This window comes from Mesorhizobium sp. WSM3868 (genome assembly GCF_002294785.1).
Classification (GTDB): domain Bacteria; phylum Pseudomonadota; class Alphaproteobacteria; order Rhizobiales; family Rhizobiaceae; genus Mesorhizobium.
In genome coordinates, this window is record NZ_NSGB01000021.1 from 1 (window position 1) to 84,719 (window position 84,719).

The window sequence follows — 84,719 nt, forward strand, 5'->3', positions numbered from 1 at the left end:
GGACTTATGCGCGGGATCGTTAGAGGCTTCAGTCGCAAATCTGTTAGTTGCGAGTCCGCTCATATGGATGCAGGATCGCTGCTCCCCACCTTCAAGCGGTGGGGTGGCCCGACCCGTGATAATCCTGTGTCACCCAGATTAAGCGGGCCGGGCCGCAGAGGTTCCTGGGGGTGCACGATGCGTTCTCAGCCAAACAGTATTCTCGGACCCGACGACATGGCGATGCTTGAAAGAGTGCTCCAGAAGCTATTACCCGCAAGTGCCGACGCCGCCGAAAGGGAATGGGATGGGTAGCCTGTTGATCGCGGCCTTCCAGAACGGGCGACAGACGAGGCGGCGCTGGTTGCCACGATGGATAGGAAAGGCAAACCGTAAGCCGCGTCGGTAGGAGAGAAGAGCTAGCCCTTCTCTGCCTGGTCCGGTGCCCCGCCTTCGTGATGAACGATGGCGTCCAGTATGGCCTGATAGATGCTGCCGGTGTCTTCCTCGAGTTCAGTGCTGCTCATGCCAAGCGACTTCGCGTCGGCAAACAGTTCCTGGATGAACTCGGCGTCGACAGGACGTCCGCCCTGATCATGCCTGCCTGGTTGTTAGCGAGCCATTGATGCAGAAAGTTCGTGCCGCGCGTGCTCAATGGCGGCCCTTGAGGAATTTGCAGCGAATTCCAATCCGTGCCGATCAGCCGGATCAGCTCCCGCGCCTCCTCCTCGGATAGGCTCGTCTCTTTTGCCAACCGCACTGCCAAAAGGTGGATGTTCGGAGCGAGCCGGCGCCACCGACAGGGCGCCTGGAAGGGCCGGCTTGTTACTTGGAAAACTGTTTCAGGTAAGCGATGACGTTGGCTACGTCCTGATCGTTCTTGAGGCCGGGAAACGCCATCTTCGTCCCTTTGATCATCCCCCTGGGGTCATGAAGATACTTCGTCAGTGTGGGCTCATCCCATTTGATGCCGGATTTTCCGGCCTCGACCATGGCCGGGGAATAAGTGAAACCGGGATGCGTGCCCGCAGTGCGCCCGATGACGCCGTGCAGAGACGGGCCGACCTTGTTCTGGTCATGGTCTGCAATGTGGCAGACCTTGCACTTGGTGAAGACCTTCTCGCCTGCGGCCGCATCCTGCGCCCGCGATGGGCTTGCAAGGAAGATCGTGGCCGACGAAGCGATGAAAAGTGCGATTGCGCGCATGGCATTCCTCCCTGATCGATCGTCATCTGCGCCGGACGATCCGCACCACGCCAGCTGCGCTGGGGCGGCCTGCACGGTAGAGCGGAGTATCCGTGGTCCCACCAATGGAATTGCGGCATCTACATACCACAGCATCAAGCCGATGGGTAGAAACGCCAGTTGTGCGGCGCGTCCCGAGGAACGGACTCAGGCGACGCGCTTTGGTCCTTGATTTGACGCTCACGAAAACAACAAATTGCTATCGTCCACCGTGACGCTATCGTTAACGCCGTCCGGGGTTTTGGCTACCCTGTCCCGGACCACCTAGGCCCGGCGGCTTGTCACCACTTCCCCCCGAAGCAAGATGGCTAGCGGGCCGTCTGGGCGCTACTGAAGTTTCTTCGGAGAGGTGTCGGGCGAGTAGGTCAGCGTGATGCGCTTGCCACCGCAGGCCGCGCATTTCATCTTCGGCCGAAGATCCCACTCCATGGCGGGAGCAACAGGACCGAAGTGGTCGCGGAGCGCCGGTAGGTCGAGCTTCTGATGACGATGGCAGTCGAGGCAACCGGCCGTGACAGACATCCGCGCGTCGACAAGTTCCTGGAGTGTCCAGCCGTTATCCATCGGGGCGGGGGATCGTTCAGCCCCTCGCCACTAACGGCTTATGTCGGAAGGTGACTTGCTCGCTTGATGGAGTCTTGGCAGACGCTTGCGAGCCAACCGCCAACCCAGAGACGAGCTGCAGGTCATTTTTCAGCATTTGATATGCATGAGGCGGTTCCGGCCTAGCGCCCCTTGATATTCCGTGCCTCACAAAGAAGCGCGTCGACCTCGTAACCGATCCGGTCAATCAAGGCATTCGCTTCCGCTTCGCTGATGCCCGTTTCTCTAACGAGAAAGTGCACCCGAAATTTACGCTCTGCGCTATCACAATCTAGGCGCTCTTTTTTGCTATTTTTTTCCATAGGTGTTCGCCGCTGTCGAAATCGGTGCCCGCCGGCGGCATGGGGATGCCAGTTGGAGGGTAGGCGGGGCGACTCCAAGGCGCGCTCCTACCCAGGTGCGATAAACAAACGGTGTTGCCCGGCTTGCTGTGGTGGCGGAGTAGGTTCTCTTGCTTTTGGCAAGCCGGGCTGCGCCGGCCGTTGGGGTGATTGGGCTCCAACCGACGCGGCCACAGAGTGTCCGATTTGGCCACAGGCCTGCAACTACGACTGAGGTCCGATCCTCAATGGCATTGGCCCGGCTCAGAAGCTGACGTACACCCAGCAGGCGGAATTAGCCAGGCCCGCAGAAGAGCCCGCCACACCTCTCCGAGAGCGGGCTCTTTGCGTCGGGATCAACTCAAAGGGCCCAACCGGCAATCACTGCATTCCCGTGGCTGCGACTATGATCAGCCCCATCGCAGCCAAAATGATGACAGCGATCATAACGATCTCAAAGCTGCTTCCGCCATTGCTTATTTTTTTGCCGGTCATGGCCTCATGCTTTCCAGTCATAACCTGGCGCACCGCCTATAGGCGACAAGCCATCCGAGTTTCAAATTGAGACAACCCAGAAGTAGGACTGGCTGGCGCTTTGGGTAATCCTCACTACAACATTTGATGGAGCCGCCGGAAATGCGTCACTATCCTCGTGATAGCAGCTGGATAGATGCCCGTCATTCCCGCCTGCAATGACGGGCATCTTTTTGAATCTCGGGGCCGCTCGATATGTACGCCTTTTGAGGAACTACTTTCTTTGCATTCGGCAACTAGATTTATTTCTAGGAAGGAGTGCTAAGATGCCAAAAGAGCACACAAGCCCGACGCAAAATAACCCCGGTAAGCTTGTTTCCGAGGGCGAGGCGCGCCGGGATTTTTTGAAGAAGGCTGGACGCTTTGCTGCGGTGACGCCTCCGGCTATTACATTGCTGCTCGGCACGAGCTTGAGTTCCAGGGCGATTGCGAAGTCGGGAGGATCACGCCCGGGCAACGGCTGGGGCGACAAGAACCACATTCACCTCGGCTCATCCGGCTCGGGTCCCAAGCCAAAGATTTTCAAATCCGGCAACGGAAAGATTTTTAAAACCGGAGGATCGCGCGGCGATAGCTACGGCGGCGGAGCCCACGGGGGCTCGAGGGGTGGCGATCCCAACTAATGCTGGGGAGAAGTAGCCTCTCTCCCTGGGGCGTGGCGGCATGCCTCGCCATAGCGGCGCGATTCGCCTACGCGCTTACGATTTCTGAAGCTGCGCCGCCATCGGCGCAGTCGCCGGTTGCACGTTGCGAGTTCTTCCTGTTGATGTTGAAGTCGCGCGAAGGCCGAACGGCCTACAAGGCGGTCAGCGTGACCGAACAGGCCGATCCTCCGGAGGTGACAATCGCGTTTGAGATGCGCAACAAGGCGGCGCGTGCTCCTGTTCGCACGAACGGATCCTGTGAATTCGATCGAGATTGGCGCCATATCACCTCCTTTACCTTGGACGGCCGGCGCAGCCAGATCTTCTAGGCCTGCCCAGACTGCCGTGGCTGCCGAGTTCCGCTGGGCCTTTCCTGCCGCGTGGGACCAAGGTCCAATCCTTCAATTCAAAAGTCGCATCGACGAAACATATTGCGCGCTATGTCATTGGAGTCGGAACTGGCGAGTAATGTCCCTTCATCGTCAGTTAGGTTTTGTGACGATCACCCGCCGCGACCTGCGAAGCGGCGGGTGTTTCATTGCCGGGAGGAAGCGCGTGCAACTGGGCGAGATGATTGCCAACCTCTGCGCCGCCATCCTCCTGATGTGCCTTGTCGCCACTGTGTTCTTTCTGGCAGGAAAGCCTCTCTGGCCTGATCAAGAGGCAAAGATGGTGATCCTTCTGCCGCCGGACGCCATGACGACCGCGTCAGTCGCGAGGCCAACCCACCCGCGATTACCTGATCACATCGATGCCGGCTTAGTAGAGCCAAGGCCTGATTAGCGCCCCCTAGGAATAGCGCGCGGCCGCCGGTCCGATGAGACCTGATTCACTATTCGTTCATGATATTAGCGTACGCTGATAAGCAGGCATGGCAAGTACCGCGATCAGCCCGGTGATGGCGCGGATGGCACATGGCTATGGCCCCAGCGTTGATCCACCCTCAGCGCTGGGGCCTCGGCCCGTACCTTGTTCCGAGCTCAATTCTGATCTGCATGAGCTGAGTGCCATTCGGATCTCGGACCGTGCACACCGGGTCGCGGTATTGAGTTAGCGGTTGCCCCGCCACCATTTTCCGAACAATCTCGAGCGCCCTTTCCTTGGCCGACTCAGAGCCGGGAAGTAGGACACCGCGTGCATCGGGATAGACATCACCGGTGTCGGACACATCAAAGAAGAAATGAGGCATGGTGGGCTTACCTCGCATGTGCGGGAAAGGTCACTTAATCATTTCGTAAAACCTGGCCTGACAAGGCACTCGGAAGAAAGGGGGCGACCCGGCCTGCATGCAGGGGAGTCGGGGGACGACTTGAGCGGGACAGGCCGGGCCGCTTACCCCGTTACGAGCCGGGGCAGATGCACATTATGCGCCGCTTTCGCAGCGACTGACATTAATATTTTCTAAGGCTTAGCTAATAAGACCGCCGCAGATTATTTTGCCGGAGGCCAGCTACGCTCTCCGTCGCTTAGAAAACGCTCTCAGTAGGTCAGCTTCGTCGGTGGTGCCGTCATCAAAAGCTTGGAAGACTTCCCTAGCAAGATATTCCCGCTGTTCGCGATCCTTCTTGGCTAGGCGTCGCTCGTCGCAGAATCGTTTAAACACCCGCTGGAGCATGTCCAGATCAGCGGGCCCGTAAACGCCACTGCACGACAATGACATGACCGCCGCCCTCGGCGAGGCACCTGGCCATTGTCTCACAGAACGGTCCCTTTGTGGAACGGATTCAGGCCTCAGTGATTAAACAAAGGAGCGGTCGGTTCCTTGGAATGTAGCCGTCTCAGTGGCAACCTAAAAAAGCCCGTCGCTTACGCTCAATTAGCTGCGACGGGCTTTCCGTTGGAACCAGTTTCGGCCGTCGGCGTTGCAGGCCACTGGGGTTTTTCCAACTGGTTTTTCAATGTCGGAGCTTAAACAAGATCCTCGCGGGCGCGTGCAGGCACAGACCGAATTTAGCGTGCAGTTCCTTAGGCAGCAAACCGGCATTACCGAAGCCCAGGCGCGCGACCTTATCAAGATGCTCGGCAATGATCCGAATTCGCTGCTTCGCGAAGCCCGGATCTTAGCGAAGGAATAGGAAAAAGAGTCCGCAGAAGAGCCCGCCGCATCTCCTCCGCGAGCGGGCTCTTTGCGTCGGGACCGGCCCGACAGGCGCGCTCGGACCGTCTCCCGGGAGCTGCGCCCAGCCTGCCGTGGCTGCCGAGTTCCGCTGGGCTCTCCTGCCGCGTGAGACCAAGGTCCCATCGTTCAATTCAAAAGTCGCACGAAGTATCGCCCGCGTTTCCGTGAGACGCCGAAACGCTCTGCGAGAAGCTTATTCTTCCTCGTCGAGGCGGTGCAGGATCTCGCGATAGCGGCTGCACACGGCGGGATCCGCATAGTAGTCCACTTCCGTCTCAACGATCTCGTCAAGGCCTAGTCCGGGAAAGTGTGCCTTGACTCTTGCCAGGACGTCTCGCGCCTGCCTGACCTCGCCGAGTTCGGAATGGCACACGATAAGACGAATGAGCGACCACGGCGGTACACTCGCCATTTTCGCGTAGCAGGCCGTCGCCTCGCGATAGCGTCCAGCCGTCGTCAGGATGATGCCACGAAAATCGTCATACCATCCCACGGCGTATGGGTCGCGGCGCTGGGCTTCGTCTATTTCAACCAGCGCCTCATCCGGCCTGTCGGTGTAGTTCAGGTGGATCGCCCGGATACTGAGAATGAACGGATCGTTCGGATTGAGCGCCACCGCCCGGTCGAGACTGATTTCGGACTGCCTGAATTGGCGCAGGTAAAGAAGCGCAAAGCCGCTGGCGAGGTGCGCATAGGCTTCGTCCGGGTCGAGCTGCAATGCGGTTCCTGCGATCTGAAGTCCGGAATGCAGGTGACCGGGATTGGTGGAGATCCAATAGAACTTGATGGACTCCACGAAGCCGAGCATAGCGTGGGCGGCAGCAAACTGCGGATCGAGCTTGACCGCCTGGCGCAGAAAGGGCTCCGCTTCGAGCGCGGTTTCATAGACGGCCGCGAGCTGCAGCGCCCGCAAGTAGAACTCGTAGGCCGACATGTTGCTCGTCGGCCTGGCCCTGGCGCGCGATGCAATCGCGGTTCTGGCCTGTCGGGCCAGGCGGGCCGCAATCATATGGGTGACTTCATCCTGGATGGCGAAGATGTCGTCGAGTTCCCGGTCGTAGTGCTCGCCCCAGATATGAGCCATGGCGGACGCGTCGGTCAGTTGCACGGTGATCCGCACGCGGTTCTTCATCTTCCGCACGCTGCCTTCGACGACGTACTGGACGCCAAGGTTCTTTGCCACCTCGGCCAGATCATTCGCCTTGCCGCGGAACTGGAAGGAGGAGTTTCGCGCAATGACCAGGAACTCCTTGAACTTGCCCAGCTCAGCGATGATGTCCTCGGTGATTCCGTCGCTAAAATAGTCCTGCTCCGGGTCGCCGCTCATATTGTCGAAGGGGAGTATGGCGATGGAGGGCTTCGACGGTGCCGCAGTGTCTGCCGCAGCCACGAAAGGCCTGGGGCCAGTATATTTATAGCCGCGACCATGCACGGTTGCGATCATCTCGGCAGGCAAAAGCTTTCGAAGCGCCGAAATGTGGACCTGCAGCGTGTTCTCCTCAACAACCAGGCCGGGCCAGACCGTATCGAAAAGCTCGGTCTTGCCGATCACCTCGTCGGGTCTGTCCAGCAACATGGCGAGGATATCGAAGGAACGAGCCGAAAGCTCCACGGGCCCATTCGGTCCCAGCAGCCGCCGTTCGGCGCGTTTCAAACGATAGTCCCCAAACTCTAGGTCCATCGGCCAAGCCCCCTCCCTCGCGGACACGATAATCCAAGATGACCCTGAAGGCGAACTTCAGGGCTGTTCAGGACTCTTCAGGTCCCAGCCAAGGACCTGACCGGAAAGCGGTGTCATTCTCACCGTCAGAGGAGGACACCATGACCGATACCTCCACCACCGGCCGCATGATAAATCGACCCCTTGCCCTGCCGCGGCTGAGCTTTCCAAAGCTTGCAATCGGCGCATCGCTCAAGGCCATTTCGGTTCTGGTGGGCAATTCGGTCAAAATGAGCTACGTGGACCCCTACACCGGTATTGGCCGCCAACCGCAGATCGTCCCGAACGACGATCTCCAAGGCCGCGATCCCAGTTGGTGATCCGCAAGGTCTTGCCGGGCGGTCCGCCGCAACCTTCCGGGCGGCGCGGGACACTTGCCGCCGCCGCATTTGATCCTTGGCTTCAGATCCCATTCCATTGCAGGAGCGTGAGGCCCGAACCGATCGCGGAGCTGCGTCAGATCGAGCCGCTGATGCCGATGGCAATCCAGGCAGCCGCCGCTGACAGACATGCCCGCGTCGATCAGTTCCTGAAGCGTCCACCCGTTGCCCATACCCAGTTATGTAGGCTGGTAGTGTCTCAGTTTGAAATTTGAGGCGGCGAAAGCCGTTTCAGCCTTCCCCAAACTCCTATATGCTCAGCGCTGCTATGGATCACAGGAAAACGACCCTTGAGCGCGCATTCGAACTCGCCAAGTCTGGCGTTTACGCCAATTTTGGTGAGGTGCGTACAAAGATCAAAAACGAAGGCTACGACATTCGTCAGATGGTGGGTGGCTTGAGCCTTCGCAAGCAGATCAATCAAGTAATTCAAAGTGCGAGAGCGAATGCCAACTGTGGCGTTGGAATCTCAGAGGCAAGAGCCCGCTCGCCTGAGGGGGTCGAACGGGCTCCCGTGGGGGAGCGCCCCAGCGCGACGGGTGAACCTCGTGCCGGAGACACACGCCGCGACACTTAACCGGGACACTGGTAGGAATGTTCCCTGCTGCCCCGATGCGACCGAAGTCGCAGGAGCCGACGCTTTGGTCCCTACGCTGAAACAAAAGGCCAATTGCCTAGTTTGATCGATGCCGGCGAGCGTGTGTGTGTTCCCTATCGTCGGCGGCATGAGAGCTGTGGATAGATGCCCGCAATCCCGTTGCCTGGGGTGGCGGGCATCTGTTTGGACCTTCAAGGGCGCTCCCGAGTTCCGGACATCGTTGCGACATGTACGCCTTTGGGGAACTACTTTCTTTGCATGCCGCATCTAGGTGATTTCTAGGAAGGAGCACTGACATGCTAAATGAGAGCACAAGACCCACGGAAAAGAACCCCGAAAAGCTTGTTTCAGAGGGCGAGGCGCGCCGGGATTTTTTGAAAAAGGCAGGGCGCTTTGCCGCGGTGACCCCTCCAGCCATTACGATGCTGCTCGGCACAAGCTTGAACTCCAAGGCGATTGCGAAATCGGGAGGAACACGCCCGGGCAACGGATGGGGCGACAAGAACCATGTTCATTCCGGTCCTCCCGGCTCTAAATAACAGAGCGTCGCCCCGCGGCGGCAGAACGAACCGCGTGTCGAGTGACGTGCGCATGTGGCGCGAGGCTGGGAAACTTGCCGCATCGGGCGACTTTGAAGGGTGGCAGGCCATCGAACGGGAGCTTCGTAGCAAAGGTTTCCCGCGCGCCAAGCTACTGCTTGATAACGATCGGGTCCGCGACAAACTAGATGAACTCTGTAAGGGCGCACAGAAGAAACGTGCCGATGCCAACCGGGCCTAAAGGCCAAAAGCGCCCAGCCGGACGTGATCGGCAACGAGCCTACTCTCTCTATATTATGCAACCTTCTGCTCGCTGCATCATTTGATAGAACCGAAACGAGGCGGTAGGAGAGAGATGGGTGCCTGCCGTTTTGCCAGAAGTGATGGGAATCTGTCTGGATCTCGGAGCGTCTCGAGGGCTGGTGGTGCTGGCGAGGATGAGTCTGTTTCCCTTGAGCGTGGCGGCATGTCTGGCGATAGCAGCGCCATGCGTCTACGCCGTCACAATTTCCCAACCTGGGCCGCCACCGGTGCAGTCGCCGGCCGCTCGTTGCGAGTTCTTCCTGTTGACGCTGAAATCACGCGAACCCGGAATGGCCTATAAAGCCCTCAGCGCGATCGAAGAGGCCAATCCTCCGAAGGTGACAATCCGGTTTGAGGGGCGCAACAAGGCGCGTGCTCCTGTCCGCTCCAACGGATCCTGCGAATTCGATCGAGATTGGAGCCATATTACCTCCTTTACCTTGGACGGCCGGCGGAGCCAGATCTTCTAGATCTGCCAGGCGAGTGCCGCCAAAAAGTCACCCTCAACGCTGGGGATTTTCATCCTCGCCGCTCACCACTGGCTCGCCCGATTCAACCTTGATCCTCATGATCGGGTGCCCGCGTATATCGCGGATCGTGCAAAGCAAATCACGGCTATCGTCCTTCGGGTGGTGCGTTCCGACGATAAGTCTCGTTACGATCTCGAAGCCGCGGAGCTTGGCCGCCTCTTCGTCTGCGAGGGTAACGCCGCGCGCATCGTGGTAGACCTCTCCGCCATCGGAGACATCAAAGAAAAACTTGGGCATAACGGCCTATAGCCTCGCATTTGCGAGAAAGGTCCACTCACATTTCATACCGGTGGTAAAACGGGGCTTGCCGTAGAATGGCCCGAAAGCCCGCCGCACCTCCTCCGCGAGCGGGCTCTTTGCGTCGGGACCGACTCGACAGGGCGCGCTCAGAGCGTCTCCCGGGATGCGCCCAGGAACCGAACTTCAGCCGCCGAGGTGTTCCACGACAAACAAAAAGCCCGCCGACCGGAGCCGATGGGGCCGGGATTAGTTCATCCTGTTGGCAGGCGATGCTTACGGATCACCCGCCTTTGTTGATACCTTCAGAGCCAACAATTGCACCCAGGATCGCGTCGTAAGCACTTCCGATCTCGTCCTCGATCTCGTGCTCGGAAATGCCCGCTTCCCTGGCATCGGTGAACAGCTTAGCCGTCAACTCCGCGATCGAAATAATATCGGCACCAACGTTCCCGCGCATTACGTTGTCGGTCATCCACTTGCCGTAGAATTCTGCTCCACGTTCGCTCATCTTACCGCTGTTCTTTCAAGAAATGAGCCTCGCGAAGCAGCGGTTCCCAATCGATACCGAACCCCCGGATTAGATCCTGCGCTTGCTCCGTGGTAACGCCTGCTTCCTGGGCCAGGCGACCCGCCAGCAAGTCTCTGGCGGCCTCATCGCCCTCGGCCAAGCCGCCCTCGCGGTGCTGCATCGCCTCGAAGATAACTTCGAACACGCTGTCGACCTCTTCGTGGAACTCTTTGGGCCTGATGCCTTCACCCTTCGCAGCCGCCATCAGCTCATCGACAAGGTCGCTGATGGCAAGGGGATCATCAGTGATGACGTTTGGCAGATGTTCTGCCATCCACATGTCCAGGAACTCCACGGCTCGGGCGCTCATACTAAGTCAAGCTGGCCGGCTGCCTTAGGTTCCTTCCTCGAAATCCTGCAGCGTCGCATGGCGAAGCGTGTGCTCGCCGCGAAGGAACTTGACTCGGCCGGTGATGCCCGGTTTCACCCACTCCACTTCATCAGCGAAGGCGCTCGGCACACGCTGGGAAGGCTTTGCGGCCCTGGCCTCTTGGACACGCTTCCACAGCCGTTCCCTGAGGGCACTGGGCAGCGTTATAAACGCCGTGCCGGCATATCGGCCACCGCGCGCCATGATCGCCGCAGCGGGCTTCCCAGGCTCTCGCTTGATACCCAGCAGTTCGAAGTCGCCGATATCCCAACATTTGGTCTTCACCCAAGACTCAACCCTGCCGCTTCGGTATGGGCTCCCGCGTCGTTTCGACACCATGCCTTCCAAGCCCATCCTCTCGACGGCTTCGAAGAACGAGGCGCCACCGCCCTCAACATGGTCGCTGTATTGGATCATGTCCTTGGCTGGCTTGACCAGATTCCAGAGCTTCGCCTTGCGCTCGATCAGCGGCAACGAGCGCAGATCCTCGCCATCGATGTACAAGATGTCGAAGGCTACGAATGCTAGCTGCTCCGCGTTCCATGTCATGCGGGAGTGCATCCGCTGGAAGTTCGGCCGACCATCCGGCTCCGGCGCGATCATCTCGCCATCGATGATGAAGGACTCGGCGGGAAGCTTTTCAGCCGCGGCAACGATCGGCCAATACCGCTTCGACCAATCGTGCCCATTCCGAGAGAAGGCCCGCGCGCCGGCCCAGTCGAGAATCACTTGGGTGCGGTAGCCGTCGTATTTGATTTCGTGCACCCATTCGTCGCTGACCGGCGGCGTCTCGACCTGGATGGGCTCCAGCGGCTTGATGAACTTCAGCCGCTCTCTGGCGTTACGCATGCACACATACCCCAACGGCGATAAAAGCCGCGCAGCAGCCTTCCGGTTCCGGGTATTTTAGCGAAATTGTATGTAGTATCCGTTATTCGCGGTCTACCCCGCCAAGCTTCCTTCGCGGTGCTCCATCGCGAAGATCACTTCGAAGACGCTGTCGACTTCCTCGGTGATCTCGGCGGCCGGGATGCCTTCTCTCTCAGCCGCCTTCATCAGCTCGTCGGCCAGGTCGCTCACCGCGACCGGATCATCAGTCATCGCGTTCGGCAGGTGCTCTGCCATCCATCGGTCGACGAAGTTGATACCGCGTGTGCTCATTGAGCATGAATCGCGCAGACTCCACTATGTTCCCGACCCGGCCGCACGCACCGGCTAAAGAGGCGGTCACCCGATCTCCAATGTTGAGAACCGGGCTTGTTGATGTATGTTAATGGCAAAGATCTAGCGATCATGTTCCCCGTCTGTAGAGGGCCGGTGCCATGCTCGAAAACAATCCTCGCCCGTTTCAATCTTCCCACGACAAGCGCGTCCTCGATTCATCGAGAGACGCTATAACGCGTTCGAGGGAACTGCTGCTCAGGACAAAGCTTGCCACCAAACGCGCGGCGGGCATCCAAGCCCGCATCGAAGAGTTGAAGAAAATTCCTGGAGCACGGCAGGAAGTCAGGTCCAGGGTTCCCGACTAAGCGGCTTGATCCGAAGCCTTTGCGAGCAGCCGCGAAAGATGCAGTTCGTGAAGCTCTTGCATGCTTTCCAGAAGCGCAAAGAAATCGACGGCGTCGGCGGTCGGCAGTTCGTCACGCTCCAGTTGGGCTATGCGCTCGCGCTGCTGCGCGAGGTGATGTCTACCCAGCCGGACATGCCTTCGGACCATGCGGATATCGTCGGAAAGCGTCATTCGGGACAACGGCGGCGCGTTCGAGACGTTCCGCGACCCGCCGCTAAAGAGCGGGAACAAGGCGGCAACGGTGTGTGTCTCCTACTCAGGAGGACCAACATGGCAGACGACAAGAGCAAGCGTGACTTCCGCGACCGTGATCGGGTTTCGGCCGATGGATACTGGGAGGTGGAGTATTTCGCCCAGAAGGTCGGGCTCACCCCGCAGCAGGTGCGCGAGCTGATCAGGAAGCACGGCAATGACCGAGCAACGCTCGAGCGCGAGGCCAAAGCCGTAGGGCGGCGGTGACGCCATTGGGTCAATTCATCTCGCGCTTCATTCTCTGGGATGTGGCTTTGGATTTCCGCAGGCTTTTCCTCATCTAAGGGTTCGGGGTTCGCTACTGATGTGCCGCGAAAGTCCGAATTGTCGATCTCCGACCGCTCGGTCCTCGCCCCATTAGCCAAGCCCAGTCCGTCCCCAGGACGGCTTGTTTCCGGCAGCGGGACTCTCCAAGGACGGCATCCATCACGAGATTTCGATTAGCGAGCGAGACGCGCCTTCAGCGCGGCGTCACGCTCATTACCTGGTCAGTTGAAATCCTCCCGATCTTGCGGAGGCGGAGCGGGGCGGTGTAATCGCCTCCCCGACTTTTTTGAGGATTCGTGATGGCAATTCTTTTTCCTAATTCCGATGTGCTGCTCAGCGCCGCTGAGGTTCAAAAGCGCGTGAGGGACCGCAGAGAGTGGCAGGCCCAGATTGCCGTCTTGCAGAAGCAGGTGGTTGAAACGGAGGAGTGGCTCAACCATGTCGCCAAGGTGATTGGTCCTGAAAGAGCCAATCAACTGATAGGTGATGTTTTGCTGCCCACGCAGGTGAGCACATCAAATGAGGCGATCCTACCGTCTGAGCAGCATCCGCGGCGCTCCCCCATAGGAGACGAGATTAAGAGGTTTTTGAAGACCCAGACGAATGGCGCGACGCGTCGTCAGATTATCGGCCATCTCTTGCAAATCCAACAATTTCAAAAGGTGGTCGAGCGCAATAACACGAGCGTCGACAATGTGTTGTCTCGCTTGGTGAAGCGTGACGAGCTTCGAAAGATTGGGACCATCTATAATTCGCCTGAGGCATCACCAGATGAAAATAGCGGCTTCAAAGAGGCGACAGCTGTGCCATCGGAGTCGAGTGCGTCAAGTCCTAGCTCGCCAGCGGGCCATGATGGCGCTTCCACACCCACGGAGGTCAGCAACGCCCAGCATGCCTCTGGCGGCGGTCCGCTGACCTCGACCGCCTATGTCGGGCTTGACCCAGCTGCAGTCCCACCGGACGGTCCTCCAAACAACTCGCTCAATCCGGCCACCCCATCCGAAGCCCCGCCTAAAACTCAAACTCCGCGAATTGACTTCGGAGGCCCACGGGAACTTCCTCCTCCAACTAAGTCGCTGTTTCTGCCACCGGAATCTTGACCCAGCCGCAGCTTCACCGGAAGCTCAATCCAGCCACAGTATCTCGCCCCCGCGAAGACTGAGCACTGAGGAGCCAAGCGGGATGCTGGGAGCAGCTCACATTTCACCGAGGGTCTATCGACGTCAATCCAGAAAGTTCACCAGGTGGTATCCCCCCTCGGCGCAAGCTAGTCTAGAGCGCTTCCTTGGCGGCAAACGCTTCGACCCATGCCTGCACCGTTCATTCACCCGCTTCGAAGTCGGAGGGTTCTAGAGAGTGAGTTGGTCATGCGTGAGTGGGTGCGTGAGTGAGTGGGTGCGTGAGTGAGCGATTGGAAGTGATCGATTGAGAGAGCGAGTGCATGAGTTAGTGAGACACGAATGGCCGAAGACAGGGCTTGGGAGCCCATTCATTATCAAGCGGATTATCATGAGTAATCACTGGGCGATTATCATGATAACTAGGATGCGCACCGCATCATCCTCCGCTCCGCCGCACTGCGCTTAGGATGCTTCCGGCTCACCTGACTGGTATGGATTCCTGAGTCTCAGCAAGGGAGTTCGTTCCATTGGTGCCTTCTTTCTGGACATGGATCGACGAGAAAGCATCAGCCGCAGTACGCCAGCTCGTCCTGCCGTGCAGCCTGCAGCGAACTCCTATCCCTCCCCGTGACGATGATGATGGACAAGGACGGCAACCCGACCGAGCTGGAGATCGACGCCGTCACCCTCCTGGCCGGCGACCGCAATGTCGGCTGGTATGAGATCGACGTCAGGGAAGAATCCTGGGAGCGGCCCACATTTCACTGAGGCCACCATACTTTTTCTGACCCACCCCTCTTGCCAGACCCCCCTCCTGTAAGTTAGAGGGCTCCTGCCCTCTACGGCACGCCACAAGCCTACCTCTGCATTTCTCCCCCGTATTTTCTTTAGAAAGAAAATAATAAGAGAGAGATACGGACGGGCGCAGCTATGACTGAGTTCAGAGAACTCAGTGGTTCGAGCTGAGGGAACCCCACCAAACATAATCAACATAATATTATTTAGTTAATGTTATCTGGTAAATATTATCGCGGTATTTATAAAAGCCCTATATAAAAATCCCCGCTATATTTTTTCTGGTTCTTATTTAGATAATATTATATTTATTTTCTCTGGCTCATTATCTCCATAACGCTTCGCCGGGATCCCCCTCACCGCATTTCCCTGCGGTGCTCGCTGCGCTGCGCTCCTCGGGATGCTCCCGGGAGACCCGGCTACGCTTGGAGCTCTTCCCCACTGGCTCGGGGGAATGAGGCTTGTTCGACATCGAGGGCTCGGCTCGAAAGCACTCGCAGCAAGGCCGCTTGGACGAGAGTGATCATCGTCCTGCTCGCGAGAGTCCAACTGGCCTGTGCCTCGGCTCGAGCCCTCAGCTCGCTGCGTGCTCTCGTTGAAGTGATCGATGTCGAACTTGTCGCGAATAGCCATGGAGCTCCGCTCTGTTGGCCACGCGAGGGCCCCACAGGGATATGCTTGACGCTCTCAGTCTGCTGGCTCGCAAGCGGCTTCGGTGCGGAGGCTTCTTTCCATGGCTCCAGAAGAGGGAGGCTTCCCCCGCATTTAATCGCAGTACGAGATTTCTGATAGGTAGGTCCGACACCATATCACACCAGGGGTCCACACCCCTGGTTCGAACTACCCCCCGGGTGTCTCTGGTCACACAAACACACCCTCCCCCGGTCTTCTTTCTGGTTCCCTGCTTTGCTTCCGTTCCTTTTCCCTGGTTCCGGCGCTTCGCGCCCTTCGGGCGTCTTGGGATCAAGACGACCATGAGCCAAAGGAGGCGATGATCATAACTGCACGCATGTTCGCTGGTCGCCTCGAGGCAACCTCGACGAGACCACGAACCCTCACGACAAATAGACACAGGCGGCTATCTTGCCGCCGGTTTTCGAAACACTCGGGAGGCTAGATAGTCTCTCGCCCAACCCGAGAATTGCATCGATAGTGCAGCGTGTGAGGTCTGCGCACGCGGACATCGACGACTCACCGCCTTGAGCAACGTTTGTGAACGTTGTCGCCTATAGGTTAGAACTCAGCTTCCTGGTTCGATCGGCGCATCCGGGAAAGCTGTGCTGCCAGTTGCATAGCCTCCGACACCCGTCGGCTCGGGCCTTGCTTCTCAAATTGTTTGCAGCTCGTCCTATATCCGGAGATCCGCCTGCCTGAAGGCGAAAGCTTATTCGATACGAATTCGATCTGCTGGGCCTCGAGCACGAGCCAAACCAGCATCCGTTCTGAAGGCCGGGCCAGGTACAGGACGCATGTCGGCTCTGCCTTTTTTTAAACCTTGTGATGTCCCGATAGGTGCAAGCGATTAGCTCACCGGCCGCGCTTGGCTGTCGAGTATGTGGAGAATCTGCTCACAGGTCTCATGGACACTGTAGCCATCGGTGTAGAACGTTGCCGTCGCCAGCAGCGCATTTGATGGGTGCTCCAGGAATGGCCGGTTTAATGCGACAAAATCCGCCCTTTCGTCGTCCGGTACCTCAGCTCTAGCGCAAAGGATGTCCAGCGATCGCTCCATATCTGGCGAGGGCAGCAGGTAAACGACATGTGAAGCGCGCTTGACCGCGGTCTGGACGCGCGCCAGAAGCACGTCGTCCTCATAGACCGAGTGACCTGCGCCGAAGTCGATGATCGTATCCGGATAGTCGAGAAGCACCTGCTCCACCGCATACGCCTCGAACGGTTTCCAGTAGTCGAAACGTGCACGCCAGCCCATTGCCTTGACACGCCGCCGCTCTTCCCGCTGGTCATAACCGATCTGGTAATAGTATCCCCAGCGTACGAGATCGAGCGGGATATTGCGCAGTGACAAGCGGTCGGAGAGGCGCTCCGCAATCGTGGACTTGCCGGAGCACATCGGCCCTATCAGCACTAAACGTGTCATTCTAAACCAGCGTCCACCCGAGGATCGGCTTGTTGCGGTAAAATTGTCACCGGTTGCTTGCATTCGCAAGCCCACACCGTCGGCAACTCGTCGCCGCCGGGGCTGCCTTGCGACGACTTGGGTGGCGACGGTGCTTTCCATGCCAGGGATGTCGATTTCTTCTTCACAAGGCGTACACTCGCCCTGATGTCGGACCAGCCTGGGTGGTTCTTCGCGATCAGATCCAAGCTTACTTCCTGGCTCAGGACGAGGTAATCATCCGGCTTGGCGAGCCGTGCCGGCAACTGCATCGAGCAACTCGTGGCCGGCTTGCTCGACGGTCAACGCCTCCAGCCCTTGCGCCGAACTCGTGAGCATTTTTACGATCCAGTTTAAGTCACCTGCCCGCTCCATCTGGCTCTGCATAGCTTCGAATTGCGCTCAGAAATCCCGCGGCTGATGTGCCGGATTCTGCCGGCTCGCTAGAAGCCAAAGCACGCGTCAACACCTTGCGGTCGGATCCAACCCGCAAAGGCTGCTTGTCAGGCGCCTCACTGGCACCGTAGGAGCCATCCAGGGCTCAGGCACGAGATCCATGCGGACGGACGTACGCTCCTCTGAGAGCCCGTCTGCGGCGGCTTTGACATCACGCTTTCAGTCCTCGACCAGGTGTGTGGCGGAGAAGTTGGTTTCGCACCTGATCCGATGACCCAGACGCGCATCAAGCGGAGAACCATAGACCTCATAATCAGCACAAGCCGAAAAGCGAACCAGGAGCAAGGAGGAGATACTTCGCCCAAATCCCTCTGACCTGTCGGACCACATTTTATTGTGGGCCGGAAGAAACCGCCTTGTCAGATCATTGACACGCCGCTAAAAAATCCTCGATCCCTTCACCGCCCCCGCCTTTCCGCTTTCAAAACCAAAAATGTGCTCCTAACGTTACCAATTATTAGATTATTCAATAATCCGCCGGTCATTATCTAAATAATCCGCCGATATTTACTTGTAATAATTACATCGATAATCGGCGATTATAACTTTATTAACCCTCCTATCGTTATTCTAGATAATCATTCTATGCGTATCTTGATAATCATTTGATTATAACCTTCATAACTCTTCGAGTATTTACCTTCGGAATCTTCGATCGTAACCTTTATAATCCTCCGACCGTTATATAATACGCGAGATAATGCCGACGCGTTCGAAGTCGTTGGGAAGACGAGGGCGAGCCAGCTTCGCGCAGCGTCCCTAGCGAGCGCAGCGAGCCGGTAACGCGGGAGTGAGGCTGGCGAGCATTATGGAGATAATATTCAGAGGGATTTTGTAGATAATTCCTTCGTTGACTCCACCGGTTGCTCGGCTGGAATTTGACGTTCTGGGTTTCTCGACTCTATACCTCGCACCCGGCCCGAGAATGGCAATTCAGCTCCTGGTTCCATCCATCGATCATTGACCGCGGTTCCCGGTTTCCTTGGTTCGCTTGGTTCGTGCCATGCAGGTTGAGAAGAACTTCGACCCAACCTGGCTCGGCTCCTGCCGACACTGTCGGTTGGATATCTTTAAATTCCCATCCGACCTGTAAGCCAACCGGAATATTCATCGACCTAAACCCAGCCTAACGCCTATCGGATCTGACCTGCCCTCTCTCGAAAGTTGGGCCAAGTCGACTTTTTCATAGACCCTCCGTCCGCAGAATTGTCAGTGGCCTGTTGCAAACCTGGTCGCGGGCTTTCTTCCGACGCGCTCGAGAACGATACGAAGCACCCTGCCGGAAGGCTCCGGCGTGATGAGCAGCTGAAATTCCATTGCTTTCTTTGGCTTGGGATCGCCCAGGTCAGAGCAAAATCAGCAACTATCATCATCGGAGTCTACGCCGTGAGAATCCTCGAAAGTTCGCAATTCATTGAACCTCGTTCCCGCACCAGCCGTCCGCGGATCACATCCTGGTGCCTGCTTTTCGGTCGGCAACCGGCCGAACACTTGGTGGTCGACAAAGAAGGCGCCGAAAGTTCCCGAAACGCATCACTGTGGCCACCCTTTGACCCAATGAGTCGCCCAGAAAGTGGGCGGTCGGCTCTCCGACCGGACAACGGTCAAGCCAGCACTCGACGAGTTCTATGCCGCATCAGGATCTCGACCCGAGACTTCAGCAGCTCTCGAAAGCGGGCCTACAGTCTGCGGCGCAACCTGACGCCACGTCACCCAGCGGCAGGATATCAGCGGAAACGGACCAAGCTTCGTAGCAGCACTGCATTGCCCCTTCTGCATCTGTAGAAGTGACCGCATCGGGTTCCTAGCCACGCCGAAGGCGAAGATCCGGAAGGAGGTACAACCTCCCTGCTCCCCTTTTTTTGCTACACGACGGACTGTGGTCAGCAGCCGTCAGGCATCGTCGATTTGGAGGCTGGAAAGTTGAACTCTTTCCAACTTTCTAAATGATGTTGCGTCCCTTTCCGACGAAGTCGGCAAAAGGGAGCCTAAAAGGTAAGGAGCTGCGTGCACGTGGCGGCACGGGTACTTGGTCCCGATGATCGAAGGCCTGACCGACCCTTACGGGCATGCCATTGTCGGTCGGCTAAGTATCCGTGCAACCATGCCTCTTCTGCTTGGTCTAGGCGGTCTCATTACACCTAACCGAGATTGGTTCGCGTGAGGTGGACACCCGAACTTGTCATTGTGGCTAGTTTAAACGCCGAGCGGTCATAAAGGTTGATAAGCCGCCAAAACCGATCATTCACTGTCAATTTTCCAATGACCGAAATGGGGGCCGACCTTCACTCGTACTCGTGGGAAGGACGGCAAAGGGTCAAATCTGCCCGTTTAGCCACACGCCACCTGGGTCACGGATACGCCGCGCGCCGAATAAGGCTAAGCAGTTCGCTCCTTCGTTAAGGCGGCTCTTTACGGCGATGTGCCGGCGACACGAACGTGGCGTTTGCGCCAACAACCGAACAGAGTCAGAGAAGCTTGGAGGACGTCATCTGACTACGGAAAACTCTTCCTTTTCCCAGCCGGGAGCGCCGTAGACCGCCTCGTATTCGTCTTGGCGGCCCGGTGTTCTAAATGAATTGCGAAATATCGCCCCGCAGCCTGTCAGGTCCCTTGGAAAGGCCTTGCACAAAAAATCGCCTTGCACCCACGCAGTCCCGACGCGCGTCGTCTCGCCAACGATTTCGCGGACGGCCCCCTCGCTCGAGGTCGTGAGCTGCATGGGCCGAAAGTCAGGATATACCGTCTTTCCGCGGATCTCGTGTCCGAGTATGGAAGATCTTATTTCCGCACCGGTAAGCCGGTTCTTCGGATCCATGCCCCAGGAAAGCGGAAGATCGTGCATGCCTGCTCGGGTCAAGCCAACCAAAATGCGTTCAATATCGGCGGTGTTCTTGAACACCATGTAGTCTTGGGTAGCTAGCAGGTTTGGTTCGTCTCCAATTAACTTAGCAACAATCACCTTAAGCTGTTCCACAGCCGAGGCAGCCTTCTCGATGCGCCCCAGGTGCGCATATGCGGAAGCAAGGATCTGCAGAGCAAAGAGTTTGGTCAAGGTTCGGCCGATGCAAAGTCCATCGACTCGATCTCGCGAGCCGCATCCTCGAATTTTTCCTGGCCGAACGCGGCTAACCCGGCCTGATAGTGCCGGTAGTCCATGGACGAGTTCGGGTCGACGCGCGCGGCCGCATTGAGATAGGTCAGCGCGTCCTTCGGCCTGCCGTTGAAATTCAACGCATTGGCGAGCGAGAGATAGTTCTGAGAATCACTGGGATCGAGCGCTACCGACTTCAAGAGAACGGAGACCGCTTCGTCCGAGTTGCGCTCGCGGACCATCAGCTCCGCGACGAGTTGATAATAACCTGGCGAAGGATGCTTGGCCGCCGCCTCGAGCGCTTCGTACATCTTATTACGCGCCTCGTCATGCGAAAGACCCATCATCACGGCGCGGGTGAGGCCCGCCTCCCAATACAACAGGGCGAGCTTCGCATACGCAGCGCCAAAATTCGGGTCGAGTTGCACGGCGTGCTTCAGATTTTGCACCGCCGCGGCAAATGCATCTGCCGTCTTGTCGCGATTGGAAATGTCCAATGACCGCAGGTAAGCATCATAGGCGGCCGGATTGCTTGTCCCGCCAGTTCGGCCCGCCTGTGGTCCGTTGACGAGACGAAGCTCGAGCGCGCCTGCGATCCTGCCGACTACTTTGTCCTGCAGCGCGAACACGTCAGCCCACTGGCCATCGAAGCGCTCCGCCCAGAAGTGCCCACCGGTCGAGCAATCAATGAGCTGCGCGTTAATGCGCAAGTCGTCGCCGACGCGGCGAATCGATCCCTCAAGGAGGTACCGAACCCCCAACGCTGCAGCGATCTCCGCGGGGATCGTCTCCTTGCCTTTGTAAGCGGAAGCTGCGTTGCGCGAGATGACGAATAGGCCGGGTACACGCGCCAACTCAGTTGTCAGGTCCTCAGTGAACCCATTTGCAAGGTACTCCTGCTCCTTGTCATCGTTCAGGTTGTCGAATGGAAGCACAACAATGGAAGGTCGGGCGTCGACAGCTGCATCGGGCGCCGACTCGTCCGGCTGGGTAATTGGCTTCGAGATCCACCACCAACCGGACGCAAGACAGAGGGCGAATATCAAAGCTCCCGCAACCGCCGGGATGTGCCATGAGCGCGGTCGGCGGGGGGCGATGCCTTTGCCCGCCGCCCTCGAATCGGGCAGAACGGGCGGGAGAGCCAGCGTGACTTGGCCAATCACCGACTTCGTTTGATCTGCAGGTTTCGTCGCTGGCGCAGGCTTGGCTAGCGCCGGCTTGCCCACTTCCAGCGAATAGGCTCTGACCGGCTCCGCGATGTTCTTCAGTTGGGTGGGGCCGAGATCGGTGACGGCGACTTCCAGCCGCCCCTTCACCTGGCGGTAGGCGTCCTCAGACAGACAGATCGAGCCCGGCGCAGCGACGCCCTGCAAGCGCGCGGCGATGTTGACACCGTCGCCCATCAGGTCGCCGTCGCTCTCCTCGACGACATCGCCCACATGAATGCCGATCCGGAAAACGATGCGGCGATCCTCTGCCACGCCGGCGTTACGCTCGACCATGGCATTCTGGACTTCGATGGCGCAGCGCACTGCGTCGACGATGCTGCGGAACTCCACGATCGCGCCGTCGCCGGTGCGTTTGACGACGCGACCGTGATGGACTGCAATTGTCGGATCGATCAGGTCGCTTCGCAGGCTTCGCAGCCGTGCCAGGATGCGATCTTCGTCTGCGCCGGCGAGCCGGCTATAGCCGACCACATCCGAACAAAGGATCGCGGCCAGTTTTCGCGTCTCGCTCACAACGCGAGCCCCCAGCAAAATGGCAGATTAGCACAAATTCGCGACCAGAGTAGCCGTGTTCAGTAAGCGTAGGGCAAACCCGGGCATTGCGAACCGGATTCCCATTGTTCCCCTCCGGCCCAATCAAGACCTTGGACATGTCGAGCCCAAGTGTCTGTAATAGGCGCAAAGCTGCCGTCGAAGCGAACCCGCGTGACGCTGCAATCCATATCCTGCGGATCAGCCATGCTGAGCCTTGGGCAGCCCGGGTTCGAACGGCTTGGCATAGGCATCCCGCTAAAGACCTGTGGCCCAGCCTAACTAGCTCAGCCTTCACCACAGCCCTCGTCCTACCTGCCTGACCTGGAGGGCATCCATCCATCATCTCCCCGCAAAGAGCGGGAGATGCGTCCCAACCATGTGGCAACGAGAAAGAACTTTGTGCCGCTGAACACCCAATCCCAAACTGTGAGAGCCTCCATGCTGTTCAAGCTCGAATACGTCGTGACCCGTCCCAACAAGGACGGCACCCTTCGTTATTATTTCAAACGCCGCGGCCAACGCGTGATGCGAGCCGATGTCCGAACATTTCCTGGAACAGTGGCGCGCTTTGATGAAGCGGGGGACGTCCGACGATGGAAACTCAAAAGAGTCTTAAAGGGTACCAACCTCGCCTCGACATCTTGGTCAGGCTGGCATCGACGAACTACGCCGAGCCAGTCGAGACGAACTGAGCCCTGAGGCCAACGATCCGTGCGGCACCCACAGCAATTACTCCAGGTATTATCTCTATTTTCGAACCGATTACCTAGATAATATCCGAGATAATCCAACTAATACGTCCACAATAAAATGTGGGACGCGAACGCAATTAAACCTTGCTCGCCGAAACTGTCATGAATACAGCTGCAGACGCCAAGAGATACTCCGACTGACACGCAGGATCAGACTCAAGCACGAGCAAGGAGCACCTTGGTTCAGAAACTCAAGGGCGATGTCCGCATAAGCCAGCAGTATGCGCCAAGCCCAACAGAGACAACACAAAAAGGCATTACAGAGGAATCCATGAGCTACATCCAAAACACAATAACCCCTGCCTACGACGAGGCCTACGATGGCGGCACCATCACCTATGGCATCGCCAAGACGGAGACCGGCTTCAGCGTCTTGAAGAGCGGTTGCATGACCGGGGAGTTCCGCGACATCGCCGAGGCTCGCAAGCACGTCCATGACCAGGTCATCCAGCGCCTGAATGCTGCCCAGAAGCGTCTGGCGGAGTTGGAGGAGATTCTCACACTGCTCGGCGACGACCCGTCCGGCCTCGAACACTTTCGCGTGTGGCCACCTAATGTTTGAAGGAGCCTTTCGGCGACGCGGTGACGCCGGAACCGAAAATGCGAAGGAGCCGGCCCGCTGTGCCCGGTCTCGATAGGCGGAAAACGACTAAGCTCTCGGGCACAGGCCGGCATCTTCAGCGTCCCTACATCATACGGTAGCCCGCTCAATGGTCGCTACGACGTAGGCCAAACCACCAAGTTAGCATATCTCATTCGAGGGTTGCCTAAAAGCTATGAGCCACCGAGCCGCACGCATCACCTACGACGAGGTCACCCGCATAGTGAAAGCTGTCCGCGATGTCGGCCTCCCCATTGGCAAGGTAGTTTTCAATGGAGAATTACTTTCCGTTGAGATCGCTGACGATAATGGGGACAAGCCTGCTAGAAATCTTGCGAATGCCAGCACAGTTGCGCCGTTGCTGAGGAAGCCAAAAGCGGCAGCCTCCATGCCGATCAAGCTCGAATACCTGGTAACCCGCCCCAACAAAGACGGCACCCTTCGCTACTATTTCAAGCGCCGTGGCCAGCCTGTGACGCGGATCCATGGCGAGCCGATGTCCGAACACTTCATGATCCAGTACCGCGCTCGCCTAGAGTGGGTGGCACCAGACGGTGCAAATTCAGAAGAGCCTTAACGGTCCGGCCCCAGCATTGTGGTCCGCCACGGACGGAGGAGCCGCACCGAGCCAGTCGAGATGGACCGAGCGCTGAGGCCGAAACACCGCTTGCACGCCTGGCAACTGCTCGGCGTATTATCCCGATTATTTCCCGCCAATTATCTTTGATAATCCTCTATCTATTGCAATTAATAACTCACAATATAATGTGGATTGCCAGAGCACTAATTTCTTGCTCGCGAAATATTTCCTGTTTACGATTCCTGTTCGAAGCCGTCGCCAAGCTGCACACTAGCAACGGCGACCAAAAACTAGGCGGCTACCGAGCTGCAACTTACCAATCGGCCTGGCGCGAGGTCGTCAAAACCTCCGCAGCCGGATCGACTATTTGGATGAAACTAGATGACACGCTCCCTCGCCATCTCGCAGCGGCAAGCCCAGACTTTGATCCGGGCAGCCGAAGCAGAGAAAGCCATCGTTGAGGTCCAGGTCGGAAATACGACCTACCGCCTCATTCCCAAGTGCCACGCCCCTAAGTCGGCCGTGACTCCTGCCGAACCAATAGATTTCCGTCTTTGAGCGAGCACATGCCCCGCAAGCTGCCTCCCTTCGTGACACGCGAACGAAGCCGCCATGGAACGCTCGTGTTTTATTTCAGGAAGGGCAAAGGCCCCCGGACTCGTCTGCCCCTACTTGGCTCGCCCGAGTTCGAGATCGAATATCAAGCCGCCTTGGCTGGCTCACCGCCGCCCAGGAAGGCCGTGGCAGGTGTCGGGAGCCTTAAGTGGCTGATCCATCGCTACCGCGACGGCAGCGCTTACAGGGGCCTCTCGGAGGCCACCAAGAAGCAGCGCGACAACATCTTCAAGGGCATCATCGATAAAGCCGGTGATGTGCCCTACAAGGCCGTCACCCGAAAGAAGATCGTCGACGGCCGGGAAGACCGCGCGTCGACGCCTGCACAGGCAAGAAACTTCCTGGACGCCATGCGTGGACTGTTCCGCTGGGCACTTGAGGCCGAGCTCGTCTCGGTCGATCCGACCGCTGGCGTAAAGAATCCTCTGCGACCCAAGGGCGAAGGTTTCGCTGCCTGGACCGAGGACGACGTGATCGCCTACGAGGAGAAGTGGCCGGCCGGAACCAAGGAGCGAGTATGGCTCCACGTCCTGCTCTACACCGGTCTCCGCCGCGGTGATGCCGTCACGATCGGCAAGCAGCACGTCCGTAATGGCGTCGCCACCTTGCGGACCGAGAAGACCGGGACCGAGGTCCATATCCGGATCCTACCGGAACTGGCCGCCACTCTGGCCCAAGGCCCAACCGGAGACCTTGCCTTCATCGTCGGGGAGAACGGCAAACCGCTCACCAAAGAAAGCTTCGGCAACATGTTCCGTGTCGCCTGCAATGAAGCAGGGGTGAAAAAATCAGCTCATGGCGTGCGTAAAATTGGCGCCACCCGAGCGGCCGAGGCCGGCGCAACCATGCGAGAGCTCGAAGCTTTGTTCGGTTGGACCGGTGGAACTATGGCCTCGCTCTATACGAAAACGGCCGATCGGAAACGCCTGGCTATGGCGGCTTCGGAAAAGATCGAGAACGCCCAACGCCCGCACCTACCCAGTCCGGTACGGGAAAACGGGGAAAATTCGCAATGATTTCAATGACCAAGAAATCGAATGGTGCGGTCGAGAAGACTCGAACTTCCACGGGTTGCCCCACAGCGACCTCAACGCTGCGCGTCTACCAATTCCGCCACGACCGCACGTGGTAGGAGCCGGAACCGTCCGGCCCGGGGCCTGTAGCAAATCGTTTCCGGCGAAACAAGGGTGCCGTGCGGAATATTCGCTAATGCATGTCGCCCAAAAGTGCGTGGCGGTTTTTGGGAGAACGACATGCTCAGACAAAGCTCCTGGCGCAATGCTCCACAGCCTCGCCACGGGCCGGGCGAAACTGGACGTTTCAGCCAATTGCCGCCATATGAGGGGAGCATCGAGAAAGTTCCATGACAGAACGCAGCCAGATCGCCACGTCGTTCCTGCCCCTTCCCGGTTCGGCGCCGGTCGAGTGGGTCATCGAGCCCGGCCTGACGTCTTATCCCGACGCGCTCGCCTTCATGGAATCGCGCGCCGAGGCCATCCGCAATGGCGCTGCCGGCGAGATGGTCTGGCTGGTTGAGCATCCGCCGCTCTACACCGCCGGCACCAGCGCCCGTATCGAGGACCTCATCGACCCTGACCGCTTTCCGGTCTTTGCCGCGGGACGCGGCGGCGAATACACCTATCACGGCCCCGGCCAGCGCGTCGCCTATGTCATGCTCGACTTGAAGCGCCGGCGCGAGGATGTCCGCGCCTTCGTCGCCGCGCTCGAAGAGTGGATCATCGGCACGCTTGCCGCCTTCAACGTGCGCGGCGAGCGCCGCGAGGATCGCGTCGGCGTCTGGGTGGTGCGGCCGGATCGCCCTGCCCTGCCTGACGGCAGCCCCACCGAGGACAAGATCGCCGCCATCGGCATCAGGCTCAGGCGCTGGGTAAGCTTTCACGGCATTGCCATCAATGTCGAGCCGGAGCTTTCCCACTTCGGCGGCATCGTGCCCTGCGGCGTTTCGGACCATGGCGTGACCAGCCTCGTCGATCTCGGCCTTCCGGTCACCATGGCCGATCTCGATCTCGCGCTGAAATCCGCCTTCGAGGACGTGTTCGGGCCTGCCGCGGCCCCGGTCGCCGACCTGGCCCGAAGGGCAGGGTAATCCGGCGCGGCTACATCAGCCGCGCTGAGGCCCAGAGCACGCCATAGCCGTGGATGGCGAAGACCGCGAGCAGCGCGCCGGCCATGGCCAGGCGGTCGAAGGCGCGGATCGGCTTCAGCTCGTGGCGCGGTTTCACGCCGCTGCCGACCGTGAGCAGGCTGAGGACCGAGAACACCGTGCCGGCGACGAGCAGGAAGCTTGGCGAGAAGCCGGCGCGCCAGCCGAGCGCCAGCAAGGCGAACAGCAGCAGGAAGGAGGCAAGCGCCAGCGCGATCGGGCCCGGGCAGATCTGGCGCAGCACTTGGCCGCCGTCGAACTTCCACACCGGCACCAGATTGGCGATGTTGAACAGCGACGCGCAGCCCGCAAGCGTCGCCAGCAGCACTGCCGCGAGACGATGCCCTTCGCTGCCGGCAAGGCCGCTGGCGGCGATCAGCAAAGGCACCAGGAAAGCGGAGAAGCCCGCACCCATCAGCGCCACGAAGGCGACCTCGAAGCGGCTGTCATAGGGCCTGCCGCCCATGGCGATACCGCCGAGCAACGGAATGAAGATCATGCGCACCCGGCGATGCCCCGTCAGGCGGAATGCCGCCATGTGGCCAAGCTCGTGCAGCGCCACCACCGAAGTTAGGATGACAGCCAGCGCCAGTCCCCCGAGGTTGAGGCCGAAGAACGGCCACAGGATGAAGGCCGAAAGCACGGCAAAGCCTATCTGGCTCACCGGATGCTCGAACCAGCCGCCCCTGCGATACGTTCCGGTTCTCGCCCAGACCTGCAACTTGGCGAGCTCGCGGCGCATGGCGAAGTAGCGGAAGATCAGGAAGGCGACGCCGCGATAGCGGTCGGTTTGCGTGAGCGTAACGCGCGTCGCATCGCCTTCGGGCGCGAGCGCGGTGGTTTCGCGATAGTCGGCCCAGAACGAGGGATCGAGAGCCGTGTCCTCAACGACGCGCATCGAGAAACGGCTGCCTTCCACCACATCGTCGAACCGCGCCTTGCGTTCGATCGGCCGCCCGTCGCGCCCTTCCCATGACAGCTTGATCGACGTCGTCCCCTCGCCGTCCATGGGTTCGGCAGAGAGGATTTCACCGGACCAGCCGGCGTCGCTGCCGAACGGCCACAGCGCCTGCCAGAGGCGATTCCGGTCAGCCTCGATCACGCGGCTGACCGTAACCGTGCGCAGCCCGAGCGGCACCGTCATCAAGAGAAAGATCAGTCCGAGATTTCCGGCCACGAGTGTGACCGTGGCGATGACCGACACTGCTCTTGCTCCCTGTCTTTGCGAGCCAAGCTAGCGGGGGTGCGGCCAAGAAAAGCTTAACAACGGGCGGGCTCCTGCCCGTCCCAAACCGAGAGCGGACCCTTCGTTCGCCCAGGGAGGCGGCCGCCAGCCGCCTGCTCACATGGCGCCAATCCAGATCGCCATGGAAATGAGAAAGGTGCTCATGCAGACCAGCGAGACGACATCCTGAACCAGATCGGCCATAACTCTCTCCTGTTGTTAATATGTTCGCAATTTGTTCTAATTTTGTTCGAATGTCAACGATCAGCCGAGAGGCATGCTGGCGAATTCAGGCGATCCGTTTGCGCACGGTTAAGGAAAGGTTGACGAGACGATAGGCCCTTTTTGAGCGCGCGGAGGGCAAGTCGAGATCAGGCCGAGCCGAGGATAGTAAGTTCCGAGAACCGGAGACGGCGGTACTGTACTCGCAGAAACTGCGGTCGACAGGCCGGGCCCCAGCCTAATATCGGCTTGCCTTAAAGCGGCACCACTTTGCCCTCTGCCAGCGTCACCCGCCGGTCCATGCGCCCGGCGAGATCGTGATTGTGAGTGGCGATCAGCGCCGCCAGCCCCGACTGCCTGACCAGCGCCTCCAGCGCATCGAACACGTAAGAGGCGGTGGCCGGGTCGAGATTGCCGGTAGGTTCGTCGGCCAGCAGCACCAGCGGCGCGTTGGCGACCGCGCGCGCGATCGCCACGCGCTGCTGCTCGCCGCCGGATAGCTCGGCCGGCCGGTGCTGCGCCCGCTTGCCGATCTGCATGTAGTCGAGAAGCTGCGCCGCCCGCTCGGATGCCTCCTTGCGGCCGAGCCCCTTGATCAGCTGCGGCATCATGATGTTTTCGAGCGCGGAGAACTCCGGCAGCAGATGATGAAACTGGTAGACGAAGCCGACATCGTTGCGGCGGATAGCCGTGCGCTCGTCATCCGACAGCCGGCCGCAGGCGCGGCCGCTGAGGATCACGTCGCCGGCGTCCGGCCGCTCGAGCAGCCCCGCCGTATGCAGCAGCGTCGACTTGCCGGTGCCCGACGGCGCCACCAGCGCCACCATCTCGCCACGCCTGAGCGAGAAGTCGGCGCCGTTCAGAATGGTCAGCTTGCGCGGCCCCTGGACATAGTGCCGCTCGACGCCCTTCAGCTCGATAATGGCTTCGGCCATCACTCGTACCTCAAGGCTTCGACCGGATCGAGCCGGGCTGCCCGCCAGGCCGGAAACACCGTGGCCAGGAAAGACAGGGTGAGCGCCATGATGACGACATAGGTGGTCTCGCGCGGGTCCATTTTCGCAGGCAACTGGCTGAGGAAATAGAGCTCGGGATTGAACAGGATCCTGCCGGTCATCCAGGAGAAGAACTGGCGGATCGATTCGATGTTGAGGCAGATGACGACGCCGAGCAGCACGCCGGCGATGGTGCCGGTGACCCCGATCGCAGCCCCGGTCATCAGGAAAATGCGCAGGATCGCGCCGCGCGACGCGCCCATGGTGCGCAGGATCGCGATGTCGTGGCCCTTGTCCTTCACCAGCATGATGAGGCCGGAGATGATGTTGAGCGCCGCCACCAGCACGATCAGCGTGAGAATCATGAACATGACGTTGCGCTCGACCTGCAGCGCCGAGAAAAAGGTCTCGTTGCGCTGGCGCCAGTCGACGAGGTCGACCGGCCGCTGCGCCGCCTGCTCGACCAACGGCTTCAGCGCATCCACATTGTCCGGATTGTCGACATAGATCTCGATGGTCTGCGCCCGTCCGTCCATGTTGAAATAGAGCTGGGCTTCCGAAAACGGCATGTAGACGATCGAGCTGTCATATTCCGACATGCCGACCTCGAAGATCGCCGCCACCTTGTAGCCCTTCATGCGCGGCGTGGTGCCAAGCGGGGTAACGTCGCCTTCGGGTGAGATCAGCGTGATGGTGTCGCCGAGCACCAGCCCGAGATTCTCGGCCATGCGCTTGCCGATCGCCACGCCATCGCCGGTGTCGAAACCGTCGAGCGTGCCCTGCTTGATGTTGCTGGACACAATCGAGATCTTGTTGAGATCCTCGGCGCGAATGCCGCGCACCAGCGCGCCGGTGCCGCCGCCGACATTGCCTTGCGCCAGCACCTGCCCGTCAATCAGCGGGATAGCGTATTTGACGCCGGCAACGCCGTTGATGCGGCTCGCCACCTGCGCATAGTCCTCCAGCGGCGAATCGAGCGGCTGCACGATCAGATGGCCGTTGACGCCGAGGATGCGGGTGAGCAGCTCGGCGCGAAAACCGTTCATCACCGCCATGACGACGATCAGCGTGGCGACGCCCAGCATGATGCCGAGGAACGAGATCGAGGCGATGACCGAGATCACCGTCTCCTTGCGCCGCGAACGCAGGTAGCGCCACGCCACCATGCGCTCGAAGCCTGAAAAGGCGCCTGCCGGCGATCGAGCTGCAGCCGCCTCGCCCATCAGGCGATACCCAGGCGTTTCTGGGCCTCCGCAATCGGCAGCGTCTCGCGCTCGCCGCTCCGGCGGTGCTTGATCTCGACCTCGCCGCTAGCCACCCCGCGCGGTCCGACGATCACCTGCCAGGGCAGGCCGATCAGGTCGGCGGTTGCGAACTTGCCGCCCGGCCGCTGGTCGGTGTCGTCATAAAGCACGTCCTTGCCGGCCGAGGTCAGCGCTGCGTAGAGCTCGTCGCAGACGCGGTCGCATTCGGCATCGCCGACCTTCATGTTGATCAGACCGATATCGAACGGCGCGACCGCTTCCGGCCAAATGATGCCGTTATCATCATGGCTCGCCTCGATGATTGCCGCGACCAGCCGCGACGGGCCGATGCCGTACGAGCCGCCCGAAGCATAATGGTCCTTGCCATCGGGACCGGTGACCTTCGCGTTCATCGGCTTGGAATACTTCTCGCCGAAATGGAAGATATGGCCGACCTCGATGCCGCGCGCCGAGAGCCTCTCGCCTTCGGGCACCTTCTCCCATGCCGCTTCGTCATGCATCTCGTCGGTGGCGGCGTAAGGAGTCGTCCATTTCGTCACGATGCCGCCGATCTCGGCATCGTTGGAGAAGTTCGTATCCGCGCCGGGCACGTCGAGCGACAGATAGGCGCGGTCGCAGAACACCTGGCTCTCGCCGGTCTCGGCCAGGATGATGAACTCGTGGCTGAGGTCGCCGCCGATCGGGCCGGTATCGGCGCGCATCGGAATGGCCTGCAGGCCCATGCGCGTGAACGTCCTCAAGTATGAGACGAACATGCGGTTATAGGCGGCTCTGGCGCCTTCAAAATCGAGATCGAAGGAGTAAGCGTCCTTCATCAGGAACTCGCGCGAGCGCATCACGCCGAAGCGGGGGCGCACCTCGTCGCGGAACTTCCACTGGATGTGATAGAGGTTGAGCGGCAGGTCCTTGTAGGACTTGACGTAGGCGCGGAAGATCTCGGTGACCATTTCCTCATTGGTCGGACCATAGAGCATGTCGCGGTCCTGCCGGTCCTTGATGCGCAGCATCTCCTTGCCGTAGTCATTGTAACGGCCGCTCTCGCGCCACAGATCCGCCGACTGGATCGTGGGCATCAGGATTTCCAGCGCGCCGGCTCGGTTCTGCTCCTCGCGGATGATCTGGCAGACCTTGTCCAGCACGCGCTTGCCGAGCGGCAGCCAGGAGAAGCTGCCCTGCCCCTGCTGGCGGATCATGCCGGCGCGCAGCATCAGCCGATGCGAGACAATTTCGGCCTCACGGGGGTTTTCTTTCAGAATGGGCAGGAAGTAGCGCGACAAACGCATGGACTGGTCCGTGAATGAAAAAATGGCGGCGCGGGGAATCGGCGCAACCGAGGCTGCTTGCCCGGGCTTCATAGCCATTTCATGACCGAATGGAAACCCGAGCGCTCCAAAGTGTTGCGGCGTTCTGCGGATGATCAAAAGGGCCCGTTTTGGCCACCAAAGTGCCGCATCTGGCCTTTTGATCGATTCACAAGCAAGCCCTGCCCCACTATTGTGCAGTGCAGCACGATATTGCCTATTTGGGGGCAAAATTCTTCGTGACATTTTCACCTGCCTTGGTCTAGTGTGCGCCGATAACCGAGAGGGCGGAGAAAAATCTGCTCTCCTACGCGGTCAAAGTCTTGGGAGGATGCGATCTAGGCGCGGTTACTCGCTGCCGCCGGACACCGGAAACAGATCGGACGCGTTTAAATTGCAAGGCCTCGTGCCTTGCATTTTTTTTGTGCAATCATCTGCTTAGCACCACGACCTGCCAAACAGCATTATGCTGCGCCAGCCCTTGAAATCGGAAGCCGGCTTCCAATTTCAACCAGCACGGGCGCGGGCTGATCAATACTTGCGGAAACAGTGCAGGGCGCTAGCGGCCGGCAGTATGAGTAAAGTCCGGCACGATGTGCGGAATGTCATCGAAGCCGAAGCCGAGCCCCCTTGTCAGGCCGTAGAAAATGCCGATCACGATCGCGGTGACGATTGTCGTGCGGATCGCCGCGCGCAGCATGTGCGGTCCCTTCGGCGCGCTCGAGACCGTGCCGAGCGTCACGTCCTTGTCCTCATCCTGGGTGCGCAGGCTGAACGGCAGCACCGCAAACAGCACCAGCCACCAGGTGACGAAGAACAGTGCGACAAAGGAAACCCAGTTCATGCCTGCTCCAATTCCACCAGCGTGCCGAAAAAATCCTTGGGATGCAGGAACAGCACAGGCTTGCCATGCGCGCCGATCTTCGGATTGCCGTCGCCGAGCACACGCGCGCCGCTTGCTTTGAGCTGGTCGCGCGCGGCGAGGATATCGTCGACCTCGTAGCAGACATGATGCATGCCGCCCGACGGGTTCTTCGCGAGGAAGGCTGCGATCGGTGAAGCGTCGCCCAGCGGCTCCAGCAGCTCGATCTTGGTGTTGCCGACATCGACGAACACAACCGTGACGCCATGTTCCGGCAGCGCCTGCGGCTCGCTCAGCTGAGCGCCCAGCGTATCGCGATACGCAGCTGTCGCCGCAGCCAGGTTCGGCACGGCAAGCGCGACATGATTTAGGCGTCCGAGCATAAGCGCTCCGAAAGTTAGGGGAGTAGGGGGGTAGGAAAGACTCCGAGCTATTTGCTCTTCCCTACTCCCTTATTCCCGTACTCCCCTACTCCCTTATCTAGTGACAAACACCGTCACCAGCGGCTTCTTGCCCCAGGCTTCGTTGGCGGCGCCGCGGACGGCGCGGCGCACGGCCTCCTGCACAAGGTCGAGGTCTTTTCTGCGCTGGCGGGGGATCGAGTCCACCGCGCCGATTGCCGCATCGAGCATCAGGTCCTCTAGCGTCTCGCCGCTGGCATCGGCCTCGGCGACGCCGATCGCCACCAGATCGGGATCGCCGGCTAGCTCGTATTTCTCGTCGAGCACGACGTTGACCGCAACATGTCCGGCATAGGACAGCTTGCGCCGGTCGCGTATGCCCATCGCCTGATCGGTGCCGATCAAGTATCCATCCTTGTAGAGGCGGCCGAACGGCACCTGGTCGATGATCGTGGCCGGACCGGGCCAGAGCCTCAACATATCGCCGTCGCGCACCTGCGCCACCTGGCCGATGCCCGACATCGACATCAGCGAGCCCTGCGCCACCAGATGCGCCGCCTCGCCGTGCACCGGCACGCCGATCTGCGGCCGCACCCATTCATACATCTTGCGCAACTCGCTGCGGCGCGGATGGCCGGAGACATGCACCAGCGCGTCGCCGTCCTCGATGATCTTCATGCCGAGGTCGATCAGCCGGTTCTTGATTTCCAGGATCGCCTTCTCGTTGCCGGGAATGGTGCGCGACGAAAACACCACCGTGTCGCCGGCCGTCAGCGCCACCGACTTCATCTCGTCGCGCGAAAGCTTCGCAAGTGCGGCCAGCGGCTCGCCCTGGCTGCCGGTGCAGATGACCACCAGATTCTCGCGCGGGATATAGCCGTAATCCTCCTCGGCAATGAATTCCGGCAGGCCGTCCATGTAGCCGAGTTCGGTCGCGACATCGATCACGCGCTTCAGCGAGCGGCCGAGCACAAGGCACTGCCGGCCTGCATCCCGCGCAGCCTTGGCGATCGAAACGATGCGCCCGACATTGGAGGAAAAGGTGGTGACCGCGACGCGGCCCTTGGCGTTTTCGATGACGCCTTTCAGGCCCTCGCCGACCGCCACTTCCGACGGCGACTCCCCTTCCCTCAGCGCATTGGTGGAATCGCAGATCAGCGCCAGCACGCCCTTGTCGCCGTAAGCGCGGAAGCGCGCCTCGTCCGTCTTGGGGCCGATCGTCGGCGCCGGATCGATCTTCCAGTCGCCGGTGTGGATTACCGTGCCGGCGGGCGTGGAGATCGCCAGCGACATCGGTTCGGGAATGGAATGCGCAACCGGGATGGCTTCGATCTCGAACGGCCCGACAGTGAACGTCTCGCCGGCCCTGTAGATCATTGCCGGGATTTTTGGCGCGTTCTGCTCGCCCTGCCGTTTGGCCTCCAGCAGGCCGGCGGTGAACGGCGTCATCCAGACCGGCACTTTGAGCTTCGGCCAGATATCGAGCAGCGCGCCGTAATGGTCCTCATGCGCATGCGTTATGACCACGCCGCGCAAGCCGTCGAGGTTCTCCTCGATGAAGCGTGTGTCGGGCAGGATCAGATCGACGCCCGGATGCGCGCTGTCCGGAAATGTGACTCCGACATCGACTACGATCCATTCGCGCGCGTCCGCGGGCCCGTATCCATAGAGGGCGAAGTTCATGCCGATCTCGCCGACGCCGCCGAGCGGCGCGAAGACGAGTTCGGCGTTCTCAGTATTCGCCATAAATCCTTTCCTTCCTGGCCAGTCAGGCCAAGCCAATCAAATCAAGTCGTCAAAGACGGGCCGACGCGACCGCGCCGAAATGCACGTCGCCGGCCGCGATCGTCAAAACAGTTCCGTCATCGTCGCGGATCACGAAACGGCAGTCCTCGTCAATGGTTTCGAAGACGCCGCGCACCACATTGCCGTCAATTCTGACAGCAACCTCGCCGCCGAGCCCCGCGGCGCGAGCCAACCAGCGTTTCCTAATCGCGCTAAGTCCCCGCCCGTCATCCCACAATCTGAAATTCTCGCTCCAGGCATCCGAGAGCGCCAGGAACAGCATCTCGGCATCGCAATTGGCGCCAAGTGCCTGCAGCGACGTCGCCGGATAAGGCAGATCCTCGGGGTATGCCACGACGTTGACGCCGATGCCGACGGCAACCGCGAAACGGCCGCCTTCGAGCAGGGTCGATTCCAGCAGGATGCCGGCAAGTTTGGCGCCGGTGGCGAGCACGTCGTTCGGCCATTTCAGCTCGAAGCGGTTGCGTCCTTCGCTGGCTCCGTCCAGGCCAACGGCGATCCGCCCTTGCGGGACGACGGCATCGAGCGCGTCGGCCAATGCAAGCCCAGCGACGAAGCCAAGCGTCGCGGCGAGCCGCAACTCGCCATTCGGAACCAGAAGCAGCGTCGCCGCCAGATTGCCTTCAGGCGTCGCCCAGGCGCGGCCGCGCCGACCGCGTCCGCTTTCCTGCCTCTTCGAGACGACCCAGAGTTTTCCCGGATCGCCCGCGCGTGCATGCTCAAGCGCCAGCGCGTTGGTCGAGCCGACGCTGTCATGGGCCTCGAGCCGGAACCCCTCCGACGCCGCGGTTGGAGCCAGCCGAAATGCCATCCCGTCAGAAGAAGGTCTTGGCGGCGGCTTCGGCATAGCTGCCGATCGGCCCGCCGATCAGCACATAGAACAGCACGAAGGCGCCGCTGACGCCGAGCACGAGGCGCAATTCGCTGGCCATCGGCACAAAGCCGCCGACAGGCTCGTCGAACCACATGATCTTGATGATGCGCAAGTAATAGTAGGCACCCACCACCGAAGCCAGCACGCCGATGATCGCCAGGGCATAGAGATGCGCGTTGATGGCGGCGAGGAACACGTACCATTTCCCCCAGAAGCCGGCGAGCGGCGGAATGCCGGCCAGCGAGAACATCAGGATGGTGAGGATGGTGGCCATGATGGGATTGGTCGAGGCGAGGCCCGCCAGATCGCCGATCTGCTCGACATTGCCCTCCTTGCGCCGCATGGCGAGGATGAAGGCGAAGGTGCCGAGCGTCATCACCAGATAGATCAGCATGTAGATCGCCACGCCGCGCACGCCGGCCTGGCTGTTCGCGGCAAGGCCGACCAGCGCGTAGCCCATATGGCCGATCGAGGAATAGGCCATCAGCCGTTTGATGTTGGTCTGGCCGATCGCGGCGAAGGCGCCAAGCGCCATCGAGGCGATCGAGATGAAGACGACGATCTGCTGCCAGTCGGCGGCGATCGGCTTGAAGGCCCCCATGGTGACGCGCACGATCAGCGCCATCGCCGCCATCTTCGGCGCGGCGGCCAGGAAGGCGGTGATCGGCGTCGGCGCGCCCTCATAGACGTCCGGCGTCCACATGTGGAACGGCACCGCCGAGATCTTGAAAGCGAGGCCGGCGAGCACGAAGACCAGGCCGAAGACAAGGCCGAGCTGGCGTTCGCCGCTGCCCAGCGCCGTCGCGATCTCGTGGAAGCCGGTGTTGCCGGTATAACCGTAGACCAGCGAGATGCCGTAGAGCAGCATGCCCGACGACAGCGCGCCGAGAACGAAATATTTGAGGCCGGCCTCGGTCGAGCGGACATTGTCACGGTTGATCGCCGCCAGCACGTAGATCGCCAGCGACTGCAGCTCGAGCCCGAGATAAAGGCCGATCATGCCGTTGGCCGAGATCATCAGCATCATGCCGAGCGTGCACAGCACGATCAGCACCGGATATTCGAACTTGTCGAAATGCTCCTGCCTGGCAAACCGCATCGACATGACGAGCGTGACGGCAGAGCCGATCAGCGCCAGCATTTTCATGAAGCGGCCGAAGGAGTCCTGGACGAAAGCGCTGCCATAGGCAGACCCCTCGCCGTCGGAGAAAGCCAGCCACAGGCCGGCGATCACAAGCACCGCGACCGCGAGCCCGGTCACCGTCATCGTGTTGTTGGAGCGCGAATAGGCGCCCACCATCAGAAGCGCCAGTGCGCCGATGGCGAGGATCAGTTCAGGCGTCGAGAGCGAAAGGCTGGAGAGAAGGTCCGGCGTCATGGTATTTCCCCGGTCAGTTCGCCGCCGCGGTCTGCGCGGAATTGATGGATGCGGTGACGTTGGTGACGAGCGCCTTGACCGACTGCGTGGTGGCATCGAAGACAGGCGCCGGATAGACGCCGAAGAAGATCACCAGCACCACCAGCGGGTAGATGATCGCCTTCTCGCGCGTCGACAGATCGAGCAGGTTCTTCAGGCTCTCCTTGGTCAGCGCCCCGAAGATCACGCGGCGGTAGAGCCAGAGCGCATAGGCTGCCGACAGGATGACGCCGGTAGCGGCGAAGAACGCCACCCAGGTGTTGACCCGAAACACGCCGAGCATGGTCAGGAACTCGCCGACGAAGCCGCTGGTGCCCGGCAGGCCGACATTGGCCATGGTGAAGATCATGAACGCGGTCGCGTATTTCGGCATGTTGTTGACCAGCCCGCCATAGGCGTCGATCTCGCGCGTATGCATGCGGTCGTAGATGACGCCGACGCACAGGAACAGCGCGCCGGAGACGAGGCCGTGGCTGAGCATCTGGAACATCGCGCCCTGCACGCCCTCCTGGTTCATCGCGAAGATGCCCATGGTGACGAAACCCATATGGGCGACCGACGAATAGGCGATGAGCTTCTTCATGTCCTCCTGCATCAGCGCCACCAGCGAGGTGTAGATGATGGCGACGACCGAGAGCGTGAAGATCAGCGGCGCGAACATCTCCGACGCCAGCGGGAACATCGGCAGCGAGAAGCGCAGGAAGCCGTATCCGCCCATCTTCAACAGGATGCCGGCCAGGATGACCGAACCCGCCGTCGGCGCCTCGACATGCGCGTCGGGCAGCCAGGTGTGCACCGGCCACATCGGCATCTTCACCGCGAAGGAGGCAAAGAAGGCGAGCCACAGCCAGGTCTGCATGTTGGCCGGGAAGCTATGCGTCAGCAGCGTGGTGATGTCGGTCGTGCCGGACTGGAAGAACATCGCCATGATGGCGAGCAGCATCAGCACCGAGCCGGCAAGCGTATAAAGGAAGAACTTGAACGAGGCATAGACGCGCCGCTTGCCGCCCCAGACACCGATTATGATGAACATCGGGATCAGGCCGCCCTCGAAGAAAACGTAGAAGAGCACGATGTCGAGCGCGCAGAACACGCCGATCATCAGCGTCTCGAGGATCAGGAAGGCGATCATGTAGGCCTTGACGCGCTTCTCGATCGCATCCCACGAGGCCAGGATGCAGAGCGGCATCAGGAAGGTGGTCAGGATGACGAACAGCATCGAGATGCCGTCGACGCCCATATGGTAGGAGATGCCCGAATCCAGCCAGGCGTGCTTCTCGACGAACTGGAAGCCGGCCTGCGAATTATCGAAGCCCTTCCAGATGAACAGCGACACCACGAAGGTGAACGCCGTCGTGATGAAGGCGATCGAGCGGATGTTGCGGCGCGCGTTTTCGCTGTCGTCGCTGATCGGCAGAATGAGCAGAACACCAACCAGCGGCAGGAAGGTGACCAGCGAGAGGATTGGCCAGTCGGTCATCAGAGCATCATCCAGGTGACGAGAGCGGCCACGCCGATCAGCATGGCGAAGGCATAGTGGTAGAGGTAGCCGGTCTGCAATTTGACGACGCGGTTGGTGACGTCGACGACGCGCGCCGAGATGCCGTCGGGGCCGAGCCCGTCGATGATGGCGCCGTCACCGGTCTTCCATAGGAACCGGCCGAGGCGCTTCGCCGGCCGCACGAAAAGGAAGTCGTAGAGCTCGTCGAAATACCATTTGTTGAGCAGGAAGCCGTAGAGCAGGCGATGGTTGGCGGCGACGCTCCAGGGCAGTTCCGGCGAGCGGATGTAGAACTTCCACGCGACCGCAAAGCCGATGACCATGGCGATGAACGGAGCCAGTTCCACCCACAACGGCAATTCGTGGATCTCGTGCAGGATGTGGTTGTCCGGCAGCGTGAACAGCGAGGCCTTCCAGAACTCGGCATAGCCCTCGCCGATGAAGGCGCCGTGGAAAATGACACCGGCAAACAGCGCGCCGGCAGCCAGCACGTAGAGCGGCACCAGCATCACCGGCGGCGATTCATGCACGTGATGCATGACCTCGTGGCTGGCGCGCGGCTCGCCGTGGAAGGTCATGAAGATCAGTCGCCAGGAATAGAAGCTTGTGAAGGCGGCGGCGATCACGAGCAGCACGAAGGCAAAGCCCGCGACCGCGTTGTGGCTGGCAAAGGACGCTTCGATGATGGCGTCCTTGGAGAAGAAGCCGGCGGTGCCGATCACCGTCGCCGGGATGCCGACGCCGGTCAGCGCCAGGGTGCCGATCACCATCATCCAGTAGGTCTTGGGGATGAGCGTCCTCAACCCGCCCATCAGGCGCATGTCCTGCTCGTCGGAGACGGCGTGGATGACCGAGCCCGAGCCGAGGAAGAGCAGCGCCTTGAAGAAGGCATGCGTGAACAGATGGAAGATCGCCGCGCCATAGGCGCCGACGCCGAGCGCCACGAACATGTAGCCGAGCTGCGAGCAGGTCGAATAGGCGATGACGCGCTTGATGTCGTTCTGGACAAGGCCGACGGTGGCCGCGAAGAAGGCGGTGAAGGCGCCGATGAAGGTGACGACGGTCAGCGCCGAATGCGACAACTCGAACAGCGGCGAGAGCCTCGCCAGCATGAACACGCCGGCCGTCACCATGGTCGCGGCATGGATCAGCGCCGAGACGGGCGTCGGGCCTTCCATGGCATCGGGCAGCCAGGTGTGCAGCGGCACCTGCGCCGACTTGCCCATGGCGCCCATGAAGAGCAGCAGGCAGACCACCGTCAGCGCCGTGTGCTTGTCGAGCGCATGGCCTAAGAAGGTGAGCACCGCGGCTCCCTCCGGCGCGCCTTCGGCCGGAAAGAAGGAAGCTGCGTTGGCGAAGACTGTGCCGAGATTGACCGAGCCGAACAGCACGAAGACGCCGAAGATGCCGAGCGCGAAGCCGAAGTCGCCGACGCGGTTGACGACGAAGGCCTTGATCGCCGCGGCGTTGGCGGAGGGCTTCTTGTACCAGAAGCCGATCAGCAGATAGGAGGCGAGGCCGACGCCTTCCCAGCCGAAGAACATCTGCACCAGATTGTCAGCCGTCACCAGCATCAGCATCGCGAAGGTGAACAGCGACAGATAGGCGAAGAAGCGCGGCCGGTTCGGATCGTGGTGCATGTAGCCGATCGAATAGATATGGACCAGCGCCGACACGGTGTTGACGACGACCAGCATCACCACCGTCAGTGTGTCGATCCTGAGCGCCCAGGCGACGTCGAGCCCGCCCGCCTGGATCCAGCGCAGCACCGGCACGGTGAACACTTCGCCATGGCCGAAGCCGACGGTGAAGAAGGCGATCCACGACAGCACCGCCGCGATCACCAGGAAGCCGGAAGTGATGTATTCGGATGCCTTGGCGCCGAGCGAATTGCCGAACAGGCCGACAATCAGGAAGCCGAGCAGCGGAAGGAAGACGATGGCCTGGTACATGGTTGTTCCCGTCAACCCTTCATCTGGTTCACGTCTTCGACCGCTATCGAGCCGCGGTTGCGGAAGAAGACGACAAGAATGGCAAGTCCGATCGCGGCCTCCGCCGCGGCGACCGTCAGCACGAACAGGGCGAATACCTGCCCTACGAGGTCATGCAGCGCCGCCGAGAAGGCGACGAAGTTGATGTTGACCGCGAGCAGGATCAGCTCGATCGACATCAGGATGACGATGATGTTGCGGCGGTTCAAAAAGATGCCGAACACGCCGAGCGTGAACAGGATCGCCGATACGGTCAGATAATGCGCGATGCCGACGACCATCTCAGATACCCTCGCCCGACTTGACCTTGCGGATTTCCATGCCCGTTGCCGGCGTTCGGCCGACCTGGGCGGCGATCGACTGCCGCTTGACGCCTTCCTTGTGGCGCAGCGTCAGCACGATGGCACCGATCATGGCGACCAGAAGCACGAGGCCGGCGATCTGGAAATAATAGAGATAGTCCGTGTAGAGGATGTCGCCGAGCGCCGCCGTGTTGGAGCGCGCGGCGAGGTCCGGCGTTGCCTTCGCCACCGTCGAGGCAAGCTGCGGCGCGAAGCTGTAGCCGCCGAGCACGACGATCAGTTCCGCCGCCAGGATCAGTCCGACCAGCGCGCCGATCGGCGCATATTGCAGCGCGCCCTGCTTCATCTCCGCGAAGTCGACGTCGAGCATCATGACGACGAAAAGGAACAGCACCATCACAGCGCCGACATAGACGACGAGCAGGATCATCGCCAGGAACTCGGCGCCGGTCAGCATGAACAGGCCAGCGGCATTGAAGAAGGTGAGGATCAGGAACAGCACCGAATGCACGGGGTTGCGCGACGAAATGACCATGAAGGCCGACGCCACGGCGATAAAGGCGAAGAGGTAGAAAAAGACCGCCTCTAGTCCACTCAGCATGGGGTTCCCTCGGGTTCCTGTCCGAACACTGGCTCAGCGCCCCTGCTCGATGTCGCCGCCGCCTCCGGCTGGCAAAGTTGCGTGTTCCTATCGCATGTTCCGATCGGGTTGAAAGACCCGATCGAAAGAAACATGCGACACTCTTTTCATTCCGGAGGATGATCTGGTCCGAAAGTCTGCAACTTCTCGGGGACCATCCTTTGGACGAGGCCCTCGCCCCGTCCATGCGTCAAATGTCAGCGATAGGGCGCGTCCAACGCGATGTTGCGCGCCAGCTCACGCTCCCAGCGATCGCCGTTCGCGAGCAGCTTTTCCTTGTTGTAGTAAAGCTCCTCGCGCGTTTCGGTCGCGAATTCGAAATTCGGCCCCTCGACGATGGCGTCGACCGGGCAGGCTTCCTGGCAGAAGCCGCAATAGATGCACTTCACCATGTCGATATCGTAGCGCACGGTGCGCCGCGTACCGTCGTTGCGGCGCGGGCCGGCTTCGATGGTGATCGCCTGTGCCGGACAGATCGCCTCGCAAAGCTTGCAGGCGATGCAGCGCTCCTCCCCATTGGGGTAGCGGCGCAGCGCGTGCTCGCCGCGGAAGCGCGGGCTGGTCGGTCCCTTCTCGTGCGGATAGTTGATCGTCTCCTTCGGCGCAACGAACTGGCGCATCGACAGGAAGAAGGCGCTGACGAAATCCTTCAGCAACAGGGCCTTTGCGGCTTGGGCAAGAGCGGACATCACGCAAACCCTGTGATCTTGAGGAAGGCCGCGGTGGCGACGACCATGAACAGCGAGATCGGCAGGAAGACCTTCCAGCCTAGCCGCATCAGCTGATCATAGCGGTAGCGCGGCACAAACGCCTTCACCATCGAGAACATGAAGAACACCAGGCAGACCTTGAGCACGAACCAGATCAGGCCCGGCACCCAGGTGAAGGGCGCGAAGTCGAACGGTGGCAGCCAGCCGCCGAGGAACAGGATGGTGGCCAGCGCGCACATCAGGACGACGGCGACGTACTCGCCCAGGAAGAAGAGCAGGAACGGCGTCGACGAATATTCGACCATGTGTCCGGCGACGAGTTCCGATTCCGCTTCCACCAGATCGAAGGGCGGACGGTTCGTCTCGGCCAGCGCCGAGATGAAGAACACGATGAACATCGGGAACAGCGACAGCCAGTGCCAGTCGAGGAAGGTGTTGGGCAGGCCGAGCTTGGTGCCGAGGCCATCCTGCTGCGAGAGCACGATGTCGGAGAGGTTGAGCGAGCCGACGCAAAGCAGCACGGTGACGATGACGAAGCCGATCGACACCTCGTAGGACACCATCTGCGCGGCTGAGCGCAGCGCGCCCAGGAACGGATATTTCGAGTTCGACGCCCAGCCGCCCATGATCACGCCGTAGACCTCGAGCGAGGAGATGGCGAAAACATAAAGGATGCCGACATTGATGTTAGCGATAGCCCAGCCTTGATTGACCGGAATGACCGCCCAGGCCGAGATCGCGAGCACGGCTGAGACCAGTGGCGCCAGCAGGAAGACGCCCTTGTTGGCGCCCGACGGGATCACCGGCTCCTTGAAGACGAATTTCAAAAGGTCGGCGAAGGCCTGCAGCGTGCCCCAGGGACCGACCACGTTCGGGCCGCGGCGCAGCTGCACCGCAGCCCAGATCTTGCGGTCGGCATAAAGCACGTAAGCCACGAAGATCAAAAGAACGACGATCAGCACGACCGACTTCAACAGGATCAGCAGCGCCGGCAGCACGTAGAAGGAAAAGAAGGTGTCCATGCTTATTCCGCCGCCTGCTTGAAGCCGCTCTTGGCCAGCGCCGAGCACTCAGCCATCACGGCCGAGGCCCGCGCGATCGGGTTGGTGAGATAGAAGTCCTTCACCGGCGAGGTGAAGGTGCCCTTGTTCAAGCGCCCGCCGAGCTTCGCCGCCCTGGCAACGCCGTCGGCGCTGCCCGCCGCGACATGATCGACGCGGGCAAGATGCGGGTATTCGCCATAGAGCTTGGCGCGCAGCTGCGCCAGCGAATCGAACGGCAGCTTCTTGCCGAGCACATCCGACAGCGCCCGCAGGATCGCCCAGTCCTCGCGCGCTTCGCCCGGGGCGAAACCGGCGCGGTTGGTCTGCTGCACGCGGCCTTCCGTGTTGACATAGGTGCCGGACTTTTCGGTGTAGGCAGCAGCCGGCAGGATGACATTGGCGCGGTGTGCGCCCGCATCGCCATGCGTGCCGATATAGACGACGAAGGCGCCGCCGGTCTTGGCCATGTCGATCTCGTCGGCGCCAAGCAGGAACAGGAGATCCGTCGCGCCCAGCATGCCGGCGACATTCTTGCCGCCCTCGCCCGGCACGAAGCCGACGTCGAGCCCGCCGACTCTGGCCGCCGCGTTGTGCAGCACCGCGAAGCCGTTCCAGTCGGCCGTGACGGCATTGACGGCCATCGCCAGCCTTGCCGCCTGGCCGAGCACTGCCGCGCCGTCCGAGCGCGCCAGGGCGCCCTGGCCGACGATAATCAGCGGATGCGCTGCATTCTTCAGCACCTCGAAGAACTTGCCTTTGCCGTCGGCCAAGTCCTTCAAGGATTCTGGGCCGGCGCCGATGAGCTCGTAATCATAGCGCGTGTCGCCGATCTCGCCGATGACGCCGATCGGCAGGTTGCCGACGCGCCAGCGCTTGCGGATGCGGGCGTTGAGCACCGAGGCCTCGAAGCGCGGATTGGCGCCGACGATCAGCACCGCGTCGGCCTGCTCGATGCCTTCGATGGTCGGATTGAAGATGTAGCTCGCACGGCCGAGCGACGGATCGAGCGCAGCGCCGTCCTGGCGGCAGTCGATGTTCTTGGAGCCGAGCGCCGCCATCAAAAGCTTGAGCGCATAGATTTCCTCAACCGCGGCGATGTCGCCGGCGATCGCACCGACGCGCTCAGGGGCGGTCTTCGACACCTCGTTCTTGATCGCCGCGAAGGCTTCCGCCCAGCTTGCCGGAGCAAGCTTGCCGTTCTTGCGAACGTAGGGACGATCGAGGCGCTGGGTGCGCAGGCCATCCCAGATGAAGCGCGTCTTGTCCGAGATCCACTCCTCGTTCACGGCCTCGTTGACGCGCGGCAGGATGCGCATCACCTCGCGGCCGCGGCTATCGACGCGGATCGCCGAGCCGACGGCGTCCATGACGTCGATCGACTCCGTCTTGGTCAGCTCCCACGGCCGCGCCTGGAAGGCGAACGGCTTGGAGGTCAGCGCGCCGACCGGGCAAAGGTCGATGACGTTGCCCTGGAGCTCCGAGGTCATCGCCTGTTCGAGATAGGTGGTGATCTCGGCATCCTCGCCGCGGCCGATCAGGCCGAGTTCGGAGATGCCGGCGACCTCGGTGGTGAAGCGGACGCAGCGCGTGCAGTGGATGCAGCGGTTCATCACCGTCTTGACCAGCGGACCGATATACTTGTCTTCGACCGCCCGCTTGTTCTCATGGTAGCGCGAGGAGTCGACGCCGAAGGCCATCGCCTGGTCCTGCAGGTCGCACTCGCCGCCCTGGTCGCAGATCGGGCAATCCAGCGGATGGTTGATCAGCAGGAACTCCATCACGCCTTCGCGGGCCTTCTTGACCATCGGCGTGTTGGTGAAGATTTCCGGCGCTTCGCCATTCGGGCCGGGGCGCAGGTCGCGCACGCCCATGGCGCAGGAGGCCTGCGGCTTGGGCGGGCCACCCTTCACCTCGATCAGGCACATGCGGCAATTGCCGGCGATGGACAACCGCTCATGGAAGCAGAAGCGCGGCACTTCCGCGCCGGCGTCCTCGGCCGCCTGCAGCAGCGTGTAGTGGTCGGGTACCGTGATCTCTTTCCCGTCGACCTTGAGCTTTGCCATTCGCCTCAAACCCTCGCGGATTTCCCGCAACCTTTCGTTCCGGGGCGCGACTGCGCCCGGCATTTCATCTCACTATTTGGCGGCCAGCGCCGACGCTTGGCCAGTCCAGTCGTCGCGGCCGACGCGGCCGGCGAGCGACAGGTAATCCTCGACCCAGGCGATCTCTTCCAAGGTCCAGGTAGCGATCTGGTCGTAGGACCAGATGCCAAGATCATTCAGCACCTTCTCCAGCTTCGGCCCGATGCCCGATATCGCCTTCAGGTCGGACGGCTTTGCCGGCTTGTCGATCGCCTTGGGCTGTCTGAAATCTTCCGGCATCAGACCGGTCGCGGCCGTTCCGGCTACCGTGTCGCCTCTCGCGTCGAGCGCCTTCTCAGCGCTGGCGTTCGCCGCGATGTCGGTCACATCCCTGGCGAAGGTCTGCGCCTCGGCGATCAGCGTCTCGGTCGCTTTGCGCGCCTTGGACGAATTGTTGGCCGCCTCGGTCCGCGCCTCGAGATCGTCGAGGAATGGCTGGAGCATGCGCTGCGAGGCTTCGACGGCGCCGGAGAGCGCGCCCATCCAGACACCCAGGGCATGGTTGGCAAACCCGATGCCTACCGCCGATAGTGCAGCCACGCCCGCGACAGGATGCGCCATCAGATTGACGGCGCTGGCCATCTCCCTCGGCATCATCTTGGTCAGGTCCTGGTTCATCTTCTCGAGTTCGTTCAAATAAGGCATCAGCGGGTAGGCTATCGAATACGGCGCCATAGACATCTCCTGGTCGTTTCTTCGTACGCCCCGCCCCTGCTTTCCGTCCCGGGCAATGCCCGTCTTGCAAATCTATTCCGCCGCCACCATCACCGGCTCGACCCGGTGCGCGTTGCGCGAAAACTCGTCGATGCGGCGCTCCACCTCGCCACGGAAATGCCGCATCAGGCCCTGGATCGGCCAAGCCGCGGCATCGCCCAGCGCGCAGATCGTATGGCCCTCGATCTGTTTGGTGACATCGAGCAGCATGTCGATCTCGCGCTTCTGCGCTTCGCCGCGCACCAGCCGTTCCATCACCCGCCACATCCAGCCGGTGCCTTCGCGGCACGGCGTGCACTGGCCGCAGCTCTCATGCTTGTAGAAGTAGGAAAGCCTGGCGATCGCCTTCACGATATCGGTCGACTTGTCCATGACGATGACAGCCGCCGTGCCGAGGCCGGATTTGAGGTCGCGCAATGCATCGAAATCCATCGGCGCGTCGATGATCTGCTCGGCCGGCACCAGCGGCACCGAAGCGCCGCCCGGGATGACCGCGAGCAGATTGTCCCAGCCGCCGCGAATGCCGCCGCAATGCGTCTCGATCAGTTCGCGGAAGGGGATCGACATCGCCTCTTCGAAGGTGCACGGATTGTTGACGTGCCCGGACACGCAGAAGAGCTTGGTGCCGGCATTGTTCGGCCGGCCGAAGGACGAGAACCAGGCAGCACCCCGGCGCAGGATCGTCGGCGCGACGGCGATGGATTCGACGTTGTTGACCGTGGTCGGGCAGCCATAAAGGCCGACATTGGCCGGGAATGGCGGCTTCAGTCGCGGCTGGCCCTTCTTGCCCTCGAGGCTTTCGAGCAGCGCCGTCTCCTCGCCGCAAATATAGGCGCCGGCGCCGTGGTGCATATAGACGTCGAAGTCGTAGCCGGAGGTGTTGTTCTTGCCGATGAGCTTGGCCGCATAAGCCTCGTCGATGGCGCGCTGCAGCGCCTCGCGCTCGCGGATGAACTCGCCGCGCACATAGATGTAAGCAGCGACCGCGCCCATGGCGAAACCGGCGACCAGCGCGCCCTCGACCAGCGTATGCGGATCGTTGCGCAGAATGTCACGGTCCTTGCAGGTGCCGGGCTCGGATTCGTCGGCATTGATGACGAGATAGCTCGGCCGGCCATCGCTCTGCTTGGGCATGAACGACCATTTCAGGCCGGTCGGGAAGCCGGCGCCGCCACGGCCGCGCAGGCCGCTTGCCTTCATTTCGTTGATGATCCAGTCGCGTCCCTTGGCGATCAGGCCGGGTGTATCGTCCCACATGCCGCGCGCCTGCGCTCCGGCCAGCGACTTGTCGAAGAGGCCGTAGATGTTGGTGAAGATGCGGTCTTTGTCCTGAAGCATTGTTCGTCCCTCAGACCGGCTTCTTGCCGAAGACGCGGATGTACTCGGCGACGCCGCCCTTGGCGAGCGCCTTGGCCTGCTTCGCCCAGTCGTCGCGCTCGATACGGCCGCGGAAATTGAGATAGCCGTCGACCCATTCGCGCTCGGCCTTCCTCCACGCAGAGACCTGCGCGAAAGTATAAATGCCAAGCGAATGCAGGACGCCTTCGATCTTCGGACCGACACCGGAGATCAGCTTCAGATCGTCGACCGTTGCCGGACGCGCGATCCCGGCCGGGCGGTTCTTGTCCTCGAGCGAAGGCTTGGCCGTCTTGGTCGCAGGCTGCTTCGCTTCCGGCGACTTGAAGGCGGACGCCGGCTCGGCCTTGGCCTTCGGCCCGCTGCGCGGCTTCGAAACCGCCTCGACTTCCGGAGAAGCCTGGTTGGCATTGGCTGCGGAGTGGCGCGGCGCCCTGACGCTGGCCGCCTTCTCGGTGGCGGGCGAAACCTTGACCGGCGACGGTGTCCTTAGTGCCGGACTGGTTTCGGGCGCGTCGGTTTTCGGCTTGCCGGATTTCGATGGCCCGACAGGGGCTGAGGGCGGCGCGGCAGGCGCCTGCGAGACGACTGCGGCGGATGCAGCAGCGGGCGCTGCGGCAGCGGCTTGTCTGGCTGCCTTCGCGGCGGCCTTGGCTTCCTTGTCGCGGGTGGATTTCAGGATTGCCTTCTCGCTCTTCAGCGTCGTCAGGCCCGTGGCCGGCTCCGAACCGATGCGGCCGTTCTGCGGACCGGGCTTCACCTCGGCGCCTTTGCCGGCTTCATAGAGATCGATGATCTCGGCAAGGCGCTCCGGCGTCAGGTCTTCGAACGTGTCCTTGAAGATCATGACCATCGGCGCGTTGACGCAGGCGCCGAGGCATTCGACTTCCTCCCACGACAGCGTGCCCTTGTCGTTGGTATTGAACTGGTCGTGATGGATCTTAGACCGGCACACATCCATCAGCGCTTCCGAGCCGCGCAGCATGCAGGGCGTGGTGCCGCAGACCTGGATATGGGCGCGGGTGCCGATCGGATTGAGCTGGTATTGCGTGTAGAAGGTCGCGACCTCGAGGCCGCGGATGCGCGGCATGCCGAGCATATCCGAGATCGTCTCGATCGCCGCCTTCGTCACCCAGCCTTCCTGTTCCTGAGCGATCATGAGCAACGGGATGATGGCCGACTGCTCGCGTCCCTTCGGGTATTTGGCGATCCACTGCTGCGCCGCCGCGGCGTTCGCCTCGTTGAAGGCGAAGGAGGCTGGCTGGACGCTGGCATCTGCGAGACGGCGGACTGACATTTAGCGATCGACCTCACCAAACACGATGTCGAGGGAGCCAAGCACGGCGGTGACGTCGGCCAGCATGTGGCCGCGGCACAGGAAATCCATGGCCTGCAGATGCGCAAAACCCGGCGCGCGCAGCTTGCAGCGATAGGGCTTGTTGGTGCCGTCGGAGACGAGATAGACGCCGAACTCGCCCTTCGGCGCCTCGACAGCCGCATAGACCTCGCCGGCCGGCACGCGGTAGCCCTCGGTGTAGAGTTTGAAGTGATGGATGAGCGCTTCCATCGAGCGCTTCATCGCCGCGCGCTTCGGCGGCACCACCTTGCCGTCGAGGTTCGATACCGGGCCACCGCTTTCCTTGCCGAGCAGCAGATCGACGCACTGGCGCATGATCTTCGCCGACTGGCGCATCTCTTCCATGCGCACGAGATAACGGTCGTAACAGTCGCCGTTCTTGCCGATCGGGATGTCGAAATCCATCTCGGAATAGCATTCATAGGGCTGCGCCTTGCGCAGGTCCCAGGCGGCACCCGAGCCGCGCACCATCACGCCCGAAAAACCCCAGGCCCAGGCGTCGGCGAGCGACACCGTGCCGATGTCGACATTGCGCTGCTTGAAGATGCGGTTGCCGGTGAGCAAGGCGTCAAGGTCGTCGACCGACTTCAGGAACGGATCGATCCACTTGCCGATATCCTCGATCAGCTTCTGCGGCAGGTCCTGATGCACGCCGCCTGGCCGGAAGTAGGCCGCATGCATGCGCGAGCCGGAGGCGCGCTCATAAAACACCATCAGCTTCTCGCGCTCGACGAAGCCCCACAGCGGCGGCGTCAGCGCGCCGACGTCCATCGCCTGCGTCGTCACATTGAGGATGTGCGACATGATGCGGCCCATTTCGGAATAGAGCACGCGGATCAGCTGGCCGCGCTTCGGCACCTCGATGCCGAGCAGGCGCTCGGCCGCGAGCGCGAAGGCATGCTCCTGGTTCATCGGCGCGCAATAGTCGAGCCGGTCGAGATAGGGCACCGCCTGCAGATAGGTCTTGGCCTCGATCAGCTTCTCGGTACCGCGATGCAGCAGGCCGATATGCGGATCGACGCGATCGACCACCTCGCCGTCCAGCTCCAGCACGAGACGCAAAACCCCGTGCGCAGCAGGGTGTTGAGGCCCAAAGTTAATGTTAAAATTGCGGACGGAGGTTTCAGCCATTGTGGCGCCTCAATTTGGCTTCGCCTTTTCATCGCCCGGAAGGACGTAATCCGTTCCCTCCCACGGGCTCAAAAAGTCAAAGTTTCTAAATTCCTGCTTCAATTCCACCGGCTCATAGATGACTCGCTTGGCCTCGTCGTCGTAGCGAACCTCGACGAAGCCGGTCAGCGGGAAGTCCTTGCGCAGCGGATGCCCTTCAAAGCCGTAGTCGGTGAGGATGCGGCGCAGGTCCGGATGGCCGGAGAAGAGCACGCCGTAGAGATCATAGGTCTCGCGCTCGAACCAGTCGGCGCCGGGATAGACGCCGGTCAGCGACGGCACCAGCGTCTCCTCGTCGGCCTGGACCTTGAGGCGGATGCGGACGTTCTGCTTCGGCGACAACAGGTGGTAGACGACGTCGAAGCGCTTGGCACGCGACGGATAGTCGGCGCCGCAAATGTCGATGATCGAGACGAACTGGCAGCGCGGGTCGTCGCGCAGGAAGGTCGCGACCTCGGTCAAGTTGCCCGGCTCGACGCAAACCGTCAGTTCGCCATAAGCAAGCACCGTTTCGCCGATGCGGCCGGAGAGCTTCTCGCCGAGATAGGTGGAGAGTTCGTGCAACGCCAAGGCCATTGGTTCACCGTTCGATCGTGCCGGTGCGGCGGATCTTCTTCTGCAACAGGAGAATGCCGTAGAGCAGCGCTTCGGCGCTCGGCGGGCAGCCGGGGACATAGATGTCGACCGGCACGATGCGGTCGCAGCCGCGCACCACCGAATAGGAATAGTGATAATAGCCGCCGCCATTGGCGCACGAACCCATCGAGATGACGTAGCGCGGCTCCGGCATCTGGTCGTAGACCTTGCGCAGCGCCGGCGCCATCTTGTTGGTCAGTGTGCCCGCGACGATCATGATATCGGACTGGCGCGGAGACGCGCGCGGCGCGACGCCGAACCTCTCTGAGTCATAGCGCGGCATCGAGGTGTGGATCATCTCGACCGCGCAGCAGGCGAGACCGAAGGTCATGAACATCAGCGAGCCGCTGCGCGCCCAAGTGATCAGCGCCTCGGTCGAGGTGACAAGGAAGCCCTTGTCGGCCAGCTCATTATTGATCTCGAGGAAGAAGGGATCGTCCTCCCCCACCGGCCTGCCGGTGTTGGGATCGATGATGCCCTTGGGCTTCGGCGCGACGAGGGTGCCTGAACTGTCGTTCAATCCCATTCTAGCGCTCCTTTTTTCCATTCATAGGCAAAGCCGATGGTCAGCACCGCCAGGAACACCATCATCGACCAGAAGCCGAGCATGCCGAGCTTGGAGAAGGACACCGCCCACGGGAACAGGAAGGCGACCTCGAGATCGAAGATGATGAACAGGATAGACACCAGATAGAAGCGGATGTCGAACTTCATGCGGGCGTCGTCGAACGAGTTGAACCCGCATTCATAGGCGGAAAGCTTTTCCGGATCGGGATTGCGGTAGGCAACCAGGAACGGCGCAACGATCAGCGCCAGGCCGACGACCATCGCCACTGCGATGAAGAGCACGATGGGCAGATACGAACTTAGGAGTGCGCTCATGCGGCGACTTTCCTTCGGCGGCCAGTTCACTCTGATTACAGCAACGGACTCTAAGGCGGAAGCGTGACAGTTTAACCCGCTGAACCGTTTTAGGTGGCCTATGCTGCGACGCGGCGAGGGTTAGCGCAGCGGTTTCGGCGACGCAAGTCAAACCTTGTTCAAAATCCGGCGCTGGACGCCATATCGGAAGAAACTGGTCCGATCCGCTCCTGTTTGATTTCCTTCATGTTTTACTCCACTTTTCTATCCTGACATATCTCCCGCCATTTGCCTGCTAGCATGGCCGGAATCACCGACTGGAAACCCCGGCAAAGGATCGGTAGCTGGATGAAGGAAAAGATCTCGCTCGCCGCAGCAAGGCGCATTGCGCTCGGTGCGCAGGGTTTTACCGATGCGCGGCCTGCCGGCACGCCCGATCGTCGCCATCTCGCCCGCGTGCTTTCCCGAACTGGCCTGCTGCAGATCGATTCCGTCAGCGCCGTGGTGCGCGCCCACTATATGCCGCTCTATTCGCGCCTCGGCCCCTACCCGCTTGCGCTGCTCGACAACGCGGCCGTCACCCGCAAGCGAACCGTCTTCGAATACTGGGCCCATGAGGCTTCCTTCCTGCCCGTCGAGACCTATCCGTTGATGCGCTGGCGCATGCAGCGCGCCGAGCAAGGCGAGGAAATGTATCTCGGCCTCGCCAAATGGGGCCGCGAGCGCAAGGCGATGATCGAGGAGATCTACGGCCAAGTCGCGCAACGCGGGCCGATCGCCGCCTCCGACATCGAAGGCCACAAGGGCAATGGCGGCTGGTGGGGCTGGAGCGAGGCCAAGCACGCTTTCGAATGGCTGTTCTGGGCCGGGCGCATCACCACCGCCTACCGGCGCGGATTCGAGCGCTATTACGACCTGCCCGAGCGGGTTCTGCCGCAGGCCGTGCTCGACCTGCCGGTGCCCTCGGTCGAGGACGCGCATCGCGAATTGCTGCGCATTTCCGCGCGCGCCCACGGCATCGCCACCTATGGCGACCTGCGCGACTATTTCCGCCTGGCGCCGGGCGATACGAAGGCCAGGATCGAGGAACTGGTCGAGGTGGGCGAACTGGTGCCGATGAAGGTCGAAGGCTGGGACAAGCCCGCCTATCTCCACAAGGACGCCCGCTTTCCGCGCCGCATCGAGGCCCGCGCCCTGCTCGCGCCCTTCGATCCGGTGGTTTTCGAACGCACCCGGACGGAAAAACTCTTCGGCTTCCGCTACCGCATCGAGATCTACACGCCGGCCGAGAAGCGCCAGTACGGCTACTACGTGCTGCCTTTCCTGCTCGGCGACCGCATCGTTGCCCGGGTCGATCTGAGAGCTGACCGCCCGGCCGGCGTGCTGCGCGTCCATGCGGCTTTTGCCGAAGCCGGCGCTCCCGCCGAAACGGCCGCACAGCTCTTCGATGAGTTGAAACAGATGCAGGCATGGCTCGGCTTGGAAACCATCGAGGTGACGCCGGCCGGCGACCTTGGGCCGGCGTTGGCCGACATTTCGGTGTCGTAGCCGCGCGTTGACATGCCAGCACCTCTAAGCCTAAATCCGCCGCAGACGGTCTCCTCCCGGCAAGGGGAGGAGCCAAGAGGGAATGCGGTGCGGGAAAACCCAAATCCGCGGCTGTCCCCGCAACTGTGAGCGACGAGCCTCAGCCGAAAACCACTGGGATGTTTCCCGGGAAGGCGGCGCAAGGCGACGACCCGCGAGCCAGGAGACCTGCCGTCTGAGACATGAGAATCCGATCGCTCGGCGGGTTTTCCGGGCAAGGAGCCTGGTTTTGGATCGCAACGTCAGTTTTCCGGCTAATACCGCGGACATTTCGTCCGAACCCCGCGACGCGCTATCGGAAGTGACCGTCATCGTCTGCTCCTCCTGCCGCGATGAGACCGGTTCGGACGCGCATCCGCGCGCCGGCGCCCTCCTTGCCGAAGACGCGCGCCGCGCCGCGCCGGACGAGAAAATCCGCATCCGCACCGTCGAGTGTCTCGGCAATTGCAAACGCCGCCTGAGCGCGGCGCTGCTGCGCGACGGCTGCTGGAGCTATGTCTTCGGTGACCTGGAAACGACCAGCGGCGCCGACCTCGTCACCGGCGCAAAGCTCTTTGCCACCTCGACCGACGGCCTCATCCCCTGGCGAGGCCGGCCCGATTCCCTCAAGCGCGGCCTGGTTGCCCGCATCCCTCCCCTCGACCTGCTGAAGGACTGACATGACCGCATCCCTCTCCCGTGTTCCCTGCACTGTCGTCACCGGCTTTCTCGGCGCCGGCAAGACCACGCTGATCCGCAACCTGCTCGAAAACGCCAAGGGCAAGCGGCTGGCGATCATCGTCAACGAATTCGGCGATGTCGGCATCGACGGCGAGATCCTGAAAGGCTGCGGCATCGACACCTGCCCAGAGGAAAACATCGTCGAGCTCGCCAATGGCTGCATCTGCTGCACCGTCGCCGACGATTTCGTGCCGGCGCTCGACCAGATCCTGTCGCGCACGCCGAAGGTCGACCACATCCTGATCGAAACCTCCGGCCTCGCTTTGCCGAAGCCGCTCGTCCAGGCCTTCCAGTGGCCGACGGTGAAGAGCCGCGTGACGGTCGATGGCGTCATCGCCGTGGTCGACGGTCCGGCGCTGGCCGACGGCCGCGTCGCCGCCGATATGGACGCCCTGCAGGCGCAGCGCGCCGCCGACGATTCCCTCGACCACGATGATCCGGTCGAAGAGGTGTTCGAGGACCAGATCGCTTGCGCCGACCTGATCATCCTGTCGAAGAGCGATCTGATGGACGCGGCCGGCTCGGAGCGCGCCAACGCCGTCATCGGCGAGCACGTGGCGCGCGCCGTCAAGGTCGTACCGACCGCACAGGGCAAGGTCGACCCGTCGGTGCTGCTCGGTCTTGGCCTCGCCGTCGAAGACGACATCGAGAACCGCAAGACCCATCACGATGACGAGCTCGACCATGAGCATGACGATTTCGACTCCTTCGTCCTCGATATCCCGTCCATCGCCAGTCCGGATGAGCTGGCAAAGCGCGTCGCTCTCGCCGCCGAGCAGGAAAACGTTCTGCGCGTCAAAGGCTTTGTCGAGGTGGGTGGCAAGCCGATGCGGCTGCTGCTCCAGGCCGTCGGCCCGCGCGTCAACCACTATTACGACCGCGCCTGGACGTCGAACGACGACCGCCGATCGCGGCTCGTCGTCATCGGCCTCAAAGGGCTGAACCGCCGGGCGATCGAGCGTATCCTCGCCGGCTGAGGCAAGACCGAACCGCGATGCACATCCTCACCACGACATCCGCCTCGCTCGACGATCTCGCCGAGCCGATCGACCTCAGGCAGACGCCTGCGGATGTCGTGGCACTGTCCTTCACCGACAGCGATCTCGCCGGCCTCGCCGCTGCGTGGAAGGCCGACGCCGCGCGGCTGCCGTCGATGCGGCTGGCAGCACTTCGCGATCTCCGCCACCCGATGTCGGTGGATCTCTGGATCGACAGCGTCGCGCGCCATGCCAGGGTCGTCCTGGTCCGCATTCTCGGCGGCTACGACTGGTGGCGCTACGGCTGCGACCAGCTCGCAGCGGTTGCGCGCGAGCGAAATATCAAACTGGCGCTGCTGCCGGGCGAAAGCCACGACGAGGATCTGCGGCTGATCGAAGGCTCGACCCTGCCGCGCGCCGAACTCGACGCCCTGCTCGGCTATTTCCGCGAAGGCGGCCCGGCGAACATGAGCGCGCTGGTGCAAAGACTGGCAAGGCTCGCCGGGTCGGATACGGCCGTGGCCGAGCCGGTGAGCGTGCCGAAGGCGGGGTACTATCAACCAGGAATCGGAGTTGTCGCGAAATCAGTCTTCTTGAACGTCGGCGATCCGTCACACCCCCCTCTGTCCTGCCGGACAGAGGGGGGTGTGACGGACCTCAACATCGACAGCGTCGGTGCCCCCGTCATCCCCATCCTCTTCTACCGTTCGATGCTGCTCGCCGCCGACGTCGCCCCAATCGATGCACTCGCAGATGCCTTTCGCTCGCAGGGCATGACGCCAATGCCGATCTTCGTTTCGAGCCTCAAGGACCCGGTATCGCTGGCTTTCGTCGAAACCGCCATCGCCTCGCTGAACCCGTCCGCCATCGTCACTGCAACCGCCTTCGCCTCCGGTGCCGAGCCGGGTGCCGAAACGCTCTTCGACCGCGCCGGCGTGCCCGTGTTCCAGGTCATCGTCGCCACGACGCGGCGCGAAGTCTGGGAGAAAAACCAGCGCGGCCTGGCGCCCGCCGACCTTGCCATGCATGTCGTGCTGCCCGAGCTCGATGGCCGTATCCTCGCCGGCGCGATCTCCTTCAAGGGCGAGATTGACACCGATCCGGCGCTGGCCTTCCGCGCCTTCACCAACCGTCCCGAGGCGGATCGCGTCGCGCAGGTCGCCGCCCGCATCGCCGCCTTCCTCCGCCTTCAACGGACGCAGCGGGCGGAACGCAAGCTGGCGATCCTGATTCCGGATTATCCAAGCGCGCCCGGACGCACCGGCTATGCTGTCGGCCTGGATGTGCCGTCGAGCGTGCTCGCCATGCTGCATGACCTGAAGGAACAGGGCTATACGGTTGACAGGATTCCGCAATCGCCGCGCAGATTGCTGGATGTGTTGGAGGTGGGTGGACTTGGTCTCACCTTACAGGAATATCTCGCCTTTTCGGCAGCGCTTCCCGAAGGTGCACGCGACACGGTTGAGGCAGCATGGGGAAGAGCCAACGGCAAAGCTCACGTCAATGCGCCCCCCTCTGTCCTGCCGGACATCTCCCCCTCTAGGGGGGAGATTGCGCCTGCATCGATGCTTTCGCCAATCATCAACGCTGGAGGAGAAGCGCCGTCAGCGAAACTGCCAATCTCCCCCCTTGAGGGGGAGATGTCCGGCAGGACAGAGGGGGGTGTTCAAGCGCCTCCTTCCGCAAGCTTCCCCTTCCGCGCCGCCACCTTCGGCAACGTTACCGTGGCGCTGGCCCCCGACCGTGGTCGCTCCGCAGACCGCCGCGCCGACTACCACGACCCGACCCTTCCCCCGCGCCACGAACTGATCGCCTTCGGCCTGTGGCTGCAAAAGTCGCTCGGCGTCCACGCCATCGTCCATGTCGGCGCGCATGGCACGCTGGAATGGCTGCCGGGCAAGACGGTCGCGCTCTCCGACACCTGCTTTCCCGAGATCGTCACCGGCTCGCTGCCGGTTGTCTATCCCTTCATCGTCTCCAATCCTGGCGAGGCGGCGCAGGCCAAGCGCCGCATCGCGGCCGTCACGCTCGGTCATCTGCCGCCGCCGCTGACCGGCGCCGGGCTCGACGAGGCGCAACAGAGGCTTGAGCGGCTGGTCGACGAATACGCACAAGCCGACGGGCTCGACCGCCGCCGCCGCGACCGACTCGCAAGGCTGATCGTCGAAACGGCGCAGAAGACAGGCCTTGCTTCTGAAGCCGGAGTTGCCGGAACCGATGCGCCGGACGAGGCGCTGCGCCGCATCGACGCGTGGCTGTGCGACCTCAAGGATTTTGCCGTCAAGGACGGGCTGCATGTCTATGGCCGCGCGCCCGATGACGAAGCCGATCCGCTGCGCCGCCAAAGCGCCGAGACCGAAAAAAGCGCCCTGCTCGCTGCGCTCGACGGCCGTCACATCAAAGCCGGACCGGCAGGCGCGCCGGCGCGCGGCCGTTCCGACGTGCTGCCCACCGGCCGCAACCTTTTCACCTCAGATCCGCGCACCATGCCGACGTCGACCGCCTGCGATCTCGGGCAGGCGGCGGCGGAAGAAGTCGTGCGCAGCTACATGCAGAGCCATGGCGATTGGCCGCGCTCGCTGGTCATCGACCTCTGGGGCTCGGCGTCGTTGCGCACCGGCGGCGAGGAGATCGCGCAAGGCCTCGCGCTGATGGGCTGCCGGCCGCAATGGGATGCCGCCACGGGTCGCGTCACCGGCATCGAGGTGCTGCCGCCAGCTTCGCTCGGCCGCCCGCGCGTCGACGTCACCTGGCGCATCTCCGGCCTGTTTCGCGATATGTTCCCGATCCAGATCGCGCTGATCGACGCCGCCGCCAGCGCCGTCGCCGGCCGCGACGAGGACGATTCGGAAAATCCGCTTGCCGCCGCGGCCCGTGCCCAAGGCAAGATCGGTCCGCGCATTTTCGGTACCTCGCCCGGCACTTACGGCGCCGGGGTAGAGGAATTGCTGTCGCGGGGCGAATGGAGCGCGCGCGAAGAGATCGGCCGCGCCTATCTCGAAGCAACCTCGCATGCCTATGGCGGCGCCGACGGTGAGGCCATCTCCGCGCCCGGCGTGTTCGAGGGCCGCATCGCCGAGGCGGACCTGCTTGTCCACACCGGCGACGACCCGGGCCGCGACATCCTCGAAGGTTCGGCCGATGTCGCCTTCATCGGCGGGTTTTCGGCCGCACTTGCCGCGCTTGGCAGGAATGCCGATGTCATCGTGCTCGACACGACTGACCCTAAGAAGCCGAGGCCGCGATCGGTCGGCGAAGCCGTGTCACGCGTGGTGCGGGCCCGCGCCGTCAATCCGCGCTTCATTGCCGGGCAGATGCGCCACGGCCCCCGCGGCGCCTCGGAATTCGCCGAGACGGTCGACCGCCTGGTCGGCTTCGCCGAGACCACGCATGCCATATCGGGCGCGCTGATCGAGGCGGTGCACGACGCCTATATCGGCGACGCGGAAGTCCGAGCCTTCTTGCTGCGCGAAAATCCCGCCGCCGCGAAGGTCATCGCTGAGCGATTCCTGGCTGCGCGACGGCGCGGTCTCTGGCATCCGCTCAGGAATTCCATCGACGACGATCTCACGGCCTTGATCGCCGAGGCGCAGGCAAGCGGGGTGGCGGCATGAACGCCTTCTCGCGCCGCGGCGCCTGCCCTGCTTTGTCCGCACCGATGCAGACCGGCGACGGCCTGCTGGTGCGGCTCAATCCGGTTGCTGGAGGGCTTGCGCCCAAGTCGCTGATCGGTCTCTGCGAATCCGCCTTGCGCCACGGCAACGGCATCATGGAAGTGACCGCTCGCGGTAGCCTGCAGATCCGCGGCCTGACCGCATACAGCGCTGGGCTGCTGGCGGCGGAAGTGGATGCGCTGGGCATTGCGGTGCGGACGGGCGTGCCGGTGGAGACCGGGCCGCTCGCGGGTATCGACCCCCAGGAGATTGCAGATCCGCGCCCGCTGGCGGAACGGATCAGGGCGGCGGTTGAAGAGGCCGGGCTGACTCGACGGTTGGGGCCGAAGGTGTCCGTGGTCGTCGACGGCGGCGGGCAGTTGACGTTGGACGCAGTGACAGCTGATGTGCGGTTGAAGGCAGTGCACACTGCTGCTGGCGTGAAATGGGGCATGTCCGTTGCGGGCGACGCGCACGATGCAAGACCGCTCGCGACAGTCGATGCGGATGCCGCACGCGACATCGCCCTCGCAGCGCTCAGGATGGTCGCCGAGAAAGGTCGCGAGGCGCACACACGGGATTTGTCGGAGCGGCAATTGGCTTCTCTCGCAGGCTGGCATTCCTTCGCGCCCCCCTCTGTCCTGCCGGACATGTCCGGCAGGACAGAGGGGGGCGCCTTAGAGCGCCATCGCTCACCGATCGGCCTCTTTGACCTACGCGAAGGTCAAGCCCTCGGCATCGGCCTGCCCTTCGGAAGCATGCCGGCCCAGAACCTCATCGACCTCGCCGCCCGGGCCTCAGATCTGGACTCGACCGAAATCCGCCTGGCCCCAGGCCGCACCCTGCTTTTCCTCGGCCTCACCGCATCCGCCTGCCCTCCCCTCCAAGCCTCCGCGTCCGCCCTCGGCTTCATCACCGCCCCCACCGATCCGCGCACCCGCATTGCCGCCTGCCCCGGAGCGCCCGCCTGCGCCTCCGGCCGCATCGCCACCCGCGCCATCGCCGAAGAAATCGCAACGGAAAGCCCCGATCTCTTCGATGCCTCCCTCACCCTCCACATTTCCGGCTGCGCCAAGGGCTGCGCCCATCCCGGCCCAGCGGGCCTCACCCTGGTCGGCGACGAAAACGGAGCCGGACTTGTCGTGGACGGGACGGCAAAGGCCCTTCCTGCCGGATACAGGCCGGGCTATGACGCCGCGCGCGGGGTCGCCGGCATTGCGGCGGCGATCCGAAACGCACGGCATCCCGGCGAGACTGCCGCCGCTTGCCTCACAAGGCTCGGCGCGACTGAGATCGCCGAACTCTATCGACGGAACTGAAGAATGGCCGCCTACGACTATATCCATGACGGGATGGCGATCTACGAGCGCTCTTTCGCCATCATCCGCGCCGAGGCGGACTTGTCGCGCTTTTCCGAGACAGAGGCCGATGTCGCGATCCGCATGATCCACGCCTGCGGCCAGGTCGAGGCAGCCAGCCAGTTCGTGTTCTCCAGCGGTTTCGTTGAAGCGGCCCGTGCCGCCCTTGCCGCCGGGGCGCCGATCTTCTGCGATGCCGAGATGGTCGCCCACGGCATCACCCGTGCCCGCCTGCCGGCCGGAAACGAGGTGATCTGCACGCTGCGCGACCCGCGCACCGTCGATATCGCCAAGGAAATCGGCAACACGCGCTCGGCCGCCGCTATCGACCTTTGGAGCGAGCGCATGGCAGGTTCGGTGGTCGCCATCGGCAACGCACCGACCGCGCTGTTCTATCTGCTCGAAAAATTGCGCGACGGCGCGCCGAAGCCGGCCGCCATCATCGGCATGCCGGTTGGTTTCGTCGGTGCTGCCGAATCCAAGGATGCTCTGGCCGAGAATTCCTACGGTGTGCCTTACGCCATCGTACGCGGCAGGCTGGGCGGCAGCGCCATGACGGCCGCTGCACTCAACGCATTGGCGAGGCCAGGCCTGTGAACGCTTTTCCCAAAGGCCGGCTCGTCGGCGTCGGCACCGGTCCCGGCGATCCGGAGCTATTGACGCTGAAGGCGGCGCGCGTGCTGGCCGAGGCTGACGTTGTCGCCTATTTCGCCAAGCGCGGCAACAACAGCAACGCGCGCGCCATTGTCGAGGCGCGCTTTCGCCCGGATATGGTCGAGCTGCCGCTGCTCTATCCGGTGACGACCGAGATCGACAAGGATCACGACGACTATCGCTCGCAGATCACCGATTTCTACGAGCAGTCCGCCGAACAGGTCGCCGGGCATCTCGGCGCCGGCAAGATGGTGGCCGTGCTGTCGGAGGGCGATCCGCTTTTCTACGGCTCCTACATGCATCTCCATGTGCGCCTCTCGCACCGATTCCCGACCGAAGTCATTCCCGGTATCACCGCCATGTCCGGCTGTTGGTCGGCGACCGGCCTGCCGATCGTCCAGGGCGACGATGTGCTGACCGTGCTTCCCGGCACGATGAGCGAGTTCGAGCTGACGCGGCGGCTGGCCGATACCGACGCCGCCGTCATCATGAAGGTCGGCCGCAACCTGCCGAAGATCCGCCGCGCGCTGGAAGCGACCGGCAAGCTGGCGCAGGCCGTCTATGTCGAGCGCGGCACCATGCCGGGCAGCGTGTCGATGCGGCTCGCGGAAAAGCAAGACGACAAGGCGCCCTATTTCGCCATCGTGCTGGTCGCCGGCTGGTCGGCGCGTCCCGGAGTTCCCGGAGCAAAGCCATGAGCGGCCGCCTCACCGTGATCGGCCTCGGTCCCGGCAATGCCGATCAGGTCACGCCGGAGGCGATCCGCGCCGTGACGGAGGCTTCCTTCTTCTATGGCTACAAGCCCTATCTCGACCGGCTCGAGCTGCGACAGGATCAGACCCGCATCGCCTCCGACAATCGCGAAGAGCTAGCCCGCTCGAACGAGGCGCTGGCCAAGGCAGCCGAAGGTCACAGCGTCGCTGTCGTGTCCGGCGGCGATCCCGGCGTATTCGCCATGGCGGCCGCCGTCTGCGAGGCGATCGAAGCCGGCCCGCCAGAATGGAGGTCGATCGAGCTCGCGGTCGTCCCCGGCGTCACCGCCATGCTCGCGGTCGCCGCCCGCATCGGCGCGCCGCTCGGCCATGATTTCTGCGCCATCTCGCTCTCCGACAATCTAAAACCCTGGGAGCTGATCGAGCTGCGTCTGCTGGCGGCGGCTGGCGCCGGCTTCGTCATTGCGCTCTACAATCCGATCAGCAAGGCGCGCCCCTGGCAGCTCGGCCGCGCCTTCGAATGCCTGAAGGCCATTCTGCCGGGCACCACCCCCGTGATCTTCGGCCGCGCCGCCGGCCGGCCCGATGAGCGCATCGAGGTGTTTCTGCTCGCCGACGCCGATGCGGCAAAGGCCGACATGTCGACCTGCGTCATCATCGGCTCGCCCGAGACCCGCATCATCAAGCGCGGCGACAAGCCCGCGCTGGTCTACACGCCGCGTTCGGCAACTGGGTCGAGAAAATGATCGACCATCGCAGCCAGCTGATCGACGGTCTCGGCCGACGCAATGTCAGGCAGCGGCGGCCTGCGCACCATGATCACTTCGATGCCGAGCGCGCGCGCCGCGGCGATCTTGCCGTAGGTCGCCTCGCCGCCGCTGTTCTTCGAAACGACGGTATCGATGGCGTATTTTTCAAGCAGCGCGCGCTCGTCCGCTTCGGGAAACGGCCCGCGCGCCAGAAGGTAAACTACGTCAGGCACAGCCAGCTTCGGCTCGATCGGGTCGACGCTGCGAATGAGATAGCGATGCTGCGGAGCGGTCTCGAACGCGCCGGCTTCCTGCCGGCCGATCGCCAGCAAGACTCGTCGCGGTGCCGTGCCAAGCGCCTTGGCCGCTTCAGCGACGCTCTCCACCAGCGTCCAGCGATCACCCGCGACAGGCTCCCAGCCGGCACGCCGCAGCGCAACGATCGGCACGCTGGTTTGCCTGGCCGCCTCAGCGGCATTGGCCGAGATACGGGCCGCATAAGGATGCGTGGCGTCGATCACCAGATCGACCTGTTCCCGGTGGAGATAGGCGGCCAATCCCTGCACGCCGCCAAAGCCGCCGCTACGCATGGGCACGCCTTGCGCCATGGGGCTTTCGGTGCGGCCGGCGAGCGACAGCGTGATCGAGAAATCCTTCCGGCGAGCCAGCTTGCCCGCCAGCTGCCGGGCCTCCGTGGTTCCGCCGAGAATCAGAATACGGTGCGTCATCATGCCTGCTGAGGGTTCGCGCGCTGCCAAGCCGGTCGCAAGATGGCTGACCATCGTCGGCATCGGCGAGGACGGTGTAGCGGGTCTGGGCGACGAGGCCAAGCGCAGGATCGCCGAGGCCGAAGTCATCTTTGGCGGCAAGCGGCACCTCGCGCTCGTCTCAGACTTGGTCAAGGGCAGGGCGCGACCGTGGCCGACGCCGTTCGATTCCGAGATGCATGACGTGCTGGCGCTCGAAGGCAGAAGCGTCTGCGTGCTGGCTTCCGGCGACCCGTTCTTCCACGGCGTCGGCGTCACGCTGGCGCGCAAAGTGAAACCGGATGAGATGCTCGTCCTGCCGGCGCCGTCATCGCTGTCGCTGGCCGCCTCCCGCCTCGGCTGGGCGCTGCAGGATGTCGAGACCATCTCGTTGCATGGCCACCCGATCGACATCCTCCGCCCCCTGCTCCACCCCGGCGCACGTATCCTTGCGCTCACATCCGACAGCGACGCGCCGGCCGCCATCGCCGCGCTGCTTGACGAACTCGGCTTCGGTCCGTCGCGGTTGACGGTTCTCGAAGCGCTTGGCGGCCAGGACGAAACGCGCCGCGCTGTCCGAGCCGACGCCTTCGATCTCAAGAACATCAATCCGCTCAACGTGCTGGCGCTCGAAATAGAATCGACTCCGGATGCGCGCATCCTGCCTTTGACCGTCGGCCTTGCCGATCATCTGTTCGAGCATGACGGCCAGATCACCAAGCGCGAGATCCGCGCCATGACGCTGTCGGCGCTGGCGCCGCGGCGCGGCGAACTGCTCTGGGATATCGGTGCCGGCTCCGGCTCGATCGGCATCGAATGGATGCTGGCCCACCCTTCGATGCGGGCGATTGCCATCGAAGCCGACAGCGAGCGCGCCGCCCGCATCCATCGCAATGCCGCGCATTGCGGCGTGCCCGGTCTCGTCGTCATCGAAGGCTCGGCACCGAAAGAGCTGGCAACACTGGAGACACCAGACGCCATCTTCATCGGAGGCGGCGGCAGCGATGCCGGCGTGCTGGAGACGGCGATCAAGTCGCTGCGCGCCGGCGGCCGGTTGGTCGCCAATGCTGTGACGCTGGAAATGGAGGCGCTCCTGCTTGACCAGCATACCAGGCGCGGCGGCGACCTACTGCGCATCGCCCTCTCGCGTGCGGCGCCGGTAGGATCCATGCAAGCCTGGCGTCCGGCCATGCCGGTCATGCAATGGAGCTGGGTAAAGCCATGATGGTCGCGGGTATCGGCTGCCGGAAGGGTGTGATGGCGCGCGACGTGCGGGCCGCGATCGAGACCGCGCTCGAAGCGCATGGGTTGGCAGTAACCGCGCTTTCAGCGCTGGCAACGGGCGAAATGAAACGCGACGAGCAAGCGATCTTTCTTGCCGGTCGCGACCTCGACCTGCCCGTGCTCGTCGTCTCCGACGACGCCTTGCAAACCGTCTCGTCCGGCACGATCAGCCAATCCGAATGGTCGCGGGCTCATGCCGGCACGCCGTCGGTTTCGGAAGCGTCGGCCCTGGCCGCGGCCGGCAAAGAGGCGAAACTGCTTGGACCGCGTACGGTACTTGGTCCTGTTACCTGCGCCATCGCCCTTGGTGGAGGCCCAAAATGACCGTCCATTTCATCGGCGCCGGCCCTGGTGCTGCCGACCTCATCACCTTGCGCGGCAGCCGCCTGCTGGCGTCCTGCCCGGTCTGCCTCTATGCCGGCTCGATCGTCGCGCCGGAACTGCTCGAACACTGCGCGCCCGGAACCAGGCTGATCGACACCGCGCCGATGTCGCTCGACGAGATCGAGGCCGAATATCTTGCCGCCCACAAAGCCGGCCAGGACGTCGCGCGCCTGCATTCTGGCGACCTTTCGGTGTGGAGCGCAGTGGCCGAGCAGATCCGGCGGCTCGAGAAGCGCGATATCCCCTACACGATGACGCCGGGCGTGCCTTCCTTCGCGGCGGCGGCGGCGGCGCTTCGGCGCGAGCTTACCATTCCCGAGCTCGCGCAAAGCCTCGTGCTGACCCGCGTGTCTGGCCGCGCCTCGAAAATGCCGCCCGGCGAGACGCTTGCCGGCTTCGGCCGCACCGGCGCAACTCTAGCCATCCATCTCGCCATCCATGCCATCGACCGCATCGTTGCCGAACTCACGCCGCTCTATGGCGCAGAGTGCCCAGTGGCGGTCGTCTTCCGCGCTTCCTGGCCGGACGAGCGCATTCTGATCGGCACGCTGGGCACGATCGAGGCGCAGCTTGCGCAAAATCCGATGGAGCGCACCGCGATCATCTTCGTCGGCAGCGCGCTCGCCGCGCAGGATTTCGGCGAAAGCTCACTCTACGACGCCCACTACCAGCGGCGTTTTCGCGGACGGGACGGATTGTGAACGGCAGCGCCAATACGAACGGACGGGCTACGGTCGAGCAGGCGCTGGCGCGGCTGAACTTCAAGCCGCGCGAACTGGAACCCGGCCATGTCTGGCTGGCCGGCGCCGGCCCCGGCGATCCCGGTTGCCTGACGCTTGAGGTTCTGGCCGCGCTCGGCCAATGCGACGCGCTGGTCTTCGACGCGCTGGTCTCAGCGGATGTTGTCGCGGTCGCGCAGGGTGCCGAGTTGTTCTATGCGGGAAAACGTGGCGGCAAGCCTTCTATGAAGCAGGACGACATCACCGCTTTGCTGGTGAAGCTGGCGCGCGAGGGCCGCCGGGTCGTGCGGCTGAAGGGTGGCGACCCCTACATCTTCGGCCGCGGCGGCGAAGAGGCCTTGGCGCTGGCGCGGGAAAACATCCCGTTCCGCGTGCTCTCCGGCCTCACATCAGGTCTTAGCGCGCTCGCCGCCACCGGCATCCCCGCCACCATGCGCGGCATCAACAAGGCAGTCATTCTCGCCACCGGCCATGCCGCGGGCACGGATGACGATATCGACTGGGCGGCGATCGCCCGGACCGGACAGCCGATCGTCGTCTATATGGGCATGGCCAATTTGCCGCTGATCGCGGCGGCGTTGCTCGAAGGCGGGCTGGCGCCGTCGACGCCGGCGGCGGTGATCGTTTCCGCGACGACGCCGCAGGAGCGCATCCTCGTCGCCACGCTTGCCACAATCGCCCAGGAAGCAGCCGCCGCCGGCCTCGCCTCGCCGGCACTGATCGTCGTCGGCGGCATTGTCGCCATGCGCGCAGCACTGGCGGGCGGGGCATGACGGCGCGCGCGATCATCATCGGCGCGTCGCGCTCGGGCTCGGGCAAGACCAGCGTCACCATCGGCCTGCTGCGCGCGCTGGCCCGCCGCGGGCTGAAAGTGCGCGGGGCAAAGTCCGGACCGGACTATATCGACCCCGGCTTCCATAGCGCCGCGACAGGCCTGTCCGGCGTGAACCTCGACAGTTGGGCGATGCCGCCTGCCCTGTTGAATGCGCTGGCCAGGCAAGCGGCGGACGATGCCGACTACGTCATCCTCGAAAGCGCCATGGGCCTGTTCGACGGCATTCCCGCGCCGCAAGGCCGCACGGGCTCGGCCGCAGATCTGGCGCGGCTCTATGGCCTGCCGGTGCTTCTGGTGCTCGACGTTTCCGGACAGTCGACCACGGCCGCGGCGGTGGCCAAGGGCTTTGCCACCTACGATCCGGACGTGCGCATGGCCGGCGTCGTGCTCAACCGCCTCGGCAGCGAACGCCACCGCCGCCTCTCGGGCGACGCCATCGAGGCGATCGGCCTTCCCGTGGTCGGCGCCATCCTGCGCGATCCGACGCTCAACCTGCCGGAACGGCATCTGGGTCTTGTCCAGGCCGGCGAGTACGAGAACCTGATGGCGCATCTCGACCGGCTGGCCGACATGGTCGAAAAGTCCCTCGACATCGACGCCATCCTGACGCTGGCGACACCGCTGGAACCCCTGCCCGGCGAATTTGCCGACGCCTTGCAGCCGCCCGCGCAGCGCATTGCGCTGGCGGAGGACGCGGCCTTCACCTTCCTCTATCCGCATGTCGCCAATCATTGGCGAACGGCCGGCGCCGAAATCGTGCCGTTCTCGCCTTTGGCCGACGAGGCGCCTGCCGAAGACTGCGAAATCTGCTGGCTGCCCGGCGGCTATCCGGAACTGCATGCCCGCAGACTCGCCGCGGCCGACAATTTCCGCGCAGGCTTGGCGCGCTTTGCCGCGACGAAGCCGGTCCACGGCGAGTGCGGCGGCTTCATGGTGCTGGGCGAAGTGCTGGAGGACGCGGACGGGATAAGCCATAGGATGCTCGGCCTTCTCGGCCATTCGACGAGCTTCGCCAAGCGCAAGATGAATCTCGGCTATCGCGAGGCGCGGCTTCGCGCCACCTGCCCGTTGGGGCCGGAGGGCACGCTCATTCGCGGCCATGAATTCCACTATGCGCAGATGACGGCTACCGGCAATGACGAGCCGCTGGCCGACCTTGCCGACGGCCAGGGCAATCCGCTTGGCCCGTCCGGCTACCACCGCGGCCATGTCAGCGGCACCTTCTTCCATGCCATTGCGAGGGGCGCATGAGGGGCTTCTCCGAGCCTCGCCGGTTTCTCGACGACATCGGCCTCAGCCTCGTCTTCTTCACGCGACTGAGGCTCCCTTCCAGCGATTTCGGCGGCCGAAGCCTTGCCGATGCCATCTGGGCAGCGCCCGTTGCCGGTCTCGCCGTGGCGATCATCGGCGCGATCGCCTACGCCGTTGCTTCGAGGCTCGGGCTTGTCGACGGTCCCGCCGCGGCGCTCGCGCTTGCGGCGACGATGCTTGTCACCGGCTGCCTGCATGAGGACGGGCTCTCCGACATCGCCGATGGTTTCGGCGGCGGCAGGACGCGTGAGAGGAAGCTGGAGATCATGCGCGACAGCCGCATCGGCGCCTATGGCGCGGCGGCGCTCGGCATCTCGCTGCTCATTCGCTGGAGCGCGCTTTCGGAACTGGCCGGGCCTGGCCATATCTTCCTGGCGCTTTTGGCAGCACACGCCGCCTCGCGCGGCCTGTTCGGCGCCTTCATGCATCTTCTGCCGCCGGCGCGCCCCGATGGGCTGTCGGCCGACGCGGGCTCGGTCACTGCCGAAACCGCCGTCGTTGGCGCCGCGCTCGGAGCCGTGGCGCTGTTGGCGCTCGGCCTCGGCGGCGCAATTGCCGCGGTGATCCTGCTTGGCCTGCTGTTTGCCGCCTTTCGTGCGCTCTGCCTCAGCCAGATCGGCGGCCAGACCGGCGATACGATCGGCGCGCTGCAGCAGCTCGGCGAGATCGCCGTGCTGCTTGTCGCTTCCGCTTGCCTTTCCTGATTCTTCTTTCGGAGACCTTGCCCTCATGTCCCCTCAAACAACGTCGTTCAAATCGCTCGAAGACCTTCGCGCCGCCTGCCTCGATCTGTCCGGCGGCAGCGATACGGCCGCCGCCGCCGTTGCCCGTCGCCAGGACACGCTGACCAAGCCGCAGGGCAGTCTCGGCCGGCTGGAAACGATCGCCGCGTGGTTGGCCCGCTGGCAGGGCCGCGACATGCCGAAGCTCGATGCGGTCAAGGTCTTCGTGTTTGCCGGCAATCACGGCGTCACCGCGCAGGGCGTGTCGGCCTATCCTTCGGAAGTCACTGTACAGATGGTGGCGAACTTCGCCGGCGGCGGCGCTGCCATCAACCAGCTCGCCCGCGTCGCCGGCGCCAGGCTCGACGTCATCCCGCTCGATCTCGACCACCCGACCGGCGATTTCACGCAAGCGCCGGCCATGGACGAGCAGACCTTCCTCGCCGCGGTCTCGGCCGGCTACGACGCCGTGACCAACGATCTCGACCTCGTCTGTTTCGGCGAGATGGGCATCGGCAACACCACGCCGGCAGCAGCGATCTCGGCCGCTCTTTTCGGCGGCGGCGCGGAAAAATGGACCGGCCGCGGCACCGGCGTCGATGATGCCGGATTGATCCGCAAGATCACCGCCATAGAGGCGGGCCTGAAGCGCCATGCCGATTCGCTTTCCGACCCGCTGAAGATCGCCGGAGCGCTTGGCGGACGCGAGCTTGCGGCGATCTTCGGCGCCACGCTCGCCGCGCGCAAGAACAACGTGCCGGTGCTGCTTGACGGCTTCGTCTGCACCGCCGCCGTGGCGCCGCTGGCAAGGCTGCACCCGACCGGGCTGGCGCACACCGTCGCCGCCCATGTCTCGGCCGAAGCCGGTCATCGCCGCCTGCTCGAAGCGCTGGGCCTGCCGCCGCTGCTCGACCTCGGCATGCGGCTCGGCGAAGGCTCCGGCGCCTGCCTTGCCGTCAACATCGTCCGCTCGGCGCTGGAGTGTCATACGAGAATGGCGAGTTTCGCGGAAGCCGGCGTTTCGGAAAAATAATCTTCCTTCAAAATTTCAACGCTGTTGAAATGACGAAATAACGTCCTCTTGATTGTTTCGTGCGACAGAGATGTTTCACGGGAGATCGAAACGATGTATTTGAAGGGCCTAATATTTGTTACGTTTCTTGCTAGGATGGCACTGCCGGTCCTTGCCCAAGATCAATATGTTCGCCCGCTTCGCCCCGGCGAAGACGGATCTGCCAGAATCCAATCGTCGATTTCGATGACCCTTCCGGTCAAGGACGACGAGGACGCAGCCGCCCAGCAGCAGGCCGCACTTCGCTCTTTCTACAAGGTCGCGGCCGTCAGTTGCGCCATGGTGGTCGAGACTGTCGCCGACACCTGCGAAATCACCGGCATGACAACTAACGTCAATGCCCGGGATCGCAATGTCGGTGGTTATGGCGGATCGCAGGTTACGGTGACCGGCCAGATCACGATGAAGGTCAAGTTCAAGGCCAGCTTGAACAGGACAGCGCAGTAGGACTGGTGCCCATCTCGCTTGTTTTCTGGCCGCTTTATGAAAAGAATTTGGTGGGTGTGCACAGGATCGAACTGTGGACCCGCTGATTAAGAGTCAGCTGCTCTACCAACTGAGCTACACACCCACACCGCCGGGAAATCCAGCGTCGGCGGCGCATATAGCCGCCGGTTTGAGCGATGTCCAGCCCTGCCGGATCATTTCCCGACAAATCGCCGAATTGCCGCAGGTGTCACACAAAAAGCTGGCCTTCTGCCACTTTGATCGCATGGCCTCCGATGCGCGCGGAGGCCAGTTTTCCGCCGTCGACATTGAGTTCGAGCCGGATGCGCGAGGGCCTCCCCATTTCCAGCCCCTGCTCGATCCAAAGCTGCGAGATCCCGTCCGTTGGACCATCGAAATGCATGATGGCGCCGGCAAAGGCCGCCGCCGCGGAGCCGGTCGCCGGATCTTCGTAGGAAGGATTGCCAGGCACGATCATGCGCACATGGAAGGCGCTGTCGTGATGCACCGTCTCGCGGCAATAGACGTACGGGCTGGCGAAGGCCCATTCGCTCTTGCGCGGCGCGAGTTCGGACCATGCCTGGTTGTCCAGCCTGACTTTTGCGGCCGCTTCGAGGCCGGCAACCGGAATGGTGACGTAGGGCACGCCGGCCGACCAGAAGGAGACGCGGTGATTCTCGAAGCCGAGCTCATGCGGGCCAAGGCCAAGCGCGGCGCCGATCATTTCCGGTTCGGCGGCGAGTTCCAGCCGCTCAGGCAGTTTCGCCAAGTCGAATTCGGCGAAGGTAGCGCCATCATGCCTGCTGACCGCGCAACGCACGGGGCCGATGTTCTCCTCCAGCACAAAGATGCCAGTCGCTTCGCCAGCCTGCTCCGCAAGCGCGATAGCCGACCCAACCGTCGGATGGCCCGCGAACGGCATCTCATAATCGGGCGTGAAGATGCGTATACGGTTGCGATGCTTGGGATTTTCGGGCGACAGCACGAACACCGTCTCGGACAGGTTGAATTCGCGCGCGATCGCTTGCATGGCGGCCGTATCCAGCCCCTCGCTGTCGAGCACCACCGCCAGCGGATTCCCGGCCAGCCGCTCGGTCGTAAACACGTCGTAAAGCAAGTAGTCGCGCATCATTTGGAAAACCTTCCGCCTCGTCCCGAATTTCTGCTCGATCCCAACATGAGGGAAATTTAATTTGAAATTCGAACCTCAAGGCATGATTTGTTCACGGATAGGGACATCAATTTGTCGTTATAGGGGTCCGTGGTGGACCAGCTTGTCAATCCGCCAAACGCAGAAACCGACACTTCCATCGAAACGGCCCTCGGGCTCGACCGCAAAGGCGTGAGCCGCAAGCGCCGCCGCTTCTGGCTCTACGCGCTGCTGGCGCTGGCTGTCGTGGCGGCCGCGATCGCCGGCTACCGCTGGAACGCCGTCTCGCCGCCCCGGATCGAATACGCGACCGCGCCGGCGACGATTGCCGACCTGACCGTCAAGGTGTCGGCGACCGGCACGCTGCAGCCGCTGACGCAGGTCGACATCTCCAGCGAGCTTTCCGGCATCGTCCGCGCCGTCGCCGTCAACGAGAACCAGCAGGTCAAGAAGGGCGACGTGCTCGCGACGCTCGACACCGCCAAGCTCGAAGTCCAGATCGAGCGCGCCACCGCCTCGGCAAAGGCGGCGGCGGCCGCCGTCGAAGATGCCAAGGTCACGCTGCAGGAAAACCAGAACGCGGTGGTCCGCGCGAGCGCCCTCACCAAGCGCGGCATGGCGACGGATCAATCGCTTGAGGCCGCGACCGCGACACGCGATCGCTCCAAGGCCGCGCTCGACAGCGCCGAGGCCAATCTCGCCATCGCCGAAGCTGATCTGAAGGCCCAGCAGACCGACCTTGCCAAGAGCACCATCTACGCGCCGATCGACGGCATCGTGCTCACGCGCTCCGTCGATCCGGGGCAGACGGTCGCTTCTTCGCTGCAGGCGCCGGTGCTGTTCGTCATCGCTGCCGACTTGCGGAACATGGAGCTGCAGGCGGCGGTGGACGAGGCCGATATCGGCCAGGTCAAGCCCGGCCAGCATGCCCGCTTCACCGTCGATGCTTTCCCGGACCGTCCCTTCGACGCCGAGATCCGCGACATCTCCTATGCTTCCGTCACCACCGACGGCGTCGTCACTTACAATGCACGGCTGGAAGTCGACAACGGCGAACTTCTGCTCAGGCCAGGCATGACCGCCACGGTCGCGGTGGTGACCCGGCAGGCCAAGGGCGTGCTCACCGTGCCGGCCACAGCCTTCCGTTACCGCCCGGCGCTACAGGCGGCCCGCGGCTGGAGCCTGCGCGACCTCTTTACCGGCCGCATGGGGCGCCCCAACCGGCAGCGCGAGGCGACGAAAGCGCCGATCGACGGCTCGCGCACGCTCTATGTGTTGGACAACGGACGGCCGCATGCCCTCAACGTCAGGATCGGCTCGACCGACGGTGAACTGACCGAGATCACGTCCGGCCTCGAGGAAGGCGCAGAGGTCATCACCGGCTCGCAGCAACGGAGCTGACCCGTGTCCGCTCCCCTGCTCATCACCTTCGACAGTGTATGGAAGAGCTATGGCGAGGGCGAAGCGTGCGTGCACGCACTTGCCGGCGTCGATCTTGCCGTCCGCAGAAGTGAGTTCGTCGCCATCATGGGACCGTCCGGCTCGGGCAAGTCGACGGCGATGAACATCATCGGCTGTCTCGACACGCCGACGGCCGGAACCTACCGCTTCAAGGGCGTCGATGCCGGCCGGCTCGACCGCAACCGCCGCGCCCTGCTGCGCAACCTTTATGTCGGCTTCGTCTTCCAGGGCTACAATCTCCTGCCCCGCACCACGGCGGCGGAAAATGTCGAGCTGCCGCTGATCTATCGCGGCGTTTCCGCCCGCGAGCGCCGGGAGCTGGCCATGCAGGCGCTCGCCCAAGTCGGACTTGTCGGGCGCGAACATCACACGCCGGCCGAGCTCTCGGGCGGCCAGCAACAGCGCGTGGCGATCGCGCGTGCCATCGTCACCAAACCGACTCTGCTTGTTGCCGACGAGCCCACCGGAAATCTCGACACCGCGCGCACGCACGAAATAATGGAATTGCTGACCAGGCTGAACGCCGAATTCGGCCTCACCATCGTCATGGTCACGCACGAAGCCGACGTCGCGGCATATGCCGGGCGCACGGTGCGCTTCCTCGACGGCCACGTCGCTTCCGATACAGCGAAAGCCGAAGCAGCATGATCTGGGAAACCGTCCGCCTTTCGCTGATTTCCATCCGCCGGAACGTGCTGCGCTCGTTCCTGACCCTGCTCGGCATCGTCATCGGCGTCGCCGCGGTCATCGCCATGCTCACCATCGGCTCCGGCACCAGCGAGAAGATCAAGGCGGACATCTCGAAACTCGGCAGCAACCTGCTCGTCGTCCGCTCGGGCCGTCCGGCAGGGCCTGGCGGCCCGGGCGGGCTCGACCAGGTCACCCGACCGCTGGCCGCCAAGGACCTCGAAGCACTGGTTGCCCATCTCAGCGGCGCACGCGCCATCGCACCGGCGTCGCAAAAACAGGTGCGGGTCATCTTCGGCACGGAGAGCCTGACGTCGGGCGTTACCGGCACCGACAGCGCCTATCTCGACGCGCGCGACTGGAAGCTGGTGTCGGGCCGCCCCTTCAGCGATTCCGAGGCGCGCGCCGGCGCCGGCGTCTGCCTGATCGGCGAGACGGTGCGGCAGCAGTTCTTCGGCGCCGGCGATCCGGAGGGCGAGACGATCCGCGTCAACCGCACCTCCTGCCGGATCATCGGCCTGCTCGAGCCGAAGGGTTACACCGGCTTCGGCCAGGATCAGGACAATGTCGTGCTGATGCCGCTGGCCGCCTACCAGCGGCGCATCGCCGGCAACCGCGACATCGACTCGATCTACATCGCCGCCGACGACAGGACGCCAACCACCGAACTGCAGCCGCGCGTCGAGGACATCCTGCGCGACACGCGCCGCATCACGCCGGACCGCGATGCCGATTTCTCGATCCGCGACATGACCCAGATCGCCGACGCCATGGCAAGCGCCACCACCACCATGACCGGCATGCTGGGTGCCGTCGCCGGCGTCAGCCTTCTGGTCGGCGGCATCGGCATCATGAATATCATGCTGGTATCGGTCACTGAGCGCACGCGCGAGATCGGCATCAGGCTGGCGATCGGCGCGCACGAAAAACACATCCTGATCCAGTTCCTGGTCGAGGCGACGGTGTTGTCGCTGCTTGGCGGCATCATCGGCATCCTGATCGGACTGGCGCTCGCAGGCCTGGCCTCGGCGACGTTGACGATACCCTTCGCGCCGAGCCTGGCAGTGATCCTGCTCGCCGTCGGTTTTTCGGCGCTGATCGGCATGGTGTTCGGCTTCTTCCCGGCACTGCGCGGCGCAAGGCTCGATCCGATCGAGGCGCTAAGGCACGAGTGAACCGCCGCATCGTTGGCCCGTGGCCGTGTCAGACCAACTCGTTGGCAAAATGCCACTCGATCAGCGGCTTCATGTGCCCCATCAGCCCGACCGGCAGGTCGGTTGCGTTGCGAATGACGACCGGCCCCTCGATCTCGGGCTCCGCTTCGGTTGCAACGAAGGCGCTGATGCGCCGCGCAAGCTCTTCCGCCGGCTCGGGAACGTGATAGCGGCGGAAGATCACCGTGCCGCTCGAAGTCGACAGCGCATAGTAGCGCTGTCCGCGGGCGGCGCCCGACAGATCGATCCCGGTTTCCTCGCCCACCTCGCGGATCATGTTGAAATCTATATCGACGACGCCGTCCCGGAAATCGATCGGCTCGAAGGAGCCGGCGGCGAAATAGACGCGGCCGGCGTTCACCGTGTGCGAGCCCATCCGGATCGCCACCAGCGCATTGTCGCCGGCAACCAGCACGGCGTGCGCATAGGCATGTTCGGCGCCGCTCAGCTCCCGGTTTTTGCGCCACAGCATGAAAGTCGAGTACTTCACCGCATGGCAGCGGCCGATGAGCCGGCTGTCGCGATAGCTCAGCGCCGAAAGCAGCACCACGGTGCCGTCATATAGCGCCGGCTTCATCTCCATTTCGCGCCGCCAGTTTTCCGAGATCGCTGTCTGATTGTCGCGCTCGAACGGATGCGGGCTGGCAACGAGCCGTACGTCGACCGCGTCGACCGGCAAAATGACATTGCGCGGCAGGTCGAAGCTCACGGGCTCAGGCCATGTCCAGGTTGATCACCACCGGGCAATGGTCGGAGGCCTTCGGCCTGTCCCACCCTGCACGCGGAAAACGCTCTACTTCCTGGCCAGGCGGAAAGATGGTGCGCCAAGGCTGACCGTTGCGGATGATCTCCGGAACCGCGGTGGCGTTCTTCGCCGCCAAGGCCTTCGACAGCAGGATATAGTCCAATTGGCACAAATGCCGCTCTTGCGGGCCGCGCGTGTGATAAAAACTCCAGCGGTCCATCTCGGGCCGCCGCTCGACGACATTTTCGCAAAAGCCGCCGGCGGTCAGAACGTTGATCGAGGACTGGGCTTCGTCGACGACGTGGAAGCGATAGCCGTCGAAGCTGTCGCCTTCGATCTTCACGCGCTGCCGGTAATCGTTCATGTCGCCGCAGATTGCCCAGCGCTTGTCGGCCGCATGGTCCTTGCCGAAGCGGTCCTCGATGATGCGGCGCACGGCCTGCGCCTCGGCGATGCGCAGTGGCATCGTCGCCTCGCGGCCATCGAGCCCGTTGCGCGGCGAGCCCATTGACTTGAAATGCACGAGATACAGCGTAAGCGGCATGCCGCCGACCGTTATGTCGATTTCCAGGCAGTCGCGCCGGAAGACGCGTTCGGTGGCCAGGTGCCCGAACGCCGCCAGCTCCGGCGTGAACAGTCCGAACTGCTCGAACGTGACATAGGCATGGCTGGTCATGCGCACGAATTCGATCGGCTGCCCCTGCGCGGTCTCGTTGCGCATCATCACGGCGACGTCGATGCCGCGGGAGTCGTTGCCGGCGGTGGTGTATTTCTGACGATAGCCCTGCCCGATCATCTTGAAGAGATAGCCATATTCGAAGGCCTTCAGCCCCTCGATGTTATCCACCTCCTGCATGCAGATGACGTCGGCGCGTGTCGCGGCTATGGCGAGCGCGGTAAGCTGGCGGGTGTCGTCGGACTGGGCGATCGCGCGCGCCTGTTCGAGCAGCCTGTATTCTGCTTCGCTCTGGATGTCGAACAGCGCCAGTGTTCGGTCCTCGTTGAGCTGGTTGCGATAGCCGGAGAAGTCGAACCTGTTCATCAGGTTCTCGACATTGAAGGTGGCGAGGCGCAGCGACATGGCCGAGACCTTTGCCCGCAAGCAATGGCGAACACAAGAGCAGACGCACGCCCGTTATGGTTGACGGAACCTTTCTGTTCATCTTCCGTTCAGATGGAAAGTTCCATCAATAGGCCTATTCCCGAGCGTTTTGGGCGTGGGGCCTTACTCGTGGAGAGTGAAATGAAACCGCTCTTGTCTTCCCTTGGATCCGGGCTTCTGGCCTTGGGTCTCTCCGCTGGGCTGACGGTGTCGTCGATTGCCGGCCCGGTCCTGCAGCCCGAAATGTCGACCGTGACCAGCACGGCCGCATCCACCATCATCCCCGTTCGCGACAGCTGGGCCGGCGGCAACGACCGGCGGCAGATGTATGACTGGCGCTGGCGGCGCGGCGGTGACTGGCGCGGCCGCGATTCCAGATGGCGTGGCGGCGACTTCCGCGCACGTCATTTCTCCCGCAACTGGGATGGAGATCGCAATTGGCGCTGGCGGCATCATCGCCATCATCGCCATCGCCACTTCGACAGTGGGGGCGCGGCCATCCTTGGGCTCGGCCTAGGCCTCGGCCTCGGCAGCCTCGCCTACAACAATTTCTACAATCCCTATTATTACGATCCCTATCCGCGCTACTATCAGCCGCGGCGCATTTACCGGACCGAGCGGCTTTCCAGGGCCCATGTCCAATGGTGCCACGACCGCTATCGGTCCTATCGGGCCTGGGACAACACATTCCAGCCCTATAACGGCCCGCGCCGGCAGTGCATTTCGCCCTTTATCTGAGCCCCTCGGCACGAAGCTCAACGGCGCCCGGCGGGCGCCGTTTCTTTTTGTCAGGGCGCGCCCGACGGCGACGCGATAACCTTAAATTTAGCAGATGCGTCTATCCGTAATGCGGTGCCCCATATGACGATCGCCAGGCTGCGATCCGCTAGGACGACTCCGCCATGACCGAGAACGAGTTGAGAGGCAAGCGCCGGCAACGCGTGCTGAAGGGCGCGGCGATCCTGACCGGCATCAACAATTCCGGGGTCATGTGCACGGTGCGCAACATGCATCCTGGCGGCGCCGAACTGAAGCTGCCGATCGAGGCGCATGTGCCCGACGAATTCCTGCTTTACGTGACGAAGGACCGGATCGGCTACAAGGCGATCGTCCGCTGGCGCCGCGACGACCGCATCGGCGTGGAATTCGCGGGCACCGAGCCGAAGCCGCATTGGCATTACGGCTGAGCGTGAGAGAAGCCGGCGGATCGCTCCGCCGGCTTTCACGAAGCATGAATAGACCGAATTAATTCTTCGCCTTGTCGACCAGCTTGTTCTTGGCGATCCACGGCATCATCGCGCGCAGCTTCGCGCCAACCTCTTCGATCTGATGACTGTCGTTGTTGCGGCGGATGCCCTTGAAGCGCGACAGGCCGGCGCGATATTCCTGCATCCATTCCGAGGTGAATTTTCCGGTCTGGATATCCTTCAGGATGCGCTTCATCTCGGCCTTGGTGTCGGCCGTGATGATACGCGGACCGGAGACATATTCGCCCCATTCGGCGGTATTCGAGATCGAGTAGTTCATGTTGGCGATGCCGCCCTCATAGATGAGGTCGACGATCAGCTTCACCTCGTGCAGACACTCGAAGTAAGCCATCTCCGGCGCGTAGCCGGCTTCCACCAGCGTCTCGAAGCCGGCGCGGATCAGCTCGACCAAACCGCCGCACAGCACCACCTGCTCGCCGAACAGATCGGTCTCGCATTCCTCACGGAAATTGGTCTCGATGATGCCGGAGCGGCCGCCGCCGACGCCGCAGGCATAGGAGAGCGCGAGGTCGAGCGCATTGCCCGAGGCGTCCTGGTTGACGGCAACCAGGCACGGCACACCGCCGCCCTTCTGATATTCGCCGCGCACGGTATGGCCGGGGCCCTTCGGCGCGATCATGACCACATCGACCGAAGCCTTCGGCTCGATCAGGCCGAAATGCACATTGAGGCCGTGCGCGAAGGCGATGGCGGCGCCGTCGCGGATGTTCGGCGCGATCTCTGATCTGTAGATGTCGGCCTGCAATTCGTCGGGCGTTGCCATCATCATCAGGTCTGCCCACTTGGCGGCATCCGCCACGCTCATCACTTTCAGCCCGTCGGCCTCGACCTTGTTGGCGGTCGCCGAGCCGGCCTTCAGGCCGATGGCGATCTCCTTGACGCCGGAATCCTTGAGGTTGAGCGCATGCGCCCGGCCCTGGCTGCCATAGCCGATGATGGCGACCTTCTTGCCCTTGATCAGATTGAGATCGGCGTCACGATCGTAATAGACACGCATTTCGTCTTCCTTCCCGTTTTGAAGATCAGAGCATGATGCCGAAAAGTGTGAAGCGGTTTTCGGACGACATCATGCTCTATCTCTTGGATTTGGAGCCGGATTCAGATTTCAGGTCGACTTGACCTGAAATCATCCGGCCCCGGGGCCTTGCGGCCGGTTGTTTGCTCCCCCGGTCCTTGAGCCGTAAAGAGCGAGAAACTGCTGCGTCGCGCGGGCGGCATCGCCGCCGATCGTCGCCTCGGTCAATTGCAGCCGGTCGCCGAGCAGAAGCCGCATCTGCACGTCGCGGCCGACCAGACCGAAAAACGTCCGGAACGCCGTCTCGGCGTCGTCTAAGTCGAGCAGCCCGGCCTCGCGTCCCGCTTCGAGCACGGGCTTCAGACGCCTGGCCAGTGCAAAACGCCCATTCTGCAGCACGATCGCGCCAAGATCATCCTTCCCGGAGCCGGCATGGCCGACCGCGACACGGTTGAGCGCGATAGACGTATCGCTGGAGATGACCCTCAGCCAGTCGGAAGCGAAGCGTTCGAGGCTTGCGGTCAGCCAAGCGAGGTCGAGGCCTTTGCGGTCGACCGGCGCCACGCGCACTTTCGAGGCCTGCCATTGCACTGTCGCCGTCAGCAGCCCGTCGCGGTCGCCGAACCATTTGTAGAGTGTTTCCTTGGAGCAGCTTGCCCGCCGCGCCACCGCGGTCATGGTCAGGTTGTCGCCCTCTTCGACCAGTAGGCGAAGTGCTGCGTCCAGAACGGCCTGCTGCCGCTCGGTGAGCGTTTCGCTGCTGTCGGTGTCGGCGGCGGCTTGCAACACGTTTTCACCCGTTCCCGGTCGCTCAATAATGCGTACCGTACGTTACGGTTCGGCTTATTGCGCATTCGGGTTTCCAACGCAAGGGGCTGCGGCGAAAAAATCTGACGGTACCCACAAACACTCGTGAGCTAATCGCCGGCCGGTGGCTCGCGCAACCGCCCGAGCAGTGCAGCCAGCGTTTCCAGCTCCTTGGCGGAAAGCTTGTCGCCCATCAGTTCGGCTATGGACGCCCCATAGACCGCCCAGATGCGGCGGCGCATCTCCCTGCCGCTTGGCGTGATGCGCACTGTCTGGCCACGACCGTCATCCGAGACAGGCAGCTTTTCCAGCAGGCCATCCGCTTCCAGCCGGGCCAGCAGTCGCGACACGCTGTACTGCGCCAACAGAACGCGATCGATCAGCTCGAACGGCCGCAAGCCGCCCTCGCCCGCCTCGGCAAGCTCGTGCAGCACGTCGTACCAGGCGAGCGGCGGCAAGCCGCCGGCTTTCAGGGCATACTCGGTCTTTTCGACCAGCTGGCGCGAAACGCGCATCAGGCGGCCCCAGGCTTTGACGGCCTCGGGCGGAAGAGATTTTCTCGTCATCGAGGAACTTTATTCGATAGATGCAATTGCATCAAGCTTGACGGTCGATGCAAATGCATTCACATAGATGCAATTGCATCGATAAGGAGTTCCCGATGAAACATGAGATCTGTAAAGTGGCCGACATCCCGCAGACGGGCAGCCTGATCGCGCCTTTCTTCGGCCGCGAGGTCCACGTCTGGCGCAGCGGCGAGCGTGTCCGTGCCGCAGCCAATGCCTGCCTGCATTTCGGCGGGCCACTCGACTGCAAGGACGGCGCCTTCATCTGCCAGTGGCACGGCGCCCGCTTCGACATGCAAAGCGGCGAGCGCCTCGTAGGCCCGGCGCCGAAGGGCTCGCGGCTGATGTTCCTGTCGACCCGCGTCGAGGACGGCGCGCTGAACTATGTCTGGGGAGAATAAGATGACGGCCAAACTCACCCTCGTCAGTCATCACCTTTGCCCCTACGTCCAGCGTGCGGCAATCGCCCTCGCCGAGAAAGGCGTGCCGTTCGAGCGCGTCAATGTCGACCTTGCCAGCAAGCCCGACTGGTTCAAGGCTATCTCGCCGCTCGGCAAGGTACCGCTGCTCTGCGTTCGAAACGGCAGCAAGGAGGAGATCATTTTCGAATCCGTCGTCATTCTCGAATTCCTCGAGGAGACGCAGGCCAATCCGTTGCACCCGGCCGATCCGCTCATGCGGGCCAGGCACCGCTCCTGGGTCGAATTCGGTTCGGCCATCCTCAACGCCATCGGGCGCTTCTATTCCGCCGCCGATGAGGCCGGCTTCCTCAAGGAAAGCAGCGGCTTGTCGGAACTGTTTGAGCGTGTCGAGGCAGAACTGTCGGCAAGGCGGAGCGGTCCGTGGTTTGCCGGGAAGCGCTTCTCGCTGGTCGACGCCGTCTACGGGCCGATCTTCCGCTACTTCGACACGTTCGACGAGATCGGCGCTTGCGGCATCCTGGACGGTAAGCCTCTCGTCCAGGCCTGGCGCAAGGCGTTGAGCGACCGACAATCGGTGAAGGAGGCTGTCAGTCCGGACTATCCGCTGCGGCTGCACGCCTTCCTTCGGGCAAAGGCATCCTATCTTTCGCGAATGATCCGGCTGCAGGCCATTGCGATTCCGCAAGCCCGATCGGCCTGAACGGGTCGATCACCGTTCCCGCGACCATGGCGGCGAGCAACTGCGGCACCGGCGGGATCTTCGCCAGCGCCGCCACCAGCCGGTCGCGCACGAACGGCAACACGACGGAGTCCGACTGGTAGAACGGCGTCAACGACAACGACAGCGCCTGGAATACCCGCACGTGCCAGCGGCGTGCCCTTGCATAGGTCATCAGCGCTTCGTCGATGTCGCTCGTTCGCGTCAGGGCATGGCTGAGTGCTGCCGCGTCAAGCAGCGCCATGTTCGCGCCTTGCCCGAGCTGCGGACTGGTCGAATGCGCGGCGTCGCCGATAACCGCCAGACGTCGGCCGGCCGGCAGCCTCATCGTGTGGTGGCCGTAGCGGGCCAGCGAGAGCTGCTCGAAACTGTCGATCTGGCTGGTGAAGGCCTCGCATTCTGGCCAGACCGAAACAACCTTCGCCTTCCAGGCGCCCAGACCTTCGGCTCTCACCTGTTCCGCTCCGGCCGGCTTGAGGCTCCAGAAGAAGGCAGCCATGGCTCCGGCGCCAGTATCCGGCCGGCCGATCGGCAGCACGCCGACCATGATGCTTGCCTTGTCGTAGCGCTGCAGCAGCGCCTTTTCGTCAAAACCGTCGCGCCATCCGAGTGAGGCCCAGAACGCGCCATAGGTGAGCGGACGCGGCACAGCCGTGTCGCCAAGGCATTGCCGCAGCCTGGAGCGCCCGCCGCTGGCGTCGACGACCAGATCGAAAGACCCCAGCCGCTTTCCGTTGGCGCAGACCGGCCGCGCACGTTCACCCGTCTCCAGCGTCTCGATCTCGACATTGGTTTCGATGGGAATTTCCGCGCGCCGGGCAGCGCGATAGAGTACGCCGAAGAGCGCTGCCCGGTGCACCGCGAGACCGAAGCGGCGACCGCGGCGCGCGTCATAGCGGACATCGAGCACTGTTCGCCCGCTTTTGGCATCGGTCCCGTGTAGCCGCTCGATACGGCTCCCTAGCGAAAGAATCTCGTCAAGCAGCCCGAGATCGGCGAGCGCCGTCAGCCCGGTCGGCTGCAGCATCAGCCCCGAACCGACGGGCTTCGGCTCGTCGAAGCGCTCGAAGACGGTGACCTTATGCCCTGCCCGCCTGAGATAGAGCGCCGCAGCCAGTCCGGCCGGCCCCGCGCCGGCGATCGCTATCTCGTAAGGCTTGTCCATTGCGCCCAAACCCGAACCGGCGAGGAACAATCCCGCAGCGAAAGCGCGAGATCAAGAGGCGCTTTGACGCTTGTATCGGGGGAGGAAAGGCTCAGGCCTGCGCGGCATCGAAGGCGACGCGCGCCTCACGAACGGCATCGTGGTTGAGCTCGGCCCATTGGATCAGCATCTGCAATGGCGCAAACATCGAGCGGCCGAGATCGGTGAGGCTGTATTCGACGCTCGGCGGCTTGGTCGGAAAGACTTCGCGATGCACATAGCCGTCGCGCTGCAGATCGTAGAGCGTCTGCGTCAGCATACGCTGCGAAATGTCGGGCACCAGGCGGCGCAACTCCCCGAACCGGTACGGCTTCTCGGCCAAAGCCATGACCAGCAGCGAGCTCCATTTGCCGCTGATGCCCTGGATCACGTCGCGGACCGGGCAGTCGGCGAAATTGCCGCCGCCGGTCATGGCTTTGTAGACCTCGAGCTTCGATTTCAGACTGAAGATCTTGCTGTCCATCGCGACATCCATTGATCGAAACGGCCACCCGCCGGTGGTTTCCCGGCTGTGCCTACCTCCCGGAAAACTGCCTTCTTTACGGCCCCTGGTCAATTCTTATTTTAGTGCTGGTCTCTTTTTGAGACCATCGTTCAAATCCCTTCGACGCAATTTTCAGGAACCTCCCATGACCGAAACTCTCCTCGTCACCGGCGCTTCCGGCCATCTCGGCCGCGCCGTGATCAACCATCTGCTCGATGCGCAGAAAGTCGCGCCGGCAAATATCATCGCAACCACGCGCAATCCCGAAAATCTCGGCGACCTGGCAGCCCTCGGCATTGTCGTCAGGCCGGCCGATTTCGACGATCCGGCCTCGCTGGAGCGCGCGTTCAAAGGCGCCGACCGAGTGCTGATCGTCTCGACCAGTGAGCTCGACCTGAAGAGCGACCGGCGCCTCAAACAGCATCAGGCCGCGGTGGCCGCAGCCAAGGCGGCAAGCGTCTCGCACCTCCTCTACACCTCGATGCCTAATCCCGAGCCGGTCTCGCCGGTGCTGTTTGCCGCCGACCACTACGGCACCGAGCAGGCCATCAAGGCGAGCGGCATTCCCTACACCATCTTCCGCAACGGCTGGTACCAGGAGAACCTTTTCATGGCGCTGCCGCACGCCATTTCGTCGGGCAAGTGGTACACGTCGGCCGGCGACGGGCGCATCGCGCACGCCGCGCGCGACGACATGGCCGCCGCGATCGCCGCGAGCCTCGCTTCCGGCTCGACGGAGAGCCGCGTCTACACGCTGACCGGCCCGCATGCCTACACGACGAACGAAATTGCCGCTCTGGTGAGCGAAGTCACCGGCAAGCCGCTGGAGGTTATCCAATTGCCTGACGAGGCTTTGACCGAGGGCGTCAAGGCGGCCGGCCTTCCCGAGGACTTTGCGCGCATTGTCGTTTCCTTCGACGCCAACACACGCTCCGGCCGTATCGGCATGGTGACCGACGCTATCGAGACGTTGTCGGGCCGCAAGCCGAAGACGCTGAAGCAGTTCCTGGAAGGGAACAAGGCCGCACTGCTTGGCTGAACCGTTGCGCCTGGGAGGTACCCTCCCGGGCGCGTCACCTCGACTTTTTGAGCAATCCGAGCCGGACCAAGCTTTCGCCGGTGGCGACGAGCGCTTCTTCGCGCGATCGCGGCGCCCAGCCAAGCATGCGCATGGCCTTGGCCCCGGTTGCGTTCCTGGCCTTGCCCAATTCCGTCACGATCTGAGCCGCTTGCCCGTCGAACAGTCCGACGGTCCGGACCAGCCAGTCCGGCAGCATTCTCGTCGTAACGCGCGACGCAACGCTGCCCAGCCGCGATTTCAACGTTTGTGCGATCGCCAGCGTCGTCATGAAATCGCCGCTGATGGCGAGGAACCGCTCACCCTTGGCGGCGGGACTGGTCATGGCGCGCAGATGCAGATCCGCCACGTCCCGCACATCGACCACACCGAACACCATGCGCGGCAGACCCGGCATCTCGCCGTCCAGCAATCGCTTGATGAAGTCCGTCGAGGTCGAATGATCCGGCCCCAGGACCGGTCCAAATATCCCGACCGGATTGACGACCGTCAGTTCCAGCGCTCCGCCCTGGCTGGCAAGGAAATCCCAGGCCGCACGTTCCGCCAGCGTTTTCGACTTCACATAGGCGCTCACCTTGGCCGCCAGGTTGGTCCAGTTCTCTTCCGTGAACGGACTGCCCGGAATTGGCGTCTGGCCATAGCCGATGGCCGCAAAGGACGAAGTGAGCACCACTCGTTTGACGCCGGCATCGCGCGCGGCCCGCAGCACACGCAGCGCACCCTCGCGCGCAGGAACGATCAGATCGTCCTCGTGTTTCGGCACGCCCGGCGGGAACGGCGAGGCGACATGAAGAACGTACTGGCATCCCGCGACCGCTTCCGGCCAGTCGGCGTCTGTCGTCAGATCGGCGTAGGCGAAGGAAAGCGCATCGCCCGGCTCGGCACCGCCGACCCTCAGCATGGCGAGAACATCGGCTTCGCGCTTGGCGGATCGCACTGTTGTGCGGACGCGGTAGCCTGCCTGCAACAGGGCTAGAACGCAGTGCGCGCCGAGGAACCCGGAGCCGCCGGTAACGAGCACCAACTCACCGCCCATTCCCGCCTCCCCACCCCTTTAGGCGTTGCAGTCCCTCAAATGGCGACCTGAGTGCCGATCTCGACCACGCGCCCGGTGGGGATCTGGAAATACTCTGTCGCATCGGCCGCCGTCTTCGCAAGGCCGATGAACAGCCTGTCCTGCCAGATCGGCATGCCGGAATTGGGCGAGGCCTTCAGCGA

85 protein-coding genes, 2 tRNA genes and 1 riboswitch are annotated in these 84,719 nt (G+C 62.6%); of the genes, 39 read left to right on the forward strand and 48 right to left on the reverse strand.

Annotated elements, in window-relative coordinates; genetic code table 11:
* Positions 1–804 precede the first annotated feature (804 nt).
* The 3 genes from CK221_RS25585 to CK221_RS25595 all read right to left on the reverse strand — a co-directional run bounded on the left by CK221_RS25585 (position 805) and on the right by CK221_RS25595 (position 2,129).
* Positions 805–1,185 (reverse strand): cytochrome c family protein, encoded by a 381-nt coding sequence (locus CK221_RS25585; RefSeq protein ID WP_095779725.1) that lies wholly within the window; start codon positions 1,183–1,185, stop codon positions 805–807.
* Between the two features lie 366 nt (positions 1,186–1,551).
* Complete coding sequence (locus tag CK221_RS25590) at positions 1,552–1,788, reverse strand: hypothetical protein (RefSeq protein ID WP_095779726.1); 237 nt, start codon at positions 1,786–1,788, stop codon at positions 1,552–1,554.
* Between the two features lie 161 nt (positions 1,789–1,949).
* Positions 1,950–2,129 (reverse strand): hypothetical protein, encoded by a 180-nt coding sequence (locus tag CK221_RS25595; protein WP_095779727.1) that lies wholly within the window; start codon positions 2,127–2,129, stop codon positions 1,950–1,952.
* A gap of 818 nt (positions 2,130–2,947) precedes the next feature.
* Here CK221_RS25595 and CK221_RS25605 point away from each other — a divergent pair.
* The 4 genes from CK221_RS25605 to CK221_RS30435 all read left to right on the forward strand — a co-directional run bounded on the left by CK221_RS25605 (position 2,948) and on the right by CK221_RS30435 (position 5,400).
* Positions 2,948–3,304, forward strand: a complete 357-nt coding sequence (locus tag CK221_RS25605) for a hypothetical protein (RefSeq protein WP_095779788.1) — start codon at positions 2,948–2,950, stop codon at positions 3,302–3,304.
* Positions 3,305–3,447: 143 nt separating this feature from the next.
* The gene (locus CK221_RS25610; RefSeq protein ID WP_143749103.1) at positions 3,448–3,654 is read left to right on the forward strand and encodes a hypothetical protein; all 207 of its coding nucleotides are present in this window, start codon (positions 3,448–3,450) and stop codon (positions 3,652–3,654) included.
* Between the two features lie 139 nt (positions 3,655–3,793).
* On the forward strand, positions 3,794–4,108 hold the full coding sequence (locus tag CK221_RS25615) for a polymerase (RefSeq protein ID WP_245430746.1): 315 nt from the start codon (positions 3,794–3,796) through the stop codon (positions 4,106–4,108).
* A 1,115-nt stretch (positions 4,109–5,223) separates the two neighbouring features.
* Entirely contained in the window at positions 5,224–5,400 is a 177-nt protein-coding gene (locus CK221_RS30435) for a hypothetical protein (protein ID WP_176479178.1), read from the forward strand.
* A 237-nt stretch (positions 5,401–5,637) separates the two neighbouring features.
* On the opposite strand, the gene CK221_RS25630 is transcribed toward CK221_RS30435, so the two are convergent.
* On the reverse strand, positions 5,638–7,152 hold the full coding sequence (locus CK221_RS25630; RefSeq protein WP_245430747.1) for a winged helix-turn-helix domain-containing protein: 1,515 nt from the start codon (positions 7,150–7,152) through the stop codon (positions 5,638–5,640).
* Between the two features lie 113 nt (positions 7,153–7,265).
* Here CK221_RS25630 and CK221_RS25635 point away from each other — a divergent pair, with 113 nt between their 5' ends.
* The 4 genes from CK221_RS25635 to CK221_RS29995 all read left to right on the forward strand — a co-directional run bounded on the left by CK221_RS25635 (position 7,266) and on the right by CK221_RS29995 (position 9,454).
* Positions 7,266–7,484 (forward strand): hypothetical protein, encoded by a 219-nt coding sequence (locus tag CK221_RS25635; RefSeq protein ID WP_095779733.1) that lies wholly within the window; start codon positions 7,266–7,268, stop codon positions 7,482–7,484.
* 954 nt (positions 7,485–8,438) lie between these two features.
* The gene (locus CK221_RS25650) at positions 8,439–8,681 is read left to right on the forward strand and encodes a hypothetical protein (RefSeq protein WP_095779736.1); all 243 of its coding nucleotides are present in this window, start codon (positions 8,439–8,441) and stop codon (positions 8,679–8,681) included.
* Positions 8,650–8,922, forward strand: a complete 273-nt coding sequence (locus CK221_RS29990) for a hypothetical protein (protein ID WP_143749104.1) — start codon at positions 8,650–8,652, stop codon at positions 8,920–8,922. The genes CK221_RS25650 and CK221_RS29990 overlap by 32 nt, the downstream gene beginning before the upstream one ends.
* Positions 8,923–9,040: 118 nt before the next feature.
* The gene (locus CK221_RS29995; protein ID WP_143749105.1) at positions 9,041–9,454 is read left to right on the forward strand and encodes a hypothetical protein; all 414 of its coding nucleotides are present in this window, start codon (positions 9,041–9,043) and stop codon (positions 9,452–9,454) included.
* Between the two features lie 33 nt (positions 9,455–9,487).
* On the opposite strand, the gene CK221_RS25660 is transcribed toward CK221_RS29995, so the two are convergent.
* From CK221_RS25660 to CK221_RS25680, 5 genes are all read right to left on the reverse strand, one after another.
* Positions 9,488–9,751 carry a hypothetical protein gene (locus tag CK221_RS25660; protein ID WP_095779738.1) on the reverse strand — a complete coding sequence of 88 codons (264 nt, stop codon included), beginning with the start codon at positions 9,749–9,751 and terminating at the stop codon, positions 9,488–9,490.
* Positions 9,752–10,034: 283 nt separating this feature from the next.
* On the reverse strand, positions 10,035–10,262 hold the full coding sequence (locus CK221_RS25665) for a DUF768 domain-containing protein (protein ID WP_095779739.1): 228 nt from the start codon (positions 10,260–10,262) through the stop codon (positions 10,035–10,037).
* A gap of 1 nt (position 10,263) precedes the next feature.
* Complete coding sequence (locus CK221_RS25670; protein WP_245430748.1) at positions 10,264–10,596, reverse strand: hypothetical protein; 333 nt, start codon at positions 10,594–10,596, stop codon at positions 10,264–10,266.
* A 60-nt stretch (positions 10,597–10,656) separates the two neighbouring features.
* Positions 10,657–11,541: an RNA ligase family protein gene (locus tag CK221_RS25675; RefSeq protein WP_095779741.1), complete on the reverse strand. Its 885-nt coding sequence runs from the start codon at positions 11,539–11,541 to the stop codon at positions 10,657–10,659.
* A 93-nt stretch (positions 11,542–11,634) separates the two neighbouring features.
* Positions 11,635–11,817, reverse strand: a complete 183-nt coding sequence (locus CK221_RS25680) for a hypothetical protein (RefSeq protein ID WP_245430749.1) — start codon at positions 11,815–11,817, stop codon at positions 11,635–11,637.
* A gap of 442 nt (positions 11,818–12,259) precedes the next feature.
* Between CK221_RS25680 and CK221_RS31290 the strand changes: the two genes are divergently transcribed.
* The 3 genes from CK221_RS31290 to CK221_RS31135 all read left to right on the forward strand — a co-directional run bounded on the left by CK221_RS31290 (position 12,260) and on the right by CK221_RS31135 (position 14,670).
* Positions 12,260–12,721: a DUF3606 domain-containing protein gene (locus CK221_RS31290; RefSeq protein ID WP_348628448.1), complete on the forward strand. Its 462-nt coding sequence runs from the start codon at positions 12,260–12,262 to the stop codon at positions 12,719–12,721.
* Positions 12,722–13,080: 359 nt separating this feature from the next.
* Positions 13,081–13,881 (forward strand): hypothetical protein, encoded by an 801-nt coding sequence (locus CK221_RS25690; RefSeq protein ID WP_095779743.1) that lies wholly within the window; start codon positions 13,081–13,083, stop codon positions 13,879–13,881.
* Positions 13,882–14,538: 657 nt separating this feature from the next.
* Positions 14,539–14,670 (forward strand): hypothetical protein, encoded by a 132-nt coding sequence (locus CK221_RS31135; protein ID WP_280952196.1) that lies wholly within the window; start codon positions 14,539–14,541, stop codon positions 14,668–14,670.
* Positions 14,671–16,219: 1,549 nt separating this feature from the next.
* Here CK221_RS31135 and CK221_RS25695 read toward each other — a convergent pair.
* The 4 genes from CK221_RS25695 to CK221_RS30910 form a co-directional block, all read right to left on the reverse strand.
* A complete protein-coding gene (locus tag CK221_RS25695; protein WP_095779744.1) occupies positions 16,220–16,795 on the reverse strand; it encodes a shikimate kinase in 576 nt (191 codons plus the stop codon).
* Entirely contained in the window at positions 16,792–17,085 is a 294-nt protein-coding gene (locus CK221_RS30000) for a hypothetical protein (RefSeq protein WP_143749106.1), read from the reverse strand. Before CK221_RS30000 ends, CK221_RS25695 begins: the two co-directional genes overlap by 4 nt.
* A 2,672-nt stretch (positions 17,086–19,757) precedes the next feature.
* A complete protein-coding gene (locus tag CK221_RS25705; RefSeq protein ID WP_095779746.1) occupies positions 19,758–20,324 on the reverse strand; it encodes a hypothetical protein in 567 nt (188 codons plus the stop codon).
* Positions 20,321–22,105 (reverse strand): adenylate/guanylate cyclase domain-containing protein, encoded by a 1,785-nt coding sequence (locus tag CK221_RS30910; RefSeq protein ID WP_245430750.1) that lies wholly within the window; start codon positions 22,103–22,105, stop codon positions 20,321–20,323. The genes CK221_RS25705 and CK221_RS30910 overlap by 4 nt, the downstream gene beginning before the upstream one ends.
* A gap of 1,044 nt (positions 22,106–23,149) precedes the next feature.
* On the opposite strand from CK221_RS30910, the gene CK221_RS25715 reads away from it, so the two are divergent.
* The 3 genes from CK221_RS25715 (at position 23,150) to CK221_RS25725 (ending at position 25,690) form a co-directional block, all read left to right on the forward strand.
* On the forward strand, positions 23,150–23,440 hold the full coding sequence (locus tag CK221_RS25715; RefSeq protein ID WP_095779747.1) for a hypothetical protein: 291 nt from the start codon (positions 23,150–23,152) through the stop codon (positions 23,438–23,440).
* A 214-nt stretch (positions 23,441–23,654) separates the two neighbouring features.
* Entirely contained in the window at positions 23,655–24,056 is a 402-nt protein-coding gene (locus CK221_RS25720) for a hypothetical protein (protein WP_095779748.1), read from the forward strand.
* A gap of 569 nt (positions 24,057–24,625) precedes the next feature.
* A complete protein-coding gene (locus CK221_RS25725) occupies positions 24,626–25,690 on the forward strand; it encodes a tyrosine-type recombinase/integrase (RefSeq protein ID WP_095779749.1) in 1,065 nt (354 codons plus the stop codon).
* Between the two features lie 22 nt (positions 25,691–25,712).
* Here CK221_RS25725 and CK221_RS25730 read toward each other — a convergent pair.
* Positions 25,713–25,797 (reverse strand) — tRNA-Leu (locus CK221_RS25730).
* A 240-nt stretch (positions 25,798–26,037) separates the two neighbouring features.
* Here CK221_RS25730 and lipB point away from each other — a divergent pair.
* Positions 26,038–26,781, forward strand: a complete 744-nt coding sequence (gene lipB, locus CK221_RS25735; protein WP_095779750.1) for a lipoyl(octanoyl) transferase LipB — start codon at positions 26,038–26,040, stop codon at positions 26,779–26,781.
* 10 nt (positions 26,782–26,791) lie between these two features.
* Here the strand turns inward: lipB and CK221_RS25740 are convergent, their stop codons facing one another.
* The 23 genes from CK221_RS25740 to CK221_RS25850 form a co-directional block, all read right to left on the reverse strand.
* Positions 26,792–28,042, reverse strand: a complete 1,251-nt coding sequence (locus CK221_RS25740; protein WP_067001231.1) for an SRPBCC family protein — start codon at positions 28,040–28,042, stop codon at positions 26,792–26,794.
* A 497-nt stretch (positions 28,043–28,539) separates the two neighbouring features.
* Positions 28,540–29,223: an ABC transporter ATP-binding protein gene (locus CK221_RS25745; RefSeq protein WP_179295205.1), complete on the reverse strand. Its 684-nt coding sequence runs from the start codon at positions 29,221–29,223 to the stop codon at positions 28,540–28,542.
* The gene (locus CK221_RS25750) at positions 29,220–30,503 is read right to left on the reverse strand and encodes a lipoprotein-releasing ABC transporter permease subunit (protein WP_067001237.1); all 1,284 of its coding nucleotides are present in this window, start codon (positions 30,501–30,503) and stop codon (positions 29,220–29,222) included. Before CK221_RS25750 ends, CK221_RS25745 begins: the two co-directional genes overlap by 4 nt.
* A complete protein-coding gene (gene proS, locus CK221_RS25755; protein ID WP_095779791.1) occupies positions 30,503–31,828 on the reverse strand; it encodes a proline--tRNA ligase in 1,326 nt (441 codons plus the stop codon). Before proS ends, CK221_RS25750 begins: the two co-directional genes overlap by 1 nt.
* 577 nt (positions 31,829–32,405) lie before the next feature.
* Positions 32,406–32,690, reverse strand: coding sequence for a DUF1467 family protein (locus tag CK221_RS25760; RefSeq protein WP_095779752.1), 285 nt, complete (start codon positions 32,688–32,690; stop codon positions 32,406–32,408).
* Complete coding sequence (gene mce / locus CK221_RS25765; protein WP_067001242.1) at positions 32,687–33,091, reverse strand: methylmalonyl-CoA epimerase; 405 nt, start codon at positions 33,089–33,091, stop codon at positions 32,687–32,689. The genes CK221_RS25760 and mce overlap by 4 nt, the downstream gene beginning before the upstream one ends.
* A 93-nt stretch (positions 33,092–33,184) precedes the next feature.
* Positions 33,185–34,855, reverse strand: coding sequence for a ribonuclease J (locus CK221_RS25770; RefSeq protein ID WP_095779753.1), 1,671 nt, complete (start codon positions 34,853–34,855; stop codon positions 33,185–33,187).
* A 49-nt stretch (positions 34,856–34,904) separates the two neighbouring features.
* The gene (locus CK221_RS25775; protein ID WP_095779754.1) at positions 34,905–35,726 is read right to left on the reverse strand and encodes a biotin--[acetyl-CoA-carboxylase] ligase; all 822 of its coding nucleotides are present in this window, start codon (positions 35,724–35,726) and stop codon (positions 34,905–34,907) included.
* A gap of 4 nt (positions 35,727–35,730) precedes the next feature.
* Positions 35,731–37,167, reverse strand: coding sequence for an NADH-quinone oxidoreductase subunit NuoN (gene nuoN / locus CK221_RS25780; protein WP_095779755.1), 1,437 nt, complete (start codon positions 37,165–37,167; stop codon positions 35,731–35,733).
* A 13-nt stretch (positions 37,168–37,180) separates the two neighbouring features.
* Positions 37,181–38,686 (reverse strand): NADH-quinone oxidoreductase subunit M, encoded by a 1,506-nt coding sequence (locus CK221_RS25785; protein WP_066998796.1) that lies wholly within the window; start codon positions 38,684–38,686, stop codon positions 37,181–37,183.
* Positions 38,686–40,659: an NADH-quinone oxidoreductase subunit L gene (gene nuoL / locus CK221_RS25790; RefSeq protein WP_095779756.1), complete on the reverse strand. Its 1,974-nt coding sequence runs from the start codon at positions 40,657–40,659 to the stop codon at positions 38,686–38,688. Before nuoL ends, CK221_RS25785 begins: the two co-directional genes overlap by 1 nt.
* A gap of 11 nt (positions 40,660–40,670) precedes the next feature.
* Entirely contained in the window at positions 40,671–40,979 is a 309-nt protein-coding gene (gene nuoK, locus CK221_RS25795) for an NADH-quinone oxidoreductase subunit NuoK (RefSeq protein WP_066998791.1), read from the reverse strand.
* Between the two features lies 1 nt (position 40,980).
* Positions 40,981–41,601 carry an NADH-quinone oxidoreductase subunit J gene (locus tag CK221_RS25800; protein WP_066998787.1) on the reverse strand — a complete coding sequence of 207 codons (621 nt, stop codon included), beginning with the start codon at positions 41,599–41,601 and terminating at the stop codon, positions 40,981–40,983.
* 236 nt (positions 41,602–41,837) lie between these two features.
* Entirely contained in the window at positions 41,838–42,329 is a 492-nt protein-coding gene (nuoI, locus tag CK221_RS25805; protein ID WP_066998784.1) for an NADH-quinone oxidoreductase subunit NuoI, read from the reverse strand.
* Positions 42,329–43,372, reverse strand: coding sequence for an NADH-quinone oxidoreductase subunit NuoH (gene nuoH / locus CK221_RS25810; protein ID WP_066998780.1), 1,044 nt, complete (start codon positions 43,370–43,372; stop codon positions 42,329–42,331). The genes nuoI and nuoH overlap by 1 nt, the downstream gene beginning before the upstream one ends.
* A gap of 2 nt (positions 43,373–43,374) precedes the next feature.
* On the reverse strand, positions 43,375–45,456 hold the full coding sequence (gene nuoG / locus CK221_RS25815; RefSeq protein ID WP_095779757.1) for an NADH-quinone oxidoreductase subunit NuoG: 2,082 nt from the start codon (positions 45,454–45,456) through the stop codon (positions 43,375–43,377).
* Positions 45,457–45,528: 72 nt separating this feature from the next.
* On the reverse strand, positions 45,529–46,209 hold the full coding sequence (locus tag CK221_RS25820; RefSeq protein WP_095779758.1) for an NADH-ubiquinone dehydrogenase: 681 nt from the start codon (positions 46,207–46,209) through the stop codon (positions 45,529–45,531).
* 72 nt (positions 46,210–46,281) lie between these two features.
* The gene (gene nuoF, locus CK221_RS25825) at positions 46,282–47,586 is read right to left on the reverse strand and encodes an NADH-quinone oxidoreductase subunit NuoF (RefSeq protein WP_095779759.1); all 1,305 of its coding nucleotides are present in this window, start codon (positions 47,584–47,586) and stop codon (positions 46,282–46,284) included.
* A gap of 10 nt (positions 47,587–47,596) precedes the next feature.
* Positions 47,597–48,901: an NADH-quinone oxidoreductase subunit E gene (locus CK221_RS25830; RefSeq protein WP_095779760.1), complete on the reverse strand. Its 1,305-nt coding sequence runs from the start codon at positions 48,899–48,901 to the stop codon at positions 47,597–47,599.
* On the reverse strand, positions 48,902–50,092 hold the full coding sequence (locus tag CK221_RS25835; protein WP_095779761.1) for an NADH-quinone oxidoreductase subunit D: 1,191 nt from the start codon (positions 50,090–50,092) through the stop codon (positions 48,902–48,904). It lies immediately after the preceding gene.
* Between the two features lie 9 nt (positions 50,093–50,101).
* Positions 50,102–50,707 carry an NADH-quinone oxidoreductase subunit C gene (locus CK221_RS25840; RefSeq protein WP_066998762.1) on the reverse strand — a complete coding sequence of 202 codons (606 nt, stop codon included), beginning with the start codon at positions 50,705–50,707 and terminating at the stop codon, positions 50,102–50,104.
* A gap of 4 nt (positions 50,708–50,711) precedes the next feature.
* On the reverse strand, positions 50,712–51,293 hold the full coding sequence (locus tag CK221_RS25845) for an NADH-quinone oxidoreductase subunit B (RefSeq protein ID WP_013531090.1): 582 nt from the start codon (positions 51,291–51,293) through the stop codon (positions 50,712–50,714).
* Positions 51,284–51,649: an NADH-quinone oxidoreductase subunit A gene (locus CK221_RS25850; protein ID WP_027169002.1), complete on the reverse strand. Its 366-nt coding sequence runs from the start codon at positions 51,647–51,649 to the stop codon at positions 51,284–51,286. Before CK221_RS25850 ends, CK221_RS25845 begins: the two co-directional genes overlap by 10 nt.
* 327 nt (positions 51,650–51,976) lie before the next feature.
* Between CK221_RS25850 and CK221_RS25855 the strand changes: the two genes are divergently transcribed.
* From CK221_RS25855 to CK221_RS25890, 8 genes are all read left to right on the forward strand, one after another.
* Positions 51,977–53,176 carry a winged helix-turn-helix domain-containing protein gene (locus CK221_RS25855; RefSeq protein ID WP_095779762.1) on the forward strand — a complete coding sequence of 400 codons (1,200 nt, stop codon included), beginning with the start codon at positions 51,977–51,979 and terminating at the stop codon, positions 53,174–53,176.
* Positions 53,177–53,205: 29 nt separating this feature from the next.
* A riboswitch (cobalamin riboswitch) is annotated at positions 53,206–53,406 on the forward strand.
* A gap of 38 nt (positions 53,407–53,444) precedes the next feature.
* Positions 53,445–53,873 (forward strand): DUF1636 family protein, encoded by a 429-nt coding sequence (locus CK221_RS25860; RefSeq protein ID WP_095779763.1) that lies wholly within the window; start codon positions 53,445–53,447, stop codon positions 53,871–53,873.
* 1 nt (position 53,874) lies between these two features.
* A complete protein-coding gene (gene cobW / locus CK221_RS25865) occupies positions 53,875–54,912 on the forward strand; it encodes a cobalamin biosynthesis protein CobW (protein ID WP_095779764.1) in 1,038 nt (345 codons plus the stop codon).
* A gap of 17 nt (positions 54,913–54,929) precedes the next feature.
* Complete coding sequence (gene cobN / locus CK221_RS25870; RefSeq protein WP_095779765.1) at positions 54,930–58,526, forward strand: cobaltochelatase subunit CobN; 3,597 nt, start codon at positions 54,930–54,932, stop codon at positions 58,524–58,526.
* On the forward strand, positions 58,523–59,884 hold the full coding sequence (gene cobG / locus CK221_RS25875) for a precorrin-3B synthase (protein ID WP_095779766.1): 1,362 nt from the start codon (positions 58,523–58,525) through the stop codon (positions 59,882–59,884). Before cobN ends, cobG begins: the two co-directional genes overlap by 4 nt.
* Positions 59,885–59,887: 3 nt before the next feature.
* Complete coding sequence (locus CK221_RS25880; protein ID WP_095779767.1) at positions 59,888–60,520, forward strand: precorrin-8X methylmutase; 633 nt, start codon at positions 59,888–59,890, stop codon at positions 60,518–60,520.
* The gene (locus CK221_RS25885; RefSeq protein WP_095779768.1) at positions 60,517–61,275 is read left to right on the forward strand and encodes a precorrin-2 C(20)-methyltransferase; all 759 of its coding nucleotides are present in this window, start codon (positions 60,517–60,519) and stop codon (positions 61,273–61,275) included. The genes CK221_RS25880 and CK221_RS25885 overlap by 4 nt, the downstream gene beginning before the upstream one ends.
* Entirely contained in the window at positions 61,272–62,036 is a 765-nt protein-coding gene (locus tag CK221_RS25890; protein ID WP_095779769.1) for a precorrin-3B C(17)-methyltransferase, read from the forward strand. Before CK221_RS25885 ends, CK221_RS25890 begins: the two co-directional genes overlap by 4 nt.
* Here CK221_RS25890 and CK221_RS25895 read toward each other — a convergent pair.
* Positions 62,000–62,767, reverse strand: coding sequence for a cobalt-precorrin-6A reductase (locus tag CK221_RS25895; protein WP_095779792.1), 768 nt, complete (start codon positions 62,765–62,767; stop codon positions 62,000–62,002). The two genes, CK221_RS25890 and CK221_RS25895, sit on opposite strands and share 37 nt — an antisense overlap.
* A gap of 1 nt (position 62,768) precedes the next feature.
* Between CK221_RS25895 and cbiE the strand changes: the two genes are divergently transcribed.
* The 8 genes from cbiE (at position 62,769) to CK221_RS25935 (ending at position 69,580) form a co-directional block, all read left to right on the forward strand.
* Complete coding sequence (gene cbiE / locus CK221_RS25900) at positions 62,769–64,010, forward strand: precorrin-6y C5,15-methyltransferase (decarboxylating) subunit CbiE (protein ID WP_095779770.1); 1,242 nt, start codon at positions 62,769–62,771, stop codon at positions 64,008–64,010.
* Entirely contained in the window at positions 64,007–64,393 is a 387-nt protein-coding gene (locus CK221_RS25905; protein ID WP_095779793.1) for a cobalamin biosynthesis protein, read from the forward strand. The genes cbiE and CK221_RS25905 overlap by 4 nt, the downstream gene beginning before the upstream one ends.
* A complete protein-coding gene (gene cobM, locus CK221_RS25910; protein ID WP_095779771.1) occupies positions 64,390–65,154 on the forward strand; it encodes a precorrin-4 C(11)-methyltransferase in 765 nt (254 codons plus the stop codon). The genes CK221_RS25905 and cobM overlap by 4 nt, the downstream gene beginning before the upstream one ends.
* Positions 65,151–65,966, forward strand: coding sequence for a uroporphyrinogen-III C-methyltransferase (gene cobA, locus CK221_RS25915; protein WP_095779772.1), 816 nt, complete (start codon positions 65,151–65,153; stop codon positions 65,964–65,966). The genes cobM and cobA overlap by 4 nt, the downstream gene beginning before the upstream one ends.
* Complete coding sequence (locus CK221_RS25920; RefSeq protein WP_095779773.1) at positions 65,963–67,279, forward strand: cobyrinate a,c-diamide synthase; 1,317 nt, start codon at positions 65,963–65,965, stop codon at positions 67,277–67,279. The genes cobA and CK221_RS25920 overlap by 4 nt, the downstream gene beginning before the upstream one ends.
* Positions 67,276–68,043, forward strand: coding sequence for an adenosylcobinamide-GDP ribazoletransferase (gene cobS / locus CK221_RS25925; RefSeq protein WP_095779774.1), 768 nt, complete (start codon positions 67,276–67,278; stop codon positions 68,041–68,043). The genes CK221_RS25920 and cobS overlap by 4 nt, the downstream gene beginning before the upstream one ends.
* Positions 68,044–68,068: 25 nt before the next feature.
* Positions 68,069–69,094 carry a nicotinate-nucleotide--dimethylbenzimidazole phosphoribosyltransferase gene (gene cobT / locus CK221_RS25930; RefSeq protein WP_095779775.1) on the forward strand — a complete coding sequence of 342 codons (1,026 nt, stop codon included), beginning with the start codon at positions 68,069–68,071 and terminating at the stop codon, positions 69,092–69,094.
* 93 nt (positions 69,095–69,187) lie between these two features.
* A complete protein-coding gene (locus tag CK221_RS25935) occupies positions 69,188–69,580 on the forward strand; it encodes a hypothetical protein (protein WP_143749107.1) in 393 nt (130 codons plus the stop codon).
* A 48-nt stretch (positions 69,581–69,628) separates the two neighbouring features.
* Here CK221_RS25935 and CK221_RS25940 read toward each other — a convergent pair.
* Positions 69,629–69,704, reverse strand: a tRNA-Lys gene (locus CK221_RS25940).
* A 105-nt stretch (positions 69,705–69,809) separates the two neighbouring features.
* Positions 69,810–70,712 (reverse strand): PhzF family phenazine biosynthesis protein, encoded by a 903-nt coding sequence (locus tag CK221_RS25945; protein WP_095779777.1) that lies wholly within the window; start codon positions 70,710–70,712, stop codon positions 69,810–69,812.
* Positions 70,713–70,844: 132 nt separating this feature from the next.
* On the opposite strand from CK221_RS25945, the gene CK221_RS25950 reads away from it, so the two are divergent.
* The 3 genes from CK221_RS25950 to CK221_RS25960 are packed head-to-tail and all read left to right on the forward strand — an operon-like array spanning position 70,845 to position 74,053.
* A complete protein-coding gene (locus CK221_RS25950) occupies positions 70,845–72,131 on the forward strand; it encodes an efflux RND transporter periplasmic adaptor subunit (RefSeq protein ID WP_095779778.1) in 1,287 nt (428 codons plus the stop codon).
* 3 nt (positions 72,132–72,134) lie between these two features.
* A complete protein-coding gene (locus tag CK221_RS25955; RefSeq protein ID WP_095779779.1) occupies positions 72,135–72,839 on the forward strand; it encodes an ABC transporter ATP-binding protein in 705 nt (234 codons plus the stop codon).
* Positions 72,836–74,053 carry an ABC transporter permease gene (locus CK221_RS25960; RefSeq protein WP_095779780.1) on the forward strand — a complete coding sequence of 406 codons (1,218 nt, stop codon included), beginning with the start codon at positions 72,836–72,838 and terminating at the stop codon, positions 74,051–74,053. The genes CK221_RS25955 and CK221_RS25960 overlap by 4 nt, the downstream gene beginning before the upstream one ends.
* 28 nt (positions 74,054–74,081) lie before the next feature.
* Here the strand turns inward: CK221_RS25960 and CK221_RS25965 are convergent, their stop codons facing one another.
* Positions 74,082–74,801, reverse strand: coding sequence for a hypothetical protein (locus CK221_RS25965; protein WP_095779781.1), 720 nt, complete (start codon positions 74,799–74,801; stop codon positions 74,082–74,084).
* Between the two features lie 4 nt (positions 74,802–74,805).
* Positions 74,806–75,918: an endonuclease/exonuclease/phosphatase family protein gene (locus CK221_RS25970; RefSeq protein WP_095779782.1), complete on the reverse strand. Its 1,113-nt coding sequence runs from the start codon at positions 75,916–75,918 to the stop codon at positions 74,806–74,808.
* A 162-nt stretch (positions 75,919–76,080) separates the two neighbouring features.
* On the opposite strand from CK221_RS25970, the gene CK221_RS25975 reads away from it, so the two are divergent.
* Together CK221_RS25975 and CK221_RS25980 are read left to right on the forward strand one after the other, a co-directional pair.
* The gene (locus CK221_RS25975) at positions 76,081–76,677 is read left to right on the forward strand and encodes a BA14K family protein (protein WP_095779783.1); all 597 of its coding nucleotides are present in this window, start codon (positions 76,081–76,083) and stop codon (positions 76,675–76,677) included.
* A 164-nt stretch (positions 76,678–76,841) separates the two neighbouring features.
* Positions 76,842–77,126, forward strand: a complete 285-nt coding sequence (locus CK221_RS25980) for a PilZ domain-containing protein (RefSeq protein ID WP_067323293.1) — start codon at positions 76,842–76,844, stop codon at positions 77,124–77,126.
* Positions 77,127–77,184: 58 nt separating this feature from the next.
* On the opposite strand, the gene ilvC is transcribed toward CK221_RS25980, so the two are convergent.
* The 3 genes from ilvC to CK221_RS25995 all read right to left on the reverse strand — a co-directional run bounded on the left by ilvC (position 77,185) and on the right by CK221_RS25995 (position 79,595).
* Positions 77,185–78,204, reverse strand: coding sequence for a ketol-acid reductoisomerase (ilvC, locus tag CK221_RS25985; RefSeq protein WP_067323290.1), 1,020 nt, complete (start codon positions 78,202–78,204; stop codon positions 77,185–77,187).
* 129 nt (positions 78,205–78,333) lie between these two features.
* The gene (locus tag CK221_RS25990) at positions 78,334–79,011 is read right to left on the reverse strand and encodes a TetR/AcrR family transcriptional regulator (protein WP_179295206.1); all 678 of its coding nucleotides are present in this window, start codon (positions 79,009–79,011) and stop codon (positions 78,334–78,336) included.
* A 128-nt stretch (positions 79,012–79,139) separates the two neighbouring features.
* Complete coding sequence (locus tag CK221_RS25995; protein WP_067323285.1) at positions 79,140–79,595, reverse strand: MarR family winged helix-turn-helix transcriptional regulator; 456 nt, start codon at positions 79,593–79,595, stop codon at positions 79,140–79,142.
* A 95-nt stretch (positions 79,596–79,690) separates the two neighbouring features.
* Here CK221_RS25995 and CK221_RS26000 point away from each other — a divergent pair, with 95 nt between their 5' ends.
* On the forward strand, positions 79,691–79,996 hold the full coding sequence (locus tag CK221_RS26000) for a Rieske (2Fe-2S) protein (protein WP_067323282.1): 306 nt from the start codon (positions 79,691–79,693) through the stop codon (positions 79,994–79,996).
* 1 nt (position 79,997) lies between these two features.
* Positions 79,998–80,717 carry a glutathione S-transferase family protein gene (locus CK221_RS26005; RefSeq protein WP_170950183.1) on the forward strand — a complete coding sequence of 240 codons (720 nt, stop codon included), beginning with the start codon at positions 79,998–80,000 and terminating at the stop codon, positions 80,715–80,717.
* Here CK221_RS26005 and CK221_RS26010 read toward each other — a convergent pair.
* On the reverse strand, positions 80,605–81,900 hold the full coding sequence (locus CK221_RS26010; RefSeq protein WP_095779785.1) for an NAD(P)/FAD-dependent oxidoreductase: 1,296 nt from the start codon (positions 81,898–81,900) through the stop codon (positions 80,605–80,607). The two genes, CK221_RS26005 and CK221_RS26010, sit on opposite strands and share 113 nt — an antisense overlap.
* A 91-nt stretch (positions 81,901–81,991) precedes the next feature.
* Positions 81,992–82,402 (reverse strand): helix-turn-helix domain-containing protein, encoded by a 411-nt coding sequence (locus CK221_RS26015; RefSeq protein ID WP_066998811.1) that lies wholly within the window; start codon positions 82,400–82,402, stop codon positions 81,992–81,994.
* 166 nt (positions 82,403–82,568) lie between these two features.
* Between CK221_RS26015 and CK221_RS26020 the strand changes: the two genes are divergently transcribed.
* On the forward strand, positions 82,569–83,462 hold the full coding sequence (locus CK221_RS26020) for an SDR family oxidoreductase (RefSeq protein ID WP_095779786.1): 894 nt from the start codon (positions 82,569–82,571) through the stop codon (positions 83,460–83,462).
* A 34-nt stretch (positions 83,463–83,496) separates the two neighbouring features.
* Here CK221_RS26020 and CK221_RS26025 read toward each other — a convergent pair whose 3' ends face one another.
* Entirely contained in the window at positions 83,497–84,537 is a 1,041-nt protein-coding gene (locus tag CK221_RS26025; protein ID WP_095779787.1) for an aldehyde reductase, read from the reverse strand.
* Positions 84,538–84,719 lie beyond the last annotated feature (182 nt).

What these genes read in the sequence shown, in the direction of transcription:
- CK221_RS25585 (WP_095779725.1), bottom strand. Translation starts at nt 1,185, where the DNA reads ATGCGCGCAATCGCACTTTTCATCGCTTCGTCGGCCACGATCTTCCTT.
- CK221_RS25590 (WP_095779726.1), bottom strand. Translation starts at nt 1,788, where the DNA reads ATGGATAACGGCTGGACACTCCAGGAACTTGTCGACGCGCGGATGTCT.
- CK221_RS25595 (WP_095779727.1), bottom strand. Translation starts at nt 2,129, where the DNA reads ATGGAAAAAAATAGCAAAAAAGAGCGCCTAGATTGTGATAGCGCAGAG.
- CK221_RS25605 (WP_095779788.1), top strand. Translation starts at nt 2,948, where the DNA reads ATGCCAAAAGAGCACACAAGCCCGACGCAAAATAACCCCGGTAAGCTT.
- CK221_RS25610 (WP_143749103.1), top strand. Translation starts at nt 3,448, where the DNA reads ATGTTGAAGTCGCGCGAAGGCCGAACGGCCTACAAGGCGGTCAGCGTG.
- CK221_RS25615 (WP_245430746.1), top strand. Translation starts at nt 3,794, where the DNA reads ATGTCCCTTCATCGTCAGTTAGGTTTTGTGACGATCACCCGCCGCGAC.
- CK221_RS30435 (WP_176479178.1), top strand. Translation starts at nt 5,224, where the DNA reads ATGTCGGAGCTTAAACAAGATCCTCGCGGGCGCGTGCAGGCACAGACC.
- CK221_RS25635 (WP_095779733.1), top strand. Translation starts at nt 7,266, where the DNA reads ATGACCGATACCTCCACCACCGGCCGCATGATAAATCGACCCCTTGCC.
- CK221_RS25650 (WP_095779736.1), top strand. Translation starts at nt 8,439, where the DNA reads ATGCTAAATGAGAGCACAAGACCCACGGAAAAGAACCCCGAAAAGCTT.
- CK221_RS29990 (WP_143749104.1), top strand. Translation starts at nt 8,650, where the DNA reads ATGTTCATTCCGGTCCTCCCGGCTCTAAATAACAGAGCGTCGCCCCGC.
- CK221_RS25660 (WP_095779738.1), bottom strand. Translation starts at nt 9,751, where the DNA reads ATGCCCAAGTTTTTCTTTGATGTCTCCGATGGCGGAGAGGTCTACCAC.
- CK221_RS25665 (WP_095779739.1), bottom strand. Translation starts at nt 10,262, where the DNA reads ATGAGCGAACGTGGAGCAGAATTCTACGGCAAGTGGATGACCGACAAC.
- CK221_RS25670 (WP_245430748.1), bottom strand. Translation starts at nt 10,596, where the DNA reads ATGGCAGAACATCTGCCAAACGTCATCACTGATGATCCCCTTGCCATC.
- CK221_RS25675 (WP_095779741.1), bottom strand. Translation starts at nt 11,541, where the DNA reads ATGCGTAACGCCAGAGAGCGGCTGAAGTTCATCAAGCCGCTGGAGCCC.
- CK221_RS25680 (WP_245430749.1), bottom strand. Translation starts at nt 11,817, where the DNA reads ATGGCAGAGCACCTGCCGAACGCGATGACTGATGATCCGGTCGCGGTG.
- CK221_RS31290 (WP_348628448.1), top strand. Translation starts at nt 12,260, where the DNA reads ATGCAGTTCGTGAAGCTCTTGCATGCTTTCCAGAAGCGCAAAGAAATC.
- CK221_RS25690 (WP_095779743.1), top strand. Translation starts at nt 13,081, where the DNA reads ATGGCAATTCTTTTTCCTAATTCCGATGTGCTGCTCAGCGCCGCTGAG.
- CK221_RS31135 (WP_280952196.1), top strand. Translation starts at nt 14,539, where the DNA reads ATGATGGACAAGGACGGCAACCCGACCGAGCTGGAGATCGACGCCGTC.
- CK221_RS25695 (WP_095779744.1), bottom strand. Translation starts at nt 16,795, where the DNA reads ATGACACGTTTAGTGCTGATAGGGCCGATGTGCTCCGGCAAGTCCACG.
- CK221_RS30000 (WP_143749106.1), bottom strand. Translation starts at nt 17,085, where the DNA reads ATGCAGTTGCCGGCACGGCTCGCCAAGCCGGATGATTACCTCGTCCTG.
- CK221_RS25715 (WP_095779747.1), top strand. Translation starts at nt 23,150, where the DNA reads ATGAGCTACATCCAAAACACAATAACCCCTGCCTACGACGAGGCCTAC.
- CK221_RS25720 (WP_095779748.1), top strand. Translation starts at nt 23,655, where the DNA reads ATGAGCCACCGAGCCGCACGCATCACCTACGACGAGGTCACCCGCATA.
- CK221_RS25725 (WP_095779749.1), top strand. Translation starts at nt 24,626, where the DNA reads ATGCCCCGCAAGCTGCCTCCCTTCGTGACACGCGAACGAAGCCGCCAT.
- lipB (WP_095779750.1), top strand. Translation starts at nt 26,038, where the DNA reads ATGACAGAACGCAGCCAGATCGCCACGTCGTTCCTGCCCCTTCCCGGT.
- CK221_RS25750 (WP_067001237.1), bottom strand. Translation starts at nt 30,503, where the DNA reads ATGGGCGAGGCGGCTGCAGCTCGATCGCCGGCAGGCGCCTTTTCAGGC.
- proS (WP_095779791.1), bottom strand. Translation starts at nt 31,828, where the DNA reads ATGCGTTTGTCGCGCTACTTCCTGCCCATTCTGAAAGAAAACCCCCGT.
- CK221_RS25760 (WP_095779752.1), bottom strand. Translation starts at nt 32,690, where the DNA reads ATGAACTGGGTTTCCTTTGTCGCACTGTTCTTCGTCACCTGGTGGCTG.
- mce (WP_067001242.1), bottom strand. Translation starts at nt 33,091, where the DNA reads ATGCTCGGACGCCTAAATCATGTCGCGCTTGCCGTGCCGAACCTGGCT.
- CK221_RS25770 (WP_095779753.1), bottom strand. Translation starts at nt 34,855, where the DNA reads ATGGCGAATACTGAGAACGCCGAACTCGTCTTCGCGCCGCTCGGCGGC.
- CK221_RS25775 (WP_095779754.1), bottom strand. Translation starts at nt 35,726, where the DNA reads ATGGCATTTCGGCTGGCTCCAACCGCGGCGTCGGAGGGGTTCCGGCTC.
- nuoN (WP_095779755.1), bottom strand. Translation starts at nt 37,167, where the DNA reads ATGACGCCGGACCTTCTCTCCAGCCTTTCGCTCTCGACGCCTGAACTG.
- CK221_RS25785 (WP_066998796.1), bottom strand. Translation starts at nt 38,686, where the DNA reads ATGACCGACTGGCCAATCCTCTCGCTGGTCACCTTCCTGCCGCTGGTT.
- nuoL (WP_095779756.1), bottom strand. Translation starts at nt 40,659, where the DNA reads ATGTACCAGGCCATCGTCTTCCTTCCGCTGCTCGGCTTCCTGATTGTC.
- nuoK (WP_066998791.1), bottom strand. Translation starts at nt 40,979, where the DNA reads ATGGTCGTCGGCATCGCGCATTATCTGACCGTATCGGCGATCCTGTTC.
- CK221_RS25800 (WP_066998787.1), bottom strand. Translation starts at nt 41,601, where the DNA reads ATGCTGAGTGGACTAGAGGCGGTCTTTTTCTACCTCTTCGCCTTTATC.
- nuoI (WP_066998784.1), bottom strand. Translation starts at nt 42,329, where the DNA reads ATGTCCGCTCTTGCCCAAGCCGCAAAGGCCCTGTTGCTGAAGGATTTC.
- nuoH (WP_066998780.1), bottom strand. Translation starts at nt 43,372, where the DNA reads ATGGACACCTTCTTTTCCTTCTACGTGCTGCCGGCGCTGCTGATCCTG.
- nuoG (WP_095779757.1), bottom strand. Translation starts at nt 45,456, where the DNA reads ATGGCAAAGCTCAAGGTCGACGGGAAAGAGATCACGGTACCCGACCAC.
- CK221_RS25820 (WP_095779758.1), bottom strand. Translation starts at nt 46,209, where the DNA reads ATGGCGCCGTATTCGATAGCCTACCCGCTGATGCCTTATTTGAACGAA.
- nuoF (WP_095779759.1), bottom strand. Translation starts at nt 47,586, where the DNA reads ATGCTTCAGGACAAAGACCGCATCTTCACCAACATCTACGGCCTCTTC.
- CK221_RS25830 (WP_095779760.1), bottom strand. Translation starts at nt 48,901, where the DNA reads ATGTCAGTCCGCCGTCTCGCAGATGCCAGCGTCCAGCCAGCCTCCTTC.
- CK221_RS25835 (WP_095779761.1), bottom strand. Translation starts at nt 50,092, where the DNA reads ATGGCTGAAACCTCCGTCCGCAATTTTAACATTAACTTTGGGCCTCAA.
- CK221_RS25840 (WP_066998762.1), bottom strand. Translation starts at nt 50,707, where the DNA reads ATGGCCTTGGCGTTGCACGAACTCTCCACCTATCTCGGCGAGAAGCTC.
- CK221_RS25845 (WP_013531090.1), bottom strand. Translation starts at nt 51,293, where the DNA reads ATGGGATTGAACGACAGTTCAGGCACCCTCGTCGCGCCGAAGCCCAAG.
- CK221_RS25850 (WP_027169002.1), bottom strand. Translation starts at nt 51,649, where the DNA reads ATGAGCGCACTCCTAAGTTCGTATCTGCCCATCGTGCTCTTCATCGCA.
- CK221_RS25855 (WP_095779762.1), top strand. Translation starts at nt 51,977, where the DNA reads ATGAAGGAAAAGATCTCGCTCGCCGCAGCAAGGCGCATTGCGCTCGGT.
- cobW (WP_095779764.1), top strand. Translation starts at nt 53,875, where the DNA reads ATGACCGCATCCCTCTCCCGTGTTCCCTGCACTGTCGTCACCGGCTTT.
- cobN (WP_095779765.1), top strand. Translation starts at nt 54,930, where the DNA reads ATGCACATCCTCACCACGACATCCGCCTCGCTCGACGATCTCGCCGAG.
- cobG (WP_095779766.1), top strand. Translation starts at nt 58,523, where the DNA reads ATGAACGCCTTCTCGCGCCGCGGCGCCTGCCCTGCTTTGTCCGCACCG.
- CK221_RS25880 (WP_095779767.1), top strand. Translation starts at nt 59,888, where the DNA reads ATGGCCGCCTACGACTATATCCATGACGGGATGGCGATCTACGAGCGC.
- CK221_RS25890 (WP_095779769.1), top strand. Translation starts at nt 61,272, where the DNA reads ATGAGCGGCCGCCTCACCGTGATCGGCCTCGGTCCCGGCAATGCCGAT.
- CK221_RS25895 (WP_095779792.1), bottom strand. Translation starts at nt 62,767, where the DNA reads ATGACGCACCGTATTCTGATTCTCGGCGGAACCACGGAGGCCCGGCAG.
- cbiE (WP_095779770.1), top strand. Translation starts at nt 62,769, where the DNA reads ATGCCTGCTGAGGGTTCGCGCGCTGCCAAGCCGGTCGCAAGATGGCTG.
- CK221_RS25905 (WP_095779793.1), top strand. Translation starts at nt 64,007, where the DNA reads ATGATGGTCGCGGGTATCGGCTGCCGGAAGGGTGTGATGGCGCGCGAC.
- cobM (WP_095779771.1), top strand. Translation starts at nt 64,390, where the DNA reads ATGACCGTCCATTTCATCGGCGCCGGCCCTGGTGCTGCCGACCTCATC.
- CK221_RS25920 (WP_095779773.1), top strand. Translation starts at nt 65,963, where the DNA reads ATGACGGCGCGCGCGATCATCATCGGCGCGTCGCGCTCGGGCTCGGGC.
- cobS (WP_095779774.1), top strand. Translation starts at nt 67,276, where the DNA reads ATGAGGGGCTTCTCCGAGCCTCGCCGGTTTCTCGACGACATCGGCCTC.
- cobT (WP_095779775.1), top strand. Translation starts at nt 68,069, where the DNA reads ATGTCCCCTCAAACAACGTCGTTCAAATCGCTCGAAGACCTTCGCGCC.
- CK221_RS25935 (WP_143749107.1), top strand. Translation starts at nt 69,188, where the DNA reads ATGTATTTGAAGGGCCTAATATTTGTTACGTTTCTTGCTAGGATGGCA.
- CK221_RS25945 (WP_095779777.1), bottom strand. Translation starts at nt 70,712, where the DNA reads ATGATGCGCGACTACTTGCTTTACGACGTGTTTACGACCGAGCGGCTG.
- CK221_RS25960 (WP_095779780.1), top strand. Translation starts at nt 72,836, where the DNA reads ATGATCTGGGAAACCGTCCGCCTTTCGCTGATTTCCATCCGCCGGAAC.
- CK221_RS25970 (WP_095779782.1), bottom strand. Translation starts at nt 75,918, where the DNA reads ATGTCGCTGCGCCTCGCCACCTTCAATGTCGAGAACCTGATGAACAGG.
- CK221_RS25975 (WP_095779783.1), top strand. Translation starts at nt 76,081, where the DNA reads ATGAAACCGCTCTTGTCTTCCCTTGGATCCGGGCTTCTGGCCTTGGGT.
- CK221_RS25980 (WP_067323293.1), top strand. Translation starts at nt 76,842, where the DNA reads ATGACCGAGAACGAGTTGAGAGGCAAGCGCCGGCAACGCGTGCTGAAG.
- ilvC (WP_067323290.1), bottom strand. Translation starts at nt 78,204, where the DNA reads ATGCGTGTCTATTACGATCGTGACGCCGATCTCAATCTGATCAAGGGC.
- CK221_RS25995 (WP_067323285.1), bottom strand. Translation starts at nt 79,595, where the DNA reads ATGACGAGAAAATCTCTTCCGCCCGAGGCCGTCAAAGCCTGGGGCCGC.
- CK221_RS26000 (WP_067323282.1), top strand. Translation starts at nt 79,691, where the DNA reads ATGAAACATGAGATCTGTAAAGTGGCCGACATCCCGCAGACGGGCAGC.
- CK221_RS26005 (WP_170950183.1), top strand. Translation starts at nt 79,998, where the DNA reads ATGACGGCCAAACTCACCCTCGTCAGTCATCACCTTTGCCCCTACGTC.
- CK221_RS26010 (WP_095779785.1), bottom strand. Translation starts at nt 81,900, where the DNA reads ATGGACAAGCCTTACGAGATAGCGATCGCCGGCGCGGGGCCGGCCGGA.
- CK221_RS26015 (WP_066998811.1), bottom strand. Translation starts at nt 82,402, where the DNA reads ATGGACAGCAAGATCTTCAGTCTGAAATCGAAGCTCGAGGTCTACAAA.
- CK221_RS26020 (WP_095779786.1), top strand. Translation starts at nt 82,569, where the DNA reads ATGACCGAAACTCTCCTCGTCACCGGCGCTTCCGGCCATCTCGGCCGC.
- CK221_RS26025 (WP_095779787.1), bottom strand. Translation starts at nt 84,537, where the DNA reads ATGGGCGGTGAGTTGGTGCTCGTTACCGGCGGCTCCGGGTTCCTCGGC.